This is a genomic window from Rhizobium nepotum 39/7 (assembly GCF_000949865.1).
GTDB classification, from domain to species: Bacteria; Pseudomonadota; Alphaproteobacteria; order Rhizobiales; family Rhizobiaceae; genus Agrobacterium; species Agrobacterium nepotum.
Map to the genome: position 1 here is coordinate 114,024 of NZ_JWJH01000007.1, position 115,343 is coordinate 229,366.

General features: G+C 59.3%; 93 protein-coding genes and 2 riboswitches (2 of these 95 cut by a window edge). Of the genes, 49 read left to right on the forward strand and 44 right to left on the reverse strand.

Translation table 11 applies throughout. From position 1 onward, the window contains the following. From RS75_RS08835 to RS75_RS08870, 8 genes are all read left to right on the forward strand, one after another. Positions 1 to 824, forward strand: partial view of a glutamate-5-semialdehyde dehydrogenase gene (locus RS75_RS08835; RefSeq protein ID WP_045019375.1) — the 3' portion only. The gene continues 463 nt to the left of window position 1, outside the view; the window shows 824 of its 1,287 coding nt (coding positions 464–1,287); its start codon lies beyond the left edge, outside the window; the stop codon is at positions 822 to 824. A 2-nt stretch (positions 825 to 826) separates the two neighbouring features. Beyond that, a complete protein-coding gene (locus RS75_RS08840; RefSeq protein ID WP_045019377.1) occupies positions 827 to 1,450 on the forward strand; it encodes a nicotinate-nucleotide adenylyltransferase in 624 nt (207 codons plus the stop codon). Between the two features lie 123 nt (positions 1,451 to 1,573). Then, positions 1,574 to 2,008 (forward strand): ribosome silencing factor, encoded by a 435-nt coding sequence (gene rsfS, locus RS75_RS08845; protein WP_045019842.1) that lies wholly within the window; start codon positions 1,574 to 1,576, stop codon positions 2,006 to 2,008. A gap of 158 nt (positions 2,009 to 2,166) precedes the next feature. Further along, positions 2,167 to 2,649, forward strand: a complete 483-nt coding sequence (gene rlmH, locus RS75_RS08850; protein WP_045019378.1) for a 23S rRNA (pseudouridine(1915)-N(3))-methyltransferase RlmH — start codon at positions 2,167 to 2,169, stop codon at positions 2,647 to 2,649. Positions 2,650 to 2,809: 160 nt separating this feature from the next. Next, entirely contained in the window at positions 2,810 to 4,216 is a 1,407-nt protein-coding gene (locus RS75_RS08855) for a murein hydrolase activator EnvC family protein (protein WP_045019379.1), read from the forward strand. After that, the gene (locus RS75_RS08860; RefSeq protein WP_045019380.1) at positions 4,206 to 5,531 is read left to right on the forward strand and encodes a S41 family peptidase; all 1,326 of its coding nucleotides are present in this window, start codon (positions 4,206 to 4,208) and stop codon (positions 5,529 to 5,531) included. The genes RS75_RS08855 and RS75_RS08860 overlap by 11 nt, the downstream gene beginning before the upstream one ends. A gap of 63 nt (positions 5,532 to 5,594) precedes the next feature. Then, positions 5,595 to 6,794: a divergent polysaccharide deacetylase family protein gene (locus RS75_RS08865; RefSeq protein WP_045019381.1), complete on the forward strand. Its 1,200-nt coding sequence runs from the start codon at positions 5,595 to 5,597 to the stop codon at positions 6,792 to 6,794. 58 nt (positions 6,795 to 6,852) lie between these two features. Next, on the forward strand, positions 6,853 to 7,365 hold the full coding sequence (locus tag RS75_RS08870; protein WP_084686646.1) for an RNA pyrophosphohydrolase: 513 nt from the start codon (positions 6,853 to 6,855) through the stop codon (positions 7,363 to 7,365). A gap of 44 nt (positions 7,366 to 7,409) precedes the next feature. Here RS75_RS08870 and bfr read toward each other — a convergent pair whose 3' ends face one another. The 4 genes from bfr to RS75_RS08890 form a co-directional block, all read right to left on the reverse strand. Continuing rightward, positions 7,410 to 7,895, reverse strand: coding sequence for a bacterioferritin (bfr, locus tag RS75_RS08875; RefSeq protein ID WP_045019385.1), 486 nt, complete (start codon positions 7,893 to 7,895; stop codon positions 7,410 to 7,412). Next, positions 7,861 to 8,172: a (2Fe-2S)-binding protein gene (locus RS75_RS08880; protein WP_045019387.1), complete on the reverse strand. Its 312-nt coding sequence runs from the start codon at positions 8,170 to 8,172 to the stop codon at positions 7,861 to 7,863. The genes bfr and RS75_RS08880 overlap by 35 nt, the downstream gene beginning before the upstream one ends. A 256-nt stretch (positions 8,173 to 8,428) precedes the next feature. Further along, entirely contained in the window at positions 8,429 to 9,154 is a 726-nt protein-coding gene (gene phbB, locus RS75_RS08885; protein WP_045019844.1) for an acetoacetyl-CoA reductase, read from the reverse strand. 127 nt (positions 9,155 to 9,281) lie between these two features. Continuing rightward, complete coding sequence (locus RS75_RS08890) at positions 9,282 to 10,460, reverse strand: acetyl-CoA C-acetyltransferase (RefSeq protein ID WP_045019389.1); 1,179 nt, start codon at positions 10,458 to 10,460, stop codon at positions 9,282 to 9,284. Positions 10,461 to 10,703: 243 nt separating this feature from the next. Here RS75_RS08890 and phaR point away from each other — a divergent pair, with 243 nt between their 5' ends. Continuing rightward, positions 10,704 to 11,279 (forward strand): polyhydroxyalkanoate synthesis repressor PhaR, encoded by a 576-nt coding sequence (phaR, locus tag RS75_RS08895; protein ID WP_045019398.1) that lies wholly within the window; start codon positions 10,704 to 10,706, stop codon positions 11,277 to 11,279. A gap of 49 nt (positions 11,280 to 11,328) precedes the next feature. Here the strand turns inward: phaR and RS75_RS08900 are convergent, their stop codons facing one another. Together RS75_RS08900 and RS75_RS08905 are read right to left on the reverse strand one after the other, a co-directional pair. Continuing rightward, the gene (locus RS75_RS08900; protein WP_045019399.1) at positions 11,329 to 12,705 is read right to left on the reverse strand and encodes an MFS transporter; all 1,377 of its coding nucleotides are present in this window, start codon (positions 12,703 to 12,705) and stop codon (positions 11,329 to 11,331) included. Between the two features lie 108 nt (positions 12,706 to 12,813). After that, positions 12,814 to 17,574, reverse strand: coding sequence for an NAD-glutamate dehydrogenase (locus RS75_RS08905; protein WP_045019401.1), 4,761 nt, complete (start codon positions 17,572 to 17,574; stop codon positions 12,814 to 12,816). Positions 17,575 to 18,116: 542 nt separating this feature from the next. On the opposite strand from RS75_RS08905, the gene RS75_RS08910 reads away from it, so the two are divergent. Then, a complete protein-coding gene (locus tag RS75_RS08910) occupies positions 18,117 to 18,686 on the forward strand; it encodes a CarD family transcriptional regulator (protein WP_003492641.1) in 570 nt (189 codons plus the stop codon). A 76-nt stretch (positions 18,687 to 18,762) separates the two neighbouring features. Here RS75_RS08910 and RS75_RS08915 read toward each other — a convergent pair whose 3' ends face one another. Beyond that, complete coding sequence (locus RS75_RS08915; RefSeq protein ID WP_152643118.1) at positions 18,763 to 19,269, reverse strand: L,D-transpeptidase family protein; 507 nt, start codon at positions 19,267 to 19,269, stop codon at positions 18,763 to 18,765. A gap of 182 nt (positions 19,270 to 19,451) precedes the next feature. Between RS75_RS08915 and RS75_RS08920 the strand changes: the two genes are divergently transcribed. Next, positions 19,452 to 20,135, forward strand: coding sequence for a response regulator transcription factor (locus RS75_RS08920; protein WP_003492637.1), 684 nt, complete (start codon positions 19,452 to 19,454; stop codon positions 20,133 to 20,135). A 163-nt stretch (positions 20,136 to 20,298) separates the two neighbouring features. Further along, positions 20,299 to 20,754, forward strand: coding sequence for a cyclic nucleotide-binding domain-containing protein (locus tag RS75_RS08925; protein WP_045019405.1), 456 nt, complete (start codon positions 20,299 to 20,301; stop codon positions 20,752 to 20,754). Between the two features lie 18 nt (positions 20,755 to 20,772). Here the strand turns inward: RS75_RS08925 and RS75_RS08930 are convergent, their stop codons facing one another. The 6 genes from RS75_RS08930 to tesB all read right to left on the reverse strand — a co-directional run bounded on the left by RS75_RS08930 (position 20,773) and on the right by tesB (position 28,256). After that, complete coding sequence (locus tag RS75_RS08930) at positions 20,773 to 21,576, reverse strand: exodeoxyribonuclease III (RefSeq protein ID WP_045019407.1); 804 nt, start codon at positions 21,574 to 21,576, stop codon at positions 20,773 to 20,775. 162 nt (positions 21,577 to 21,738) lie between these two features. Then, the gene (locus RS75_RS08935) at positions 21,739 to 22,464 is read right to left on the reverse strand and encodes an outer membrane lipoprotein carrier protein LolA (RefSeq protein ID WP_045019410.1); all 726 of its coding nucleotides are present in this window, start codon (positions 22,462 to 22,464) and stop codon (positions 21,739 to 21,741) included. Between the two features lie 72 nt (positions 22,465 to 22,536). Further along, positions 22,537 to 25,215 (reverse strand): DNA translocase FtsK, encoded by a 2,679-nt coding sequence (locus RS75_RS08940; RefSeq protein WP_045019413.1) that lies wholly within the window; start codon positions 25,213 to 25,215, stop codon positions 22,537 to 22,539. 216 nt (positions 25,216 to 25,431) lie between these two features. Beyond that, positions 25,432 to 26,781 carry an ammonium transporter gene (locus tag RS75_RS08945; protein ID WP_045019415.1) on the reverse strand — a complete coding sequence of 450 codons (1,350 nt, stop codon included), beginning with the start codon at positions 26,779 to 26,781 and terminating at the stop codon, positions 25,432 to 25,434. A gap of 28 nt (positions 26,782 to 26,809) precedes the next feature. Then, positions 26,810 to 27,160 (reverse strand): P-II family nitrogen regulator, encoded by a 351-nt coding sequence (locus tag RS75_RS08950; protein WP_019565993.1) that lies wholly within the window; start codon positions 27,158 to 27,160, stop codon positions 26,810 to 26,812. Between the two features lie 211 nt (positions 27,161 to 27,371). Next, positions 27,372 to 28,256, reverse strand: coding sequence for an acyl-CoA thioesterase II (tesB, locus tag RS75_RS08955; protein WP_045019418.1), 885 nt, complete (start codon positions 28,254 to 28,256; stop codon positions 27,372 to 27,374). 86 nt (positions 28,257 to 28,342) lie between these two features. Here tesB and RS75_RS08960 point away from each other — a divergent pair, with 86 nt between their 5' ends. The 4 genes from RS75_RS08960 to fdxA all read left to right on the forward strand — a co-directional run bounded on the left by RS75_RS08960 (position 28,343) and on the right by fdxA (position 34,023). Further along, positions 28,343 to 29,557 carry a ubiquinone biosynthesis hydroxylase gene (locus RS75_RS08960; RefSeq protein WP_045019420.1) on the forward strand — a complete coding sequence of 405 codons (1,215 nt, stop codon included), beginning with the start codon at positions 28,343 to 28,345 and terminating at the stop codon, positions 29,555 to 29,557. A 453-nt stretch (positions 29,558 to 30,010) separates the two neighbouring features. Next, positions 30,011 to 33,106 carry a helicase-related protein gene (locus RS75_RS08965; RefSeq protein ID WP_045019423.1) on the forward strand — a complete coding sequence of 1,032 codons (3,096 nt, stop codon included), beginning with the start codon at positions 30,011 to 30,013 and terminating at the stop codon, positions 33,104 to 33,106. A gap of 3 nt (positions 33,107 to 33,109) precedes the next feature. Further along, entirely contained in the window at positions 33,110 to 33,526 is a 417-nt protein-coding gene (locus tag RS75_RS08970) for an RNA-binding S4 domain-containing protein (RefSeq protein WP_045019425.1), read from the forward strand. A 158-nt stretch (positions 33,527 to 33,684) separates the two neighbouring features. After that, positions 33,685 to 34,023 (forward strand): ferredoxin FdxA, encoded by a 339-nt coding sequence (gene fdxA / locus RS75_RS08975; protein WP_045019846.1) that lies wholly within the window; start codon positions 33,685 to 33,687, stop codon positions 34,021 to 34,023. 82 nt (positions 34,024 to 34,105) lie between these two features. On the opposite strand, the gene holA is transcribed toward fdxA, so the two are convergent. The 3 genes from holA to leuS are packed head-to-tail and all read right to left on the reverse strand — an operon-like array spanning position 34,106 to position 38,323. Continuing rightward, the gene (holA, locus tag RS75_RS08980) at positions 34,106 to 35,143 is read right to left on the reverse strand and encodes a DNA polymerase III subunit delta (protein WP_045019427.1); all 1,038 of its coding nucleotides are present in this window, start codon (positions 35,141 to 35,143) and stop codon (positions 34,106 to 34,108) included. A gap of 11 nt (positions 35,144 to 35,154) precedes the next feature. Next, positions 35,155 to 35,700: an LPS assembly lipoprotein LptE gene (lptE, locus tag RS75_RS08985; RefSeq protein ID WP_052679668.1), complete on the reverse strand. Its 546-nt coding sequence runs from the start codon at positions 35,698 to 35,700 to the stop codon at positions 35,155 to 35,157. Beyond that, positions 35,693 to 38,323, reverse strand: coding sequence for a leucine--tRNA ligase (leuS, locus tag RS75_RS08990; RefSeq protein WP_045019431.1), 2,631 nt, complete (start codon positions 38,321 to 38,323; stop codon positions 35,693 to 35,695). Before leuS ends, lptE begins: the two co-directional genes overlap by 8 nt. Positions 38,324 to 38,516: 193 nt before the next feature. Between leuS and RS75_RS08995 the strand changes: the two genes are divergently transcribed. Beyond that, the gene (locus RS75_RS08995) at positions 38,517 to 39,176 is read left to right on the forward strand and encodes a YggS family pyridoxal phosphate-dependent enzyme (protein ID WP_045019433.1); all 660 of its coding nucleotides are present in this window, start codon (positions 38,517 to 38,519) and stop codon (positions 39,174 to 39,176) included. A gap of 62 nt (positions 39,177 to 39,238) precedes the next feature. On the opposite strand, the gene RS75_RS09000 is transcribed toward RS75_RS08995, so the two are convergent. Beyond that, positions 39,239 to 39,940 carry a DUF1013 domain-containing protein gene (locus RS75_RS09000; RefSeq protein WP_045019435.1) on the reverse strand — a complete coding sequence of 234 codons (702 nt, stop codon included), beginning with the start codon at positions 39,938 to 39,940 and terminating at the stop codon, positions 39,239 to 39,241. A 232-nt stretch (positions 39,941 to 40,172) separates the two neighbouring features. Here RS75_RS09000 and acs point away from each other — a divergent pair, with 232 nt between their 5' ends. Then, positions 40,173 to 42,131 carry an acetate--CoA ligase gene (gene acs, locus RS75_RS09005; protein WP_045019437.1) on the forward strand — a complete coding sequence of 653 codons (1,959 nt, stop codon included), beginning with the start codon at positions 40,173 to 40,175 and terminating at the stop codon, positions 42,129 to 42,131. A gap of 117 nt (positions 42,132 to 42,248) precedes the next feature. Here the strand turns inward: acs and RS75_RS09010 are convergent, their stop codons facing one another. The 6 genes from RS75_RS09010 to RS75_RS09035 form a co-directional block, all read right to left on the reverse strand. Further along, complete coding sequence (locus tag RS75_RS09010) at positions 42,249 to 43,256, reverse strand: TRAP transporter substrate-binding protein (protein ID WP_045019439.1); 1,008 nt, start codon at positions 43,254 to 43,256, stop codon at positions 42,249 to 42,251. A gap of 36 nt (positions 43,257 to 43,292) precedes the next feature. Continuing rightward, positions 43,293 to 44,570, reverse strand: a complete 1,278-nt coding sequence (locus RS75_RS09015; protein ID WP_045019441.1) for a TRAP transporter large permease — start codon at positions 44,568 to 44,570, stop codon at positions 43,293 to 43,295. Between the two features lie 4 nt (positions 44,571 to 44,574). Next, entirely contained in the window at positions 44,575 to 45,105 is a 531-nt protein-coding gene (locus RS75_RS09020; protein WP_045019443.1) for a TRAP transporter small permease, read from the reverse strand. A 117-nt stretch (positions 45,106 to 45,222) separates the two neighbouring features. Further along, a complete protein-coding gene (locus RS75_RS09025) occupies positions 45,223 to 46,383 on the reverse strand; it encodes a fumarylacetoacetate hydrolase family protein (RefSeq protein ID WP_045019445.1) in 1,161 nt (386 codons plus the stop codon). A 206-nt stretch (positions 46,384 to 46,589) separates the two neighbouring features. After that, positions 46,590 to 47,306 (reverse strand): FadR/GntR family transcriptional regulator, encoded by a 717-nt coding sequence (locus tag RS75_RS09030; protein WP_045019448.1) that lies wholly within the window; start codon positions 47,304 to 47,306, stop codon positions 46,590 to 46,592. Positions 47,307 to 47,424: 118 nt separating this feature from the next. After that, positions 47,425 to 48,870 (reverse strand): FAD-binding oxidoreductase, encoded by a 1,446-nt coding sequence (locus RS75_RS09035; RefSeq protein ID WP_045019450.1) that lies wholly within the window; start codon positions 48,868 to 48,870, stop codon positions 47,425 to 47,427. A gap of 198 nt (positions 48,871 to 49,068) precedes the next feature. Here RS75_RS09035 and denD point away from each other — a divergent pair, with 198 nt between their 5' ends. The 4 genes from denD to RS75_RS09055 all read left to right on the forward strand — a co-directional run bounded on the left by denD (position 49,069) and on the right by RS75_RS09055 (position 53,848). After that, complete coding sequence (denD, locus tag RS75_RS09040; protein WP_045019452.1) at positions 49,069 to 50,055, forward strand: D-erythronate dehydrogenase; 987 nt, start codon at positions 49,069 to 49,071, stop codon at positions 50,053 to 50,055. Continuing rightward, entirely contained in the window at positions 50,052 to 50,954 is a 903-nt protein-coding gene (locus RS75_RS09045; protein WP_045019454.1) for an NAD(P)-dependent oxidoreductase, read from the forward strand. The genes denD and RS75_RS09045 overlap by 4 nt, the downstream gene beginning before the upstream one ends. 9 nt (positions 50,955 to 50,963) lie before the next feature. Further along, positions 50,964 to 52,748, forward strand: a complete 1,785-nt coding sequence (locus RS75_RS09050) for an IlvD/Edd family dehydratase (RefSeq protein WP_045019456.1) — start codon at positions 50,964 to 50,966, stop codon at positions 52,746 to 52,748. A gap of 125 nt (positions 52,749 to 52,873) precedes the next feature. Then, complete coding sequence (locus tag RS75_RS09055) at positions 52,874 to 53,848, forward strand: threonine ammonia-lyase (protein WP_045019458.1); 975 nt, start codon at positions 52,874 to 52,876, stop codon at positions 53,846 to 53,848. Positions 53,849 to 53,850: 2 nt separating this feature from the next. On the opposite strand, the gene RS75_RS09060 is transcribed toward RS75_RS09055, so the two are convergent. Next, positions 53,851 to 54,954, reverse strand: a complete 1,104-nt coding sequence (locus RS75_RS09060) for an NAD(P)/FAD-dependent oxidoreductase (protein WP_045019460.1) — start codon at positions 54,952 to 54,954, stop codon at positions 53,851 to 53,853. 231 nt (positions 54,955 to 55,185) lie between these two features. On the opposite strand from RS75_RS09060, the gene RS75_RS26870 reads away from it, so the two are divergent. Then, the gene (locus RS75_RS26870; protein ID WP_084686663.1) at positions 55,186 to 55,329 is read left to right on the forward strand and encodes a hypothetical protein; all 144 of its coding nucleotides are present in this window, start codon (positions 55,186 to 55,188) and stop codon (positions 55,327 to 55,329) included. Between the two features lie 71 nt (positions 55,330 to 55,400). Here RS75_RS26870 and RS75_RS09065 read toward each other — a convergent pair whose 3' ends face one another. After that, positions 55,401 to 56,582 carry a M20 aminoacylase family protein gene (locus tag RS75_RS09065; RefSeq protein ID WP_045019462.1) on the reverse strand — a complete coding sequence of 394 codons (1,182 nt, stop codon included), beginning with the start codon at positions 56,580 to 56,582 and terminating at the stop codon, positions 55,401 to 55,403. Between the two features lie 571 nt (positions 56,583 to 57,153). Here RS75_RS09065 and RS75_RS09070 point away from each other — a divergent pair. Beyond that, entirely contained in the window at positions 57,154 to 65,649 is an 8,496-nt protein-coding gene (locus RS75_RS09070) for a GH36-type glycosyl hydrolase domain-containing protein (RefSeq protein ID WP_045019463.1), read from the forward strand. A gap of 401 nt (positions 65,650 to 66,050) precedes the next feature. On the opposite strand, the gene RS75_RS09075 is transcribed toward RS75_RS09070, so the two are convergent. Beyond that, complete coding sequence (locus RS75_RS09075; protein ID WP_084686734.1) at positions 66,051 to 67,814, reverse strand: glucan ABC transporter ATP-binding protein/ permease; 1,764 nt, start codon at positions 67,812 to 67,814, stop codon at positions 66,051 to 66,053. A 337-nt stretch (positions 67,815 to 68,151) separates the two neighbouring features. Between RS75_RS09075 and RS75_RS09080 the strand changes: the two genes are divergently transcribed. The 7 genes from RS75_RS09080 to RS75_RS09105 all read left to right on the forward strand — a co-directional run bounded on the left by RS75_RS09080 (position 68,152) and on the right by RS75_RS09105 (position 76,981). Next, a complete protein-coding gene (locus RS75_RS09080) occupies positions 68,152 to 68,889 on the forward strand; it encodes a LuxR family transcriptional regulator (RefSeq protein ID WP_045019465.1) in 738 nt (245 codons plus the stop codon). A 62-nt stretch (positions 68,890 to 68,951) separates the two neighbouring features. Continuing rightward, on the forward strand, positions 68,952 to 69,125 hold the full coding sequence (locus RS75_RS25550) for a response regulator transcription factor (RefSeq protein WP_084686666.1): 174 nt from the start codon (positions 68,952 to 68,954) through the stop codon (positions 69,123 to 69,125). Between the two features lie 105 nt (positions 69,126 to 69,230). Then, complete coding sequence (pyc, locus tag RS75_RS09085) at positions 69,231 to 72,692, forward strand: pyruvate carboxylase (RefSeq protein WP_045019467.1); 3,462 nt, start codon at positions 69,231 to 69,233, stop codon at positions 72,690 to 72,692. Positions 72,693 to 72,877: 185 nt separating this feature from the next. Beyond that, positions 72,878 to 73,678, forward strand: coding sequence for a DeoR/GlpR family DNA-binding transcription regulator (locus RS75_RS09090; RefSeq protein WP_045019469.1), 801 nt, complete (start codon positions 72,878 to 72,880; stop codon positions 73,676 to 73,678). 12 nt (positions 73,679 to 73,690) lie between these two features. Continuing rightward, complete coding sequence (locus RS75_RS09095) at positions 73,691 to 74,881, forward strand: MFS transporter (protein ID WP_045019471.1); 1,191 nt, start codon at positions 73,691 to 73,693, stop codon at positions 74,879 to 74,881. Between the two features lie 120 nt (positions 74,882 to 75,001). Beyond that, positions 75,002 to 76,252: a flavodoxin-dependent (E)-4-hydroxy-3-methylbut-2-enyl-diphosphate synthase gene (ispG, locus tag RS75_RS09100; protein ID WP_045019473.1), complete on the forward strand. Its 1,251-nt coding sequence runs from the start codon at positions 75,002 to 75,004 to the stop codon at positions 76,250 to 76,252. A gap of 66 nt (positions 76,253 to 76,318) precedes the next feature. Next, positions 76,319 to 76,981 (forward strand): OmpA family protein, encoded by a 663-nt coding sequence (locus RS75_RS09105; RefSeq protein WP_045019475.1) that lies wholly within the window; start codon positions 76,319 to 76,321, stop codon positions 76,979 to 76,981. A 33-nt stretch (positions 76,982 to 77,014) separates the two neighbouring features. On the opposite strand, the gene RS75_RS09110 is transcribed toward RS75_RS09105, so the two are convergent. After that, positions 77,015 to 77,929 (reverse strand): polyprenyl synthetase family protein, encoded by a 915-nt coding sequence (locus tag RS75_RS09110; RefSeq protein ID WP_045019850.1) that lies wholly within the window; start codon positions 77,927 to 77,929, stop codon positions 77,015 to 77,017. A 235-nt stretch (positions 77,930 to 78,164) separates the two neighbouring features. Between RS75_RS09110 and mtgA the strand changes: the two genes are divergently transcribed. After that, positions 78,165 to 78,812, forward strand: coding sequence for a monofunctional biosynthetic peptidoglycan transglycosylase (gene mtgA / locus RS75_RS09115; RefSeq protein ID WP_234704239.1), 648 nt, complete (start codon positions 78,165 to 78,167; stop codon positions 78,810 to 78,812). Positions 78,813 to 78,827: 15 nt separating this feature from the next. Here the strand turns inward: mtgA and RS75_RS09120 are convergent, their stop codons facing one another. Both RS75_RS09120 and metA read right to left on the reverse strand, forming a co-directional pair. Next, entirely contained in the window at positions 78,828 to 79,847 is a 1,020-nt protein-coding gene (locus RS75_RS09120) for an aldose epimerase family protein (RefSeq protein ID WP_045019477.1), read from the reverse strand. Positions 79,848 to 79,922: 75 nt separating this feature from the next. Then, positions 79,923 to 80,849, reverse strand: a complete 927-nt coding sequence (gene metA, locus RS75_RS09125) for a homoserine O-acetyltransferase MetA (protein ID WP_045019479.1) — start codon at positions 80,847 to 80,849, stop codon at positions 79,923 to 79,925. 82 nt (positions 80,850 to 80,931) lie between these two features. Further along, positions 80,932 to 81,008: riboswitch (SAM riboswitch) on the reverse strand. Positions 81,009 to 81,098: 90 nt separating this feature from the next. On the opposite strand from metA, the gene RS75_RS09130 reads away from it, so the two are divergent. The 7 genes from RS75_RS09130 to RS75_RS09160 all read left to right on the forward strand — a co-directional run bounded on the left by RS75_RS09130 (position 81,099) and on the right by RS75_RS09160 (position 89,417). Further along, a complete protein-coding gene (locus RS75_RS09130; RefSeq protein WP_045019481.1) occupies positions 81,099 to 81,752 on the forward strand; it encodes a thiamine diphosphokinase in 654 nt (217 codons plus the stop codon). A gap of 4 nt (positions 81,753 to 81,756) precedes the next feature. After that, the gene (locus tag RS75_RS09135) at positions 81,757 to 83,583 is read left to right on the forward strand and encodes an ABC-F family ATP-binding cassette domain-containing protein (protein WP_045019484.1); all 1,827 of its coding nucleotides are present in this window, start codon (positions 81,757 to 81,759) and stop codon (positions 83,581 to 83,583) included. A 92-nt stretch (positions 83,584 to 83,675) separates the two neighbouring features. Continuing rightward, complete coding sequence (locus tag RS75_RS09140) at positions 83,676 to 84,068, forward strand: VOC family protein (protein ID WP_045019485.1); 393 nt, start codon at positions 83,676 to 83,678, stop codon at positions 84,066 to 84,068. A gap of 44 nt (positions 84,069 to 84,112) precedes the next feature. Then, a riboswitch (TPP riboswitch) is annotated at positions 84,113 to 84,223 on the forward strand. A 39-nt stretch (positions 84,224 to 84,262) separates the two neighbouring features. Further along, complete coding sequence (thiB, locus tag RS75_RS09145; RefSeq protein WP_045019488.1) at positions 84,263 to 85,276, forward strand: thiamine ABC transporter substrate binding subunit; 1,014 nt, start codon at positions 84,263 to 84,265, stop codon at positions 85,274 to 85,276. 19 nt (positions 85,277 to 85,295) lie between these two features. Beyond that, on the forward strand, positions 85,296 to 86,936 hold the full coding sequence (gene thiP / locus RS75_RS09150; protein WP_045019491.1) for a thiamine/thiamine pyrophosphate ABC transporter permease ThiP: 1,641 nt from the start codon (positions 85,296 to 85,298) through the stop codon (positions 86,934 to 86,936). Further along, a complete protein-coding gene (locus tag RS75_RS09155) occupies positions 86,933 to 87,649 on the forward strand; it encodes a thiamine ABC transporter ATP-binding protein (protein ID WP_045019493.1) in 717 nt (238 codons plus the stop codon). Before thiP ends, RS75_RS09155 begins: the two co-directional genes overlap by 4 nt. A gap of 253 nt (positions 87,650 to 87,902) precedes the next feature. Beyond that, on the forward strand, positions 87,903 to 89,417 hold the full coding sequence (locus RS75_RS09160) for a M48 family metalloprotease (RefSeq protein ID WP_045019495.1): 1,515 nt from the start codon (positions 87,903 to 87,905) through the stop codon (positions 89,415 to 89,417). 58 nt (positions 89,418 to 89,475) lie between these two features. Here RS75_RS09160 and leuC read toward each other — a convergent pair whose 3' ends face one another. Beyond that, positions 89,476 to 90,885, reverse strand: coding sequence for a 3-isopropylmalate dehydratase large subunit (gene leuC, locus RS75_RS09165; RefSeq protein ID WP_045019497.1), 1,410 nt, complete (start codon positions 90,883 to 90,885; stop codon positions 89,476 to 89,478). Between the two features lie 415 nt (positions 90,886 to 91,300). On the opposite strand from leuC, the gene RS75_RS09170 reads away from it, so the two are divergent. Beyond that, entirely contained in the window at positions 91,301 to 92,578 is a 1,278-nt protein-coding gene (locus RS75_RS09170) for an MFS transporter (RefSeq protein WP_045019499.1), read from the forward strand. Between the two features lie 188 nt (positions 92,579 to 92,766). Here RS75_RS09170 and RS75_RS09175 read toward each other — a convergent pair whose 3' ends face one another. The 4 genes from RS75_RS09175 to rplS all read right to left on the reverse strand — a co-directional run bounded on the left by RS75_RS09175 (position 92,767) and on the right by rplS (position 97,711). After that, positions 92,767 to 93,672 carry a calcium-binding protein gene (locus RS75_RS09175; protein WP_045019501.1) on the reverse strand — a complete coding sequence of 302 codons (906 nt, stop codon included), beginning with the start codon at positions 93,670 to 93,672 and terminating at the stop codon, positions 92,767 to 92,769. 181 nt (positions 93,673 to 93,853) lie between these two features. Then, positions 93,854 to 95,167 carry an HlyD family type I secretion periplasmic adaptor subunit gene (locus RS75_RS09180; protein WP_045019503.1) on the reverse strand — a complete coding sequence of 438 codons (1,314 nt, stop codon included), beginning with the start codon at positions 95,165 to 95,167 and terminating at the stop codon, positions 93,854 to 93,856. Then, entirely contained in the window at positions 95,160 to 96,896 is a 1,737-nt protein-coding gene (locus tag RS75_RS09185) for a type I secretion system permease/ATPase (RefSeq protein WP_045019504.1), read from the reverse strand. Before RS75_RS09185 ends, RS75_RS09180 begins: the two co-directional genes overlap by 8 nt. A gap of 275 nt (positions 96,897 to 97,171) precedes the next feature. Next, positions 97,172 to 97,711 (reverse strand): 50S ribosomal protein L19, encoded by a 540-nt coding sequence (gene rplS / locus RS75_RS09190; protein WP_045019506.1) that lies wholly within the window; start codon positions 97,709 to 97,711, stop codon positions 97,172 to 97,174. Between the two features lie 266 nt (positions 97,712 to 97,977). Between rplS and RS75_RS09195 the strand changes: the two genes are divergently transcribed. Further along, on the forward strand, positions 97,978 to 98,724 hold the full coding sequence (locus RS75_RS09195; protein WP_045019508.1) for a sulfite exporter TauE/SafE family protein: 747 nt from the start codon (positions 97,978 to 97,980) through the stop codon (positions 98,722 to 98,724). On the opposite strand, the gene trmD is transcribed toward RS75_RS09195, so the two are convergent. The 5 genes from trmD to ffh form a co-directional block, all read right to left on the reverse strand. Continuing rightward, entirely contained in the window at positions 98,706 to 99,410 is a 705-nt protein-coding gene (trmD, locus tag RS75_RS09200; RefSeq protein WP_045019510.1) for a tRNA (guanosine(37)-N1)-methyltransferase TrmD, read from the reverse strand. The two genes, RS75_RS09195 and trmD, sit on opposite strands and share 19 nt — an antisense overlap. Before the next feature lie 5 nt (positions 99,411 to 99,415). Beyond that, on the reverse strand, positions 99,416 to 99,982 hold the full coding sequence (gene rimM / locus RS75_RS09205; protein WP_045019512.1) for a ribosome maturation factor RimM: 567 nt from the start codon (positions 99,980 to 99,982) through the stop codon (positions 99,416 to 99,418). Positions 99,983 to 100,185: 203 nt separating this feature from the next. Further along, positions 100,186 to 100,563, reverse strand: coding sequence for a 30S ribosomal protein S16 (gene rpsP / locus RS75_RS09210; protein ID WP_045019514.1), 378 nt, complete (start codon positions 100,561 to 100,563; stop codon positions 100,186 to 100,188). A gap of 33 nt (positions 100,564 to 100,596) precedes the next feature. Then, positions 100,597 to 100,914 carry a chorismate mutase gene (locus RS75_RS09215; protein WP_045019516.1) on the reverse strand — a complete coding sequence of 106 codons (318 nt, stop codon included), beginning with the start codon at positions 100,912 to 100,914 and terminating at the stop codon, positions 100,597 to 100,599. An 11-nt stretch (positions 100,915 to 100,925) separates the two neighbouring features. After that, the gene (ffh, locus tag RS75_RS09220; protein WP_045019518.1) at positions 100,926 to 102,497 is read right to left on the reverse strand and encodes a signal recognition particle protein; all 1,572 of its coding nucleotides are present in this window, start codon (positions 102,495 to 102,497) and stop codon (positions 100,926 to 100,928) included. A gap of 288 nt (positions 102,498 to 102,785) precedes the next feature. On the opposite strand from ffh, the gene RS75_RS09225 reads away from it, so the two are divergent. The 6 genes from RS75_RS09225 (at position 102,786) to RS75_RS09250 (ending at position 108,904) form a co-directional block, all read left to right on the forward strand. Further along, positions 102,786 to 103,895, forward strand: coding sequence for an MBL fold metallo-hydrolase (locus tag RS75_RS09225; RefSeq protein ID WP_162484799.1), 1,110 nt, complete (start codon positions 102,786 to 102,788; stop codon positions 103,893 to 103,895). A gap of 121 nt (positions 103,896 to 104,016) precedes the next feature. Beyond that, positions 104,017 to 104,919: a diaminopimelate epimerase gene (gene dapF / locus RS75_RS09230; protein WP_045019520.1), complete on the forward strand. Its 903-nt coding sequence runs from the start codon at positions 104,017 to 104,019 to the stop codon at positions 104,917 to 104,919. Next, complete coding sequence (gene mtaB, locus RS75_RS09235) at positions 104,916 to 106,190, forward strand: tRNA (N(6)-L-threonylcarbamoyladenosine(37)-C(2))-methylthiotransferase MtaB (protein ID WP_045019522.1); 1,275 nt, start codon at positions 104,916 to 104,918, stop codon at positions 106,188 to 106,190. Before dapF ends, mtaB begins: the two co-directional genes overlap by 4 nt. Before the next feature lie 31 nt (positions 106,191 to 106,221). Beyond that, positions 106,222 to 107,658, forward strand: a complete 1,437-nt coding sequence (ftsY, locus tag RS75_RS09240) for a signal recognition particle-docking protein FtsY (RefSeq protein WP_045019524.1) — start codon at positions 106,222 to 106,224, stop codon at positions 107,656 to 107,658. 2 nt (positions 107,659 to 107,660) lie between these two features. Beyond that, entirely contained in the window at positions 107,661 to 108,311 is a 651-nt protein-coding gene (locus tag RS75_RS09245; protein ID WP_045019527.1) for a septation protein A, read from the forward strand. Next, positions 108,308 to 108,904: a DUF2585 domain-containing protein gene (locus RS75_RS09250; protein WP_045019529.1), complete on the forward strand. Its 597-nt coding sequence runs from the start codon at positions 108,308 to 108,310 to the stop codon at positions 108,902 to 108,904. The genes RS75_RS09245 and RS75_RS09250 overlap by 4 nt, the downstream gene beginning before the upstream one ends. Positions 108,905 to 108,979: 75 nt before the next feature. Here RS75_RS09250 and RS75_RS09255 read toward each other — a convergent pair whose 3' ends face one another. The 5 genes from RS75_RS09255 to ccmA form a co-directional block, all read right to left on the reverse strand. Further along, entirely contained in the window at positions 108,980 to 109,585 is a 606-nt protein-coding gene (locus tag RS75_RS09255) for a DsbE family thiol:disulfide interchange protein (protein WP_045019531.1), read from the reverse strand. Continuing rightward, positions 109,582 to 109,755 carry a heme exporter protein CcmD gene (gene ccmD / locus RS75_RS09260; RefSeq protein WP_045019533.1) on the reverse strand — a complete coding sequence of 58 codons (174 nt, stop codon included), beginning with the start codon at positions 109,753 to 109,755 and terminating at the stop codon, positions 109,582 to 109,584. Before ccmD ends, RS75_RS09255 begins: the two co-directional genes overlap by 4 nt. A 4-nt stretch (positions 109,756 to 109,759) precedes the next feature. Next, positions 109,760 to 110,521, reverse strand: coding sequence for a heme ABC transporter permease (locus RS75_RS09265; RefSeq protein WP_045019535.1), 762 nt, complete (start codon positions 110,519 to 110,521; stop codon positions 109,760 to 109,762). 74 nt (positions 110,522 to 110,595) lie between these two features. Next, positions 110,596 to 111,255 (reverse strand): heme exporter protein CcmB, encoded by a 660-nt coding sequence (gene ccmB / locus RS75_RS09270; RefSeq protein ID WP_045019538.1) that lies wholly within the window; start codon positions 111,253 to 111,255, stop codon positions 110,596 to 110,598. Positions 111,256 to 111,460: 205 nt separating this feature from the next. Beyond that, complete coding sequence (gene ccmA, locus RS75_RS09275; RefSeq protein ID WP_045019540.1) at positions 111,461 to 112,102, reverse strand: heme ABC exporter ATP-binding protein CcmA; 642 nt, start codon at positions 112,100 to 112,102, stop codon at positions 111,461 to 111,463. Positions 112,103 to 112,374: 272 nt separating this feature from the next. Between ccmA and acnA the strand changes: the two genes are divergently transcribed. Together acnA and RS75_RS09285 are read left to right on the forward strand one after the other, a co-directional pair. Then, positions 112,375 to 115,068, forward strand: coding sequence for an aconitate hydratase AcnA (acnA, locus tag RS75_RS09280; protein WP_045019543.1), 2,694 nt, complete (start codon positions 112,375 to 112,377; stop codon positions 115,066 to 115,068). A gap of 196 nt (positions 115,069 to 115,264) precedes the next feature. Further along, positions 115,265 to 115,343, forward strand: partial view of a DUF1223 domain-containing protein gene (locus RS75_RS09285; protein WP_045019545.1) — the beginning only. Its footprint extends 662 nt past the window's final position; the window shows 79 of its 741 coding nt (coding positions 1–79); the start codon lies at positions 115,265 to 115,267; its stop codon lies beyond the right edge, outside the window.

Sequence of the window (115,343 nt, forward strand, 5' to 3'; positions counted from 1 at the left end):
TCCTGCGCGGCGGGTCGGATTCGCAACATTCATCGCGTGCTATCCATGCCTGCCTCGTGGAGGGGCTGAAGATCGCAGGTCTTCCCGAACATGCCATTCAGCTGGTGCCGGTAGCCGACCGCGCCGCCGTGGGCGCTCTTCTGGGCGGATTGAACGGTACGGTCGACGTGATTGTGCCGCGTGGCGGCAAAAGCCTCGTCGCGCGGGTGCAGTCGGAAGCACGGGTTCCGGTCTTTGCGCATCTGGAAGGCATCTGCCATATCTATGTCGACAGATCGGCTGATCTCGACATGGCGAAACGCATCGTCGTCAACGCCAAGATGCGCCGCACCGGCATTTGCGGGGCGGCCGAAACCCTGCTGGTGGATGCCACCGTGGTTTCCACACACCTCACGCCGATCGTCAGGGCCCTGATCGAGGCCGGCTGCGAAGTGCGCGGCTCGCAGGTCGTTCGCGATGTGGTTGAGGGTGTAAAGGTTGCAACGGAAGAGGACTGGCGCACTGAATATCTCGATGCGATCATTTCGGTCACCGTGGTCGACGGTATTTCCGGTGCGATCGATCACATCGGCACCTATTCGTCCAATCATACCGAGGCGGTGATTGCCGAGGATCCTGCCGTGGTCGAACGTTTCTTCAACGAACTCGATTCGGCTATCCTGCTGCATAATGCCTCCACGCAATTTGCCGATGGCGGCGAATTCGGCATGGGTGCGGAAATCGGCATCGCCACGGGTAAAATGCATGCGCGCGGTCCCGTTGGTGTCGAGCAGCTCACCTCGTTCAAATACCGTGTGCATGGCACCGGCCAGACGCGGACCTGATTTTGTCGGCCGAAGCACGACTCGACAGGCGTTATCTTACCATGCCGCATACGGAGCGCGGCATGGTCGTCGGGCTGTTTGGCGGCTCTTTCAATCCACCGCATGCCGGCCATGCCCTTGTCGCCGAAATCGCGCTGCGCCGGCTGGGTCTCGACCAGCTCTGGTGGATGGTGACACCCGGCAATCCGCTGAAAAGCCGCTCGGAACTGGCGTCTCTGGAAGACCGCATCGCCGCCTGTGAGGGGCTTGTCAGTGATCCACGCATCAAGGTGACGGCTTTCGAAAAGTCGCTGGGGATCAGCTATACGGCGAATACGCTGGCCAGGGTGAAAGCGAAAAATCCACATGTCCGCTTCATTTGGGTCATGGGAGCAGATAACCTGAAAAGCTTCCATCGCTGGCAGAAATGGCGAGAGATCGCCGAGACTTTTCCGATTGCGGTGATCGACAGGCCGGGCTCCACCCTCTCCTATCTCTCCTCCACCATGGCGCAGGCGTTCAGCCAGGCGCGGATCGATGAAGATGATGCGGGTGTTTTGTGGAAAAAACAGGCCCCGGCCTGGGTTTTCATCCATGGCCCGCGTTCGACGCTCAGCTCCACGGCGCTGCGTAATGGTCACAAATGACACGTGCGATCACAAATGATGTATGTGCCGACCGTTAAAGCGTCCATATCTTGAAAAGTTCATGCTTTGGTGCCACCTTTATCAAGCGACGCAGAGAATCGCGTCGCCAGTACCTGTTTTGTCATTCTTGGAAAGGGAAAACCGCTGACAACAGTACACAGCAAGGGAAAAGCTTTTGTTGCTATCCCGAAGGGCCAGGACAGTGGCGACGATGCCGCCGATCATGCCCTCGAAACCGTTCTCGCGAGCCTCGAGGACTCCAAGGCTGAAGATATCGTATCTCTCGACATTGCCGGAAAATCGGCGCTTGCAGACTACATGGTGGTGGTCTCCGGGCGATCGAGCAGGCATGTCTCGGCGATCTGCGAACATCTTCTCAAGGATATGAAGGATGAAGGGTTTGGAAGCGCCCGCGTCGAAGGTCTCGAGACCGGAGATTGGGTGCTGATCGACGCCGGCGATATCATCGTTCATGTGTTCCGTCCGGAAATCCGTGTCTTCTACAACATTGAAAAAATGTGGGCGACGCCGGAAATGCCGGAAGACACGCTGCATTGATGCGGTGAGCCTTTGCCGTTGCACGTCGGGCCTCCCGAATATCCTGTTTGATTTCGGGTCGATGTGTCTGGTCGGAAAGCGAGCCGGCCGCATAGGAATCCGCAGGCTATGCTGTTAAGAGCGTGACCCTGTTGGGTCACGACGAGTGCAGGTTTGCGATGCGGATTTCGATTTTTGCGGTGGGACGGCTGAAATTCGGCCCGGAAAAGGATCTTGCGACCCGTTATATCGAGCGTCTTGCCAAGACCGGCCCGGCGATCGGGCTGGAGTTTTCGCGGGTGATCGAGGTCGCGGAAAGCCGGGCGTCGAATGCGGAGACACGCAAGCGCGAAGAAGCCGCCATGCTGGAGAAGCATCTGGCGGATGGGGCGGTGCTCGTCTTGCTGGACGAGCGCGGCAAGGCGCTGGACAGCCCGGCCTTTGCCAATTTTTTTGGCGATCTGCGCGATAGCGGCAAACGCGACCTCATTATTGCGATCGGCGGTGCTGATGGCCTTGATCCTGCTCTCTACGACAGGGCGGCTGCTATCCTCAATCTCGGCAAGCTCACATGGCCGCATCAGATCGTTCGTATTCTGATTGCCGAACAACTCTACCGCGCCGTCACCATCCTCTCCGGCCATCCCTACCATCGCGTTTGAGCCGGGTTGGCATGTGGATAATCGTCTCAATTTCAACATGAAGCTCCGCGACACGGCCATGTGCGGACGGCTTTGCCGATGGGTTCTTTAAGGCCTCTTGGAAGATCGCTGCAAAATCCCTAATATCGGTGATCCTGCTTCGGCATCAAAGAAAGCTCATATGGACAAGAGGTCTCAACGAAAACGCCACGCTGCCCTTGCGGGCGCGGTTTTCGCTGTCCTCGTCACGGGGATTCTCCCCACTGACAGCGCCTTTTCGCGCGACGACGCGGGAGCGGCGCCAGTCGCCGACGACGGCTCCTCTCCGGAAGCGCTTCAGACGCTCGAAAAGCGCCGCGACCTGAACCGGCAGGATCTGGAAGAGCTGGTCGACAGCATCGGGCTTTCGGAAGACAAGACCCGCAATCTCGAGGAAAGCATTGCGTCCCTTAAACAGGACAGTGCCCGTATCCGGGAAGAACTGATCGCATCGGCCGCACGCCGCAAGGCGCTGGAAACCAAGATCAGCGACGGAGAAGACCGTCTGGCCAAGCTTTCGGTTCGCGAGGACGGTGTCAAGGCATCCTTGCGCGAGAGGCGCGGCGTCCTGGCGGAGGTTCTGGCCGCGCTGCAGCGTATGGGAAGAAACCCGCCGCCTGCCCTTCTCGTCTCGCCGGAGGATGCGCTCGCTTCGGTGCGCAGCGCCATTCTGCTCGGTGCCGTGGTTCCCGGCATTCGTGGCGAAACCGACAAACTGGTCGCCGCTCTCAAAGAATTGACTGATATCAGACAGGCAAGCGCTCGCGAAAAGGACGATCTTACGGGTATGATGACGGCAAGTCTGGAAGAGGAAAAACGCCTCGACCTGCTGCTTGCCGAAAACGACCGCAGAAATTCCCAGACTGCGACGGCTTTGGAGGCGGAACGCAAGCGATCCGAAGAGCTTGCGAGCAAGGCAACCAGTCTCGAGGGTCTGGTCGGTTCGCTCGAAGGCGAGATTACCTCGGTGCGGGAAGCGATGGAAAAGGCGCGCGCGGAAGAACAGCGTGTGGCCCGCCTTTCCGAAGCGGAACGTGAAAAGGAGCGCGCCGCGGCCGAGGCGGGAATGCCCGATAAAAACCGCATTGCGCCCGCATATCCCTTCGCGAGTTTGAAGGCAAAGCTGGACATGCCGGTGGCTGGAGATGTGTTGCGCCGTTTCGGCGATGCGGATGGTACGGGCCACTTTTCCAAGGGAATTGTCGTCGCGACCGGACCTGAAGCCATCGTGACGGCGCCAGCAGACGGCTTTGTTGTGTTTGCCGGAGATTTTCGCAGTTATGGCCGGATGATCATCCTCAATACGGGTGATGGATATCACGTGGTGATGACGGGCATGGACAATGTGAGGACGCGGCAGGGAATGTTTGTGTTCTCCGGAGAGCCTATCGCCTCCATGGGTGCAAAAAGAGTAGCGAGTGCAGCAGCATTGGCGCTGGAAACCGACAGGCCAACGCTCTACATTGAGTTCAGGAAAGATGGTGTGCCGGTTGATTCCCAACCTTGGTGGACCGCAAAAAATACCGGAAGGGCGCACAATGATTCGTAAGGTTTCGCTTCTCCTTATCGGTGGGCTTATGGGCGCCACGGCGATGAGTGTGATTTATTCGGCGAGCATGCCGGCACAGGCGGCCGGGCCTTCGACCTATAAGGAACTATCGATCTTTGGCGACGTGTTTGAGCGTGTGCGTGCGCAATATGTGACGCCGCCGGATGACGAGAAGCTGGTTGAAAATGCCATCAACGGCATGCTTAGCTCGCTCGATCCGCATTCGAGCTTCATGAATGCCAAAGACGCCAACGACATGCGTACCCAGACCAAGGGTGAGTTCGGCGGTCTCGGCATCGAAGTGACCATGGAGAACGAGCTGGTCAAGGTCATCTCGCCGATGGACGATACGCCGGCTTCGCGTGCGGGCATTCTCTCCGGTGACTTCATTTCGGCAATCGACGGTACGCCGGTTCGCGGTCTGAAACTGGAGCAGGCGGTCGAAAAGATGCGCGGCGCCGTCAAGACGCCGATCAAGCTGACGATCATCCGCCAGGGCGCCGACAAGCCGCTTGAATTCACCGTCATGCGCGATGTCATCGCCGTGCGCGCGGTCAAGTCCCGCGTCGAGGGCGATGTCGGTTATTTGCGTGTCATCTCCTTTACCGAGAAGACCTACGACGATCTCGAAAAAGCGATCAAGAAGATCAAGACGGATGTGCCGGCCGACAAGCTGAAGGGCTACGTGCTCGACCTGCGCCTCAACCCGGGCGGTCTGCTCGATCAGGCGATCAATGTCTCCGACGCCTTCCTTGAGCGTGGTGAAGTCGTCTCGACCCGTGGCCGCAACCCGGACGAGACCCGACGCTTCAACGCGACGGCAGGTGATCTGACCGATGGCAAGCCGGTGATCGTGCTCGTCAACGGCGGCTCGGCTTCGGCGTCTGAAATCGTCGCCGGTGCGTTGCAGGATCTGCGTCGCGCGACTGTTGTCGGCACGCGCTCCTTCGGCAAGGGCTCGGTCCAGACGATCATTCCGCTCGGCGAGGCCGGTGCGCTGCGTCTGACCACGGCGCTGTATTACACGCCGTCGGGCAAATCGATCCAGGGCACGGGCATTACGCCTGACATCAAGGTGGAACAGCCGTTGCCGCCGGAATTGCAGGGCCGCGTCACGGCCGAGGGCGAATCCAGCCTGACCGGCCATATCAAGGGTCAGAGCGAAACGGACGAAGGGTCGGGTTCCTCCGCCTATGTTCCGCCGGAAGCCAAGGACGATATCCAGCTCAATTATGCGCTGGACCTGTTGCGCGGCGCCAAGACCGATCCGTCGTTCCCGCCGAACGCGGACAAGGCTGTGGTCAACAAGCAGTAAGATAGATGCGCCGGTCAGCCGGCGCATTTTCTCGATTGCCTAACCGTTTGGACGGATCGTTCATTGCCTTCTGACCTGCGAAAACCGCTTCTGGGTCGTCAGAAAAAAAGCGCCGGTATCAACCGGCGCTTTTCCGTCATTATGGCTGTGTCCGTGCTTGCCGTTCTCGCGATCGGCGGGCTTTCGGTCTACACGGCCTTGTCGCCGGGCAATCTGCAAAAGACGGCGACCGGGCCGGACATCCAGCCTCAGCTTCCCGAAAACATGCCGAAAACGGCGGCGGCCGATGTGGAGGGGCCCGGCGAAGCGTCTGGCCTGAAGCCGGAAAGCGGTCGCTCCGGCGCCAATATCAATCGGGCGACGATGCCGGACGGCAATGTCGTGTCGGTCTATTCTCCCCGCCCCCGGGACAGCGATGGACCGGCGCTGATGAGCGGCCAGACCTATGGTCAGGATCCGCGTATGGCAACGCGGCCCAATGATGCATTGCTGGAAGAGACCGCATTCGGCAGGCTGCCAGTGGTTGGTGCCGATGGTTTGCGGCCGATGGAGCAATATGCCCGGCCATGGTCCGGCGCACGCGGCACCCGCGTGGCGATCGTGGTCGGTGGTCTCGGCCTCAGCCAAACAGGTTCGCAAAAGGCGATCCGGGAACTGCCGCCGGAGGTGACGCTTGGTTTTGCCGCAAGCGGCAACAGCCTGCAGCGCTGGATGCAGGAAGCGCGCCGCGAGGGGCATGAAATCCTTCTCCAAGTACCGCTGGAGCCTTTCGGTTATCCCGGCACCAATCCCGGCCCGGACACGCTGCTGGCGGGTGACCCGGCGAAGGTCAACATCGACCGGCTGCATCGCTCCATGGCGAAAATCACCAATTATACGGGCATCATGAATTATCTCGGCGGACGTTTTCTTGCCGAACAGGCGGCACTGGAGCCGGTGATGCGCGATATCGGCAAGCGCGGGCTGCTTTTTCTGGATGATGCCTCTTCGGCGCAGTCGCTGAGCGGCGGGATTGCAAAAGCCATCTCCGCACCGCAGGGCTTTGCGGATGTTCTGCTCGACGGGGAGGTGACCGAAGCCGCCGTTCTGCGCAAGCTGGACGAATTGGAGCGGATTGCGCGCCGCAACGGCCAGGCGATCGGCGTGGCCTCGGCTTTTGACGAAAGCATTGCTGCAATCTCGAAGTGGTCGCGGGAAGCCGGTGGCCGCGGCATCGAGATCGTCGGCGTTTCCGCGCTTGTTTCGCAGCAGGCGGGGCAGTAAACCTTCTGCGTGGCCATTTCCTTAGCGCCTTTTCGGCGCCCAGACATGCGGGTTTCCAATGACAATCAAAGCAGAAGATTTGCCCTACCGTCCCTGTGCGGGGATTATGGTTCTGAACGCCGAAGGCCTTGTCTGGGCCGGCCGGCGCATCAGGGAAGGCAATTCGGAGTATGAGGGCTCACCGCAACTGTGGCAGATGCCACAGGGCGGCATCGACGACGGCGAGCGGCCTTTGACGGCTGCCATTCGCGAATTATACGAAGAAACGGGGATGAAAACTGTGACGTTGCTGGCGGAAGCGAGTGACTGGATTCATTATGATCTTCCACCCGAACTGATCGGCATCGGCCTGAAGGGCAAATATCGCGGGCAGGCGCAACGCTGGTTTGCGTTCCGTTTCGATGGCGACGAGAGCGAGATCCAGATCGATCCTCCGCCGACGGGGCATACGGCTGAATTCGATGCCTGGGGCTGGAAGCCGATGGAAAGCCTTCCGGAACTGATCGTTCCCTTCAAGCGCGCGGTTTACGAGAAGGTCGTTGCGGAATTCCGCCACCTCTCGGGGAAATAAAAAGGCGGCCACTGGCCGCCTTTTCCTTGACCGATTGCGAAAGCTTATTCCGCTTCGTTGGCGGAATCAGCGTTGAGCTGACCGTATTTTTCTGCGCCGATCTTGCCAAGCAGATCGAGCTGGGTTTCGAGGAAGTCGATATGGCCTTCCTCATCGATCAGCAGGGCTTCGAACAGCTTCATGGAGACGTAGTCTCCGGCTTCGGAACAGATGTCGCGCGATTTCTTGTAGGACGTCCGTGCGTCGTATTCGCCAGCCAGGTCGGCTTCAAGCACTTCCTTGACGTTCTGGCCGATGCGCAGCGGAGCCAGGGTCTGGAGGTTGGGATGACCTTCCAGGAAAATAATACGATCGATGATCTTGTCGGCGTGCTGCATCTCTTCGATGGATTCCGCACGCTCCTTCTTTGCGAGCTTGGTGTAGCCCCAATCGTTCAGAAGACGGTAGTGAAGCCAATACTGGTTTACCGCACCGAGTTCTAGAAATAGGGCTTCGTTAAGCCGCTCGATGACTTTTTTGTCGCCTTTCAATGTCCGCTCTCCTGTTTTCTTCATGGAATCGTTTCAAGCGGGACATAAAATCAAAAACATCGGCTTCCGTCGAGTGGCGACGGGCGTGATATTCTTCCGTGGTCTTGATGATCAGGTCGACGACGGTCGGGAAACAGCCGCAGCAACGGCCGCGTTTCTCCATGGCGTGATACACTTTTGCGGGAACGATAAGCTGCCAACAGTCCTCGTCCAGGAACTCGTTAATGACGTCCCGGATATCGTGGTCGGTGATGTAATTGCAGCTGCAAACCAGCATGATGGACTGCCTATATGACACAACACATTGTTTTCATTCTTAAACCAAAACAGGACACCCACTGTCAAGAAAAACATCCCACCAGGGATACGCAAGTATTTTAGATCAATTCTAAACTATACAAAAACTATCGTATTTTCATTGGTTTAGCAATCGCTACTTAGATGTATTTGACGTTCAAGTTTTTGTGCGCGGCGCATATTGAGCGGGCTGCGATCACGGAAAGTTTACTGAGTTTCGCCCTCAGACTGGAACCTCAGGCGAAATACTGCCCGCCATTGGCGGTCATCGTCGAGCCGGTGATGAAGCCGGCCTCGTCGGACACGAGAAACAGGACGCAGCGCGCTATTTCTTCCGGTTCGCCCAGCCGCCCGACGGGAATTTGCGGCACGATCCGTTCGGCCAGTACTTTTTCGGGGATCGCTCTCACCATCTCAGTGCCGATATAACCTGGGCAGATGGCGTTGACGGTGATGTTGCGGCTGGCGCCTTCCTGGGCGAGCGCCTTGGTGAAGCCGATATCGCCAGCCTTCGAGGCGGAATAGTTGACCTGGCCCGCCTGGCCCTTCTGGCCGTTGATGGAGGAAATATTGACGATACGGCCGAAGCCGCGGTCACGCATGCCCGGCCAGACGGGGTGCGTCATGTTGAAGACGCCCGTAAGATTGGTGTCTATGACCTCGCGCCATTGCTGCGGCGTCATCTTGTGAAACATCGCATCGCGGGTGATGCCGGCATTGTTGACGAGGACCTCGACCGGTCCGATGGTTTCTTCCACTTTCGCGATGCCTTTTACGCAGGCATCATAGTCGCGAACGTCCCATTGAAACGCCGGGATACCGGTTTCCTTCTGGAAGGCCTCTGCCCTGTCCGTCGTAAAGGCGTAGTTGACGGCCACCCGGTAGCCGGCAACCTGCAAGGCGCGGGCGATTGCGGCGCCTATGCCGCTCGTCCCGCCGGAAATCAACGCAACCCGGCTCATATCGGCCTCCATGTCCTGAACTGCTTTAGCGGTGCTCAACGGCCACAGAAATGCGGCCAATGGGAGGCCGCTTCTACCCTATTGCCTGCTGAGCCGGAACTGCTTTTTGGAAAGCCACGCAGCGATCTCAGAGCGCCTCGATGCACATGGCGACACCCATGCCGCCGCCGATACAGAGTGTTGCAAGACCTTTCGAGACGTTGCGGCGGCGCATCTCGAAAATCAGCGTATTCAGCACGCGCGCTCCGGAAGCGCCGATCGGATGGCCGATGGCGATCGCGCCGCCATTGACATTGACGATACCAGGATCAAGGCCAAGCTCGCGTACCACCGCGCAGGACTGGGCGGCAAAGGCTTCATTGGCCTCGACAAGGCCGATATCGCCGATCGACCAGCCTGCTTTGGCCAGCGCCTTGCGTGAGGCGGGGATGGGGCCGGTTCCCATGATCTGCGGATCGACGCCCGCTGTCGCCCAGGAAGCGATGCGCGCCAGCGGCCTGATACCGCGCTTTGTGGCCTCCTGCTCCGACATCAAAAGCGTGGCTGCCGCACCGTCATTGAGGCCGGAGGCGTTGCCTGCCGTTACAGTACCATCCTTGTCGAAGGCGGGGCGCAGCTTTGCCATGGTTTCCAGCGAGACGCCGGCGCGGATGTGCTCGTCCGCATCGATGACGATGTCGGCCTTGCGGCCCTTCACCGTGAAAGGCACGATCTCGTCTACAAAACGGCCGGCGCTTTGCGCGGCTTCGGCCTTGTTTTGCGATGTGACGGCGAACTCGTCCTGTTCGTCACGGGAAAGCTGCCATTGGCGGGCGATATTTTCAGCGGTTATCCCCATGTGGTAGCCGTAGAAGGCGTCAGTCAGGCCGTCCTTCAGCATGGTGTCGATCATCTTGAAATCGCCCATTTTCACGCCGCCGCGCAAATGGGCGCAATGGGGCGCCATGGACATGGATTCCTGTCCACCGGCAATGACGATGGCCGCGTCACCCGTCACGATCTGCTGCATGCCGAGTGCTACGGCGCGCAGACCAGAACCGCACAGCTGATTGATGCCGAAGGCCGTTGCCTCCTGCGGAATACCGGCTTTCATCGCCGCCTGCCGCGCCGGGTTCTGTCCTTCGCCTGCCGTCAGCACCTGACCGAGAATGACTTCATCGATTTCATGAGCAGCGATACCGGTGCGCTCCAGCACGGCATTGATGACGGTTGCCCCAAGCTCGTGGGCGGGCGTATTGGCAAAGCCACCATTGAAGGAACCGACGGCTGTGCGCGCAGCGCTGGCAATCACGATTGAAGGCGTCATCTGTTTTCTCCTCACATGCGGGCGGAGACTGGCAAAGCTTTCAGTACAAGTCAAATCCCGAAAGTTGCTTTAAAAGATGTTGCTAAATCATGCCGGAATCTTGCAAAAAATTGCTGCGCAAAAAACAAACTGTTGCGATGCACAAAACATTTGTCAGAGGGCTCGTTTTGCGCATACACTTTGCGGCGGGAAGAGCAATAACACCAAAAAACAAGAAAATACCATCATCGCGAGGAGGCGGGCATGGCAAAACACGACGGCGAAACAATCATTAAAAAATATGCCAATCGGCGGCTCTATAATACCGGTACAAGCACCTATGTGACGCTGGACGATCTGGCGCAGATGGTTAAACGCGGTGAGGACTTCAAGGTTCAGGACGCCAAGTCATCCGAAGACATCACCCACGCTGTCCTGACGCAGATCATCGTCGAACAGGAAGCCAAAACCGGCAATACACTCCTGCCAACGGCGTTTCTGCGGCAATTGATCTCCTATTACGGCGATCAGATGCAGATGGTCGTGCCGACATTTCTCGAACATTCGATGAAAACCTTCTCCGATCAGCAAAGCCAGATGCAGGAGCATATGGCCAAGGCCTTCGGCGACGGCTCGCTTGCCCGCAATTTTCAGGCGCCGTTGCAGATGATGGAGGAGCAGATCCGCCGCAACACCGAGCTTTTCCGGCAGGCGATGCAGGGTTTCACGCCTTTCGCAATGCCGCAGGCGCCCAAGGAAAACCGCAAGCCGAATGCATCCGAAATCGATGAGCTGAAGGCGCAGCTGCGCGCATTGCAGCAAAAACTCGACCAGCTCTGACGGAGGCTGGAGCATCTCGGGTGGGACCCTCGATGCTCTCTCCGGTTCTTCAGTTTGCCGCTCGTTCCGGAACGCGCAGCAACAGCAGAAACCCCAACCCCAGAAACACGATGAGAGTGGCCATGCCGATATGGGCGGAGCCACTTATATAGGTTGCTATTGAAAACGACAGCGTCGCCATAAAGCTGGTGGCGCGTCCGGAGAGCGCATAAATACCGAAATAGCGCCCCGCTTCGGCGACAGTGATGTTGCGCGCCAGATAGGAGCGGGACGAGGCCTGAACGGGACCGAAGGCGAGGCCGATCAATATGCCATAAAGCAGGTAGGCTCTTTCCGCGCCGGTCGCAAAGATGCCGCCGCCATCCGCCGTCGACAATTGTATCCAGCCGAACAGGGTGGAGCCCTTTTCCGTGGAGACGATGCCGAGTGTGGCCAGCAGCAGAAGCACCAGACTTATGAGGATGGTGATGCGCGAACCGAGTTTCTGGTCAACGCGTCCGGCTGCAAAGCAACCGACAATGGCGACGACATTGAGGAGGATGCCGAAAAGGCCGATTTCCATCGTCGCCCAGCCGAACATCCCGGCTGCAAATACGCCGCCCAGAATGAGCACACCGTTGACGCCGTCCTGATAGAGCATCCGTGCGATCAGGAACCGCAGCAGGACGGGTCGGCCGCGGAGCTCGCGCAGGGTTGTTCCAAGCTCGGCAAGTCCCGAGCGGATTGCTGCTCCGAAGGGCAGGCCCTTGTCGGCATCCGGCGTCAAAAGAAACATTGGCAAAATGAAGAGCAGATACCAGAGTGCGGCTATCGGGCCGGTTATCCTGGCGTCCTCGCCGGTTGCCGGATCGAGACCGAAAAGCGGTTTGATGCCGGCGATGGTCAGCCCTGTCTGCGGGTTCGCGGCCAGAAGCGTCACCACGGCGATCAGCACCACCATGCCGCCGAGATAACCCAGGCCCCAGGCGAGATTGGAAATCCGCCCGACATTTTGCGGATTGGTCAGCCGCGGCATCATGGAATCGTTGAAGACGATCGAAAATTCCGCTGCGATGGAGGCGAGGATCATGCAGACGATCGGCAGGATGATCGGAGACCCCGGTGCCGCAAACCAGAGGAAGAAGAGGCTGACGATCTTGATGGCGGCAAAAAAGGCGATACACGGTTTGCGCGCGCCGGACTGGTCGGCGATGGAGCCGAGGATGGGCGAGAACAGCGCGATGATGATCGATGAGACCGTCGCCATGTTGCTCCACGTCGCCTGCGCCGAAATCGGATCATCGGTGAGGCGGGCGACAAAATAAGGGCCGAAAACAAAGGTCGTAACGACCGTGAAGAAGGGCTGCGCTGCCCAATCGAACATGACCCAGCCCCAGACGCCGCGTTTGGCAACCACCGTTTCCGCGTTTGGGGAGGGGACAGTCATTCATCGTCCTATCGAAAAATGGGATGGGATTAATACGTGATGCCGGCGCAAGCGTTTTGTCTGCCGCCATCCGGTCGAGTAACCCGGATGGCGTTTTCAGTTGGTCGTTCAGCGTGCCTGAACGATATCGCCAAGCAACCCCGCCGCCACGGTGAGGCGGGCAAGGTTGGTGTCGCCGCTTTCGCTGAGCGCACCCAGTTCGGAGACGATGCGATTGACGCGCACGCGGTCGGCCGCATACCAGGCCTGAACCGGGTCCTTCTCCTTGGCATGTTCCGTAAGAGCCGAGATGACGATCCGGCGTCTCGATGAGGCGATCTGGTCCTGGCTGCGCAGCAGGGCAAGGCTCTCGTAGTGATCGGCCGGTGCGATGCGCTGGCTGGCGTCCAGCAGACGCGCGACGCGGAAGGTCGAGGAGACGGTGGCGTAGCTTTCGGCGGCGCGGGCAAGCGTGGTGCCCGCACTTTCGGCGATACGCATGATTTCCGGCACGTAGACCAGCAGGGAAAGCGTATCCAGTTCCTCCAGAAGACCGGCAGGAACACCGGCGATTTCCGTGACGCCAAGTTCGCGGCGATATTTCGCTGCCGCAGGCGACAGCGTCTTGATGGCGGTTTTCAAGCATTCGATCTCGGTCGCCATATCGCTTGCTCCTGCGCCCGCGCTGCGGGTTTGCAGGTAAAGCCTGCTCGCATCGGAGAAGATGCGGGCAATCGTGGCATAAAGCCCGTTCTGGACCTCGCCTGCGATTTTCCCGTCAAGCGCGTCGATCTCGCTCCACAGGCGTTTGAGGCCGAAACCATCCTCGACGATAACCGCCGCCTTGACGACATCCGCCGCGAGAAGGCCGCTCGCATCCGCGAGCTTCTGCACGAAGCCCGGACCGCCACGGTTCACCACGGCGTTGGCAAGTGCGGTTGCGACGATTTCACGATGCAGGCGATGCGCCTTGATGTCGTCCGCATAGTTCTTCTGCATCTTGGCCGGGAAATAGTCGGCCAGCAGATGCTGGAGATAGGGTTCGTCGGGCAGGGTGCTTGCCACCAATGCGTCGAACAGCGTCAGCTTGGCATAGGACAGAAGCACGCCGATTTCCGGCCGGGTCAACGGTTTGCCGGCGGCGTACCGTTCGCTCAGCTCGGCATTGTTCGGCAAGGTTTCGACCTTGCGGTTCAGCTGCCCGGTTGCCTCCAATGCACCCATCAGACGGCCAAGTTCTTCGCGGTTTGCGAGCCCAAGCCGTTCCGTCAGCGAGATCGCCAGCGATTGCAGGTAGTTGTTGCGCAGCACCAGCTGCGCCACTTCCGGTGTCATGGAGGCGAGAAGCTGGTTGCGCTTCGGCATCGTCAGACGGCCGCTATTGACGGCGGAGGCGAGCGCGATCTTGATGTTGACCTCGACGTCTGAGGAGTTCACGCCGGCCGAGTTGTCGATGGCGTCGGAATTGCAACGTCCGCCCGCCAGCGCATAGGCGATGCGGCCCTTCTGGGTGATGCCGAGATTGGCGCCTTCGCCGATAACCTTGGCGCGCAGCTCCGTTGCGTTGACGCGGATGGGGTCATTCGCCCTGTCACCCACCTCGGCATTGGTTTCCACCGCCGCCTTGATGTAGGTGCCGATGCCGCCGAACCACAGAAGATCGGTCGGCGCCTTCAGGATGGCCGTCATGATCTCGAAGGGCGTGGCGACGGATTTGTCGAGGCCGATGGCGGCCACGGCTTCCGGCGTCAGCGTCACCGATTTTTCGGAACGCGAGATGATCATCGCGCCGCCGGAGAGCGTCGAACGGTCGTAATCCTGCCAGCTGGAACGCGGCAATTCGAAAAGCCGTTTGCGCTCAGTGAAGGATCTTTCGGTATCGGGGTCCGGGTCGATGAAGATGTCGCGGTGATCGAAGGCTGCGATAAGTCTGATCTTTTCCGACAGCAACATGCCGTTGCCGAAAACGTCGCCGGACATGTCGCCCACACCCGACACCGTGAAGGGGGTCGTCTGGATGTCGATATCCATTTCACGGAAATGGCGTTTTACCGTTTCCCATGCACCGCGCGCGGTGATGCCCATCTTCTTGTGATCGTAACCGGCCGATCCACCCGATGCGAAGGCATCGTCCAGCCAGAAGCCGGCTTCGCGGGCAAGACCGTTCGCCGTATCGGAGAATGTCGCCGTTCCCTTGTCGGCGGCGACCACGAAATAGGGGTCGTCGCCATCCAGCCGCAATGTATCTGCGGGCGGGATGATTGCATCGTCGACGATGTTGTCGGTAATGGACAGCAGGGTGCGGATATAGGTCTTGTAAGCCTCGCGGCCGGCGTTGAAGACTTCGTCACGGGAGCCGCCGGCAGGCAGGTTCTTCGGGAAAAAGCCGCCTTTGGCGCCGACCGGAACGATCACGGCGTTCTTGACCTGCTGCGCCTTGACGAGACCGAGCACTTCGGTGCGGTAATCCTGACCACGATCCGACCAGCGCAGACCGCCGCGTGCAACCTTGCCGAAGCGCAGATGCACGCCTTCGACCTCGGTTCCGTATACGAAGATTTCGCGGAAGGGACGCGGATCGGGCAGACCATCAAGATGTTTCGGATCGAACTTGAACGCCAACAGGTCACGCGGCGTGCCGTCGGCGTTTTTCTGGAAGTAGTTAGTGCGAAGCGTGGCGTCGATTGCGTTGACGTAACGCCGCAAGGTGCGGTCTTCATCGAGATTAGGGACGCCGCTCAATGCCGCTTCGATCGTCTTGTGAATATCGCCAAGCTTTTTCAGTCGCTTCTTTTCGTCGATAGACGGATCGAACCCGGCCTTGAACAGGGCAAAAATGCTGCGGGAAATGGCCGGATATTTGAAGAGCGTTTCGGAAATATGCTCCTGCGAATAAACGATGCCGGTCTGGCGCAGATAGCGGGCATAGGCGCGCAGGACGGATACTTCGCGGACGGTGAGGCCGCAGGCGAGGATCAGCCGGTTGAAATTGTCGTTGTCGACCTTGCCAGAGAAGGCGGCGAGAAACGCCTCTTCGAGCTTCGGTCCGTAATGCGGTAGATCGAGCTCTGCACCGTCGGCAACGGCGAGTTCCATATCATGCAGCACGATGTCGCGCTTTTCGCCATCCGAGATGACGCCGATGTCGAAGGTGCGTTCGCTGATGACGTTGAAACCAAGATTTTCGAGCAGCGGCACGCGCCGCGAAAGCGGCAGATGTCCGTCGCGATGGAAGATCTTCAGCGAAAGCGTATCGGCCGACTGGCCTTCCTGCTGGTAAAATTCTATGCGGACCGGCTCGCCTTTCGCAGCGGCCAGAATATCCGCCATATCGCCGATCGCCTCTTCCGGCGTGAATGCTTCCTGATAGGCCTGATCCACCTCCAGCACCGGCGCACCCGGTTCGGAAAGCGCAACGAAGTGGTCTATCCAGCGTGCTGCGATATCGCTGACGGCATCCTCCAACTTGTCCTGGGCGATGCGCGGTGTCTTGCCTTCCGTGCGGCCGACAATGAAGTGGACGCGGGCAACGGCGCCTTCGGGGAAGGCGGGATAATAGGCGGAAATATGCCCGTCATAGACTTTGCTCAGATAGTCGCCGATCTTTTCGCGCACATAGGAATTATATTCCTCGCGCGGCACGAAAATGATGGCCGAGACGAAACGGTCGAAACGGTCGATACGTGCAAGGACGCGCACGCGGGGACGGTCGCTCAGTTCCATGATCTGCTCGATGAAGCGGATCAGAAGATCCGTCTCGATCTGGAAGAGATCGTCGCGGGGATAGGCTTCCAGCGTGTTCTGCAGGATGCGGCCGGAGTGGCTGTTCGGATCAAAACCGAAATGCCGCTCGACATCCGCAATCTTGGCACGCAGCAGCGGGATGTGCTTTACCGAACGCGTATAGGCGGTGGCGGTGAAAAGGCCGACGATGCGCAATTCGCCTATGACATTGCCGTCCTCGTCGAAACGCTTGATGCCGATATAATCCATATAGGCGCGGCGGTGCACGATGGATTTCACATTCGCCTTGGTGACGATGAGGAAATCCGGGCCGTCGAGGAAGGCAAGGATTTCAGGCGTTGTCGTCACGGCGTCCTTGCCGAGGCGCAGCACGCGCACATCCGGATCGCTCAAGCTGCCAAGGCCGACGCCGTCACCACGTTCGATCTTCGCGTTCTTTCCCGTTCCGGAATAGGTGTAATCACGCATGCCGAGGAAGGTGAAATTGTCGTTGCGAAGCCAGTTGAGAAACTCCACGGCTTCCGTACGTTCGGCCTTGCGCCGCGACGAACCGCGCTTCGACAATTCGTCGAGCGCCTCGTCGAGTTTCGTCAGCATCGGCCGCCAGTCACTGTAAGCGGACTGGACCTGCGCCAGGACGAAACGCAGCCTTTCCTCCAGCGCTGTTGCGGCTGGCTGCGTCAATGGCGCGATATGCAGCTGGATGAGGCTGATATTCTCAGCGGGATCGTCATCGGGTTCCGCAAGGCGGTAACCCGCCTGCGCCGTTGCGTCGGGCACCAGAATGGGGTGGACCGCCAGATAAAGGCCGCGATAGCTGCTGGTAACCTCGCCCATGACGGAATCGTAGAGGAAGGGCATGTTGCGGCCGATAATGGTGAGGACCGTTACAGGAATATCCCGGGGGGCGACGCCCTCCACCTGGGCAATGCTGATATGCGGCGCATCGCCAGTCCAGCGCGAAAGCGCCTCGAAACTGTGCGCCGCGCTTGCGGCCAGCATTTCGGCGGAATAATATTCTATGTCGTCGGCGCTTGCTCTTCCATAGAGAATACCCGGATCAAGAAATGGCGCATTTTCGGCAATTGCCTGCTGGCGTGCTTTTTCGATCTGTTTTTCGCGTTTTGGATTGTTTCTGTAGCCCATTTGACGTGGATTCCTCCAAAAATCACACTTTAAGTATAAAAAAGCGCCGTCAATTTACGGATTTTGCCTTTTCATTCGAATCGGATATTGGCGTGTAATTACGAAGAGTTTAAGAGGCTTTCGTGTTTCTTCAGTCGGGATATGAAATTTTTTTGCTGTTTTTGCCATGAGGGCCTGTCACGAAGCATTTGACAGTATTTCGGTAGCCAATTTATAGACGGTTCTTTGACCGCCATGTGATGTTGCGGCCACGGTCGAAGCAAATTATTGATTTGCGCCAATTTTTGTGGTACACCAACGACACTGATCCACAGCGTGGCATTTGTGTGCCCAAAAACACCACGAAAGCAACACCTCTTTTGCACGCGGTTTCCGTGAAATATCGAGCGTTTATGTTATCGAACCCCGCAATGCGGGAAGGTGTGTTTTTGCGTGCACGGCTGGACCAGTGCGGAGTCACCTGACGGTTCCCCCGTCTCATCAGGGCCTGACCGACCCAACCCCGGTGTCGCCGGGTATGTAACAGGGAGTTTTTAGAACGAATGACGACCCAGCAGAAGAAATCTCCAGCACATCACGGTTTCAAGACCGGTGAAGCGATTGTGTATCCCGCTCATGGTGTCGGTACCATTTCTGCCATCGAGGAACAAGAAGTCGCCGGCATGAAGCTTGAGCTTTTTGTCATCGATTTCGAAAAAGACAAGATGCGTCTTAAGGTTCCCGTCGCTAAAGCCGTCAGTATTGGCATGCGCAAGCTTTCCGAAGGCGATTTTGTCGAGCGTGCACTGAAGGTAGTGCAGGGCAAGGCACGTGTGAAGCGTACCATGTGGTCGCGTCGCGCCCAGGAATATGATGCGAAAATCAATTCCGGCGATCTTATCGCGATTGCGGAAGTCGTGCGCGATCTTTACCGCGCGGAAAACCAGCCGGAGCAGTCCTATTCCGAGCGTCAGCTTTACGAAGCTGCTCTCGATCGCATGGCGCGCGAAATTGCCGCTGTCAACAAGATGTCCGAAACCGAGGCTGTTCGCCTGGTGGAGGTCAACCTTGCCAAGGGTCCGAAGCGCGGCAAGGCCGTCGAAGAGGACGATTCTCAGGAAGAAGCCGCGTAATCACCGGCCTTTTCCTTTTTTAAAAAAACCCGCCAAGAATGGCGGGTTTTTTTGTTGGGCGATTGGGGAACGCCCGTCAGAGGATGCGAATTTTCGTGCCCTTGTGCATATGGGGCAGGATGCGCCTGATGTCGCGGGGATGGAGAGCGACGCAGCCGGCGGTCGGCTCATATCCCGGGCGGATCATGTGCATGAAGATTGCCGAGCCGCGGTTGCGGCTGCGCGAAGTGATGTTCCAGTCAAGCACCAGGCAGATGTCGTAGAGGCCATCCTTTCGCATCATCTCCTCATGGCTAGGCGCAAAAGGCGCCTTGACCAGCCTGTTATAATTGGCATTGCGGGGTTCGTCGCACCACAGCATCGATTGCCGCGTCCGCTGCATCGGCAGTGCCGTGGCAATGCCGGCGACAAGACGGTCACCGCGATAAAATCCGTGCAGCAGGCGGGTGACGGAAATGGGTGATTTTCCGTCTCCTTCGCGTTTCAGTGCGGTGCGGCCGTTGCGACCGATAGCGGCGGGAAAGGTGAGATGCCCGAGCTGCACGATGGCTCGGCTCATTTTCGAAGGGGTCGGCCGAACCATGAGCGTCGATGCGCGTTTACGTTGTCTAGCAGACTGTTTGCTCATGTTTTTCACGAGATTTTGCTTTGCAGGTTATCTAACGTGAAGTCATAGCACTTCGTAATATCATGGCAATGGGTTGACCTTTTATCGGCAAACCGCTGAATTGGCTGACGATTGAATAAGAAAGGCTGAGAATCCGAATGACGGCTCGCACTATCCTTCTCGTGGACGACGACGACGATCTTCGGGAGACGCTGACCGAGCAACTGTCTCCTTATGAGGAATTCTCGCTGCTTAGCGGTGCAAACGCCGCACAGGCGATGCAGACTGCCAAAACCGCCCAGGTGGATCTTCTCATCATGGATGTGGGGCTTCCGGACATGGATGGCCGCGAAGCGGTGAAGCTGTTGCGCAAGGGCGGCTTCAAGGCGCCGATCATCATGCTGACGGGACACGACACCGATTCCGATACGATCCTCGGACTGGAAGCCGGCGCCAATGATTATGTGACGAAGCCTTTCCGTTTTGCCGTGCTTCTGGCGCGCATCCGGGCACAGCTGCGCCAATACGAACAGAGTGAAGATGCGGTTTTCACCGTCGGGCCCTATCAGTTCAAACCCAGCCAGAAGCTGCTGACGACCGAAGACGGAAAAAAAATTCGGCTGACGGAGAAAGAAGCGGCGATCATTCGTTATCTCTACCGCGCGGGAAGCGCTGTCGTTACCCGCGACGTCTTGCTGGAAGAGGTCTGGGGTTACAATTCCGGGGTAACGACACACACGCTCGAAACGCATGTCTATCGTCTGCGCCAGAAAATTGAGCGCGACCCCTCCAATGCCGAAATTCTGGTGACCGAGAACGGCGGCTACAAGATCGTTCCTTGAGCCGACGCCGTTTTTGCAAATTGCATTTTGCGGATTGAATAGCCGTTTGAGCGTCCTTTCTGCGTCTGGAAGGACGCAAGGCGCTCTGGCATCTTGTATTTTGAAGACCGATATCCGAAAACCGCTATAGTGGTGCAGGCGGTTTTCTGGAGTAGCAATCAACATGGCCTTGACGGACGACATCATGCTTCTGGGGCAAGTGCCGTTGTTTGCTGGCTTCAGCGACGATCAGCTGCGGCTGATCGCCTTCGGTGCGGAACGCCGGCGCATCTCGGCGGGCCAGACATTGTTCCGGGAACATTCGCCGGCCGAATGCGCCTTTGCGGTGACATCAGGCCATTTCGAGCTTTTCACGGCGGGGCGGGATGGTAAGCCCGTGTTGCAGGCGACGCCCGGCAAGGGGGCGCTGCTTTCCGAGCTGGCGCTTTTCACACTCTGCGAACGGAAATTCACCGCTGTCGCCGCCGAGGATTCGGAGGTCATCCGGATAACGCGCATCCTCTTTCACCGGCTGGTGGAGGAATTTCCGGACGTTGCCGATATCGTGTCGGCACGCATTCGCGACAATATCGCTGCACTGGCAGCGGGAGCGGCCCGTTTGCAGAACCGCTTTGCCTGATTTCGACGGGCCAGCGGTTCAGAAGCGGAAATGAGCCGTGACCGGAACATGGTCCGATGGCCGATTCCAGCCTCGCGCTTCGCGCAATATGTCGATTTTTTCAAGCGAGGGTCCGAGATCCTGAGACGACCAGATATGGTCGAGGCGGCGGCCCCGATTGGCCGCTTCCCAATCCTTGGCGCGGTAGCTCCACCAGGTATAAATCTTCTCGCTATCCGGCACGTTCAGCCGCATCAGATCGAGCCAGTTGCCCTTCTTGATGATATCAAGCATTCCGTCGGTTTCCACCGGCGTATGGCTGACGATCTTCAACAGTTGCTTGTGCGACCAGACGTCATTTTCAAACGGCGCGATGTTAAGGTCGCCGACGAGAATGGATGAGGTGCCGGGCACGCCATCGGCACGAAGCGCCTTCATTTCCTCGATGAAATCGAGCTTGTGGCCGAATTTCGGGTTTATTGTCCGGTCGGGTTCGTCGCCGCCAGCCGGTACATAAAAATTGTGCACCCGCACGCGGCGCGATCCAACCTCAAAAATCGCCGAAATATGCCGGGCATCGCCGATACCGCAATAGTCCTGCCGGTGATCTTCGGTCAGCGGAATTTTCGAGGCGATCGCCACACCATGATAGCCCTTCTGGCCATGGATGATGACGTGTTCGTAACCGAGCGCCTTCAGCGGCTTCATCGGAAACTCGCCATTCGGACATTTCGTTTCCTGCAGGCAGAGAATGTCGGGTTTGTAACGCACCAGAAACTGCTCAACGATCGGCATTCTGAGCCTGACTGAGTTGATGTTCCAGGTGGTTATCGAAAACGACATGCACTTGCTCCGCTTCTATCGCCCCGAACCGCTTTGTTTCGAGACATGTTTCCGGGGCGAAGGCTTATAACATCGCAATGAAAACGGGAATGTATTTTAGCGGCAAAATAAAAAGGCGACCGTAAGGCCGCCTTTCGAATGGTGTCCACGGGCGAGAGAGCCTCAGCCGCGTTTGCGGACTTCCTCGTAATTGATGTTGAAGACGCGTTCGTCGAGGTTCACGCCCGTCTGGACGTTGAAGATCATGACTGTCGTGTCCTTGTTCTGGGCGTCGGTCGTCGTCCATTGCCTGAGATCGAAGGTTTTCGGGTCGAACATCAGGGTGATGGTCGAATCGCCGAAGATGCTCTTGTCACCCAGGACGATGGTGGTGAGATCCGACTCTTCCTTCACGTTCCGGACCTTCTGGTTGCTCAGATCGATCTTGTCGGACAAAAGCAGGCTGAGCGGGGTCTTCGACAGCGGATACAAATCCCATGTCTTCAGCTTCGTATTGCCGATGACGACATTCTTGCCGTCGGAGATGACCCGCATCGGCGAGGGGTCCTCATAATTGAAGCGAAGCTTGCCAGGCCGCTCGATATAAAATTTGCCGCCGGTCTGTTCACCGCGTGGGCCGAACTGGACGAATTCCCCCATCATGGTTTTGACCGACGAGAAGTGGTTGGCGATTTTCTGCGCGGTCGCGCTGTTGCCGGCGGCCTGGGCAAATGCGTTGAGCGGCGACAGGCCGGCCATGGCTGCGGCCATGGAAAATGCCGTCAGCACGCCACGACGCGTCACGCCATTGCATGGTGCGGTTGCGGTGGCAGTCTCGCCGGTGGTGAGGTCGTTCATTCTATTCTCCTTCATCGCAGCGATTGTCCGCATAAAAGGCGGCGGCTTCATGACGTTGAAAGCGTGTATTAACGCTTCTCAGCCCCTCTTGGTTGCCGATGCGCGGGGTCTTTGCTTTATGCATTATCGCTCGATGATGTCTGCTTCCGTCGGCACGAGTATTTCGCGTTTTCCGGCATGGTTGGCGGGGCCGATGATGCCCTCCTGCTCCATGCGCTCGATCAGCGAGGCGGCGCGGTTATAGCCGATGCCGAGGCGGCGCTGGACGTAAGAGGTGGAGGCCTTGCCGTCCCGAAGCACGACAGCCACGGCCTGATCGTAGGGGTCCTCGGAATCGGAGAAATTGCCGGCGCCGGCCGGGCCGCCGCCATTGCCGTCCTCGTCGTCTTCCTCGGTGATCGCTTCCAGATATTCCGGCGTGCCCTGCGTCTTCAGATAAGCGACGATCTCTTCCACCTCATTGTCGGATACGAAGGGGCCATGCACACGCTGGATGCGGCCGCCGCCTGCCATATAGAGCATGTCGCCCATGCCGAGCAGCTGCTCGGCGCCCTGTTCTCCAAGGATGGTGCGGCTGTCGATCTTCGACGTTACCTGGAAGGAGATACGGGTCGGGAAGTTAGCCTTGATGGTGCCGGTGATGACATCGACGGATGGACGCTGGGTGGCCATGATGACGTGGATGCCGGCGGCACGCGCCATCTGCGCCAGACGCTGAACCGCGCCTTCGATATCCTTGCCGGCGACCATCATCAGATCGGCCATTTCATCGATGATGACGACGATATAGGGCAGGGGCTTCAGGTCGAATTCTTCCGTCTCGTACATCGCCTCGCCGGTCTGGCGGTCGAAGCCGGTCTGCACCGTACGGGTGAGGATTTCGCCCTTGTCGAGGGCCTGCTGCACACGGCTGTTGAAGCCGTCAATATTGCGCACGCCGATCTTTGACATCTTCTTGTAGCGCTCCTCCATCTCGCGCACGGTCCATTTCAGAGCCACGACGGCCTTTTTCGGATCGGTGACAACCGGGGAGAGCAGATGCGGAATGCCGTCATAGACTGACAGTTCGAGCATTTTCGGGTCAATCATGATCAGGCGGCACTGTTCCGGCGACATGCGGTAAAGCAGCGACAGGATCATGGTGTTGATGGCGACGGACTTGCCCGAACCCGTGGTGCCGGCAACGAGAAGATGCGGCATCTTGGCGAGATCGGCGATGACGGGTTCGCCGCCGATGGTCTTGCCGAGCGCCATGGCGAGCTTGGCCTTGCTGTTTTCAAAATCGCGGCTGCCGACCAGTTCACGCAGGAACACGGTTTCTCGGGTCTGGTTCGGAAGCTCGATGCCGATGGCGTTGCGGCCGGGAACGACGGCGACGCGCGCTGCGATCGCACTCATGGAGCGGGCGATGTCATCCGCAAGGCCGATGACGCGCGAGGATTTGATGCCGGGGGCCGGTTCGAGTTCATAGAGCGTGACGACGGGGCCGGGGCGGACATGGATGATTTCGCCCTTGACGCCGAAATCCTCGAGAACCCCTTCCAGAAGGCGGGCATTCTGCTCCAGCACTTCCTCGTTCAGCGTATGGTCGCGCACGATGTTCTTGGGTTCCGCCAGAAGATGCACCGTGGGGAGCTGGAAACCGTCCGCGGCGATGAAGGAAGCCTGCGCCTCCCTCGCCACGCGCTCGCTCGGCTTCGGGCGTGCGGAAGGGGCGGTGATCCTCGGTTGTCCGCGTCCTGGCGCCTGTCTTGCCGTGAATGTCGGGTCGGCCTGGTCGAGACTGTCGTCGTCCGAAAGAATGCCACTGGGCAAACGCTGACCGTCGGCGTCATAAGGCGGCTCGTCGTCCCCGTCCGCGCCATGATCAAGCGCGATGGACGGAGGCGACATCTGCCGGCGAGCCGACGCGGCGCGTTCCTCGAAGGAGGGTTCCGCACGCTGGTCGAGGCGGTTTATCGCCGTCTTGAGGCGGGAGGGTTCGTTCAATGTGCCGAATTCATATTCGTTGAAATCGTAGGGGTGTTCGAACTCGTCGTGCAGGGATTTCGACTTCAGGCCGAACAGGCGGCGAAGGCGGGCCTGGGAGATGTACCAGTAATGTGCGATCGCGCCGAAGGCGAGGATATTGGCGAAGAAACCCTCGCCGTCGTCATCGTCTTCTTCCTCGGCCTCACGTGCGGCACGAGCCTTGGCTGCGACCGGCGCGCGTTCTTCCTGCTCCAGTGCATCATCCGGGCTTCCCACGAGGCCGGCGGCAAACAGCATCATCCAGGCGGCGGGAGCGGCGAATATCGTGCCCAGCACCGTTGCAATCGTCCCGGTGGGGTAAGCGCCGATGAAAAGGGCGGGAAAACGCAGGATCATATCCCCGATGACGCCGCCAATGCCGTTTGGCAGCGGCCATGTCACGGGTGCGGGAAAACAGCCGAGTGAGGCGGCGCAGACGATCGCGCCGGCGACCCAGGCGACGAGGCGGGCGGGTATTCGGTTGAATTTGCGTCCGGCGATCAGGGCGATCGCCCAGGCGATCATCGGCAAAAGCGAGATGATTGCGGAAAGTCCGAGAAACTGCATCACGATGTCGGCGAAGATTGCGCCGCCGTAACCCAGAAGATTGGTAGGCTGGTTGCCCGTGGCATAAGAAAGGCTCGGGTCCGCTACGTTCCAGGTGGCGAGAGCCGCAACCCCCAGCGCAATCGTGGCAAGCAACGCGAAACCGGCTAGAGCCATGACCTGCCGCACGAAAAACGCCGTCAGCACGAAACGCGTGTGACGGCCGTCGAATGTCGGAGAATTCATTCTGCCCATGTCCCTGAACCCGTAGTTTCTTTGGTTTCGGCAAGATACGGCAGGCTACCGAATCCCGGATTGACAGGGAAAACTAACTGCTTGCCGGTTAATGTCGCGTTAACCATGCGTTTTTTTGACGCCGCTTCCGGATTTGCGGCAAAGAAAAGGCCCGCCGAAGCGGGCCTTCTTTTGGGAGAGGGGATGGAGAACCCCTTTTCCCGTGTCTTAGGAGTGGTATGCGGCTTCGCCGTGGGTCGCAAGGTCGAGACCTTCGCGCTCCGCTTCGACCGGAACCCGGAGACCAACGATCACGTCGACGATCTTATAGAGGATTGCCGAGACGACTGCGCACCATACGATGGTGATGGCGACGGCGACGAACTGCGTCCAGAGCTGCGAAGAGATGGAGAAGTCTGCCTTGCCCGTGCCGCCAAGCAGCGGGGAGGTGAAGATGCCGGTGCCGAGGGCGCCGATGATGCCGCCGATGCCGTGGACACCGAAGACGTCAGCCGTGTCGTCGTAACCGAACTTGTTCTTCACCACGGAGACGAAGAAGTAGCAGATCGGCGAGACGATGAGGCCGAGAACGATCGCGCCCATGGGTCCGACAGAACCGGCCGCAGGTGTTACGGCAACGAGGCCGGCGATCATGCCCGAAGCGGCGCCCAGCATGGAAGCCTTGCCGCGGGTGAAGCTTTCAACCAGCGACCAGGAAACGATGGCTGCTGCGGTGGCGAGGAAGGTGTTCATGGTTGCGAGAACCGCACCGCCGGATGCTTCGAGGTTGGAGCCGGCGTTGAAGCCGAACCAGCCGAACCACAGCATGGCTGCGCCAACCAGCGTCAGCGTCATCGAGTGAGGTGCCATCATGTCCTTGCCGAAGCCGGTACGCTTGCCGACCATGATCGCGCCAATCAAGCCTGCGACGCCGGCATTGATGTGAACGACCGTGCCGCCGGCGAAGTCGAGTGCGCCCATGCCGAAGATCAGGCCGTTTGCATCCCAGACCATGTGAGCGATCGGGAAATAAACGAAAGTGGCCCACAGGATGGTGAACAGGATGACGGCCGAGAACTTCACGCGTTCCGCAAATGCACCGATGATCAGCGCCGGTGTGATGGCCGCGAAGGTCATCTGGAAGGCGATGAAGGTGTATTCGTAGATCACGACGCCCTGGGAGAAGGTTGCCGAGGTGCTGTCAAGCGAAACACCGGACAGGAACAGCTTGCCGAAGCCGCCGAAATAGGGGCCGGTGCCGCCACCAAAGGCGAAGGAGTAACCGTAGATCACCCAGACGAGCATCATGACTGCGCCGATGACCGTGCACTGCATGAGAACGGAGAGCATGTTCTTGGTACGGACGAGGCCGCCGTAAAACAGGGCCAGACCCGGAATGATCATGAAAAGCACGAGGATCGTCGCGACATACATGAATGCGGTGTCGGCTTTTTCCGGAACGGGGGCGGCGGCAGCTACTGCCGGCGCGGCATCCTGCGCGAAGGCGATTGCCGGGGCCATCAGAGCCGCAGCAGCGGCGCCCAGTTTGCCGAGCGTTGAAAACTTGTTGAGTTGCATAGCTAGAAAACTCCCTGTCAGCCGTGCTTCAAAGCGCTTCTGTGTTGGTTTCGCCGGTACGGATGCGCACGGCCTGTTCGATAGAGTAGACGAAGATCTTTCCGTCACCGATCTGCCCGGTCTTTGCCGCAGACGCGATCGCCTCGACAGCCTTGTCGACGACGTCGGACGCAACTGCGATCTCGATCTTCAGTTTGGGAAGAAAGCTCACCGCATATTCCGTGCCGCGATAAATCTCGGTATGTCCCTTCTGGCGTCCGTAACCCTTTACCTCGGTCACGGTCAGGCCTTGGATGCCGACGCCGGTGAGCGCTTCGCGCACTTCATCCAGCTTGAACGGCTTGATAATGGCCATCACAATTTTCATCTGGTTTCCCATCCTTTGTTTGTCCTCGGCACGGAGCCGACTCTCCTCGCGCTGGCAGATCAGTAACAGCGACTGCGGACATACATTCAAAGGGCGTGCCAGTTTTGATGTGGCTTCTAAGTTATTGAAATATAAAAATTATATGACAGGCGTCTGAAAAAGGGGCATCGGGCGGCGCAATTTTCGTCTATTAAATATGCGATTTTTGAAAAAAGCGCATTATTTAATCATTTGCCCTTTTGCGGATCAAACCTTCCTGCGCGACAGAGGCGACCAGTTCACCCTGTCTGGTGAAAATATTGCCACGGGTCAGACCGCGTGCTCCCGAGGCGCTGGGGCTGTCTTGGCTGTAGAGCAGCCAGTCGTCCAGTCGGCAGGGGCGGTGGAACCACATGGCGTGATCAAGGCTCGCTACCTGAATGGACGGATCGAAGATCGTCGTTCCGTGGGCGTAGAGCGAGGTGTCGAGCAAAGTCATGTCCGAGAGATAGGCGAGAATGGCCGACTGGAAATGTGGATCGTCCGGCACATCGCCAACGGCGCGAACCCAGATATCCTGTTGCGGGTCCAGCTTTTCTTTCGAAATATAATGGGTCAGCGAAACCGGCCTTATCTCGATCGGGCGCTTGTTGCTCCAGTATTTGCGGATCGAAGCCGGTGCTTTGGCAAGGAATGCCGCCTGCATCTGCTCTTCGCTCATCAGTTTTTCGGGCGGCGTCACATCCGGTATTCTAATCTGATGGTCGAAGCCGTCCTCGGCGATCTGGAACGATGCCGACATGGAAAAAATCGCCTTGCCATGCTGCACGGCCACCACGCGCCGGGTGCAGAAGCTGGCGCCGTCACGAATACGCTCCACCTGGTAGAGAATGGGTACCAGCGGATCGCCAGGGCGCATGAAATAGGAGTGCAATGAATGCACGAATCGGTCGTCATCCACGGTTCTTTGCGCCGCGATCAGCGCCTGCGCGATGACCTGGCCGCCGAAAACGCGTTGCCAGCCGATTTGCGGGCTTTCGCCCCGGAACAGGTTCTCCTCCAGCTTCTCGAGATCGAGCGTGGAGATCAGATTGGCCATGGGATCTGACGTTTGCGAGGGATGCGACATTTTTTCGGCCTGCTCCGGCTGTAGGAAGACGTCACATGGTCTATAGTGCGCCAATGATGCGTGCACAAGATTTGAGGAGAAGCGCGATGCTGGACGTGGTGGTGGCAGGCGGCGGATATGTCGGTCTTTCCGTTGCTGTCGCAATTAAGCAGGCAGCCGGACATCTGAATGTGCAGGTGATCGAGGCCGCTCCCGAGGATGTCTGGAGGAAGGACGTCCGCGCTTCAGCCATTATCGCGGCGGCCACGCGCATGCTCGAGGTCTTCGGAATATGGAACGAGATCGAGCCGGAGGCCCAGCCGATCAACAGGATGGTCGTTACCGATTCGAAGACTGCCGATCCGGTTCGGCCCGTGTTTCTGACGTTCGATGGCGCGGTGGAAGAGGGCAGACCCTTCGCTCACATGGTTCCGAATGTCGCCATGGTGGGCGCCTTACGGGGCCTCTGCGAGCGTCTCGGTGTCGAAATCCGCCACGGTCTCAGTGTTTCCGGCTTTACCGCAGGGCCGCAATCGACCGCTATTAGCCTTTCTGACGGCTCGTCGCTCGAAGCGCGACTGCTCATCGCATGCGACGGGGTTCGCTCGGCGCTCAGGGATATGGCGGGCATAAAGACCGTGCGTTGGGACTACGATCAATCCGGTATCGTCACCACCGTCGAACATGAGCGGCCGCATGAGGGCTGCGCGGAGGAACATTTCCTGCCGTCGGGGCCTTTCGCCGTTCTGCCTCTGAAGGGAAAGCGGTCCTCGCTCGTCTGGACCGAGCGCACGGCCGATGCCGACAGGCTGGTTGCCGCCGACGATCTGGTGTTCGAGGAGGAGCTTGAACGCAGGTTTGGCCACAAGCTCGGCCCTGTCCGTCCTGTTGGCCCCCGCCGCGCCTTTCCGCTGGGATTGACGTTGGCGCGTTCCTTCGTCGCGCCGCGTTTTGCGCTTGCCGGCGATGCCGCGCATGGAATTCACCCGATCTCCGGGCAGGGCCTTAATCTCGGCTTCAAGGACGTTGCGGCTCTGGCTGAAACCGTGGTCGAGGCCGACCGCCTCGGCCTCGATATCGGCTCCCTCAACGTTCTGGAGCGTTACCAGTCCTGGCGGCGTTTCGACACGTTGCGGATGGGCGTGACGACTGACGTGCTGAACCGGCTTTTCTCCAACGATGTGGGTCCCATTCGCATCATGCGGGATTTCGGTCTGGGTGTGGTCGATCGTTTGCCGGCGCTGAAATCCTATTTCATCGGTCAGGCTGCCGGTACGACAGACGCGGGCGCGCCGCGCTTGCTTGCCGGCGAGGCGCTCTGATCCCGCCATTCATGCGCCGGCCCGGCTTTTCCGCGATTGCCGCTTGACAGCCGATTCCGGCATTTTTGCCGGAAGGCGGTGCCGCAGGGATGAATCCGGCCAAGGACTTACCCGGATTCACAATCTGGTATGGGGCGTGTATTCGCCAACCAGATGTTGCGGAGAACAAAAGCTGAATCCCTCGGAGTCAGCGATTCGTATTCGATTCGTTCGCAGACTGTTCCGCAACCGAATCGATTTTAGGTTTCGCCGGATTCTTTTTATTTTATCAACCAGCTGAATCTTAAGGGAAAATTTGCCCAGGGAGACGCCCTGCACCAGTTTGCCGGCGTGGCCTATTGCCTTTGTTGGCGGGCATTGCCATGTGTGGTGCGTGCGGCCCTATCAGCAATGGTGGGCGGCACGGCAAGCAGATGAAGTCGATTCGCGGATAGTACGTTGAATTCTCGCCCCATGATCCTGAGCGGCCGCGGTGTTACGGCCGTTCTCGGCCCCACCAATACCGGCAAGACCCATTACGCGATCGAGCGGATGGTGGCGCATGGCAACGGTGTCATCGGCCTTCCATTGCGTCTTCTGGCGCGGGAGGTCTATACCCGTCTCGTCGAAAAGGTGGGTGCGCCGAATGTGGCACTGATTACCGGCGAAGAAAAAATCTCACCTCCCAAAGCCAAATATTCCGTCTGCACGGTGGAGGCCATGCCGCGCGAGACGACGGCCGCATTCGTCGCGATCGATGAGGTGCAGCTGGCTGGCGATCTGGAGCGCGGACATATCTTCACCGACCGCGTGCTGCACCTGCGCGGGCGGGAGGAAACGCTGCTTCTGGGCGCCGGTACGATGCGCCCGATCCTCGAAAAGCTGCTGCCGGGAATTACCGTGGTCGAGCGGCCACGTCTGTCGCAGCTTTTTTACGCTGGCCAGAAAAAGATAACCCGCCTGCCGCAACGCACGGCAATCGTCGCCTTTTCGGCGGAAGAGGTCTATGCCATTGCCGAGCTGGTGCGTCGCCAGCGCGGCGGTGCGGCCGTTGTGATGGGCGCGCTTTCGCCGCGCACGCGCAATGCCCAGGTCGAGCTCTATCAATCGGGCGACGTCGAGTATCTCGTAGCGACGGATGCCATTGGTATGGGCCTGAACCTCGATGTCGATCATGTCGCCTTTGCGCAGGACCGAAAGTTCGACGGTTATCAGTTCCGCAATCTCAATCCGGGTGAGATCGGCCAGATCGCCGGCCGCGCCGGTCGCCATCTTCGCGACGGCACCTTTGGTGTGACGGGGCGCGTCGATCCATTCGATGATGAAATGGTGGAGCGCGTCGAAACCCATCAGTTCGATTCGGTGAAGGTGCTGCAATGGCGGACGAAAAATTTCGATTTTTCCTCCATCGCCAATCTGCGCCTGAGCCTCGATGCCGCCCCGGCGATCCAGGGACTTTCACGGGCCCTGCCGGCGATCGACCAGCAGGCGCTCGAATATCTGTCGCGTTACCCTGAGATCATCGACGTGACGACGACGGATGCGCGGGTGGAAAAACTCTGGGAGGCGTGCGCGCTTCCGGATTATCGGCGCATTGCGCCCGCTCAACATGCGGACCTGATCTCAACGCTCTATTTCGATCTGGTAAAACGTGGCACTGTGAACGAAGATTTCATGGGCGAGCAGGTGCGCCGCGCCGATCGTACCGATGGAGAGATCGATACCTTGTCTGCAAGGATTGCGCAGATCAGAACATGGACTTATGTATCGAACCGCCCAGGATGGCTTGCCGATCCGACACACTGGCAAGAAAAGACGCGGGAAATCGAAGATCGATTGTCCGATGCTCTACATGAAAGGTTGACGAAACGCTTTGTTGATCGCAGGACATCTGTGCTCATGAGGCGCCTGAGAGAGAATGCGATGCTTGAAGCTGAAATCAGTGTAAATGGTGATGTCTTTGTAGAAGGACATCACGTCGGCCAGTTGGCCGGGTTCCGGTTCACACCGGTGCCGGGAATGGAAGGGCCGGATCAGAAGGCCGTGCAGGCTGCGGCGCAAAAGGCGCTCGCGCTCGAATACGAGGCGCGTGCCGCGCGTCTGCACGCCAGTGGAAACGGCGATCTCGCTTTGAGCTCCGATGGTCTGGTTCGCTGGTTGGGCGAGCCGGTGGCCCGCCTTTCGGCAGGCGATAACATCATGAAGCCGCGCGTGATCCTCGTCGCCGACGAGCAGTTGAGCGGCAATGCCCGTGATCACGCGCTGGCGCGCGTCGAACGTTTCGTCAATCATCAGATTGCGACCGTGCTGAAGCCGCTGGACGATATTTCGCGCGCCGAAGACCTTCAGGGTCTGGCGAAGGGACTGGCGTTCCAGCTGGTCGAAAATCTTGGCGTTCTGTTCCGCCGCGATGTCACCGAAGACGTGAAGTCGCTGGATCAGGATGCGCGTGCCTCCATGCGCCGCTACGGCGTGCGCTTCGGCGCCTATCACGTCTTCCTGCCCGCGCTTCTCAAGCCCGCTCCGGCGGAGCTTGTCACGCTGCTCTGGGCGTTGAAGAACGACGGTCTCGGCAAGCCGGGTTACGGCGATCTCATTCCGGTGCTGGCCGCAGGGCGCACCTCCGTGGTCACGGACCCGACCTTCGAGCGCATGTTCTACAAGCTCGCCGGTTTCCGTTTCCTCGGAAAGCGCGCCGTGCGTATCGACATTCTCGAGCGTCTGGCCGATCTCATCCGTCCGCTGCTGCAGTGGAAGCCCGGCCAGCAGCCACGTCCGGAAGGTGCCTATGACGGTCGCCGCTTCACGACGACGACTGCGATGCTTTCCATTCTCGGTGCAACGCTCGACGACATGGAAGAAATCCTCAAGGGCCTCGGTTACCGCGCCGATCAGGTGACGGCGGAAGAGGCTCAGGCCTTCCTCGCCAGCCAGGCCGGCGCTGCGGCTCCGGCCACCACGGAAGCGGTGACGGAAGACGAGAGCGCCGAGACCGAGCAGGATGAACCGGCTTCGGAAGAGCAGGCGTCCGAGACGGCGGCTGTTGAGGAAAGCGAAACTGCTGCTGAGGAGGCTCCGGTTGCGGAAGCCGAAGCCGTCAGCGAAGAGGCTGTTGCAAGCGAGGCCGTGTCCGTAGAGAGCACTGAGGCTACCGAGCCGAAGCCTGTTCTTTTGTGGCGTCCGGGTGGTCGCAACGAAAACCAGCGTGGCGAAAACCGTCGTCCCGGCAATCGCGGTCAAGGCCGTGGTGAGGGTCGCGATCAGGCGCCGCGCGAGCAGGGTGAACGTCGCGGTGAAGGCCGACGCGATAATCGTGACGGAGCAAATCGCGAAGCTGCCAATCGTGGCGGTGAAGGTGAGCGCAAGCGTGATGGCGGACGTCCCGACCGCGGCAACAACCGTAACAATGATCGTCAGGATCGCAAGGACAGGCCGGATCGCAATGACCGCGGCGGAAAACCGCAGGGTCAGCAGCGTTTCGAAGCCAAGCCGCCCCGCAAGGAAAAGCCAATCGATCCGGATTCGCCCTTCGCCAAGCTCGCTGCTCTCAAGGAGCAGCTGAAGAAGTAAGCTATGGGGAGCAACGAACAGCCACTCGAAAGTACGCGTCAGCGACTGGACAAGTGGCTGTTCTTTGCCCGCATGGCCAAATCCCGTTCGCTTGCCCAGAGCTACATTCAGTCGGGTAAGGTCAAGATCAACGGCGCCCCCATCCGCCAGCCCAGCCATATGGTGAAGGTCGGTGACAGGCTCGATATCGGTTTTGAGCGCATGGACAAGGTGCTCGTCGTCAAATCCGGGGGCGAGCGGCGCGGACCCTACGAAGAAGCCAGACTTCTCTATGATGATCTGACGCCGCCGCGCGAGCCTTCCGACAGGTTAAGTCCGCTTGAACAGGCTATGCGCCAGCCTGGCAGCGGTCGCCCGACCAAAAAGGAGCGCAGGGCGCTCGACAAGTTTCTGTCGGACAGCGACGGAAATACAGATTAGAATAAACCTCCAAGTCATGCCGGTTTTTCAGAATTGTTTATCCTTGCTATCTGAAGGCAAAGGCATTACCTCACATGCAAAATTGCCCTGTCTGAATTCCGGGCGACGGCTTGTGTTCCGAAGCCCACAGACCCGGCCTGCATATTCTGGAGTTCATCATGACATATGTCGTGACCGACAATTGCATCCGCTGCAAATATACCGATTGCGTTGAAGTTTGCCCCGTCGACTGCTTTTATGAGGGTGAGAATTTTCTCGCCATCAATCCTGACGAATGCATCGATTGCGGTGTGTGCGAGCCGGAATGTCCAGCCGAAGCGATCAAGCCCGATACGGAGCCGGGTCTCGACAAGTGGCTGAAGCTCAATACGGAATATGCGGCGATCTGGCCGAACATCACGATCAAGCGCGACCCCATGCCGGAAGCCAAGGAAATGGACGGTGTTTCAGGCAAGCTGGAGCTTTATTTCTCTGCTGAGCCCGGTCAGGGCGACTGAGTTTTCAACGACTGTCATGTGTCATGATTTTAAAAGCCCTCGCAGCGCAAGCGCGAGGGCTTTTTGCTGACCTTCAACCGGGTCATCCGCCTCGACCGGATTGCAAGGTGGTCGACAGTAACGTCAAAAGCGCCACGCTTTCCTCCAGACTTTGCCGTTGACGGCTTTGCAATATAGCGGCTTGCAGGCGGTTCATCTCGCGGGCGATCGCCGCCGGCTGCCAGGTTCGCAGCGCTCTTTCGATGATCGGTTTTCTGCGGAAATGGATATGGCGTCCGAGCGTTTGCATGACCTGACCGGCCTGCTGCTTTTTCTCGTCCATTTCGGCCCGCATCTGGTCGAGCAGCTGGAATTGCTTGAGGCATCCCTGAAGCACAAGGAAAATCGGCGTTTTTGACGAGACGATCTTCTGGGTCGCGTGGAAAAAGGCGTTTCTGTCACCTTTGAGGATGGCGTCGACGGCATCGTCCGCAGAAACCGTGCTGGCATCGCCGATGATCGCCAGTACATCGTCTTCCTCGATTACCTCCGCGCCACGGCAATAGAGCGCCAGCTTGCGGATTTCGTTGCGCGAGGCAATGCGATCGCCGCCCAGCTGGTCGATCAGTCTCTGCCGTGCGGCCGGCGCAATGCGCAGATTGTCGGCGGACAGTTCCTGATCGATCAGTGCATTCAAGGAGCGGGCGTCGTCCGCATAGCAAGGGATTGCAGCAATCGAGCGCGCGGGTTCTGCGATCTTGCGCAGCCCGGTGCCTTTTTTAATATCGCCCGCCTCGATGATCAGGAAGCTCGCTTCCGGCGGCGTTTCCGCCAGAATCTGAAGTGCATCCACCAGCGCCTTTTCGGCCGAAGCGCTTTTGACCCAGACGAGTTTTTCACCGCCAAAAAGGCCGATGGCGTTGACTTCATCGAGAAGGCGGCCTGGATCGCCCTGCAGGTCGGATGCGTTCAGTTTCAGCGATGCGAAGGCGTCATCGGGGTCGATGCCGGTCTTTTTGGCGATGAGGTTGGCTCGCTCCGATACAAGGCCTCGATCCGGCCCGTAGAGCACGAAAACGCGAAAACGCTCCGCCGGATTTTCGGCGAAGCGCTCGAACTCATGCGATTTTATCTCCGCCACGGCCGCCGCTCTCAGCGGCCGAGAGTGGCGGCGATATCAGTACGGATGATTTCAGCCAGTTCACGCGCCGCCCGGTTTTCAGCATCGCGGGTCGCCCTGATCTTGGCGAATTCCTGCTGCGGCAAATCCACCTGTGCCGTTACGCTGCGGCGTGCCGAGCGCAGGATCTGGCCGTCGGAGATGCGTGTCAGAACGTAATTGCCATTCATCACCACGCGGCCGGGATAAGGGCCGTCATAGTTGTTGTTGGTGCGGGTCGTCAGGTCGTAATTCTCAACTTCCGTGGAAGTGGCGCTCGATCCAACCGAAATCTTGACGTTGTATTGAGCCGTAGCCGGCTCACCGGCACCGCCGGACATCAAGAAAATCAGCTGGTTGCGCACTTCCTGTGTTACGCGGTCGCCGGCATTGGAAACGCTGACAGCCGCCAGCCTTTCCTTGGTTCCTGAAGCCTCGCCATAAAGCGGGCGCACCTGGCAGCCCGCCAGAAGACCAGCCATCATCACGACGGAAATTGCTGCCGCGACGCGGCTCCATCTCGAAAAAACGTCAGACAACAATGTTCACAATCCTCTGCGGAACCACGATGACTTTCTTGGGCTCGCCACCGGCAAGAATGGATTTGACGGCATCCAGCGCAAGGGCGGCCGTGCGGACCGCATCTTGATCCGCATCGCGCGCGATTGTCAATTCACCGCGCTTCTTGCCGTTGACCTGTACCGGCATGACGACGTCGTTTTCGTCGACAAGCGAGGCCACGAAGGTTGGCCACGGCGTCTGGGCAACAAGACCCTCATTACCCAGCGCCGACCAGCATTCTTCAGCCAGATGCGGCGTCATCGGGGCAATGATGCGGATGAGGATTTCAACGGCATCGCGGGCGGCCGCCTTCACGTCCTCCGGTTTGCCGCCAGCCGCGACATCGGCGAGCGGCCCCGCCAGCGCGTTCACCAGTTCATAGGCACGGGCGATCGCCTTGTTGAAGGCGAGCTTGTCCAGATCGTCCTGAACGGCCTTCAGCGTCTTGTGGGCCGCCTTGGAGACCGCCAGTCCTTCGCCCTCGCTCGCAGGCTTCGGCGTGACACTCTTCAGCTCATTCGCGACTTCGCCGATGATGCGCCAGACGCGCTGGACGAAACGGTTTGCGCCCTCAACACCGGCTTCGGACCAGATGACGTCACGATCAGGCGGGGAGTCCGACAGGACGAAGAAGCGTGCGGTATCCGCCCCGTAAGATGCGATGATGTCATCCGGGTCGACCACGTTCTTTTTCGACTTCGACATCTTCTCGATCGAGCCGATCTTCACTTCCGCGCCGGAGGACAGCAGGAATGCGCGGCGGGCACCGTCCGTCTCTTCGATCCGGAGGTCGGCGGGCGCTACCCATTCGCGGCCGGTGCCTTCACCATGGCTGTAGGTCTCGTGCACCACCATGCCCTGCGTGAACAGGCCCTTGAAGGGTTCCTTGACGCCGACATGGCCGGTCTCGCGCATGGCGCGGGTGAAGAAGCGCGAATAGAGCAGGTGAAGGATCGCATGCTCTATGCCGCCGATATACTGATCCACCGGCAGCCAGTGATTGGCGACCTTCGGATCCGTCGGCTCATCTTCCCAGGGCGCGGTGAAGCGGGCGTAATACCAGCTGGAATCGACGAAGGTATCCATCGTGTCGGTTTCGCGACGCGCGTCATGGCCGCATTGCGGGCAGGCGACATGACGCCATGTGGGGTGCCGATCCAGCGGGTTTCCGGGCACATCGAACGTCACATCGTCGGGCAGCTTGACCGGCAGGTCCTTCTTCGGAACCGGGACCACGCCGCAGACTTCGCAATGGATGACGGGGATGGGGCAACCCCAGTAGCGCTGACGGGAAATGCCCCAGTCGCGCAGGCGGAAATTGACCTTGCGCTCGGCCTGCGGCGCATTGCCCAGCGTCTGTTCGGAAAGTTTCTGCACGACTGCCTCAAAGGCGTCAGTCGTATTCAAGCCGTTCAGGAAGCCGGAGTTGATCATCACGCCGTCATCGGTGAAGGCGGTGTCGCCAATGGTGAAGTCGGCAGCGTCGGGACCTTCAGGGGCCACGACCGCCACCACTGGCAGATCGTATTTGCGGGCGAAATCCAGATCGCGCTGGTCGCCCGAGGGGCAGCCGAAAATCGCGCCCGTGCCATAGTCCATCAGCACGAAGTTGGCGATGTAGACCGGCAGTTCCCATGTGGGGTCCAGCGGATGCACGACCTTCACGCCGGTAGCCACGCCCTTTTTCTCAGCCGTTTCCAGAGCGGCGAGCGAGGTGCCGTGCCGGCGGCATTCGTCACAGAATTCGGCAATCGCAGGATTGTGCTCAGACAGCTCTCTCGCCAACGGGTGGTCGGCGGCAATCGCCAGGAAGGATGCGCCGAACAGGGTGTCGGGACGCGTCGTATAGACGGTGATGTCGGAAAAACCTTCCGGCACTGTGCCGGCAACGGTCTGCCAGCGCAGCGACAGGCCTTCGGAGCGGCCAATCCAGTTCTTCTGCATCAGGCGGACTTTTTCCGGCCACTGGTCCAGCGTGTCCAGCTCGTCCAGCAGATCCTGGCTGAAATCGGTGATGCGGAAGAACCATTGCGTCAAGTCACGCTGCTCGACCAGCGCGCCAGAGCGCCAGCCACGGCCGTCAATCACCTGCTCGTTGGCCAGAACCGTATGGTCGACCGGATCCCAGTTGACCTTGGACTGCTTGCGGTAGACCAGACCCTTTTCCATGAAATCAACGAACAGGGCCTGCTGGCGATGGTAATATTCCACATCGCAGGTCGCGAATTCGCGGGTCCAGTCCAGCGACAGGCCCATGGATTTCAGCTGGCCGCGCATGGTGGCGATATTCTGGTAGGTCCAGTCCTTCGGGTGGACCTTGTTCTGCATCGCCGCGTTTTCCGCGGGCATGCCGAAGGCGTCCCAGCCCATCGGGTGCAGAACGTTGAAGCCGCGCGCGCGCTTGTAGCGGGCGACGACATCGCCCATGGCGTAGTTGCGGACGTGGCCCATGTGAATGCGTCCCGACGGATAGGGAAACATCTCTAGAACGTAATACTTCTCGCGCGGATCGCTGTTGTCGGTCACGAAAACCTTGTCTTCGTTCCATTTCTGCTGCCAGCGCGGCTCGGCGTCGCGAGGATTGTAACGTTCGATGGCCATTGTTCTGAATTCCGGGTATCGAGGGGAAAAATTTGCGCTGACCTTCACCATGAAACGACCGGGGCGTCAAGTTTGGCGGGGCATCCGGGCGTTCAATCTTGGCCAGCGTCCCTCAAATGGTGCTAAACCCGCTTGGCATCAAGGCAATCGGCGTCTAGTTAACGTTGCGAATGGTTCAAATAAAGGTCCTGTGATGGAAATCGAAGCACGTCTTGAGGATGTCAGGCTACGCATAGCGGACGCCGCAGAAAAGTCCGGTCGCAAGGCAACGGATGTTGCTCTCGTCGCCGTCTCGAAGACATTCGATGCGGACGAGATCCAGCCGGTCATCGACAGCGGCCAGCGTGTGTTCGGCGAGAACCGCGTGCAGGAAGCGCAGGGCAAGTGGCCGGTGCTGAAAGAGAAGACACCAGACATCGAGCTGCATCTGATCGGCCCGCTGCAATCCAACAAGGCGGCGGATGCCGTTGCCCTGTTCGACGTCGTTCAGAGCGTCGACCGCGAGAAGATTGCCCGTGTGCTTTCCGAGGAATGCGGCAAGCAGGGTCGCAGCCTTCGCTTTTATGTGCAGGTCAATACCGGGCTGGAGCCGCAGAAGGCCGGCATCGATCCGCGCGAGACGGTCGCCTTCGTCGCATTTTGCCGGAACGAGCTGAAACTGTCGGTCGAGGGGCTGATGTGCATTCCGCCGGCGGAGGAAAATCCCGGCCCGCATTTTGCGCTTCTGGCGAAGCTTGCAAAACAATGTGGCCTTGAGAAGCTTTCCATGGGCATGTCCGGCGATTTCGAAACCGCCGTGGAGTTCGGCGCTACCAGCGTGCGTGTCGGCTCGGCGATCTTCGGCGCCCGGTAAACTTCTCAAAAACAAAAAACCCGGCGCTGCGGCCGGGTTTTCATAAACTGAAAGACTTTCGATCAGTACTGATCGTCCTCGTCTTCATCCTTCGGTGCGGATTTCAGCGACGAGAGCTTCTTGAAGACGGCGTCGGCGTCGATCTGCGGTTCTTCCTCGCGCTGGTAGTTGTAATCCAGACCTTCCGTCGCCGTTGCCGGCTGCAGCGTGTTGCCGAGCTCTTCGGCGGTCGGCAGTGGGCGGCCGCGCGAGGCGCGTTCGACTTCGAGATCGAGATCGATCTGGCTGCAGAGACCAAGCGTTACCGGATCCATCGGTGTCAGGTTGGCCGAGTTCCAGTGGGTGCGGTCGCGAATCTGCTCGATGGTGGATTTGGTGGTGCCGACGAGGCGCGAAATCTGCGCATCCTTCAGTTCCGGATGGTTGCGCACCAGCCAGAGAATGGCGTTCGGACGATCCTGACGCTTGGAAACCGGCGTATAGCGCGGGCCACGACGCTTGGATTCCGGCACGCGAACCTTCGGCTCGGAAAGCTTGAGCTTGTGGTTGGGATTGCCTTCGGCACGGGCGATCTCGTCGCGGGAAAGCTGTCCGGTCGCAATCGGGTCGAGGCCTTTGATACCCTGCGCGGCTTCACCGTCGGCAATCGCCTTGACTTCGAGCGGATGCAGTTTGCAGAACGTAGCGATCTGATCGAACGACAGCGCGGTGTTGTCAACGAGCCATACAGCCGTAGCTTTTGGCATGAGCAATTGTTGAGCCATAGATACAGTCCTTCTGTCCGTCCGCGCCGTGTCGCGGGCGTGGTATCAACCACTGATTTCCGGGATATTGGCGCTCTATAACCGGATTGCATCATAATTGCAATTCTTTGCGAAACAAATGCCTTTGTCTAATTGCCGTCAGTCATTGACCTGCTATGAATTCACCACATGTCTGAGGATGGGAGTCTCTCGGCGCGCTAAAACAAGACATACTTGGTTTCAGGAGGAGTTCATGTCTGCCAAAATCTATCCGGTGCTCAAATCGGCGAAGGCCCGGACACTCATCGATAACGAGCGTTACCAGAAATGGTATCAGGAGAGCGTCGAGGATCCCGAAAAGTTCTGGGACAAGCACGGCCGGCGGATCGACTGGTTCAAGCCCTATACCAAGGTCAAGAACACGTCCTTCAAGGGACGAGTGCCGATCAAGTGGTTCGAGGACGGCCTGACCAACGTCTCCTATAACTGTATCGACCGGCATCTGAAGACGCATGGCGAGCGCACGGCGATCATCTGGGAAGGCGATAATCCCTATATCGACAAGAAGATCACCTACAATCAGCTCTACGATTATGTCTGCCGCCTGGCGAACGTGCTGAAGAAGCACGGTGTGAAGAAGGGTGACCGCGTCACCATCTATATGCCGATGATACCGGAGGCGGCTTATGCCATGCTGGCCTGCGCCCGTATCGGGGCCATCCATTCCGTCGTGTTCGGAGGCTTCTCGCCGGAGGCGCTGGCGGGCCGCATCGTCGATTGCCAGTCCACCTTCGTCATCACCTGCGACGAAGGCGTGCGCGGCGGCAAGCCGATCCCGCTCAAGGAAAACACCGACAAGGCGATCGATATCGCCGCCAAGCAATATGTCATCGTCAACAAGGTTCTGGTCGTGCGCCGCACCGGCGGCAAGACCAGCTGGGCGCCGGGCCGCGATATCTGGTACCACCAGGAAATCGCCACGGTAAAACCGGATTGCCCACCGGTGAAGATGAAGGCGGAAGATCCGCTGTTCATCCTTTACACATCGGGTTCCACCGGCAAGCCCAAGGGCGTGCTGCACACGACGGGCGGCTATCTCGTCTATACGTCGATGACCCATGAATATGTCTTCGACTACAAGGACGGGGAAGTATTCTGGTGTACCGCCGATGTCGGCTGGGTTACCGGCCATTCCTACATCGTATACGGACCGCTGGCGAATTGCGCGACGACGCTGATGTTCGAAGGGGTTCCCAATTTTCCGGATCAGGGCCGGTTCTGGGAGGTCATCGACAAGCACAAGGTCAATATCTTCTACACTGCGCCGACGGCGCTCAGATCGCTGATGGGGGCCGGCGACCAGTTCGTCACACGCTCTTCGCGCGAAAGCCTCCGCCTTCTCGGCACGGTGGGTGAGCCGATCAATCCGGAAGCATGGGAGTGGTATTACCATGTGGTCGGCGAGGACAAGAGCCCTATCGTCGATACATGGTGGCAGACGGAAACCGGCGGCATTCTCATCTCGCCGCTGCCGGGAGCGACCGATCTGAAACCCGGTTCGGCGACGCGGCCGTTCTTCGGCGTGCAGCCGCAATTGGTCGATGCCGAAGGCAATGTGCTGGAGGGCCCGGCCGACGGCAATCTCTGCATCATTGACAGCTGGCCGGGCCAGTCCCGATCCGTCTACGGCGATCACCAGCGCTTCATCGATACCTATTTCTCGACCTACAAGGGCAAGTACTTCACCGGTGACGGCTGCCGACGCGACGAGGACGGTTATTACTGGATCACCGGCCGTGTCGATGACGTCCTCAACGTTTCCGGCCACCGTCTCGGCACGGCCGAGGTGGAATCGGCCCTGGTGTCGCATCACCTTGTTTCGGAAGCGGCCGTGGTCGGTTATCCGCATCCCATCAAGGGGCAGGGCATCTATTGTTATGTCACGTTGATGGCGGGCCAGAGCGGCGATTATGCGCTGCGCGAAGAGCTGGTAAAGCACGTCCGCAACGAGATCGGGCCGGTTGCGACGCCCGACAAGATCCAGTTCGCGCCGGGACTGCCCAAGACCCGCTCCGGCAAGATCATGCGGCGTATCCTGCGGAAAATCGCGGAGGACGATTTCGGCGCGTTGGGGGATACATCGACGCTTGCCGATCCCGCAGTGGTGGAAGATCTCATCGCCAACCGGCAGAACAGGCTGGCCGCATCCTGACGGACGATAATAGTGAGAAAGGCTGCTTCGGCAGCCTTTTTTCTGATCTGTAATTTCTGCAAACAAAAACACCCGGAGGCGGAACCTCCGGGTGTTTTCAATTGTATGCAGTCAGGATTACTGGCCGCGGATCTTCTTCAGGTCCGCCAGAACGGCGTCGACGACGTCAGCACCGATTTCAGCCTTGTGCTTTTCGTAGACGATCATCGACTTCTCGCGGATACGGGCCTGCTCGTCGGCAGACAGCGTATTCACTTCGAGACCGGCCGCCTTGATCTTTTCCAGCGACTTCTGGTTCAGTTCGCGGATGACCTTACGCTCCTCGTCGCGACCGACGACTGCGCATTCACGCAGGGCCGTCTGCTCTTCAGGCGTGTAGCTGTCGAAGATCGGCTTGGAGAAGAGGAAGAGGAACGGCGTGTAGGCGTGGTTCGTCTCGGTGATGTACTTCTGCACCTCGTAGAACTTCGAGGTGTCGATCGTCACATAGGGGTTTTCCTGGGCGTCGATCGCATTGGTTTCCAGCGCCGAGAAGACTTCGCCGAAAGCCATCGGCGTCGCATTGGCGCCGAGGTTCTGGAAGGTGTCGAGGAAGATGTTGTTCTGCATCACGCGAACCTTGAGGCCGGAGAAGTCTTCCCACTTGTTCACGGCGCGCTTGGAGTTCGACAGGTTGCGGAAGCCGTTTTCCCAGTAGGCCAGGTTTACGAGGCCCTGTTCTTCCAGCTTCTTGTTCATCATGTCGCCGAAGGCGCCGTCCATGACGGCATCGGCTTCCTTGGCGTTGGAAAACAGGAACGGCAGGTCGAATACGCCGAGCGACGGGATGAGACCGACGAGCGGCGACGAGGACGTCACGACCGCTTCCTGAACGCCGGAGCGCAGGGCCTGCGTTGCCTGGAGGTCACCGCCGAGCGCGCCGCCCCAGAATGCCGTCAGCTTCAGCTTGCCGCCCGACTTTTCGTCGAGGCAGGCCTGCATGGCCTTGATGCCGTTGCCGACCGGGTGGTCCTGATTGATGCCGTTCGAGACGCGGATGTTGCGGCTGTTGAATTCGGCCATTGCCGGTGCTGCTGCGCCGACGGCGAAAGCGATGGCTGTGGTGGTCAGAAGAAGCTTTCTCATAATATCCTCCCTTGGATTGTTTGCGAGAAGTGGCGATTAACGAAGATACTGCAACGGAACCATGACGATGTCCGGGAAAATTACCAGCAGCGCCAGAACGATGGTTTCCGCGACGAGGAACGGCCAGACGCCGATCGTGACCTTGCCGAGCGGGATACGCCCGACACCGCTGACGACGTTGAGCACGACGCCGACCGGAGGCGTGATCAGACCGATGGCGTTGTTGATGATGAACAATACGCCGAAATAGACCGGATCAATACCCGCCTGCTTGACGATGGGCATCAGAACGGGCGTCAGGATGAGGATGGTCGGCGTCAGGTCGAGTGCGGTTCCAACGATGAAGACCAGCACCATCATCGCAACCATCAGAAGCATCGGACGATCGATCAGCGGCTCGATGTAGCCCGCGACCTCGTTTGGAATGTTCGCTGCCGTGATGAGCCAGGCGGAGACGAGTGCTGCGCAGACGAGGAACATGATGATCGATGTGCTCTTGGCCGCGCGCAGAAGCACGTGGAACAGATCCGCAGGCTTCAACTCGCGATAGATCACCATGCCGACGAAGAGAGCGTAGACGGCAGCGACGACCGCGGCTTCCGTCGGGGTCATGATGCCCGCCTTGATGCCGCCGAGAATGATGACGGGCATGCCAAGCGCCCAGCCGGCGCGGACCGTGGCAACCAGACGTTCCTTGGCGGAGGTTTTGGGCAGGGGCTTGATGTTATCTTTGCGGACCACGATCAGCCACGCGATGATCAGCGAAATGCCCATCATAATACCGGGAACGATACCTGCAAGGAAGAGCTGGGTGATCGAGACATTGGCGGCGACGCCGAAGACGATGAAGGCCATGGAAGGCGGAATAACCGGAGCGATGATGCCGCCCGCAGCGATGAGGCCGCCGGAGCGCGGAATATCGTAACCGGCCTTCGCCATCATCGGGATGAGGATTGCGGCAAGGGCTGCGGTATCGGCTGCCGCCGAACCGGAGATGCTGGCCATGATGATGGCAGCTACGATCGCCACGATGCCGAGGCCGCCCCTGATATGGCCAACAAGCGCAATCGCAAAGTCGATGATGCGGCGGGAAAGACCGCCGGAATTCATCAACTCGCCGGCCAGGATGAAGAAGGGGATGGCGAGCAGCGTAAAGGTGTCGGCGCCCGAGATCATGTTCTGGGCAATGATCGCGGTGTTGAACATGCCCATGTACCACATGAGCACGACGCCGCAGAACATCAGCGAGAAAGCGACGGGAACGCCAATCGCCATGGCTCCGAGAAGAGAGCCGACAAAAACGAAAAGTGTCATGGTATCAGCGCTCCGAAAGCTGTTCGATCGTGAGGTTCTCGCCGGCGAACTGGGCGATTTCGTCCTCTGTCACGCGGCCCGTCACATAACGGTAAAGGCGCTCCAGAGCGATGATGAACATCAGGCCGCCGGTGAACATGCCGATGCCATAGACCCAGATCATCGACAGCTTGGTGACAGGCGCATGCATGCTGGCATTGATGGCGGACTGCTTCCACGTTCCCCAGAAGAAGATGGCGGAACAGCCCAGAATGATGATGTTCGATGCGATCATGCAGACGACGCGGGCGCGGCGCGACAGGAACATCACGAGAGTTTCGATGCCCATGTGGCTGTTTTCACGGAAGGTCAGCACGGCACCGATGAAGGTCAACCAGACGAAGAAGTAGCGCGACAGTTCTTCCGAGATGTTGATGCCGGAATTCATCGAATAACGCATGACAACGTTGACGAAGACCATGATCGACATGCCAGCGAGCAGCACGACGAGAATGATTTCGAGAATCCGGTAAAAGAGATTGATGGTCTTTTGCATTTTCCCCTCCCGAAGAAATATCCGGAACATTTCCGGCGAAGGATCACCTTCAATGCCCCATTTATTGGTTTTTCACAATTCCGGACGCAAAACCGCGATGCACTTTTGCCGGATTGCTCAGAGCAGCCCCCGTTTCGCCAGATTGCGCATCAGGGCCGTGGTGCCGAACGTCCATTCCGGGCATTCGTCTGTTGTCGTGACCCAGTTGATCAGCTTGCCGAGCTTGGGCGTGGAGATTTCGACACGGTCGCCCTTGGAGTGAGTGAAACCGAGACCCGGGCCATGGCGATCCTTCACCGGCGCGAACATCGTGCCAAGGAAAAAGACGGCGCCGTCAGGATATTGATGGTTGCGGTTCAAGAGCTGGGACGCAAGGTTTTCCGGCGTGCGGCTGATCGCCTGCATCGCGCTGGCACCCGTCATGGTGAAACCGTCTTCACCTTCGACCAGCAGCGATATCTGCGCCTTCTTCACGTCTTCGATGGTGAAGTTTCCATCAAACAGGCGGATGAAAGGACCGATCGCGCAGGAGGCGTTATTGTCTTTCGCCTTGCTGAGCAGCAGGGCGGAGCGGCCTTCGAAATCGCGCAGGTTGACATCGTTGCCGAGCGTCGCGCCGACGATGCGTCCATCGGAGGCGATGGCGAGCACCACTTCCGGCTCCGGGTTATTCCATTGCGATTTAGGGTGAACGCCGATCAGCGCGCCGCAGCCGACCGAGGCCATGGCCTGCGCCTTGGAGAATATCTCCGCATCCGGGCCAATACCCACTTCCAGATATTGCGACCAGAGGCCCATTTCCTGAAGCAGTTTCTTCACTTCGGCCGCTTTTTCGGAACCGGCCTCAAGTCCCTTGAGACTGTCGCCCAGAACCGGCGCCAGCCGTCCGCGGATTTCCTGCGCGCGCAGCGGGTCGCCCTTGGCCTGCTCCTCGATCACGCGTTCCAGCATGCTGTCGGCAAAGGTGACGCCCGCAGCCTTAACGGCCTGAATGTCGTTGGGGGCGAGAAGTTCGCCGGCGGAGCCATCCAGAAAGGCCTCAAGCGCGCCAAGCGCTACGAATGTGCCGGTCTCTGCAAGCCGCTCCACGAGATCGGTCTTTTCCAGAAGTTCGGACATGGTCGGGGAGACAGAGGTCAGGTCGTAGAGCACGCCGCCTTTAAGGAGGACGGGGCAGGGGCCGCCTTCGCTTTTCGACCAGACGCGGCCAACGAGCAGGGCGTTTTCAAAATCTTCAGGCAAAATTGCGGTAACGTCGATGGACCTTGAGCCGGTCATGTATATCCTCCCCTTCAGGTCTCCGACAGCCGCCTCCTGCGGTCTTATTGTCTGGATGTCTGACAACCTAATCTCATTCTTCTTAGTATGACTTTTGCGACGAGTCTAGCGGTCTCGCGGACAAAATTATCGTCTTCTGTGACTGGATCGCCGGAAAGCTTTGAAACCTGTCTTATAGCTTTGCCGTTCGTACCTCTGTTCGCTGCTCAGAAGATATCCAGTTCCAGATTTACCCGGCTTGCGGCACCCAGCAGATGCCTGCGCATGGCATCCTTGGCCGCAGTTGCATCGGCGTTCTCGACAGCGTCGTAGATCGCCACATGTTCGGCGATAGTCACCTTGAGAATCTCGCCGAAAACAGCACGGGAGAAGGCGATGTTGATGGCTGAACTGATGCGTTCCGCAATGAAACCGAGGAACATCAGGAAATATTCGTTCTGCGTCGCTTCCGCCAGAATGCGGTGGAAGTCGAGATCGGCCGCAACGCCCTCCGTCGACCAGTCGTCAGCGGTTTTCATCTTTTCCAGCGCCGCCGCCAGACGCGCCAATTGCTGGGGACTGCGGTGAAGTGCTGCGAGACCTGCGGCCTCGATTTCCATCGGCATGCGAAGCTGGAAGAGATCGCGGAAATTTTCCGGATCGTTCAGGCGGGACCGCTCGATGCGGATGGACAGTCTCTGCCGGGGATCGGTTACGAATGCACCCACGCCTTGGCGCGTTTCGACAAAACCCTCATTGCGTAATTGCGCGATTGCCTCGCGAATGACCGAGCGGCTGACACCGAAGGTTTTCGCCAAGACATGTTCTGTCGGCAGCCTGTCGCCCGGCCCGAGTTTCGAATCATTGATCTCGCGGGCGATCTCCGCAGCGATCCGGCCGGGCAGATGGTCGTTGCGATGTATCTGATTGAACTCCAGCGTCATGATTGCTCCCGTTCCACAGAAACGATTGGTTCGTTTTTCCCGCGGCAGGCGACTTCCTCCTTCGCCGCCAGCGGGGTTTTCAAAGGCGGCGCGTTCGTCCGCCTTTGCTATTTTTCGATTAGCTATCCGGTTGCAAGCTTATCTGGCAACCGGGATTCATCCGCAAATCCGGGTCGAAGGCGTTTTTCAAACCCGTGATCATCCGGCGCTGCACATCAGATAGCCGGCTTTCGAAATCGGAACGCTTCAGGCGGCCGATGCCATGCTCGGCGCTGATGCTTCCGACATAACGGTCGAGGACGTCGTTGACGAGCGTTTTAGACTTGTAGATGAACGTCTCGCGCTCTTCCGGCGTCGCACCGTTTGGCGGCAGCACGTTGAGGTGGACGTTGCCGTCTCCGACATGGCCATAGGAAACCGCGAGGCATTCCGGCAGCTTTTCCGCCAGTTCTGCTTCCGCTTCCGCCACGAAAGCCGCGAGTTTCGACAGCGGCACCGAAATATCGGTGCGCATATGGCTGCCGCGCAGCGCCTGGCCTTCATTCATGCCCTCACGGAACAGCCAAAGCGATTGCGCCTGTGCCCGCGAGGAGGCGATGACGCCATCCAGCACCAGACCGTCTTCCATGACGCCCTCGAGGAAGCGTCCCATCAGATCGGCGGTATCCACCAGCCCGGAGCCGGAAATTTCCATCAGCACATAGGCCGGATAATCGCCGGCGATCGGCATTTTGAGGTCGGGTATGGCTTCGATCGCAAGCGTGAAGGCGACGGGCGGCATGAATTCGAAGGCGGACATCAGGTCGCAGCATTCGCGGCGGGCGCGGCGGTAAAGCTTGATGGCGTCATCCAGCGAATTGAGGCCGAGCAGCGCCGTCTCGACATGTTCGGGATTGGGATAAAGCTTGACGGCCACCGCCGTGATGATGCCGAGCGTTCCTTCAGCGCCGATGAAAAGCTGCTTCAGGTCAATGCCGCGATTGTCCTTGCGCAGCGTCGACAGCCCGTTCCAGATGGTGCCATCAGGCAATACCACTTCAAGGCCCAGCACCAGTTCGCGGGTCATGCCGTAGCGCAGGACGTTGATGCCGCCGGCATTGGTGGAGACGTTGCCGCCGATGCGGCAGCTGCCCTGTGCGCCAAGGGACAGCGGGAAGAACATTCCCTTGTCCTGAACCGCATCCTTGAATTCCGAGAGAATGCAGCCGGCTTCGACGACAGCCGAAAAATCGTCGCTGTCTACGGTGCGGATGGCGTTCATGCGTTCCAGGCTCAGCACGACCTGACGCTTTGGCGCATCGGGAATGCCGCCAAGCACCAGTCCGGTATTGCCGCCCTGGGGGATGATGGAGAGGCCGAGTTCTGCACAGGCGTGAACCGTGTCGGAGACTTCCTTGGTCGAACGGGGACGAATGACGGCCACGGCCGAACTTGTGACGTCGCCGTGCCAATCGCGGCAATAGCGCAGCATGTCTTCCTGCGACGTCAGCAGCAAAGCTTCGCCCAGCCTGTTTTTCAGCGAGAACCGCAATTCCTCGATATCGTGTTCGCTCACGATCGTCATTCCACCCTCTCCGTCCAATCCGCCCTAGATACCCGGACAAGGGTCTTTCGCCTTGCTTTTACCGGTTTGTGAAAAAATACTATTTTCAATCAAATCATATAAGGTTATCAGACAACCTTACAAGCTAATTTATCGGCCCATAAGCCGATGGTGTTTTTTCGGTCTCGGGAGAATGACCGGGCCAAAGAGGAGGAAGACATGCATATCGCAATCATCGGCGCCGCCGGCATGGTTGGCCGCAAGCTGACGCAGCGTCTGGTCAAGGACGGATCGCTTGGCGGCAAGCCGATCGACAGGTTCACGCTTATCGACGTGTTCCAGCCTGAGGCGCCCGCCGGGTTTTCCGGTGCGGTCGATGCGCGCGCGGCCGATCTGTCTGCGCCCGGCGAAGCCGAAAAGCTGGTCGAAGCCCGCCCAGATGTCATCTTTCACCTCGCCGCCATCGTGTCCGGTGAAGCCGAACTCGATTTCGACAAGGGTTACCGCATCAATCTCGACGGCACGCGTTATCTCTTCGACGCGATCCGCATTGCCAACGGCAAGGACGGTTACAAACCGCGCGTTGTCTTCACTTCGTCGATCGCCGTGTTCGGTGCGCCGCTTCCCTATCCGATCCCGGATGAGTTCCACTCCACGCCGCTGACCAGCTACGGAACGCAAAAGGCGATCTGCGAGCTGCTGCTCTCCGACTACAGCCGTCGCGGTTTCTTCGATGGTATCGGCATTCGCCTGCCGACCATCTGCATTCGTCCCGGCAAGCCCAATGCGGCTGCCTCCGGTTTCTTCTCCAATATCCTGCGCGAGCCGCTGGTCGGCCAGGAAGCGGTTCTGCCGGTACCGGAAAGCATTCGCCACTGGCACGCCTCGCCGCGCTCCGCCGTCGGTTTCCTTCTCCACGGCGCGACGATCGATGTGGAAAAGGTCGGCCCGCGCCGCAACCTGTCGATGCCGGGTCTCAGCGCCACCGTTGGCGAACAGATCGAAGCGCTGCGCAAGGTTGCTGGTGAAAAGGCCGTTGCCCTCATTCGCCGCGAACCGAACGAGATGATCATGCGCATGTGCGAAGGCTGGGCGCCCGGTTTCGAAGCGAAGCGCGCCCGCGAACTGGGCTTTACGGCTGAAAGCTCCTTCGAAGAGATCATTCAGGTTCATATCGAGGACGAACTGGGAGGTTCACTGAAATGAGCGTCAACCGGGAGGAGGAGAAGCGGTCCGTTGCCTTTATCGGCACGGGCCTGATGGGCGGGCCGATGGCCCGGCGTCTGCTGGGCGCGGGCTTTTCGGTCTCGGTCTGGAACCGCAGCGTCGAAAAGGCTGAGGCGCTGGTTGCCGATGGCGCGGTTCTGGCGGCATCGCCGGCAGAAGCTGCCAGGGGCGCCGATATCGTCATCACCATGCTGAGCGACGGCAAGGCCGTTGGCGAAGTGCTGTTCGAGGCGGGTGTAGCCGAAGCGCTGGAAAAAGGCGCTGTTGTGATCGACAGCAGCTCGATTGCGCCGCCGGTTGCGCGCGAACACTCTTCCCGACTGGAGGCATTGGGCATTCATCACGTCGATGCGCCGGTCTCCGGCGGCGTGCCGGGCGCAACTGCGGGCACGCTCGCCATCATGGCCGGTGGGGACGAGGCGCTGGTGTCCGGTCTCTCGGATGTCTTCGCGCCGATGGGCAGACTTACCTATGTTGGCCCCTCGGGTGCTGGCCAGCTCTGCAAGCTCGCCAACCAGCAGATCGTCGCCATCACCATCGGCGCGGTTGCCGAGGCGATGATGCTGGTGGAAGCGGGCGGTGCATCCCGCGAGGGGTTCCGCAATGCCATACGCGGCGGTTTTGCTGAAAGCCGGATCCTGGAACTGCATGGCGAACGCATGGTGAAGCGCAATTTCGTGCCGGGCGGCCCTTCCAAGTTCCAGCTCAAGGATCTGAACGGCGTGTTGGCGACGGCGAAGGATCTGTCTTTGACATTGCCGCTGACCCAGCAGGTGACGCGCGAATTCGATGACTTCGTTGGGGACGGCGGAGCCGATATCGACCATAGCGGCATTCTGCTTTACCTCGAAAAACTCAACAACCGGGAACAGGGCTGAGGCGGTCTCATGAGCGACGACAAGACATTGGCAAGACGCCTGCGATCGCAGGACTGGTTCGACAACCCTGACCATCTCGACATGACGGCGCTCTATCTGGAGCGCTTCATGAATTACGGCGTGACACCGGAAGAGTTGCGGTCCGGCAAGCCGGTGATCGGCATCGCCCAGAGCGGCAGCGACCTGACGCCCTGCAACCGGGTTCATGTGGAGCTGGTCAAGCGGGTGCGCGACGGTATCCGCGATGCGGGCGGTATCCCGATCGAGTTTCCGACCCATCCGATGTTCGAAAACTGCAAACGCCCAACGGCGGCGCTTGACCGTAATCTTGCCTATCTCAGCCTTGTCGAAGTGCTTTACGGGTATCCGCTCGACGGCGTCGTTCTGACCACCGGCTGCGACAAGACCACGCCTTCGGCGCTGATGGCGGCAAGCACGGTCGATATCCCGGCCATCGTTTTGTCCGGCGGGCCGATGCTCGACGGATACCACGACGGCGATCTGGTCGGTTCCGGCACTGTCATCTGGCGCATGCGCCGTAAATATGGCGCCGGCGAAATCACCCGCGAGGAGTTTTTGCAGGCGGCGCTCGAATCCGCTCCGTCGGTCGGTCATTGCAACACCATGGGCACGGCCTCGACCATGAACGCCATTGCCGAAGCGCTCGGCATGTCGCTGACCGGTTGCGGCGCTATCCCCGCCGCTTACCGTGAACGGGGCCAGATGGCCTATCGCACCGGCCGCCGCGCCGTCGAGCTGGTCGTCGAGAACATCAAGCCCTCCGATATTTTGACGCGCGAGGCATTTTTGAACGCGATCCGCGTCAATTCGGCGATTGGCGGCTCCACCAATGCCCAGCCGCATCTGGCGGCCATGGCGAAACATGCGGGCGTGGAGCTTCGCGAAGAGGACTGGCAGGTTCACGGTTACGACATTCCGCTGCTCGCCAACGTTCAGCCCGCCGGCAAATGGCTGGGCGAGAAATATCACCGTGCCGGCGGCACACCGGCCATCATGTGGGAGCTTCTGCAAGCGGGCAAGCTCGATGGAAGCTGTCCGACCGTGACCGGCAAAACCGTGGCGGAAAATCTTGATGGCCGGGAATCGACCGACCGCGACGTGATCCTGCCCTACGACAAGCCGCTGAAGGAACGGGCCGGTTTCCTCGTTCTCAAGGGCAATCTGTTCGATTTCGCCATCATGAAAACGAGCGTGATCTCGGCGGAATTCCGGAAGCGTTATCTGAGCGAGCCGGGTCGCGAGGGAGTTTTCGAGGGCAAATGTGTGGTGTTCGATGGTTCGGAAGACTATCACGCCCGCATCAACGATCCATCCCTCGATATCGACGAGCGCACCATTCTCGTCATTCGCGGTGCGGGGCCGCTTGGCTGGCCAGGCTCGGCGGAAGTCGTCAACATGCAGCCGCCGGACGCGCTGTTGAAAAAAGGCATTACCAGCCTGCCGACAATCGGCGACGGCCGGCAATCTGGAACGGCGGATAGTCCGTCGATCCTCAATGCCTCGCCGGAAAGTGCTGCTGGTGGCGGTCTCGCATGGCTTCGCACGGGCGATGTGATCCGCATCGATTTCAATCAGGGCCAGTGCAATGTGCTGGTGCCGGATGCGGAAATAGAGATCCGTAAAGCTGACGGCATTCCCGCCGTGCCTGCGGATGCCACACCATGGCAGCGCATCTACCGTCAATCGGTGACCCAGCTTTCGGACGGGGCGGTTCTGGAAGGGGCAGCCGATTTCCGCCGGATTGCCGAGAAGATGCCACGGCACAATCACTGACAAGGCACTGACTGACCACGATGAAAAATCCCCGGCCAGGACCGGGGATTTTTCTTGTCCGGATGGTTTCGCAATTGATTGCGACCTCCTAATGTACCCGCGAATTCGCATCACAGGGGCAGGGCATGACAGATATTTCGATGATCGAGGCGGCGCGCATGCGTATCGGCAAACATGCGGTGCGGACACCGCTTCTATCGTCGCATTTTCTGGACGAGATTGCCGGGCGAAAGCTTTTCGTGAAGGCCGAGTGCCTGCAAAGGACGGGTTCCTTCAAGTTTCGCGGCGGCTGGTCGGCGGTATCAGGCCTGCCGGACGACGTGCGTGCCAAGGGCGTGATCGCCTTTTCCTCCGGCAACCATGCGCAGGGCGTGGCGCTTGCCGCCCGGATGCATGGAGTGCCTGCCGTCATCATCATGCCGTCGGATGCGCCGAAGATCAAAATCGACAATACCCGCGCCTATGGTGCGGAAGTGGTTCTCTATGACCGCGAGAACGAAGATCGCGACGCCATCGGAGATCGCATTTCTCGCGAACGTGGGCTGACGCTGATCAGGCCCTATGACGAACCGCTGGTCATTGCCGGGCAGGGGACGGTGGGGTTGGAGATTGCCGAACAGGGCGCGGAGCTAGGTGTTGATGAGGCCGAGGTTCTGGTGCCCTGCGGTGGCGGTGGCCTCACCTCCGGCATCTCGCTTGCGCTTGCCGCGAAAGCTCCGGATCACAGGGTCAGGACCGCAGAGCCAGAACATTTCGACGACGTCGCGCGCTCGCTTGCGGCGGGCAGGATAGAGCGCAATGCGACGACCTCCGGTTCGCTCTGCGATGCAATCGTTACACCGCAGCCCGGTAACATCACCTTCCCGATCATGTCGCAGCTTTGTGGAAAAGGCATTGCAGTCACCGAGGAAGAGGCGCTGCGGGCGATGGTTCTCGCCTTTAACCGGCTGAAGATCGTCGTCGAACCGGGTGGTGCCGTGGCTCTGGCGGCGGCCCTGTTTCACGGCGACGAGCTAGAGAGCGAAACGGTGATTGCAGTCGCCTCCGGCGGCAATGTCGATCCGGGGATCATGGCGAGCGCGCTTTCCCGCTTCGGCTGAGATCAGGCCTCCAGCCGCGCCGCGACCTCATTGGCGATCGCGAGCGATGCGGTCAGGCCGGGGCTTTCTATGCCGAAAAGATTGACGAGGCCAGCAAGGCCGTGTTTTTCCGGCCCATCGATGCGGAAGTCCATGGCCGGTTCGTCGGGTCCTGAAATCTTCGGGCGGATGCCGGAATAGGCCGGGATAAGTGCGTGTTCGGGCAGGCCTGGCCAATAGCGTCGAATCGCGTCGCCGAAACCTTCCATGCGTCGGGGATCGACAGCGTAATCCATGGTGTCCACCCACTCCACGTCAGGTCCGAAACGGGCCTGACCGGCAAGATCGAGCGTCAGGTGCACACCAAGGCCGTGGGTATGCGGCGCGGGGTAGATGAGCCGTGAAAAAGGCGACTTGCCGGTGAGCGAGAAATAGCTGCCCTTGGCGAAACGCGCCTCCGGTATCGCATGTTTCGGCAATCCTTCGATCTTTGTTGCCGCTATCGGCGCCAGAAGGCCGGCAGAATTGATGAGCAACCGGCACGTCAGGCTGAGAGGCTCTTTCCCACCCACATGAACCCTGAAACCCTCGCGGGTCGCTTCCGCCGTTTCGAAGGGTGCGTTGAGGGCAAGGGCTGCGCCGTGATCTTCCGCGTCGCCGAGCAGTGCCAGCATGTAGCCGTGGCTGTCGATGATGCCGGTCGAGGGCGAGAGCAGGGCCGCCACGCAGGTGAGCGCAGGTTCGAGCAAGAGCGCCTGCCGCCTGTCGATCAGCTCAAGGTCGTCGCAGCCATTGGCATGACCCTTGTCCTTAAATGCGGCCAGCAGAGCCGTTTCAGCTTCATCTGCCGCCACGATGAGTTTGCCGCAGCGGCGGTGCGCAACGCCGTGGCTTTGGCAGAAGGCATAGAGCTGCTTTTTGCCCTCGACGCAAAGGCGGGCCTTGAGGCTTCCGGAAGGATAATAAAGTCCGGCATGAATGACCTCGCTGTTGCGGGAGGAGGTCGCGGAGCCGAATTCCCTTTCGCCTTCGAGGATGATGACGGAGAGGCCATGCATCGCCAGCTCGCGGGCCGTCGCCAGTCCGATCACCCCGGCTCCGATGATGATGGCGTCGATATCCGTCATTGTCCCTATCCAAGCCCGCCGATGGTTTTGAACGGAAATGCCGTCCGCCGCGTTGATCCTGCGCAATGGGTAGATTGATGCTTTCCATGGGGCAAGTCGCGATCCGTATTTTTCCCGATGCGACGATCTTATGGAATTTTATCTCTACTGAAACAGTGGGGAATAAAGCTATTCTCTAGGGGAAATGAGCAATGCCCGCTTTGACGGGCCGAGCAGGAAGGGAGTTGTACAATGTCTTATTCCAAGGCAGGAAAAGTAAAAGACTTTGTCGCGCAGCCCCAGTCACCGCGCAACTGGAGAGATTCGGTTCATGCGGCTCTTGTCGGCGTGTGCGTGGCTTTTGTCGCCGCCGTCATACTCGGTCTCGTTCCCTGATCCTCCCAGTTTTTCCTCAGGTAACTTGAGAATAAAAGGCCGGTCGCTCCTCCGACCGGCCTTTTTTACGTTTATCGCGCCTTGAGATAGTCCTCTGCCAGATCGACCCAGAAAGCGGTTCCAATTGGCAGGATATCGTCGTTGAAGTCGAATTTCGGATGATGCAGCGGCGGGTCGTTGTCGGTGCGCGCTGTGCCCAGGAAGAAATAGCAACCGGGTCGTTTCTCCAGCATATAGGCGAAGTCTTCCGCGCCCATCGATGGGCGTTGCATTTCGGCTACCTTTTCAGGCCCGGCAAAACGGCGGGCGAGATCGGTGACATAGTCCGTTTCCGCCCTGTGGTTGACGGTTGCATTGTAGCCGCGCTCGTATTCGAGCGTGACGCTCATGCCGTAGCTGGCTGCCTGGCCTTCGGCTATCGCCCGGATGCGTTTTTCCAACTCGTCGCGCACGCCCGCATCGAAAGAGCGGATGGTGAGCAGCATTTCCGCCGTTTCGGGAATGACATTGCTGGCCACACCGGCATGAAATGCGCCCACGGTGACGACGGCCGACAGTTGCGGATGGATATTGCGGGACACCACCGTCTGCAAGGCCATGATGATGCTCGCGCCGGCAACGATGGGGTCGGCGGCATCCTGCGGTTCGGCGCCATGGCCGCCATATCCGTTGACGGTGATCTTGCATTCGTCGACAGCGGCAAGGATCGGCCCGTCGCGCAGGACGAATTGTCCGAAGGGCAAGCCGGGATCGTTATGGAGGGCAAAAACCGCATCGCAGGGGAAGCGCTCGAACAGTCCATCCTCGATCATGATGCGGGCGCCGCCGAAATTCTCCTCCGCCGGCTGGAAGATCAGATGCAGGGTTCCATCGAAATTCCTGCGTTCGGCGATAATCTTTGCCGCTCCCAGGAGCATGGCCGTGTGTCCGTCATGGCCGCAGGCATGCATCACGCCCTGGTTGGCGCTGGCATAGTCCGCCCCGGTTTCCTCATGGATCGGCAGGGCATCGATGTCGGCGCGAATGCCGAGCGTGCGTGTGCTGTCGCCATTGCGCAGGGTCGCGACGATGCCGGTTCCGGCAAGCCCGCGCGTCACTTCGTAGCCCATTTCCACCAGCTGTCCGGCAATGAAATCGGACGTCTGGAACTCGGAAAGGCCAATCTCGGGATGGCGGTGCAGATGGCGGCGGATCGCCACCACATCCGGCATATGATTGGCAAAGGATGCGATGTTCGCGGTCTGTATGGTCATTTTCGAAGTCCCTGGTTACGCCGCTTTTTTCCGGCGCCTTTTGCAAAGGGCATAGCAGCATATGCGGATGCATGTAAGGGTGTTCCCGGGGCCGGAAGGCCCTGAAATTCAGCGCTTGCATCGTATCGCGACAGGTGGCATGGAACTATTGACGTCCTGGGGCATTAGCTTTTTTCGGATGTGGCGCAGGCCTTCTCGGTCTCGCGTTGCCTTCAGGTGTCAAAGGGGGACTATCGGACGTTGCGCGAACAATTTTCGCCGTGGGGGAAGGTGCGAAATCCGGTTGGAACGGCTTTGCCGGGCCATAGGCTGCAATTTTCCTGTCGTCGAAAACCCCTTGTTTGCACCGATCCCCGACTTTGCAAGGATATCGGGCGGATTGCGCAACAAAATGCCGTGCTTGCGGATATTCATCGTTTGACGATCCGCTTTGCTAGGCGTCCTGTCCGGTTCACCCAAGGTTCAGGATAAGTCGTAAATATAGCGTGGCCTGATTTCGTGCGTGTTCCCGCCACGGACGAGATGCCGGTCAAGTCGAACAAGTTTCCCTAAAGTTCAGAATACGAGCCCGATGTCATTTCATATCACCCCGACCGCCGCCGCCCGTGATTCCGAGACGAAGCAGATCGATCACAACGATTCGATCCGCGCGTCCTATATGACGGTCGAGGAACTGCATGATGCCGGCGCCGCGCTTTCCCGCGACGGTGCCGACAATCTTCCCGGCTTCATGGAGTTCGATTTCTTCGAGCGCCATCGCGAGAACGAGAAGGAAATCCTGCGGGTCTACCGCACGACGGCCGTCGACGCGGAAAATGGCGCGACGATAACGCCGGCTGCGGAATGGCTGCTCGACAACCACTACGTCATCGAAGAGGCGATCCAGGAAGTCCGCCGCGATTTTCCGCGCAAGTTCTATCGCCAGCTTCCGACGATGACGGTGGGCGGCGTGACGATCCCGCGGGTGATGGCGCTTGGCTGGCTTTATGTCGCACACACGCACAGCACGGTTTCGCGCGAGAACATGACGGCGCTGGTGGATGGCTACCAGACCTCGAAGACGCTGCAGATCGGCGAATTGTGGGCGTTGCCCTCCATCATCCGTTTCGTCCTCATTGAAAATCTTCGCCGCATTTCCATTCGTGTGGAGCGCTCGCGCCGCATGCGCCAGAAGGCGAACGAAGTCGTCGACGAGATCATCCGGCTCAACGATGCGGAAGCCTCGGCAGCGCTTCTCAAGCAGGTTGATACGCTGGTCGACGATCCGACTTTCGCGACGCAGTTCCTCTATCGCCTGAGAAACGGCTCCCAGACATCGGGTTTTGCGGTAGCCTGGCTCGAAGAGCGCCTGCATGCTGCGGGAACCGACGCCGAAAACGTCATGATGTCGGAACATAATCGCCTGGCATCCGGCAATGTGACGATGGGCAACATCGTCAAGAGCCTGCGGGAGATCGACGATACCGAATGGTCGGTCTGGTTCGAAGAAGTCAGCCATATCGACAAGGTCCTGCGCGCTGAAACCGACTACGAGATCCTTGATTTCGGTTCCCGCAACACCTACCGCAACACGATCGAGCTTCTGGCGCGCCGTTCTCCCAAGACCGAGGTAGAGGTCGCGCGTGCCGCCGTTGAAATGGCGCGCTCTGTCGAGCCCGTCGAGGCGGTTGAAAACCACCGGGTCAATGTCGGCTCCGTGCTCGTCGGTCAGCGCCGGTTCGAGCTTGAAAAGGCGCTCGGTTATCGGCCGCTTGCATCGCAACATATCGTTCGGTCGATGCGCAAGTTCAACTGGCTCGCAATTGCCGCGCCGGTGTTTCTCATCACTGCGCTCGTCATGCTTGCGGTCGGCTGGTTCCTGGCGGAAGCGGGCATGCCCTGGTACGTGGTGGCCGCATTCCTGCTGATGTTCGCATTGCCCGCCTCGGAAGGCGCAACGGGCCTCTTCAACACGCTCGTCACCTTCTTTGTGAAGCCGTTCCGGCTGGTCGGGTACGAGTTCAAGAACGGCATTCCGCAGGATGCCCGCACGCTGGTCGCCGTGCCGTGCATGCTGACGAGCCGCGACAGCGTCGACGAGATGATGCGCAATATCGAGGTGCATTATCTCGCCAATCCGCATGGCGAGATTTACTTTGCGCTGGTCAGCGACTGGCGCGATGCGCAGCATGAGCAGTCCGGCGACGACCTGGAGATTCTCGAATACGCAAAGCGTGAGCTTGCGGCACTGAACAGCCGTTATGCCTTTGACGGCAAGACGCGTTTTTACCTGCTGCATCGCCGCCGCATATATAATTCCGCCGAAACCTGCTGGATGGGCTGGGAGCGCAAGCGCGGCAAGCTGCATGAACTGAACATGCTGCTGCGCGGCGACAAGGACACGACATTCCTCGGCGGCGCAAACATCGTGCCGGCTGATGTTAAATACGTCATGACGCTGGATGCCGATACGCGCCTGATGCGCGATGCGGTGACCAAGCTCGTCGGCAAGATGCATCACCCGATCAACCGTCCGGTAATCGATCCGCAATCCGGCCGGGTCGTGGAAGGCTACGGGCTGCTGCAGCCGCGTGTGACGCCGTCGCTCACGACAGGCAAGGACGCATCCGTCTTCCAGCGTGTCTTCTCGATCAATCGCGGTATCGATCCTTACGTCTTCACGGTTTCCGACGTTTATCAGGACCTGACGTCCGAAGGCACATTCACCGGCAAGGGCCTTTATGACGTGGATGCCTTCGAGGCGGCTCTAAAGGGCCGGATCGAGGAGAATTCCGTTCTTAGCCACGACCTTCTCGAAGGTTCCTTCGCGCGCTGCGCGCTGGTGACCGACGTGGAGTTGGTGGAGGATTTTCCGACCCGTTACGAGGTGGAAGTCTCGCGCCAGCATCGCTGGGCGCGTGGCGACTGGCAGCTGCTGCCCTATATTCTCGATCGTGTCCGGGGCGTTACCGCCATCGGCCGCTGGAAGATGGTCGACAATCTGCGCCGTTCGCTGACGCCGATCGCCTGGTTCTTCGCCTCGATCCTCGGCTGGTATTTCATGGATCCGCTCGGCGCGCTGATCTGGCAGATCCTGCTGATCTTCTCGCTGTTCGTCGCGCCCACGCTTTCCCTGCTCTCCGGCCTCGTGCCGCGCTCCACCGACATCGTGCCGCAGGCGCATTTCCATACCATCTGGTCGGAAATCCGCGCCACCAATGCGCAGGTGGCGCTGCGCATCGTCTTCATTGCCGATGCCGCCTGCATGATGACGGATGCGATTGTCCGTTCGCTTTACCGTCTGCTCGTCAGCCGCAAGCTGATGCTGGAATGGCGCACCGCCGCCAGCATCCAGTCGAGCGCGCAGGGCAGCATCATCGACTATTACCGTCAGATGTGGCATGCGCCCGTCGTGGCGATGCTCGGCCTTCTGTTTGCGGCGTTGCCCGGCGACAATGCCTTCCTGATCGGCATTCCCTTCACACTGCTCTGGGTCCTGTCTCCTGCCGTCGCCTGGTATGTCAGCCAGTCTGCGGAAACCGAAGACCGCTTGTTCGTTTCGGAACACGTCTCCTTCGAGCTTCGCAAGATCGCGCGCCGCACATGGCGTTATTACGAAGCCTTCGTGACGCCGCAGGAAAACCACCTGCCGCCGGACAACTTCCAGGAAACGCCGGAGCCGATCGTCGCCTCGCGCACGTCGCCGACCAATATCGGCGTCTACCTGCTCTCCGTCATTTCGGCGCGCCAGTTCGGCTGGATCAGCTTTGCCGATACGCTGGAGCGGATCGAAAACACGATCGAGACCGTCGAGAAGATGGAGAAGCATCGCGGCCATCTCTACAACTGGTATCATACCGACACCTTGCAGACGCTCGGTCCCCGCTACGTTTCGGCGGTGGACAGCGGCAATCTCGCCGGTCATCTGATTGCGGTCTCGTCTGCCTGCCGCCAGTGGGCGGAGGCGCCGTCGGCGCATCTTCAGGGCAATCTGGACGGTATCGGCGATCTCGCCGGCATTTTGCAGGAAACGCTGAAAGAATTGCCCGACGACCGCAAGAACCTGCGGCCGCTGCATCGCCGGCTCGAAGAGCGTATCATCGGTTTTTCGAATGCCCTGGCGTCCGTCAAGCGCGAGCATGAATTCGCATCGATCCGCGTCATCAATCTCGCAGTGCTTGCCCGCGACATCCAGAAACTCGCCACCAACGTCGATCACGAGGTGCAGTCCGAGCAGAGCGCGGAAGTGACCCGCTGGGCGCAATTGCTGGTGGAATGCTGCGAGGCGCATATTTCCGACAGCGCCATCGACCTCACCAACATGGAGCCGCTGCGCCAGCGTCTGGCGTCGCTACGCGACCGCAGCCGCAACCTTGCCTTCTCGATGGACTTCACGTTCCTTTACCGCAAGGACCGCCGTCTTCTGTCGATCGGTTACCGTGTTGAAAGCAAGGAGCTGGACGAGGCCTGCTACGACCTTCTGGCTTCCGAATGCCGTCTGACCAGTCTGTTCGCCATCGCCAAGGGCGATCTGCCGACCGAGCACTGGTACCGTCTCGGCCGTCAGGTCGTGCCGATCGGCGCACAGGGCGCGCTGGTCTCCTGGTCGGGTTCGATGTTCGAATATCTGATGCCGCCGCTTGTCATGCAGGAGCGTCAGGGCGGCATTCTCAACCAGACCAACAATCTGATCGTCAAGGAACAGATGAACCACGGCCGCCGTCTCGGCACGCCATGGGGCATTTCCGAAGCTGCGTTCAACGCCCGCGATCACAACATGAACTATCAGTACACCAACTTCGGCGTGCCGACGCTCGGTCTCAAGCGCGGCCTTGGCCAGAATGCGGTAATCGCGCCCTATGCGTCGATCCTCGCCAGCCAGTACGATCCGGATGGCGCGCTGGAGAACCTCGACAAGCTGCGCAAGCTTGGCGCGCTCGGTCAGTACGGTTTCCACGATGCGGTGGATTTCACGCCGACGCGTGTGCCTGACGGCAAGGTCTGTGCGGTGGTCTACAATTATTATGCCCACCACCACGGCATGTCGATTGCGGCCGTCGCCAACGTCGCCTTCGACGGCGTGCTGCGCGAACTTTTCCATTCCGATCCCGTGATCGAGGCTGCCGAGTTGCTGCTTCAGGAAAAGGCGCCGCGCGAAGTGCCTGTCATGAGCGCCAAATACGAGCCGGAAACTCCCGGCAAGGAACAGGCCGACCTGTTACGTGCGGAAGTGCGCTCCATCGCCGACCCGGCCGCGCGCGACCGCGAAGTGGTGTTCCTCTCGAACGGCCATTATTCGACGATGCTGACCTCAACGGGTGCAGGTTATTCGAAGTGGAACGGCCAGGCGATTTCCCGCTGGAAGGCGGATCCGACCGAGGATCGCTGGGGAACCTTCATCTTCCTGCGCGACACCACCAATGGACAATGGTGGAGCGCCACGGCCGAGCCACGTGTCATCGAAGGCGAAAAGACCAAGACGATCTTCACTGACGACAAGGCCGAATTCCACAAAACGACCGGCGATCTGCAGAGCGTGGTCGAATGCATCGTCGCCACCGAGCACGATGCCGAAGGCCGTCGCGTCACGCTGCTCAATGTCGGTTCCGAGGATCGCTACATCGAAGTGACCTCCTATATGGAGCCGGTCATTGCGTCGGAAGACGACGACAACGCCCATCCGCTGTTCTCGCGCATGTTCGTGCAGACGGAGATCGGCCGCCGCGGTGATGTCATCCGCGCCTGGCGCAATCGCCGCAGCCCGAACGAACCCGGCACCATCATCGCGCATCTTGCCGCCGATAATGCCGGCCCGTCGCGTCCGACGGAATTCGAGACCGATCGCGCCAAGTTTATCGGTCGCGGCCGGTCGATCGGTGAAGCGGCGGCATTCGATGCCGGTGCTACGCTTTCGAGCACCGACGGCTTCACGCTTGATCCGATCCTGTCTTTGCGCCGCACCGTGCGCGTGCCGGCGGGCAAGAAGGTGAGCGTGATCTTCTGGACGATTGCCGCGCCGAGCCGCGAAGAGGTCGACAAGGCGATCGATCGTTATCGCCATCCGGATGCATTCGCCCATGAACTCGTGCATGCCTGGACGCGCACGCAGGTGCAGATGCGCCATGTCGGCGTCACGTCGCAACAGGCTGCGGCCTTCCAGCATCTCGGCCGTTATCTGACCTATCCGGACATGCATCTGCGTGCGGATTCGGAAACCCTGAAAACAGGTCTCGCTTCGCAGCGGGCGCTGTGGCCGCTTGCCATTTCGGGCGATTTCCCGATCTTCAGCCTGCGCATCAACGACGATATGGATATGGATATCGCCCGCGAAGCGCTCAGCGCGCATGAATATCTGCGCTCGCGCGGGGTCATATTCGATCTTGTCATCGTCAACGAACGGGCAGCATCCTACGCGCAGGACATGCAGCATGCGCTGGATCACATTTCGGAGGCGCAGCGCCGCATCAATCCAGCCGATGGCGGCCGGCCACATGTGTTCTCGGTGCGCCGTGACCTGATGGATGAAGAGACCTGGAGCGCGCTTCTGGCGGCGTCCCGCGTCGTGCTGCACGTGCGCAACGGCAAGATCGTCGACCAGATCAACCGCGCAGTATCGCTTTTTGCGGCGCATCGCGGTCCCGACGGTACGGTCGAGGCTGCGCTGGCCCGTCTGCCTGTGCCGGCCTTCCCTGTCGCGGAGCCTGTCGAGGATGCGGGCGATCTCGATTTCTGGAACGGTTTTGGCGGTTTCGCCAAAAGCGGACAGGAATATGTCGTGCGCCTGCATGGCGGGCAATCCACGCCACATCCGTGGATCAACGTCATCTCGAACGAGAGTTTCGGTTTCCATGTGTCGGCAGAAGGTGCGGGTTTCTCCTGGAGTCGCAATTCGCGCGATTATCAGCTGACACCCTGGAGCAACGATCCGGTCATCAACCGGCCGGGCGAGGCTTTCTACGTCGCTGACGTGGAAACAGGAAAGCTCTATACGCCACTCGCCGCATTGTCGCGCGATCCGGAAGCCCTCTTCGAAGCCCGTCATGGTCTCGGTTACTCCGTTCTGACCGGGGTGGCGGACACGCTGGAAATCGAGGTGACGCAGACGGTCGATCGTGAAAAGCCGGTGAAGTTCTCGCAGCTCATCGTCCGCAACAAGGGTTCGAAAAGTCGCCGCCTGAAGGTCTATGCCTATGTTGAATGGGTGCTTGGCAATAACGGCCAGAAATCCGCACCGTTCATTCTGAGCAGGCACTATGCCGACAGCAATGCGATTTTCGCTTCGAACCCCTATAGCATCGACTATAGCCCCCGCACCGCCTTCCTGACGCTCGACAGCGAGGTAAGCGGCTTCACGACCAGCCGGCGGGAATTCATCGGCCGCTTCGGCTCGGCGCAGGCCCCGCAGGGCATTGTGTCCGGCGCCGCGCTCAGCGGCAGTACCGAGGTCGACGGCGATCCCTGTGCTGCGCTGATGCAGGAAATCCATCTGAAGCCCGGCGAAGAGCGGCATATGACCTTCATTCTCGGCGATGCCGACAATGCGGAGGCGGCGGCCACGCTGGTTGGGGAGGTCCGCAAGACGGATTTCCAGTCGGTGCTGGAGGGCAGCAAGGCATTCTGGACCGGCTTTACCGGCCAGTTGCAGGTTTCCACGCCCGATGCCGGCTTCAACCACATGGTCAATAACTGGCTGCCCTATCAGGCGCTGGCGTGCCGCATCCTGGCCCGCACGGCCTTTTATCAGTCGAGTGGCGCCTTCGGCTTCCGCGACCAGCTTCAGGATACGCTGGCCTTCCTGCTCTACCAGCCGGATCTCGCCCGCAGCCAGATCCTGCGTGCGGCAGGCCGCCAGTTTGCGGAAGGCGACGTGCAACACTGGTGGCTGCCGTTGACAGGTGCTGGCGTCCGCACGACGATCTCGGACGACGTGGTCTGGCTCGCCTATGCGATCAACCAATATGTCTCGGCCACGGGCGATACCGCCGTCCTCGATGAAAGCATCCCCTTCATAAAGGGTCCGGCTTTGATGCCGGGACAACACGATGCCTTCTTCCAGCCGGAGACAAGCGAGAGGTCCGCAAGTCTTTACGAACATGCGGCGCTGGCGCTCGATCTCGCCATCCATCGCACCGGCGAAAACGGTCTGCCGCTGATCCTTGGCGGTGACTGGAACGACGGCATGAACCGCGTCGGCGTCGGCGGCAAGGGCACCAGCGTCTGGCTCGGCTGGTTCCTGGCCGGAGCCTTGCGTGATTTCGTCGAGATCGCCGAGAAGCGTGGCGATACCGACCGTGTCGGCAAATGGGCGGCGCATCGGGAAAAGCTGCGTAATGCTCTCGAAACGGCGGGTTGGGACGGCAGTTACTACCGTCGTGGTTACTTCGATGACGGCACGCCGCTTGGTTCTGCCACCAGCGAGGAATGCCGGATCGATTCACTTGGCCAGAGCTGGAGCGTACTTTCCGGCGAAGGCGAAGAAGGCCGGTCACGGCAGGCGATGGACGCCGTGATGGAGCATCTGGTCGACGAAAAGACCGGCATCATCCGTCTGTTCACTCCACCCTTCTCGAGCGCTCCGCACGATCCGGGCTATATCAAGGGATATCCGCCGGGTGTGCGCGAAAACGGTGGACAATATACCCATGCGGCGACCTGGGTGGTTCTTGCCCTTGCACGGCAGGGCCGCGCCCAAGAGGCCTGGAACTGCTTCAAGCTGCTCAACCCGGTCAATCATGCGCTTGATGCGTCATCGTCCGAAACCTATAGGGTCGAACCCTATGTGGTGACTGCGGATGTTTACGGTGAGGGCGCCTATGCGGGCCGTGGCGGCTGGAGCTGGTATACGGGTTCCGCCGGTTGGCTCTATCGCGCCGCGATCGAGGGCATTCTCGGTATCACCCGAACCGACGGCAAGCTTCATATTGCGCCTTCGCTGCCGGAGGACTGGAGCGGTTTCTCGGTCAAGATCACGCTCGACGGAAAAGCAAAGGACATCGTCGTCAGCCGCAAGGCCGGCACGGCGGAGGTCTCCGTGTCCGTCGACGGCAAGCCCCTGTCGCCCAAAAATCGGGTGATCCCTTTCGACTGAGTGGGCAAGCTTCTACTTGATTCGTATCAGGCCTCCGCGGTGACGCAGGGGCCTGATTTTTTTATGGGGTGTGTTTATGTACGGCGCTGTTTTGGCGTGGGTACTTTTGGCCTCTGTTGTCTCCGCTGGCCTTTAGTCCCCAAGCAAGGATCTCGCACTAGGTGCGGCCTCTATGACGACAAGCAGGCTTCTTTCGAAGCGATGTTTTGGCAGAGGGATTTCACAGGGCGATATTCGGTCGCTGGATGGCCGAATATCGTGGGCCAGCACGGAGTTACAGGCGATGCCTGCTCTATTGACGTGACCTGTGCATGGCGCGTCGTAAAATCTCAGGAAGCGGACAAAGAAAAAGGGCGAACAGCATGCTGTTCGCCCCTTTCGCATTCCGAAAGATAAGAGCCTCAGGAGGCAATGGCCTTTGGCCGGGGCTGGCCTTCATCATCCGTCAGCAGACCGCTGGTGCGCAGCAGCGAGGTGAAGCGTCCGCCACGCTGGCTAAGCTCATCGAACGTCCCCTTTTCGATGATACGGCCCTGATCGAGGAACAGCACGAGATCGGCGTCGCGAACCGTGGAAAGACGGTGGGCGATGATGAAGGTGGTGCGGTTCATTCTGAGCGCATCCACGGCGGCCTTCACGCGTGCTTCCGTTTCCACGTCCAGCGCGCTGGTTGCCTCGTCGAGGACCAGAATGGGGGCGTTCTTCAGGATAGCGCGCGCAATGGCGATGCGCTGGCGTTCGCCGCCGGAGAGGCGATTGCCGCGTTCGCCCACCTGTGTCAGGTAGCCGGTGATACGGCTGTCGATGAAATCCGTTGCCGCCGCCGCTGCCGCTGCCTCCACCACTTCCGCATCCGTGGCCGATTCACGGCCGAGGCGGATGTTTTCGCGGATGGAGCGGTTCAGCAGGCCGGCATCCTGGAACACCGTGGCGATGGAGTTGCGGAGCGAGTTCTTCGTCACGGTCGAAATATCGGTGCCGTCTATCAGAATCTGGCCGGAATCCGGGTCGTAGACGCGTTGCAGGAGGTTGATGAGCGTGGTCTTGCCCGCACCCGTCGGCCCGACGATCGCAATGGTCTCGCCGGCTTTGGCCGTGAACGAGACGTCGTGAACGCCCTGCTTGGTATTGGCGAAACCGAAATTGATGTTGCGGAACTCCACGGTGCCGGAAACATTGGACAATTCGCGGGCGTCGCCGGGTTCTTCCCGTTCCTTGACGGAATCCTCCAGCACGAAGAAGTCTTCGAGCTTGGCGCGGGCTTCGAAAATCTGGGTCACGAACTGACGCATCTGGTCGAGCCTGCCGATGAGAAGATTGGCGAAACCGATGAAGGCGATGACGTCGCCGACGCGCAATTGGCCGCTCTTCACCAGCACGGTGCCGATGACAAGGATGATCATCATCGAAACGGTGGAGGCCGTGCGGTTCAAGGCGCTCGCGAAAGCCCACCAGTCGAGCACCGGGTATTGGGCGCTCAGCAGCTTTTCGGTGAAGGATTTCAACGCTTTCGTTTCAGCTTCGATGCGGTTGTAGCTGTGCAGGACCGATACGTTGCTGATGGAATCGCTGACATGCGCAAAAACGCTGTGATAGTGCTCCTCGACAGAGGCCTGGCCGTCCTTGGTGCGGCTCATGACCCACTTGCCGATAAACCAGTAGATGATGCCGAGGCCGATCAGAACGAAGCTGAGGCGCAGGTCCATGGACATCGCCGTCGGGACAAGCAGCGTGAGCGCCACGAAGGTGGCCAGATGGGTGCGCATGAATTCCAGCCACAGGCCGAACAACGTCTCGCTGGCGCGCAGCAGCGTGTGCAGCGCGTTCGAGGTGCCGCGCAGATGGTGCCAGGACAGCGGCATCGAGATGATCCGCCCGAAGGCTTCCGTCAACAGCGAAGCGCGGCGGCCATGCGCCAGCCGGTCAGCCTCGCGGGCGACCGCGACATAAGCCACGGTGTTGAAGACGCCGAAACCCGCCCACAGGATGAGGATGGAGGTGACATCGGAGCCGGAAGAGATGGCGTCGATGATCCGTCCGAACAGCACGGGTTCGGCAATGGTGATCGCCGCAAGAATGACGTTGGCGATGACAACGACCACCACCCGCCACTTATGTACGGTCAGATAGCGCAGAGCGCGTGTGTAAACCTGAAACAAGGTCAAATTTTCAATCCAGTCCAGCGTCTTTTCGAACGGTTGATTGTTCGGTCTCAATGCAATGGTTTTTTAGCAAGGTTGCATGAGACGGCGAAATTTGTGTAATTATCGCTCTTTCTGTCTGAATGGCGGCTTAACAAATCGAGCGCGCGTGCGAACCGAGAAAAAACCGAACCCGATGTTTTCCGGGCCTGCCGTCACAAGATTTTGCATGTTCGTTTCAGGGATTGCTAACGACGATATGTTCAGTCTGAACCGACCGGCGCCCGGGTAACATGACGTCCTCGCGGGACCACGTCCTTCATGTCATCCCTTTCAAGCCAAGCTCCGGGCATATGTCTTTATGCATGATATTCTTCACTTCATCTCTGCGTGCTACCAGGCGGGAAATGCCGACCGTGTTCGCTCCGAATTTGCAGCGCTCATTCGCGAATACGGTTTTGAATATTTCCTCGTCAGCCGGCGGATGACCGGGGAGCTTGCCTCCACCGGCCAGATTCTCGCACAACATCTCCCGGAAGGCTGGATCGAGGTCTACAGGGCCAAAAAATACAATCTCGTCGATCCCGTCCGCAAGGTGATCGGCATGGTGCACAAGCCGTTTCGGTGGAAAGAGGCGCTCGAGGGTCTGCCTCGCGCGATGCACCGGAAAAGGGCGAACGTCTTTTTTCACGATGCCGGCCGTTACGGTCTTCAGGGCGGTTATGCCTTTCCCGTGCATGGACGTGCGGGATTTATCGGCGCGGTTTTCATCGGCGGTCAGGATCGGCAATTGCCCTCGTTGCAGGTCGAGCTGCTCGATGCAGCGACGCGCGCGGTGTTCTGGCGCCTGCTCGATCTCTCGGGTCAAACCCATAATCTCAGCAATGTGCCGAATGTTTCCGCCCTGGAGCTTACAAGGCGGGAGATGGAGGTTCTGACGTTGATGGCTGATGGCATGACCTCGACGGAAATTGGACGCCAGCTATCGATCTCCAACCACACGGTCGATTGGTACATCAATGGAATCCAGCGGCGGTTCAGCGCCAAGAACCGCCAGCATACCGTTGCGCTCGCCTTTCGCAATGGCTTGCTGAGCTAGCGCAAACAGGACAGTTCCCGCCGGAATTGCCCTTCCCAAGGCCGGGTTTNACAAGGCGGGAGATGGAGGTTCTGACGTTGATGGCTGATGGCATGACCTCGACGGAAATTGGACGCCAGCTATCGATCCCCACCCACACGGTCGATTGGTACATCAATGGAATCCAGCGGCGGTTCAGCGCCAAGAACCGCCAGCATACCGTTGCGCTCGCCTTTCGCAATGGCTTGCTGAGCTAGCGCAAACAGGACAGTTCCCGCCGGAATTGCCCTTCCCAAGGCCGGGTTTTACTGCTTAATTCCGCAGTGCAGCAGAAATTGTGTTTGGCGTGTGGGGAGACCGTCTTGAAAATATCGAAAATACTTGTTGCCAACCGCTCCGAAATAGCGATCCGAGTGTTCCGGGCAGCCAATGAGCTGGGAATAAAAACCGTCGCGATTTGGGCGGAAGAGGACAAGCTGTCTTTGCACCGCTTCAAGGCGGACGAAAGTTATCAGGTCGGCAGGGGTCCGCATCTCGCCAAGGATATGGGACCGATCGAGAGTTATCTTTCGATCGAGGAGGTTATCCGGGTGGCCAGGCTTTCGGGAGCAGACGCGATCCATCCCGGCTATGGCCTCTTGTCCGAGAGCCCTGAATTCGTAGAGGCCTGCAACAAGGCGGGCATCACTTTCATCGGACCGACGGCCGATACGATGCGCCAGCTCGGCAACAAGGTCGCCGCCCGCAATCTGGCGATCTCGGTCAATGTTCCGGTGGTGCCGGCGACCGATCCGCTGCCGGACGATATGGCGCAGGTCGAGCGCATGGCGGAAGAGATCGGTTATCCGGTGATGCTGAAGGCCTCCTGGGGCGGCGGCGGTCGCGGCATGCGCGCCATCCGCAAAAAGGAGGATCTGGCGCGTGAGGTGACAGAGGCCAAGCGCGAGGCGAAGGCCGCTTTCGGCAAGGACGAGGTCTATCTCGAAAAGCTGCTCGAGCGCGCCCGCCACGTCGAGAGCCAGGTTCTTGGTGATACACACGGCAATGTCGTGCATCTGTTCGAGCGCGATTGTTCGATCCAGCGCCGCAATCAAAAGGTAGTCGAGCGCGCGCCGGCACCCTATCTGAGTGAAGCGCAGCGTCAGGAGCTGGCAGCCTATTCCCTGAAGATCGCAGCTGCGACCAATTACATCGGTGCCGGCACGGTCGAATATCTGATGGATGTCGATACCGGCAAATTCTACTTCATCGAGGTCAATCCACGCATTCAGGTGGAGCATACCGTCACCGAGGTCGTGACCGGCATCGATATCGTCAAGGCGCAAATCCATATTCTGGAAGGGGCTGCCATCGGCACGGCGGAATCCGGTGTGCCGCGCCAAGAGGATATCCGCCTCAACGGCCATGCGCTGCAGTGCCGCATCACCACGGAAGACCCGGAACACAACTTCATTCCCGACTACGGCCGGATAACGGCTTACCGCTCGGCTTCCGGTTTCGGTATTCGTCTCGATGGCGGCACGTCCTATTCGGGAGCGATCATCACCCGGTATTACGATCCGCTGCTCGTCAAGGTGACCGCTTGGGCGCCGCAGCCGGACGAGGCGATTGCCCGCATGGACCGTGCGCTACGCGAGTTCCGTATCCGCGGCGTTGCGACCAACCTGACCTTCCTCGAAGCCATCATCGGGCATTCGAGTTTCCGCAACAACACCTACACGACCCGCTTCATCGATTCGACGCCGGAATTGTTCGCGCAGGTCAAACGGCAGGACCGGGCCACAAAGCTGCTCACCTATCTCGCCGATGTGACGGTGAACGGCCACCCGGAGACCAAAGGCCGCGTGAAGCCGCCGGCAAATGCCGCAAAGCCGGTGGTTCCTTATATCGACGCGCCGACGCCTGATGGTACCAAGCAATTGCTCGACAGGCTGGGGCCGAAGGGCTTTTCCGACTGGATGCGCAACGAAAAGCGGGTGCTGGTGACTGATACGACGATGCGCGACGGCCATCAGTCGCTGCTGGCCACGCGCATGCGCACCCACGACATTGCCGGGGTGGCGAGCGTTTACGCCAAGGCATTGCCGCAGCTTCTTTCGTTGGAATGCTGGGGTGGCGCTACCTTCGACGTGTCCATGCGCTTCCTGACGGAAGACCCGTGGGAGCGCTTAGCGCAGATCCGTGAAGGCGCGCCGAACCTGCTTCTGCAAATGCTGCTGCGTGGTGCAAACGGTGTCGGCTACAAGAACTATCCCGACAATGTCGTGAAATATTTCGTCCGTCAGGCCGCAAGGGGCGGCATCGACCTGTTCCGTGTGTTCGACTGCCTCAACTGGGTGGAGAATATGCGGGTCTCGATGGATGCGATCGCGGAGGAGAACAAGCTCTGCGAAGCGGCCATCTGCTACACGGGCGATATCCTCAATTCGGCCCGTCCAAAATACGATCTGAAATATTACACCAACCTCGCCGCCGAGCTGGAACGTGCAGGCGCCAATATCATCGCCGTCAAGGACATGGCGGGGCTTTTGAAGCCTGCCGCCGCCAAGGTGCTGTTCAAGGCGCTGCGGGAGGCGACCAGCCTGCCGATCCATTTCCACAACCATGACACATCCGGCATCGCGGCTGCGACCGTGCTTGCCGCCGTCGATGCGGGCGTGGATGCCGTGGATGCTGCGATGGACGCGCTTTCGGGCAACACGTCCCAGCCGTGCCTCGGCTCCATCGTCGAGGCGCTGGCCGGATCGGAACGCGATACCGGTCTCAATACCGAATGGATCCGTCGCATCTCCTTCTACTGGGAGGCGGCGCGCAATCAGTATGCGGCCTTCGAAAGCGATCTCAAGGGACCGGCTTCGGAAGTCTATCTGCATGAAATGCCCGGCGGTCAGTTCACCAACCTCAAGGAACAGGCCCGCTCGCTCGGTCTAGAGAGCCGCTGGCACGAGGTGGCGCAGGCCTATGCCGATGCCAACCGGATGTTCGGCGATATCGTCAAGGTTACGCCGTCCTCCAAGGTCGTCGGCGACATGGCGCTGATGATGGTCAGCCAGGATCTGACCGTTGCCGATGTCGAAAACCCTGATCGTGAAGTGTCTTTCCCGGACTCGGTGGTTTCGATGTTGAAGGGCGATCTTGGACAGTCGCCCGGCGGCTGGCCCGAAGCCCTGCAGAAAAAAGCGCTGAAGGGCGAAGCGCCCTACACCGTGCGTCCCGGCTCGTTGCTGCCGGATGCCGATCTCGGTGCGGAAAGAAAGGCGATCGAAACCAAGCTCGAGCGCTCCGTGAACGACTTCGAATTCGCGTCCTATCTGATGTATCCGAAGGTGTTCACCGATTTCGCGCTCACCGCCGAGACCTATGGTCCGGTCTCAGTCCTGCCCACCCATGCCTATTTCTACGGCATGGAGGATGGCGAGGAGCTGTTTGCCGATATCGAACGCGGCAAGACGCTGGTCATCGTCAATCAGGCCTCATCCGGCACTGACGATAAGGGCATGGTGACGGTGTTTTTCGAGATCAACGGTCAGCCGCGCCGCATCAAGGTGCCGGATCGCGCCCATGGCGCCTCCGGTTCCGCCGTGCGTCGCAAGGCGGAACTTGGCAACGGTACGCACATCGGCGCGCCGATGCCGGGCGTCATCTCCCGCGTCTTCATCAATCAGGGCCAGGAGGTCAAGGCCGGTGACGTGCTCTTGTCCATCGAGGCCATGAAGATGGAAACCGCGCTTCATGCGGAGCGCGATGGCAAGGTTTCCGAAGTGCTGGTCAAACCCGGTGACCAGATCGACGCGAAGGACCTGCTGATCGCCTACGCCGAATAAAAAGGCGTACTGGATCTTCGGATACGAGTTCAGACGCCCGCCTTTTTGGCGGGCGTTGCCATTGATGACGACCGTCTATCACCCTCGACAATGCCCGCCCTTGGCGGGCTTTTTTTGTTGTGCCTTTCCTAAAACTCACGTATGCATGTTCGTGCACGTTTATTCATGTTTATGCATGGACCACGATGAACGACCATTTTGTCAGCGAGCGGCAAGCGCTCATCCTTGCGCAATTGCGGCAGAGCGGCCGGGTACTCGCGCAGGATCTCGCGCAGAACTTCGGAGTTTCTGAAGACACTGTCCGCCGGGATCTGCGGGAAATGGCGGCGCGTGGGGAATGCCTGCGGGTTTATGGCGGGGCGTTGCTTTCCGGCAGCAAAACGGTGCCACTGAAGACGCGGATTACCGAGGATGCCGACCGCAAGGCCTCCCTGGCGCGCGCGGCCGTTCCGCTGCTGGAGCCGGGCATGGTCGTCTTCATCGATGCCGGCTCCACCAATCTTGCCATTGCAAGGGCGATCCCTGTCGGTCTCAGATTGACTGTGGTGACGAATACGCCTGCCATCGCCGCAGAACTGACGGGGCGGGCCGATATCGATCTGGTGCTGATCGGCGGCAAGGTCGATCCGGCTGTCGGCGCGGCAATCGACGCCATGGCGTTACGGCAACTCGAATTGATGCGGCCTGATCTCTGTATTCTCGGTGTTTGCGGCGTCGCCGCCGATACTGGCCTGTCGGCGGATGTTTTCGAGGATGCGGTGTTCAAGCGGCTTGCATGCAGCGCCAGCCAGCGGATCGTTGCCGCCATTACCACGGAAAAGCTGGGCCATAAGGCGGCCTTTCACGTGCATGATTTTTCGCCGCCCCTTTTCCTGGTGCTGGAACAGGATGCCGACCGTGCATTGGTCGAAGCGCTGTCGGCAAAAGGCGTGCATGTTCAGTGCGGCGAAGATGACGCTGCTCAATTTTCCCACGGTCAAGTCTGAAGGATATTACCGATGAACGGCCCCACGACATTTTCGCCGACAGGCACGCGCTCGTCCTATCTGACGCGGCACAGGCTTGGCGTGTCCCTGCTGTTTTTGATGAACGGTTTCATGATGGGATCGTGGGCTCCCAAGATCCCGGAATTTGCGGCGCGCTTATCCCTCAGTGAAAGTGCGCTCGGCCTGATCATTCTGGTTTTCGGCATCGGTTCGCTGGTTTTCATGCCCATCGCCGGCTCCCAGATCGCCCGGTTCGGCTCGCGCACGGTTAGCCTCGTGACGGCGGCGATCTTTTTGCCGACACTGCTTTTCATCTCCTGGGCCGGCACGATCTGGGCGGGAGTGATCGCAGTTTTCCTGTTCGGCGGACTGACGGGGGCGATGGATGTTGCCATGAACGCCAATGCGGTGGCGGTAGAGCGTGACATGCGCCGCGCCATAATGTCGTCGTGCCATGCCTTCTGGAGCCTCGGCGGCCTGATCGGCGCCGGTCTCGGCGGTTATCTCATCACGGCGATCGGCGTGCAGGGGCATGCGATCGCGCTGACGGTCATCGCGCTGGTATTGCTGGTTATTGCGTGGCCGCGCGTTCTTGCGGATCGCCCGCATGCCGAGGAGGAGCGCCCGAAAGGCGGCCTGCCGCTGACGCCCCTGCCGTGGATTATCGGCCTGATGGCTCTGTTTTCTATGATTCCGGAAGGTGCGATCCTCGATTGGGGTGCTCTTTATCTGCGCAACGAACTCGGCGCTTCCGTCTCGCAGTCCGGTTTCGCCTTCGCTGCCTTTTCCATGACCATGGCGGCCATGCGTTTTGCCGGCGATCTGGTGCGCGACCGGTTCGGCGCGGTCAATACGCTGCGATTCTGCTCCGTCATGTCGATTGCGGGTCTTCTGATTTCCGGTCTTGCGGGAAATTCTACCGTCGTGATTATCGGTTTCGCCATTGCCGGCATCGGTATTTCCAACATGGTGCCGATCGCCTTTTCGGCGGCAGGCAATATGCCCGGACTGGCGCCCGGCATCGGCCTGTCGGTCGTCACTACCATGGGCTATTCCGGCATTTTGGTGGCGCCCTCGGCCATCGGCTTCATTGCCGAACATACCGGCCTTGCCAGCGTCTTTGTCGCTTTGCCGTTGCTGCATGTGGTGGTTTTGCTGCTTTCGCGGCTCGCCCGGCATGCGGATGGTGCGGGCAAGGAATAGGCGTCTCGAATTTTGCCATGATTGCGGTAAAGTAGAAGCTCTTATGCGTTGGGTGTTGACAAGCAGGCCCCCTTGTTTCACCTCAATTACCAGACCTTGCCGCAAGCTCCAGAGACCGCCATGACGTCACACGCCGATTACGATCCAAAGCCCCGCCGCGCATCCGTCGCCGTCGACGTGGGCGGCGTCATAGTGGGCGGCGGCGCGCCTGTCGTCGTGCAATCGATGACGAATACCGACACGGCCGATATCGATGCCACCGTGCAGCAGGTGGCGGCACTCTTCCAGGCCGGTTCGGAAATGGTGCGCATCACCGTCGACCGCGACGAGAGCGCTGCCGCCGTGCCGAAAATCCGCGAGCGACTGCTGCGTCTTGGCATGGACGTGCCGCTGATCGGCGATTTCCATTATATCGGCCACAAGCTTCTGGCCGATCATCCGGCCTGTGCCGAGGCGCTGGCGAAATACCGCATCAATCCCGGCAATGTCGGCTTCAAGGACAAGAAGGACAAGCAGTTCGGCGAGATCGTCGAAATGGCGATCCGTTATGACAAGCCGGTTCGCATCGGCGTCAACTGGGGGTCGCTCGATCAGGAACTGCTGACGACGCTGATGGACAAGAACAAGGAGGAGGGGTTCCCGCTCTCCGCCCGTCAGGTCACCCGCGAAGCCATCGTCCAGTCGGCGCTGATTTCCGCCGAGCTTGCCGAAGAAATCGGCCTGCCACGCAACCGCATCATTCTTTCGGCGAAAGTCAGCCAAGTGCAGGACCTGATTGCGGTTTATTCGATGCTGTCGGAACGGTCCGACCACGCTTTGCATCTTGGTCTTACCGAGGCCGGCATGGGTTCCAAGGGCATCGTCGCATCGTCTGCCGCCATGGGTTACGTGCTGCAGCACGGCATCGGCGACACGATCCGTGTGTCGCTGACACCGGAGCCGAACGGAGACCGCACCCGTGAGGTGCAGGTGGCGCAGGAATTGCTGCAGGTCATGGGTTTTCGCCAGTTCATTCCGGTCGTTGCGGCATGTCCTGGCTGTGGGCGCACCACGTCCACCGTCTTCCAGGAACTTGCGCAGAACATCCAGAACGACATTCGCAAGAACATGCCGCTCTGGCGGGAAAAATATCCCGGCGTCGAGGCGCTCAATGTCGCCGTCATGGGCTGCATCGTTAATGGCCCCGGCGAAAGCAAACATGCCGATATCGGCATTTCGCTGCCCGGTACCGGCGAAAGCCCAGCCGCACCGATCTTCATCGATGGAGAGAAGGCGCTTACCCTGCGTGGTCCCAACATCGCCGCCGATTTTGAAGCGCTTGTGATCGATTACATCGAAAAGCGTTTTGGCCGGAAAGATGCGGCGGAGTAAAAACTACCGTGAAAATGCCGGAATTCCACTGTCATACCGCCTGAACCTTTCGGAGCACCAAAACACATGATCAAAAAAATCGCGATCGTTGCCCTTTGCGGGACCTATCTTTCCGCCTGCACCACGACCGATCCCTATACGGGTGAGCAGAAGATGTCGAACACGGCCGGCGGTGCTGGCATCGGCGCTGTCGTCGGCGCTCTCGGTGGTCTGGCTGTCGGCGGCTCGCCGGTCGGTCGCCGCAACGCCGCGCTCATCGGCGCCGGCGTTGGTGCGCTCGCCGGTGGCGCCATCGGCAACTATATGGATGGCCAGGAGTCCGAGCTTCGCGCCCAGCTTCAGGGAACCGGCGTTTCCGTCAGCCGCCGTGGCGACAGCATCGTTCTCAACATGCCGTCGAATATCACCTTCGCGACGGATCAGGATCAGGTTATTCCGCCGTTCTACCAGACGCTCGATTCCGTCGGCATCGTGCTGAACAAGTTCAACCGCACGCTGATCGACATCAACGGCCATACCGATTCCACCGGCAGCCAGCAGCACAATCAGGCGCTTTCGGAGCGTCGTGCGGCGTCTGTTGCAAACTATCTCGGCGCACGCGGCGTCGACCAGCGCCGTATCTCGACGCTCGGCTTCGGTGCCTCGCAGCCGATTGCCTCGAATGCCTCATCTGATGGCCGCGCACAGAACCGTCGTGTCGAAGTGTTGATTTCGCCGCTCAAGGGCTGATCAGGCTGAAAAACGATGAGCCGGGAAACCGGCTCAGCTTTTCCGTTCTGCGATAAATCTTGCGGCCGCGATGAGAATCGCGGCCTTTTCGCCATAGGGCTCCAGAAGTTCGCTGGCTTCGGTCACCTGTTCCTGAAGCTTGCCGCGCGCCCAGTCTTCACCGCGCAACGCGACCAGCGTTCCCTTGCCGCGTGCGGCATCCTTGCCGGTCGCCTTGCCCATGGTGGCGGCGTCTGCCGTCAGATCCAGAAGATCGTCGGCAAGCTGGAAGGCGAGGCCGATCTTTTCGCCGAAGAGACGCAATTTTTGCCGTTCGGAAACATCGCTGCCGGCGATGATCGCTCCCGCCTCGCAGGCGAAACGCAGCAGAGCGCCGGTTTTCATAGCCTGCAATGTAACAATGCCTGTCTCATCCGGCGTCTTCTTTTCCGCTGCAAGATCGAGCGCCTGCCCGCCTGCCATACCACCAATGCCCGCCGCACGGGCAAGCGCCAGCACGAGTGCTGCCTTGCGCTCGGCTTCGAGGGGATTTTCGTCCGAAGCGATAATATCGAAGGCCAGTGTCAGCAGGCTGTCGCCTGCAAGAATCGCGGTCGCCTCATCGAATTTGCGGTGCACTGTTGGTTGGCCACGGCGCAGATCGTCGTCGTCCATGGCCGGCAGATCGTCATGGACCAGAGAGTAACAATGCAGGCATTCCAGCGCGGCACCGACATAAAGAGCTGCTTCGGCGTCTCCGCCGGTGAGGGCCGTGCTTTCGATGACGAGGAAGGGCCGCAGGCGTTTGCCGCCGTTCAGCACACCATGGCGCATGGCGTCGAGCAGGTTTTGCGGACGCGTGATCTCGTCCACGCGTTCCTCTGCGGACAGCAGGCGGGCAAGCAGGGATTCGGTCTTTGCCGCGTTATCGCGCAGCCTCGTTTCGAAATTCGTCATCTGAGCGTCCATGCCGCGCTCTTTGGCATGCTGCACGAATGCAGGCAAACCTTTTCGTGATTCGCAGCTGCAACTGCTTGACCGGACTCGCCTTGAAGGCGGCAATGGAATATGAAAGGCTTCGATTGGTGCGGGGCTTTGACGAATATTGAGCAGTACGCCTGAAAGCGACGCAGATTACGCCGTGCTGGCGGAAGACCGGAGCAGTCCGAAGGTGGATTTTCGCACGTTGGCAAAGCGTATCGTCATGACCTTGCTGGCATTGCTGATCCTGCCTTATCTGTTGATCCCGGTTTATGCGCTGCCGTTCTTCCGGCCTGTCTCGACGCTGATGCTTGCCGATCTGGTGACCCTGCAGGGCTATGACCGCCGCTGGGTGCCGCTCGAGGATATTTCTCCGCGCCTTGTGCAATCCGTGATGATGTCCGAGGACGGGCAATTCTGTTTCCATGGCGGCGTCGACTGGAACCAGATGCAATCGGTCGTCAGCAATGCGCTGGAGGGGGCCTCCACCCGTGGCGCCAGCACCATTCCGATGCAGACGGCCAAGAACCTGTTTTTATGGAACGGCCGCTCGTTCTTACGCAAGGGGCTGGAGTTGCCGCTGGCGGTCGCGGCGGATTTCATCTGGTCCAAGAAGCGTATGATGGAAATTTATCTCAACGTTGCCGAATGGGGACCGGGCATTTACGGCATCGAGGCCGCCGCGCAGCACCATTTCAAGGTGCCGGCTGCAAAACTCAGTTCCCGTCAGGCGGCGCTGCTTGCCGTTTCCCTGCCCAATCCCATTGACCGTGTCGCCAGCAAGCCGGGGCGCGGTCTCCAACGTCTCGCTGGTCTTATCGAACGGCGTGCACGCGCCTCCGGCGGCTATGTCGGCTGCGTGCTTGACTGATATCTGCCTGCGGCTTCAGCCTTTTCTAAAAATGTAGTCGGTTTCCTGACGCAGGGTCTCGCCGGGACGCAGGATCGCGTATGGGAAATCGGGGTGATTGACGGCGTCCGGCCATATCTGCGTTTCCAGACAAAAACCGGCGAACGGGCCATAGTGGCGGCCATCGAGGCCGGGGACCGGAACGTCCAGCTTGAAGGCCGAGTAGAGCTGCACGCCGGGCTCGGTGGTATGAACCTCAAGGGCGATACCGGAGGCCGGCGAATAGGCGCGGGCGACCTTGCGTTTTGCCCGGCGCTCGGGCGAAAGGCAGAAATTATGGTCGTATAGAACCTGCTCGCCATCCTCTTCCCGCCGCATCGGCGTCGGCTGGCGCAAATCGAAGACGGTGCCTTCGACAGAACGAATTTCGCCTGTCGGTATCTGTCTGTCGTTGGTCGGCAGGTAAAAGTCAGCGGCGATGCTGATCTCATGTCCAAGGGCGGTATCTGCGCCGTCGAGATTGAAATAGGAGTGCTGGCAGACATTGGCGATGGTCGGTTTGTCGGTCACCGTTTCATAGACCACCGAAAGCACGCCGCCGTCGAGGATGGTATAGGTGGCGGTAACCGTGCAATTGCCGGGGTAACCGGCGCGGCCGTCGGGATCGATGATCTGCAGGACCGCATGGCTTTCGCCATGTTCCATCAGCATCCAGTTGCGTTTGCCCATGCCGTCGCTGCCGCCGTGTAGGTGGGTGACGCCTTTTTCGTTCAGTTCCAGCTGATATTCGTGTCCGTCGATCGAGAACCTGCCGTCACCGATGCGGTTGGCATTGCGGCCGGGCGTGGCGCCGAAATAGGAGGAGTATTTGTAGTCCTCGAATTTATCGAAGCCGAGAACGAGCGGCGACTGGTGGCCCTCAAGGCGCAGATCCTGAATGACCGCGCCCCAGGTGATGACTTTGGCCGTCAGCCCGCCTTTCGAGATGGTGACGCGCTCGACCTTTTCTCCGGTCGCCGTGAAACCGAAATTCTCCCGTGCCGCCGCATCGCTCATTCCATCATTCTCCCGATTTTCGTGAATTGCCGGGCGGACGTTGCGTCATTTTCCGGCAATTCGCAATCCCGCAATTTAAGCGGCCAGTTCACCGATGGCTTGAGGATCATAGGGTGTCGTCTGGTATATCTCGTTGATCCAGTTACCGAAAAACAAATGGGCATGGCTGCGCCAGCGGTTGAGTGGCGCCAGTTCCGGGTCATTATGTGGAAAATAATCATGCGGCAGCTTGATTGGAACACCGGCGTTCACGTCGCGGAAATATTCATCCGAAAGTGAGGTCGAATCATATTCGACATGGTTGAACATATAGAGCCGGTTGCCCTTTTTCTCATGCGCCAGACACACGCCCATTTCCTCGGATTCCATCAGGATTTCCAGCTCGGGGTGTTTTTCGATGTCGGCGCGGCGCACTTCCGTCCAGCGCGAGACAGGAACCTGAAAATCGTCCGAAAAACCGTTCAGGTAGATGGAAGAGGGGCAGAGATTACGGTGGCGATAGACCCCGAAAGCCTTTTCCTTCAACTCGTATTTCGGCACGCCATGAAAATGGTAGATGGCGGCCATCGCGCCCCAGCAGACGTTCAGCGTCGAATGGACGTTGGTCTGCGTCCAGTCGAAAATCTTTTGCATCTCCTCCCAGTAGGTGACGTCTTCATAGTCCAGCATCTCGATAGGCGCGCCGGTGATGATGAAGCCGTCGAACTTGCGGTGGCGCACTTCCTCCCAGGTCTCGTAGAAGGAGAGAAGGTGTTCTTCCGGCGTGTTCTTGGCACGATGTCCGCCGATGCGGATCAGCGAAAATTCCACCTGCAGCGGCGATGCACCGACGAGGCGCGCCATCTGTACTTCCGTCTTGATCTTGTTCGGCATGAGATTGAGAAGCCCGATCTGGAGCGGGCGGATATCCTGCCGGATGGCCGCCGTTTCGGTCATGACCCGCACGCCCTCATGAACGAGGGTTTCGTAAGCGGGAAGCGTATCGGGAATCTTGATCGGCATGTCGAACTCTCTTTTCGGATGACGTAAAGAACGTTGCGAAAACAAAAAAACCGGCAGCGAAATCGCAGCCGGTCCCAGGAAATTGCCTTTTTCCTCGACCCTTTAGCGACTTCTTTAAAGTGGCTGCAAGCCGGTCGGCAAATCACCACTGAGGCGTTTCATAATCCCGAAGCCGAGGAAAATCAATATCGGCTGATTTCATCGGGTTTCTGCCTTTCCATTTTTGGCTGAGGTGCGATAAGGCAGGGCATGAATACAGAACGCTTCACCATTCTGCTTGGCGGCGATGTCACCGTTACCGACCGCCTGAAAGCGGCGGTTGCGGGTAGCCGTGTGATCGCGGCCGATGGCGGCATGCGCCATGCCGCACCGCTTGGCCTTACGCCGGAGCTTTGGGTGGGAGATTTCGATTCCACCGGTAAAGACCTGCTGGATGCCTGGCCAGATGTGGTGCGGCAGCCTTACCCGGCCGCAAAGGCCGTGACGGATGGCGAGATCGCAGTGTCGGAGGCTGTTGCCCGCGGCGCGCGTTCTCTGGTGCTCGTCGGTGCGCTCGGTGGAGCGAGAAGCGACCATGCGCTTCAGCATCTTCTTTATGCGGTGACGCTTGCCGAACGCGGTCTGGAAGTTACGCTGACGTCAGGTGAAGAGGAGGCCCGTCCGCTGCTCGCCGGTTCGTTTGATCTCGATCTACCGCCCGCTTCGCTGTTTTCCGTTGCCGGGTTTACCGACCTTGCGGGGCTCGATATCGGCAATGTGCGCTATCCTCTCAGTGATTTCGCGCTTGCTTTCGGTTCGTCCCGCACTATTTCCAATGTCGCGAATGGCGGCCTTGTGCATTTTTCGCTGAAAAGCGGCAAAGCCATCGTGCTCGCCCGCCCTTATGATCTGACCGGAGCCTGACGCCTTGGCACCCCCAATTTTGAAACTCGACGACATCAAGCTGACTTTCGGCGTGACCCCGCTGCTCGACGGCGCCAATCTTCAGGTGGAACCGGGCGACCGTATCTGCCTCGTCGGGCGCAACGGCTCGGGCAAATCGACCCTGATGAAGATCGCGGCCGGTCTGGTCGAGGCGCAATCGGGTGAGGTTTTCCGTCACCCCTCTGCTACCATCCGTTATTTGGAACAGGCGCCGGATTTCGCCGATTACGACACGGTGCAGGCCTATGCAGAAGCGGGGCTCGGGCCTGGCGACGATGCCTATCGTGTTACCTATCTTCTCGAGCATCTCGGTTTGACGGGGCAGGAGCATCCGGACAGTCTTTCCGGCGGTGAAGCGCGGCGTGCGGCCCTTGCCCGCGTCATGGCGCCCGAACCCGATATTCTGATGCTGGACGAGCCGACCAACCATCTGGACCTGCCCACCATCGAATGGCTTGAAAGCGAGTTGCAGCAGACGCGCAGCGCGCTGGTGCTGATTTCGCATGACCGGCGTTTTCTGGAGAAGGTTTCGACCTCGACAGTATGGCTGGATCGCGGCCAGTCCCGCCGTCTCAACCGCGGTTTTGCGCATTTCGAGGAATGGCGCGACAAGGTGCTGGAAGAGGAAGAGCTGGAGCAGCATAAGCTCGGCAAGGCCATCGAGCGCGAAGAACACTGGATGCGTTACGGCGTGACCGCGAGACGCAAGCGCAACATGCGCCGCGTGGGCGAGCTTCAGGCGATGCGCGCGGATTATCGCGGCCACAAAGGACCGCAGGGCAGCGTGCAGGCGACGGCTGCGGAGGTGCGGGAATCCGGCAAGCTGGTCATCGAGGCAGACGCCATCACCAAGTCTTACGGCGAGCGTGTGATCATCGCGCCGTTTTCGCTGCGGGTGCATCGTGGCGATTGTATCGGCCTCGTCGGACCGAATGGTGCCGGAAAGACTACGCTTTTGAAGATGCTGACCGGCCAGCTTCAGCCCGATAGCGGCACGGTGAAGCTCGGCACCAATCTGGAGATCGCGACGCTCGACCAGAAGCGTGAGGATCTCAATCCAAACGATACGCTCGCCCATTATCTGACCGATGGGCGGGGCGACAATCTGCTGGTCAATGGCGAGCTGAAACATGTGACGGGTTACATGAAGGACTTCCTGTTCCAGCCGGAACAGGCCCGCACACCAATCCGCAACCTCTCCGGTGGGGAGCGTGCCCGTCTTATTCTGGCGCGTATTCTGGCAAGGCCGACCAACCTTTTGATCCTCGACGAGCCGACCAACGATCTCGATATCGAAACGCTCGATCTGTTGCAGGAAATCGTCGCGGGTTTTTCCGGCACGGTCATCCTCGTCAGCCACGACCGCGATTTTCTCGACCGTACCGTCACCTCCACCATCGCGCCTACCAATCCGGACCAACCAGACGGACGCTGGATCGAATATGCCGGCGGTTATTCGGATATGATGGCGCAGCGCAAGGGTGCTGCGGAAGAGAAACGCAAAGCCGAGAAGCAGGAAAAGGCAAAGGCCGCACCTTCGGCTTCCGCGTCGCAGGACCCTTCAAAGGCCAAGGGCAAGCTTTCCTTCAAGCAGAAATTCGCGCTCGAAAATCTTCCGAAGGAGATGGAAAAGACGCAAGGCGAGATCGCCAAGCGTGAGGAGCGCATGGCCGATCCCAATCTGTTCACCAGAGATCCGGCTACCTTCAACATGCTGGCGAAGGAAATGACGAAGCTGCGCGAAAAGCTCGAGACCATGGAAGAAGAATGGCTGGAGCTGGAGATGCTGCGCGAGGAAATTGAAGGCTGACGGCGGTTGCGATTTCTTGACTGGGGCCTCATCCGCCTTTGACAGGGAGATGGAATTGCCGTTTTCTGTGCCGGTTCGGAGGAGTTCAGAAAATGCGCATGATCTTCGTCAATCTGCCCGTCAAGAATATCGAGACATCCAGAAGCTTCTTCACGGCGCTCGGTTTCAGCTTCAATCCGGAATATTCGGATGATCGCACGCTCTGCATGATCGTCGAAGAGAACATCTTCGTGATGCTTCTTCAGGAAGAGCGTTTTCGCGATTTCATCAATGGTGATATCGCCGACGCGACGCGCAGCACCGAGGTTTTGACCTGTCTCACTGCGGCAAGCCGCGAGGAAATCGACCGGATGATCGAAACGGCGCTGGCCTCCGGTGGCAGCGGCTGGAAACCCGTTCAGGATCACGGCTTCATGTATGCCGGCAGTTTTCAGGATCCCGACGGTCACGTCTGGGAACTGGTGCATATGGCAGCGCTGGGCTGACGGCAGCCATCTTGCCAATCTGAAGCGGCGCGATTACATCTCGTTTTGATCTAACGGGGTGTCTTTCGTATGTTTATGCGAAAGGCTGAGAGGCTTGCCAACCCGAAGAACCTGATCCGGTTCATACCGGCGGAGGGATTAGACGGCTTCAAGGCAAGCGGCTATTTCCCTTTTCGTTTTTTGAGGAGATACCCGTGCGCCGTCGTCTTTTCCTGAATTCCCTTGTTGCCGCTTCGCTGTTTTTGCCCGGTCTTGCCGCTGCGCAGGACAGGCAAGAACTGACCGTCTACACCTATGAAAGCTTCGTTTCCGAATGGGGTCCGGGCCCCAAGGTGAAGGAGGCTTTCGAGAAGGTGTGCGATTGTACGGTCAACTTCGTTGGTGTGGCGGACGGTGTGGCGCTGCTCAACCGTCTGAAGCTTGAAGGGACGGGGTCCAAGGCGGATGTCGTGGTCGGTCTCGACACCAACCTTGTCGCGGAAGCAAAGCAGACCGGTCTTTTCGATATCAGCGGTATCGATGCATCGGCGGCCAAGGTGCCCGGCAATTATAAGGACGATGTTTTCGTACCCTATGATTACGGTCATTTCGCCGTCATCTATGATACGCAGACGGTGAAGAACCCGCCGACCAGCCTGAAGGACCTCGTGGAAGGCGACCCCTCGCAGAAAATCGCCATTCAGGACCCGCGCACTTCCACGCCGGGGCTTGGCCTGCTGCTGTGGGTGAAATCCGTTTACGGCGACAAGGCGCCGGAAGCCTGGGCGAAGCTCAGGAAGCGCATTCTCACCGTCACGCCGGGCTGGTCGGAATCCTACGGCCTCTTTACCAAGGGTGAGGTACCGATGGTGCTCTCCTACACCACGTCGCCGGCCTATCACATGGTCTCGGAAAAGACGGATCGTTATCAGGCTGCGGCTTTCTCTGAAGGACATTACATCCAGATCGAGGTGTCCGGCCTTCTCAAAAATGCACCGCATAAGGAGCTGGCGAAACAGTTTCTGGCCTTCACGCTGACATCAGGTTTTCAGGATGCCATTCCGGAAAACAACTGGATGATGCCGGTTGCGGCAACGTCGAAGCCCTTGCCGGAGGCGTTTTCCAAACTCGTCGTGCCGCAGAAGACCTTTCTGATGGACCCGGAGGAGGTGGCGATGAACCGCAAGGCATGGATCGATGAATGGCTTGCGGCCATGAGCATGAATTGAGGAAGAGGCACACCCGCGCATGATGCTGCGTCGCGATTACAGGTGGTCGATCATTGCTGGAACGGCGGCGTTTGCCGCCGTTTTCCTGTTCATGGCGCTCGCCGTCGCGGCCCTCCTGTCTTTCGATGCCGGTGCATCCACTGCTGGAATCATGGATGCCTATACGCTGCGCATCCTGCGCTTCACGCTTTATCAGACAACGCTCTCCACCGTTCTTTCCGTCGCTCTTGGCCTGCCGGTGGCGCTGGCGCTTTCCCGTCGACAGGATTTTCCGGGACGGATATGGATCATCAGGTTGATGGCGGTGCCGATGGGGCTGCCGGTCATCGTCGGCGCCTTCGGCATCATCGCCATCTGGGGCAGGCAGGGTGTTTTGAATACGGCCCTCGTTTCTGCCGGTGCAGATGAGCCTTTCAATATTTATGGCCTTTCCGGCATTCTCATCGCGCATGTGTTTTTCAATCTGCCGCTTGCGGTTCGGCTGATGCTGGCAGGGCTGGAGCGCATTCCGGGTGAATATTGGCGGATGGCGGCAAGTCTCGGCATGGGGCCGGTTTCGGTTTTCCGTTTCATCGAATGGCCGGCCGTCTCGCGGCTCGTTCCGGGCATTGCCGGGCTTGTCTTCATGCTGTGCGCCACCAGCTTCACACTCGTACTTCTGCTTGGCGGCGGTCCGGCGGCGACGACGCTGGAGGTGGCGATCTATCAGGCTTTGCGGTTCGATTTCGATCCGCAGCGGGCGATCGCGCTTTCTGTTTTGCAAATTGCCCTCACCGCAATCCTGCTCGGCCTTCTTGCCTTTTTGCCGTCGCCCGAAGCAGAAATCGCCACGCTTGGTCGTCCTCTTCGCCGTTTCGACGGCAAAGGCGTTGGTGCCCGTCTCTGGGATGGGACGGCAATCGTTCTGGCGGTTCTGCTGATTGGCCTGCCGCTTGTCGCCATAACCGTCTCGGGCTTGAGTGCCGATCTGCCGCGCCTTTTGTCCGCGCCGATCTTCTTGCGCGCAGCGGCCACCAGTCTTGCAATCGCCGCGCTCTCCGCAATCCTCGTCGTGCTCACTTGCATGGCCATCATCGCTGCGCGACAGGCCGTGGGCTCCAGACGGCACGCGGCTCAGCCCTTGCGCTTTCTGTCTGTCACACTCGGGGCGGGGTCGTCGCTCGTGCTGCTGGTGCCGCCCGTCGTGCTGGGAAGCGGGTGGTTCCTGTTGTTGCGGCCATTCGGTGATGTCAGTTTTTATGCCCCCGTCCTCGTGGCGCTGATCAACATGCTGATGGCGTTGCCGCTTGCGATGCGGGTGCTGGAACCGGCCTTCGCCAGCCACTTTTTGCGCACCGGCCGGCTATCCGCCAGTCTCGGGCTTCAGGGCTGGACGCGGCTGCGGTTTGCCGATCTGCCGGTTCTGCGGCGGCCTTTGCTCATGGCGTTTTCCTTCGCCATGGCGCTGTCGCTCGGTGACCTAGGGGCGGTTGCCCTGTTCGGATCGGAAAGTTTCGTCACCTTGCCATGGCTGGTTTATAGCAATATGGGCAGCTACCGCACCAATGATGCCGCCGGATACGCGTTCATCCTTGGCGTCGTCTGCCTGCTGCTCGCCGCAGGCGGTGTCTCACGGCAGTCGCAACCGGCAGGGGCGCAATCAGCAAGGGCGAGCATATGACAGGCGGCGATTTTGCAGTGGAGCTGGACAAGGTCAGGCTGAGGCTCGGAACGCAGGATTTCGATCTTGATTGTGCATTCCCGCAGGGCAAAATAACTGCCGTCGTCGGCGCATCCGGTTCGGGAAAATCGACGCTCCTCAATCTCATCGCGGGTTTCGAAATACCCGATTCCGGCCGCGTGCTGATCGGTGGGCAAGACATGAAGGCGCTCGACCCTTCCGAAAGACCGGTATCATCGATCTTTCAGGATAATAACCTTTTCGCCCATCTTGATATCTTTACCAATATCGCGCTTGGCGTCAGCGCCGGGTTGAAATTGCGGGCGGAAGACCGTCAAAGGATCGAGATGGCGCTAACACGCGTGGGTCTGTCGGGTTTCGATAAACGTTTGCCCGGCACGCTTTCCGGCGGGGAAAGACAAAGGGCGGCGCTGGCACGCGCGCTGGTCCGAAAAAAACCGGTCATGCTGCTTGATGAGCCTTTCGCCGCGCTCGATCCGGGGCTGCGGGCGGGCATGACGTCCCTGCTTCTCGACTTGCATGCCGAAACAAAAAACACGGTGGTTATTGTCACGCATCATCCCGACGACATAAGAAAGCTGGCGCAACGGGTGGTTTTTCTTGATCGCGGTCGGGTCGTCTACAGTGGCGCGACCGCAGATTTCTTCGCCACACAAAATGTGAAGGCGGTGGACAGTTTTCTGAACGGCTGATCGCCTTATTTTCGACGCGCGCCGCTGGCAATCGCTTTAGATGACTTCAATGGCGCTAATTTGCACTTGCTAGTTTCAAGTTGTTGCCCGAGAAAAGACGAGAATTATTGCGTTCTTCAGGAATATTCCGGACTTGATGGATCGTTTTTACCGTTTCGACATTCATGGCTCGTTGGGGCGAATCTGTTATTCTGGTCTGCAATTAACGGATGATCAGGAACGTTAGGGGCAGGCATACAGAATGAGAAATAGCATGACTGCACAGTGGAGGCTCTTCTCCCGTTCAGGTCTTCGCCGTTCGGGCAGGACGATTGCAGCCTGTTCCGTGCTGGCTGCATCCGCTGTGCTTCTGTCATCGTGCCAGTCTCTTTTCAGCCCTGCCTACCAATCCACGTTGCGCCCATCGGACAATCCACAGACCGTGGAAGAGGTGCAGAAGAACGATCCCCGTGCCCAGATGGGCGCGCGCGAGCACCCCCGCATCGTGGCGAGTTATGGCGGTGAATATCGGGACGCCAAAACGGAACGGCTTGTCGCCCGCATCGCCGGTGCGCTGACGGCCGTGTCGGAAAATCCGCAGCAATCCTATCGCATTACCATCCTGAACTCGCCGGCCATCAACGCCTTTGCGTTGCCGGGCGGCTATCTTTACGTAACGCGCGGGCTTCTTGCTCTCGCCAACGATGCCTCGGAAGTGGCCGCCGTGCTTTCGCATGAGATGGGCCATGTCACCGCGAACCACGGTATCGAGCGCCAGCGCCGGGAAGAGGCGGAGGTGATTGCAAGCCGCGTGGTCGCCGAGGTGCTGTCGAGCGATCTTGCCGGCAAGCAGGCGCTTGCGCGCGGCAAGCTGCGGCTTGCGGCCTTTTCGCGCCAGCAGGAATTGCAGGCGGACGTGATTGGTGTGCGCATGCTGGGTGAGGCCGGTTACGACCCCTTCGCATCCCCGCGTTTTCTGGATTCCATGGCGGCCTATGCGCGGTTTTCCTCGGCGGACCCTGAAAACGACCAGAGCCTCGACTTTCTTTCCAGCCACCCCAACACGCCGCAGCGCATCGAGCTTGCGCGCCGGCATGCCCGCGCCTTCGGCCAGGAGGGCCAAGTCGGGGATCGTGGCCGCGACTGGTTTCTGGATGGCATAGACGGTCTGCTTTACGGCGACAGCCCGCAGGAAGGTTATGTCCGGGGTCAGACGTTCCTGCACGGAACTCTCGGTATCCGCTTCGACGTGCCGGAAGGTTTCGTCATCGACAACAAGGTGGAGGCTGTTCTCGCGACGGGGCCGGGCGATGTGGCCATTCGTTTTGACGGCGTGGCCGATCCTAAACAGACCACTCTTGCCAACTACCTGACCAGCGGCTGGGTTGCGGGCTTGATGCCGGAAACCGTGAAGGAAATCCAGATCAACGGTCTGGAGGCCGCGACAGCCCGGGCGACGGCGGACAAATGGGATTTCGACGTGACCGTCATCCGTGTCGGGCAGCAGATATTCCGTTTCCTGACGGCGGTGCCGAAGGGCAACACGCAGCTCGATTCCATCGCCAATGTGCTGCGCACGAGTTTCCGCAAAATGACTCCGCCGGAGATTGCTTCTCTGAAACCGCTACGGGTGCGGGTGGTGACGGTGAAGCCCGGTGAAACGGTGGCGACGGTTGCCGCAAGGATGATGGGAACCGACCGCAAGCTCGACATGTTCCGCATGATGAATGCGATGAGCGCCACCGCGACACTTCAGCCCGGCCAGCGGGTGAAGATCATTTCGGAATGAGATCCCAACAAAAAACCCCGGATCGCTCCGGGGTTTTTGTTTCAGGCGCTATCGATAATTACCGCCACTCGCGAACATCAACGAAATGACCAGCGATCGCGGCTGCCGCCGCCATGGCGGGGGAGACGAGGTGGGTGCGGCTTTTGTAGCCCTGCCGGCCCTCGAAATTGCGGTTCGAGGTGGAGGCACAGCGTTCGCCGGGCTTCAGGCGGTCGTCATTCATGGCGAGACACATGGAGCATCCCGGTTCGCGCCATTCGAAACCGGCTTCGAGGAAAATCTTGTCCAGACCTTCCTTTTCCGCCTGTTCCTTCACGAGACCGGAGCCGGGCACGATCATGGCCGAGACGGTGGACGCAACCTTGCGGCCATCGACGATCTTCGCTGCGGCGCGAAGATCTTCGATGCGGCCGTTGGTGCAGGAGCCGATGAAGACGCGGTCGATAGCGATATCGGTGATGCGGGTGCCGGGTTTCAGGCCCATGTAGTCCAGCGCACGCCATTTGGAGGTACGCTTGTTCTCTTCCGCGATATCGTCAGGATTGGGGACGATGCCCTCAACGGAGGTCACGTCCTCGGGCGATGAGCCCCACGAGACGATCGGCGGCAGATTGGCTGCGTTCAGCACCACGACCTTGTCATAATGCGCACCTTCGTCGGATTTCAGCGTCTTCCAGTAGGCGATGGCCTCTTCCAGCGTCTCGCCCTTCGGCGCGCGCGGCTTGTCCTTGATGTAATCGAAAGTGGTTTCATCAGGTGCGATCAGACCGGCGCGGGCGCCGCCCTCGATGGTCATGTTGCAAACCGTCATACGGCCTTCCATGGAGAGCGAACGGATCGCCTCGCCTGCAAATTCGATCACATGGCCGGTGCCGCCCGCCGTACCGATCTCACCAATAATGGCGAGGATGATATCCTTGGCGGTGACGCCGTCCGGAACCCTGCCATCGACACGCACCAGCATGTTCTTGGCTTTCTTCTGGATCAGCGTCTGGGTCGCCAGCACGTGCTCCACTTCCGACGTGCCGATGCCGTGCGCGAGCGCGCCGAAAGCGCCGTGGGTGGAGGTGTGGCTGTCGCCGCAAACGATGGTCATGCCTGGCAGGGTGAAGCCCTGTTCGGGGCCGACGATATGGACGATGCCCTGGCGCTTGTCGCGCTCGGAATAATATTCGACACCGAAATCCCTGGCGTTTTGCGCAAGCGCTTCCACCTGAATACGGCTTTCCTCGTTCTTGATGCCTTCCAGCCGATCGGCGGTGGTGGGCACGTTATGATCGACCACGGCGAGTGTGCGGGTGGGCGAGTGCACCGGACGGCCAGCAATGCGCAGGCCTTCGAAGGCCTGCGGGCTCGTCACCTCGTGAACCAGGTGACGGTCGATATAGAGAAGACAGGTTCCGTCCGGGTCACGATTGACGACGTGGTCGTCCCAGATCTTGTCATACAGGGTGCGGGGTGCGCTCATGGCTCTGTGCCTTGTCATGGAAAAGGTAAAATCAGGGTTCAGCAGGCGGTGGACAGCGGGTGCTGTCAGGCGAGCCTAAGTCGGCTATTGAGCGCCCCGGAAATGCGCGCGAAAAATCGTGCCGGCAGACGCTTGTGGTCCTGCAGCACATAAACATTCTGCGCGAGACATCCGAATTTAGATCCCATGAGGGACTTCATAGCAGATTGCCGGTTTCGCGGCAATATGAATGCATGCCGTCGGTAACGTCGTGTTTATGTGCGTTGCAGCATCGTTTCTGATAGTAAAAGGCCGCCTATGCAGCTGTTCCGTCTTTGGTCATGACGCAATGCAACTTGCGTATTTTGCGGCGCACATATAGATGGGTCCCCTTATCATTTGCATTTCGACGAGCAATCGAAGGGAGGAAAAGCACATGGTATCGGAAAAATCCCTTATCTCGAAGATCACCTGGCGGCTGATGCCGTTTCTTGGCCTTCTCTATCTCATCGCCTATATCGACCGGCAGAATGTCAGCTTTGCCAAGCTGCAGATGGTCGATGCGCTCAGCCTCAGCGAATATGCCTATGGTCTTGGCGCGTCGCTGTTTTTCATCGGCTATTTCCTCTTTGAGGTTCCGAGCAACCTGTTCCTCAACCGTTTCGGCGCCAGCAAATGGTTCGCCCGCATTCTGGTCTCTTGGGGCGCCGTCACCATTGCGCTCGCCTATACGCAGAACGCCACCATGTTCTACATCCTGCGTTTCCTGCTCGGGCTTTGCGAGGCTGGTTTCTTCCCGGGCGTGCTGTTCCTGATGACGCTCTGGTTCCCGCGTGATTATCGTGGACGGATGATTGGCCTGTTCATGATCTTCAGCGCGCTTGCCAATGCAATCGGCGCACCGCTTGGCGGCATGCTGCTCGACCTTGATGGCCTGCTCGGATATGCCGGGTGGGAATGGGTGTTTCTGGCAACGGGTATTCCCGCTGTGATCGCCGGCATCGTCACTTTCTTTTATCTTGATGATACGCCGGAAAAGGCGAAGTTCCTGACGCAGGCTGAAAAGGACTGGCTGAAGAACCGGCTGGCCGAAGAAAACAAGGGCATGGAAGAGCACGCGGAGGACGGCTTCAAGGCGCTGATCAATCCGCGCGTGCTGTTCATGGCGCTGTGCTATGTCGGTTTTCCGCTGGCGGCCTATGGTCTCAGCTACTGGCTTCCGACGATCGTGAAGGGCTTCGGCGTTTCCAATACCGCCAATGGCTTCATCAACATCATCCCCTGGGTGATCGTGGCTGTTGCGCTGTTCGTTGTGCCCCTGGCGGCCGACAAGGCCAAAAACAAGACGCCCTATATCGTCGGTCCCGCCTTCATCGGTGCATTTTGCCTGCTGATGTCGGCGTTGCTCACCAATCCGGTCTTGCAGTTCGCCTTCCTCTGCATTGCCGCTGCGGGCATTTTTGCCGGCCAGCCGGTGTTCTGGAGCCTTCCCGGACGTTTCCTTAAGGGGGCCGGTGCTGCCGCCGGCATCGCCGCAATCAATTCCGTCGGCAATCTGGGTGGCTTCGTGGCGCAGAATGTGGTGCCGTGGATCAAGGACCAGACCGGCAGTACGATTGCGCCGATGTTCTTCCTTGCCTTCTGCCTTGCGCTTGCAGGTGTGCTCGTCATCATCGCGGCGCGTAAAATGGGCAATCAGACAGAAGCCGCCTGATTTTCGGAAAGACAGACAGCCGGGTCTGCCGGCTGTCGCGACATTTTGGTCTGATGCACTCCGCACGGCCGTCTTCGTGAACCGCAATTCCCTCGTAAAGCATTGCGCTAAAAAAACGTGGCCCGGACATATAATCCGGGCCACGACCATTCTACGGAGTGTCGCTAGTGCACTTCTCTATGAGAGAATTATGCGGTGAACCAATCGTTACCGGTGAGGTGAACACCCGAAAGGACAATTTTCTCACCCTTGTGCTCGCCAGTCACGTTGTAGCTCAGGACGGTATCGTCATCGAATGTCGAGACCGCCCATTGATCGACTGTCGTGCCGACCAGCTTCAGCTTGTCCATGGCGGCATTGAAGCCGGAGATGGTGTCTGTGGCAAGGCTCTTCGCCATGTCGCCCAGATTGAAGACGAATGTATCGGCTCCACCGCTTGCAATGATCCGATCGATGCCCGTGCCGCCGGTCACCAGCGACGAAGCGAGCTTTACGCCGCTCAGGTTGATTTCATCATTACCTGCGCCGGCGTCGATCTTGACGGACGTGTAGCTGCCATCGGTGACGCCTGCGATACCACTCACGGTGCCGGCCTTGACGGTGACCGTATCGTTGCCTGCGCCGGTATCGATCTTGAAAGCGTTTACCCAGCTCTTATCGTTCGAAACGACAGATAGGTTGACCGTGTCGTTGCCCGCGCCGGTCGCGATGTTACCACGCTTGGCATTGTGAACTTCAACGTTGGACGAACCTGTGCCGCCGAGGAGAACGTCCACCTGAACGAAATCCTTGAACGTGAGGTTTTCAGAGGTATCGGACTGGGCGAGAGCGTTCTTCACCGAATTCCACGACGAACTTACGTCGAATGTGAAACCGTTCGCGTCGGAGTCGTAACCGACATCGACCTTGCCGCCGGCGCCGCTGCCGGGAACCGATACGGCCCCGACGTTGACCACGCCTGATTCGAGCGAAGAGCCGTTTTTGACTTGTGCCGTCGATTCCGTGAGGAGCTTATAAGTTTCCTGATCGACCAGACTGGTGAGTGACGAAACCGAAGCAGCACCGCCATTACCGAAAGTTACTTTTAAAGCCATTTTACTCTCCTACAAATTTTTGAGATTCGATTAATCGAAATTAAATTTATAATAAATATTACGGGCAATATTTAGTACATCATAAACGACAAGACAATATGAGAAATTGTTTTTTTCCGATAAATTCTCGTTCTTGGTGTATTTCGAAATATTCTCTAAAAAAAACTGCAATAAAAGTCGTTTACTCCTGCAGGAACGTCTTTTTAAGCCTGTCCTGGAATGGTTTTACAAAATAGGAAAGAACACTTCTTTCGCTCGTCTGTATGAAGACTTCGGCCGGCATGCCCGGGTATAACCGCCTGCCAGGCAAATGATCCATGCCGGTTTTGCTCGGCTTGATGCGCAGCGCATAATATGACGCCCCGGTGCGGGAATCTGTCTGCAGGTCCGGTGCGACGACGGCGACTTCAGCGTTTACATCCGGTGTGGTGCTTTGGTTGAAAGCGGTGAACCGGATGGTCACCGGCTGCCCGACGTAAATCTGGTCGATGTCGCTCGGAAGGACATTGGCGTCGATCGCAAGGTCTTCCTTCGCCGGCACGACCAGCATAAGCACTTCACCCGGTTGAATGATGCCGTTTATATTGTGCACCGACAGCTGGTAGATGCGCCCCGCGATCGGCGAGCGAATATCGAGGCGATCCAGCTGGTCACGCGTTGCCGCAAGCCGTTCTTCGTATTCCGCGACAGTCGCTTCGATTGAGGTCAAATCTTTTGTGACTTCGGATTTGCGGTCCTCGTCGAGCTGAAGCAACTGCAAGTCCATTTCGCTCAGCTTACCCACCGTCTGTGCACGCGAGGCCATATATTGGCCCTGCTGACCTTCGAGATTGGAAAGCTGGCGCTTGAGAAGATTGAGGCGCTGAAGTGTTACGAGGCCCTTCGCGTAGAGTTCCCGTGTCTTGGAAACGTCTTCCCTTACGATACTCAGTTCATTGTTGGTCGCCTCGATCTGAACGTCCATACCGCGCGCCTCGTCCGCGAGCTGATCCTTGCGCGTGGCTAACTGTTTTTTCATGCCGATCAGCGCGCTGCGACGGCTGTTGAAAAGGTTCTGCTCACTGTCGCTGAAAGTTTTGGCAGCTTTGGAATTGGTCAAGACAGCCAGATCTTCGGGAGTAGTGAAAGAGGACGCATCGGAAATTTCGGCCCACAGACGCGCGCGGCGCGCATAGACTTGCGCAAGCGTATTTTCGACGATGGACAGGTTTGCCCGAACGATTGTGCCGCTCAGCCGCAGCAAGACCTGACCGGCCTCCACCGTGTCACCTTCGGCAACATTGATCTCGCTGACGATGCCACCGGAAAGATGCTGAATTTTCTTGGAGTTTCCCTCGACAACAACCCGGCCCGTGGCCACGACCGCACCAGAAAGTTTCGCCAGAGCCGCCCAGCCGCCCAAACCGAAAAGAAGGCCGACGGCAAGAATGGTCACGGCCGCCGAGTGTTTGATAATGGATGCATTCGTCATGCCGGTTTTCTCTGCCTCACCCATTTTCGCTCACCCTGTTTTCCAGCTTGCGTATGTCTTCCTCTGTTTCGGACACCTGGCGAATATTCTGCCGCAGGATTTGCGCAAGCACCTCTTCCTTGGTGCCAAAGCGAAGCATGCGGCCGTTGCTCATCACCATCACGAGATTGACGCTTTCTATGGCGCTGGGGCGATGGGCGATAACGACGACGATGCCGCCCCGGCTCCTTACGTCGCCAATGGCGTTACGCAAGGCTGCCTCGCCTTCGCTGTCCAGATTTGAGTTCGGCTCATCGAGAATGACGAAGAACGGTTCTCCGAAAAGCGCTCTCGCAAGGCCGATGCGCTGTTTTTGTCCGCCTGACAATGCCTCTCCACGGTCACCGATATAGGTGTCGTAACCGTTCGGCAGGTTCAGGATCATTTCATGGACCTGAGCGGCCTTGGCTGCGGTAATGATAGCTTTCGCCGTCGCATCCCGATCGAAACGCGCGATATTTTGCGCCACCGTGCCCGGCATCAGCTCCACCTGCTGGGGCATGTAACCGATGGACTTACCGAGAAGGTCGAAATCCCACTGGTTCAGCGCAGCCCCATCGAAGCGCACGGAACCGCGTTCATAGGGCCAGATACCGGTTATCAAACGCGCCAGCGTGGATTTACCGGATGCGCTGGGGCCAATGATGCCAAGACCATCGCCCGCGTTCAGCGTAAAGGAAATATCGGCCACGGTGTCGCGCGCGCCATTGGGCGGACCGCCGGTCACGCGATCAATAGCCACGGTATATTTCGGTGGCGGCAGGGAGAGCGGCTGTGAGGGTTCCGGCACGAGTTGGAGAAACTCGTTGATACGCTTCCAGCCCTGTCGCGCGGTCATGAAGCTGCGCCAGTTTGCAATCGCATGTTCGACGGGGCCTAGCGCCTTCGCCGAGAGGATGGATCCTGCGATAATGCTACCCGCTGAGGCATTTCCCTCGATAACCAGCCAGGCGCCGATTGCCATCACACCCGATTGTATCAACAGGCGGAATGTTCGGGAAATCGCGCTGAGCGTACCCGCCGTGTCCGATGTCGACAGAGTGACGGCGCGATATCTGGAGTGCAGATCGTCCCACATCGATGTCACTGCACTCATCATGCCCATGGTTTTGATGGATTCGATGTTGCGCTGACTGCTGCCGACGAGTGCATTTCGCTGCCCGCGCACGGCATAAGCCTGCTTGGTCGCCCTTTCGGTGAGCCAGTTGGTTATGAGCGTCAACACGACAAGGACGAGAGCACCGCCGAGTACGGCAAAACCGATCCACGGATGCAGGGCGAAACAGATCAGCAGATAGATGGGCAGCCAGGGAATATCAAAGAAAGCTGCCGGCCCGGGGCCGGACAGGAACTGGCGTATCTGATCGAGATCGCCGACGATCTGCAGTCCGTCGATCTTGCCATAAGCGGCGAGCGGCGCGCTGATCGATGCCCTGAAGAGCTTTTGATTGAGCGCATCGTCCATATTGTCCGAGATGCGCGCCAATATCCGGCCGCGCAAAATGTCGAACCCCACAAGAAAGGCATAGAGAATAATCAGCAGAACAACCAGGGCGATAAGCGAGGGAATACTCTTGCTGGGCAGAATGCGGTCATAAACCTCCAGCATGAAAAGGGAGCCTGAGAGGTTAAGAATATTCATGAGCGCGCTGGCAAGGCCGACAGCGAAGAAAGCACGCTTATTTTTTGTTAAAAAGGAATTAAAGAAAAACATATCAACACCTGAAACTGCGCGAAAATTGCACAATACGTAAAACTAGGCAATGTTATTCGAGAATGTTCTAAAGAAATTAAGCGAAAGAATAAGTAGCAATACGACTTTGATCTTGATCTGTCGACATGAAGGCATCTCGAAGATAGGCGAGAGGCAAAGGGGGCGCTGGTTTCTGCGAACCGTAAAGTTGTCGATCGAATTTTTGTCGTATGTCGGCGCAACAAAAAAGGCGGTCCGAAGACCGCCTTTCCAGTAGATCCATCGAAATGGAAATCTTATTCCGCTGTGGCTTCTGCAGCCTTTGCTGCTTCTTCCGCTGCCTTGGCTTCTGCGGCTTCGGCTGCTGCCTTTTCGGCGGCGAGAGCCTGTGCTGCTGCTACCTTTTCAGCTTCCAGGCGTGCCTTTTCTTCGACAATTGCCTGGCGCTCGGATTCGTTCAGCTTGCGCGCGCGTGTACCAGTGTTTTCAACGATACGGGCAGCCTTGCCGCGACGATCGCGCAGGTAATAGAGCTTCGCGCGACGAACCTTACCGCGGCGAACGATTTCAACGCCTTCGACCAGCGGGGAGTAGATCGGGAACACGCGCTCGACGCCTTCGCCGTAGGAAATCTTGCGAACGGTGAAGCTTTCGGAAAGGCCACCGCCGGAACGGGCGATGCAAACGCCTTCGTAGGCCTGAACGCGGGTACGGGTACCTTCGGTCACGCGAACGTTGACGCGCAGCGTGTCGCCCGGAGAAAACTCAGGCAGGGTGCGCTTTGCTTCGATCTTGGCGGCCTGTTCGGCTTCCAGCTGCTGGATGATATTGGTCATGTTAACCTCTGATTTCTTCTGAAACAGCCAGAGCGCTCAACGATTGTCTTTCGGTCAATGCCTTCAGACTATGCCTTGCGGCAGGAGCGAGTTCGCCATTCTTTGCTTGCGGTTAAAGGGGAAAACCCCAATTCCAAGCGCGCACATATACGAGACTGCGCCATTTGTCATCCCTTCATGACAATATTTTATCAATTCTGCGCAGCATGCAGGCAGTTGCGAAGGCGTGTTTTGCCAGCTATGGCATGGCAACCTTGGGAGGGGCCATGTCGATTTTCATTATTCTGATGCTTTTTGCGACCGGTTTTCTGTCGGGCGTCGTTAATGCGATTGCCGGCGGCGGCACCTTCCTGACCTTCGGGGCGATGACGCTTGCCGGTCTGCCGCCCATCGTCGCCAATGCCACGTCGGCGATCGTGCAGTTTCCGGGCTACATCACTTCCGTGATTGCCTATGGGTCGGAAATCCGCGCCCACTGGCGCGAGGCGATCCTGCTGTCGGTCGTTTCGATCGTCGGCGGGCTTGCGGGGGCGCTTCTGTTGCTGTCGCTCGACAACCCCTCTTTCCGCCAGCTTGTGCCATGGCTGCTTCTCGCCGCCACTGCCGTTTTCGCCGCCAGCCCGTGGCTGCGGCCGAAGGCCAGTGCGGAGCGTTCGCCCGGCAACTTCACGAGCCTTGTCTTTCAGGGACTTGCCTCCGTCTATGGCGGCTTTTTCGGGGCGGGCATGGGCATCATGATGCTGGCCATCCTCGGAATGACTTCGGGCGGCAGCTACCATCATCTGAATGCGCTGAAGAACCTGCTGTCGGTGGTGATCGCCGTCATCGCCATTACGATCTTCGTCAGCGGCGGCGTCGTTTCCTGGTGGGCAGCCCTCATCATGTTTCCGGCGGCGGCACTTGGCGGATATGTGGGCGTGCACACGGCAAGGCGAGTGCCGCAATGGATCATCCGCTGGCTGGTGATTGCGGTCGGACTGATATTGACGGCTTATTATTTCGTCTCGACCTGAGCCTTTGCCTTCTCCAGAAGGTCGGGCCGTCTTTCCTTCGTCAGCGCAAGCGCCTGTTCGTGCCGCCACTTGTCGATGACGGCGTGGTTGCCGGAGGTCAGAACGGCGGGGATGTCGCGGTCTTCCCAGAGTTGCGGACGGGTATAATGCGGATGCTCCAATAGCCCGCCCTCGAAGCTTTCATGCACGCCGGAAAGATCGTTGCCCATGACACCCGGCAGAATGCGCACGATGGCATCCAGAAGCGTCAGGGCCGCCGGCTCGCCGCCGGAGAGGATATAGTCACCGATCGATACTTCCTCCAGCCCACGCGCATCGATCACCCGCTGGTCGACGCCTTCGAAACGGCCGCACACGATGATCGCGCCATCGCCCGCCGCCAGTTCGCGCACGCGGTCCTGCGACAGCGGTTGGCCGCGCGGGCTCATCAGCAGGCGCGGTCGCGTGTCTCCGTCAGAAACATGGTCGATGGCAGCGGCCAGAATGTCAGGTTTCAGCACCATGCCGGCGCCACCGCCTGCCGGTGTGTCATCGACGCTTCTGTGCCGGTCGGTGGCAAATTCGCGGATCTGCACGGCCTCAAGCGACCATTGCTCACGCTCCAGCGCCTTGCCGGCCAGCGAATATCCTAGATGCCCCGGAAACATTTCCGGGTAGAGCGTCAGAACGGTTGCCTTGAAGGTCATTGGTTTTATTTCTTGCCGAAAGGCGATGCGCCGGTTTCGTCTTTGTCGTCGGGATTGTCGATCAGGCCGGCGGCCATTGGATCGATGAGAATGCGTCTCGCCTCCAGATCGATTTCAAGCACGGCCGCCTCCGAAAAGGGAATGAGGGCGGGGCGGCGGCCTGCGCCCTTCAGTTCCAGCAGGTCACCCGCGCCAAAATCGTAGACGGCGCTGACGGCGCCATAACTTTTGCCTTCGGCATCGACGGCTTCCAGCCCTTCGAGATCGGCATAATAAAATTCGTCGTCGTCCAGTTCGTCATCCGGCAGATTGTCGCGTTCGATGAACAGTTCCAGCCCGTTCAGGCTTTCCGCCGCGTTGCGGTCGTTGATGCCCCTGAAGCGGACGACGACGACATTCTTGCTCTCGCGAACCTCCAGAATTTCGAAGACGCGGCCATCGGCGCTGACCAGATTGCCATAGTCGCCGAGCGCCATCGGTTCGTCCGTATAGGTGCTGACACGGACTTCGCCGCGCAATCCCTGTGCGCCGCCGATCTTTGCCATGAGTATCGGGTTTTCCAGCTTTGCCATCGGGCCGTCCGTCTTCTGGTGTTGGTTGCGTCTGGTTTACAGCATCGGCGTGAAAATCGGAATCGATTTCACAGGGCACGATGCGCAGATTCAACACGTTAGAGCATAGTTCCTGAGGCTCTAAAGTTTATTGATGCCAAAATAAACAAAAAACGGGCGGCATGGAAAACCACGCCACCCGTTCTCTAAAATTCTAATGCAGATTATTCTGCAGCAGAGGCTTCTGCTGCGGCAGCAGCTGCATCTTCAGCCTTCTGCTTCTTTTCTGCAACGCGTTCCAAAGCGCGCTTGCCCGGCAGTGCCTTTTCCGGGTTGCTGCGAACGGCGCGCTCGGCAACGCCGGCCTCTGCGAGGAAGCGCAGAACGCGGTCGGTCGGCTGTGCGCCCTTGGCGATCCATTCCTTGATGAGGTCAGCCTTCAGCTCGATGCGCTGCGGGTTGTCCTTGGCAAGCATCGGGTTCCAGGAACCAACCTTCTCGAGGAAACGGCCGTCGCGGGGCGAACGGGCGTCAGCAACGACGATCTGGTAATACGGGCGCTTCTTGGAACCACCGCGTGCGAGACGAATTTTAAGTGCCATGTGATTTACTCCTTAAGATGGCTTGTCCGCCGGTCAGGCGGTCTTTTCATTACCGCCGTGTTCGGCGGCTATTGCTTCATGATGCCGGATGACTTCCGTGATGACGAAGTTTAAAAACTTCTCGGCGAAATCCGGATCCAGATTGGCATCCTTCGCCAGACGGCGAAGGCGTTCGATCTGGTATTCCTCGCGCGCCGGGTCCGCCGGCGGCAAATTGTATTTTGCCTTCAGTACGCCCACCGCCTTGGTGCAGCGGAAACGTTCGGCAAGAATGTGAACCAGTGCGGCATCGATATTGTCGATCGACTGGCGGTATTCGGAAAGCTGGGCTTTCACTTCTGTGTTGTTCACTGGCGTTGCCCTCACTTCTTTTTCGGGAAGCCCGGCAGGCCCGGCGTGCCGCCAAGACCCGGCAGCTTGGCCCCGCCGAGACCAGGCAAACCACCCGGAAGACCACCAAGACCGGGCATAGCGCCCGGCTTGCCGAGACCGGCGGCTTCAGCCTGCTTCTGGAGCGCTTCGAGCTGCTTCGGGTCGATGTTCGACAGATCAGGCATGCCGCCGCCCATCATGCCACCAAGCCCCATCTTGCCCGCAAGGCCGCCCATCATCTGCTTCATGATGCCGCCCTTGCCCTTGCCGCCCATGGCTTTCATCATGTCGGCCATGCCGCGATGCATCTTCAAGAGCTTGTTGATTTCAGCGGCGTCGGTGCCGGAACCGGCGGCAATGCGCTTCTTGCGGCTGTGTTTCAGAATATCGGGATTGGCGCGTTCCGCCCTGGTCATCGACGAGATGATGGCGATCTGGCGGTCGAACATCTTGTCGTTCATACCGGCCGAAGCCATCTTGTCCTTCATGCCGGCCATGCCGGGCATCAGCCCCATGATGCCGCCCATGCCACCCATCTTCTTCATCTGGGCAAGCTGGTCGGAGAGATCGTTGAGGTCGAACTTGCCCTTGGCCATCTTTTCGGCCATGGCGCGGGCTTTTTCCGCATCGATGTTTTCGGCGGCCTTCTCGACCAGCGAGACGATGTCGCCCATGCCGAGAATACGGTCGGCGATACGGCGCGGATGGAACTCATCGAGTTCGTTCATGCGCTCGCCGATACCGATCAGCTTGATCGGCTTGCCGGTGACGGCACGCATGGAGAGGGCAGCACCGCCGCGTCCGTCGCCGTCCATACGGGTCAGCACGAGGCCGGTAATGCCGACACGCTCATCGAAGTTGCGTGCGAGGTTGACGGCGTCCTGACCGGTCAGCGAATCCGCGACCAGCAGGATTTCATGCGGGTTGGACTTCTTCTTGATGTCGGCCATTTCCAGCATCAAGGGTTCGTCGATATGGGTGCGGCCAGCGGTGTCGAGAATGACGACGTCATGGCCGCCGAGCTTGGCTGCCTGCACGGCGCGCGCGGCGATATCGACCGGCGACTGGCCGGCGATGACCGGCAGCGTGTCGACGCCGGTCTGCACGCCCAGCTGGCGAAGCTGTTCCTGTGCTGCCGGACGGCGCGTGTCGAGAGATGCCATCAGCACCTTCTTCTTCTCGCGGTCGGTCAGGCGCTTGGCGATCTTGCCGGTGGTCGTGGTCTTGCCCGAACCCTGCAGACCCACCATCATGATGACGACGGGGGCGGCCGCATGCAGGTCGATCGAGACGCCTTCGGTGCCCAGCATCTCGACAAGTTCGTCATGCACGATCTTGACGACCATCTGGCCGGGCTTGATGGATTTCAGAACGGCTGCGCCGACAGCCTTTTCACGCACCTTGTCGGTGAAGGAGCGCACGACTTCCAGCGCAACGTCCGCTTCCAGAAGCGCACGGCGAACCTCGCGCAGGGCGGCAGCAACATCGGCTTCCGTCAGCGCGCCACGGCCGGTCAGTCCATTCAGAATGGAACCAAGGCGGTCCTGGAGGTTTTCAAACATCGTTTCTTCCTTCTTCGTTCCGGGGTCTCCGAAACGTCGGTGCTTTCGCTGCCAAAAACAAGACGCAAAGCCAAAAAGCACCCGAGGGCGCATCGCGCTGTCGGGTGTTGACCTCCGGGATCTCTTTATACCTTTGCGGGTCCCGGTCGGCGGCTTGGAGTCGTGAAACTGCCAGCTGATTGGCGGCGATAAACAGGAATGCGCGGGAAAAGTCAAGACCGTGCCGGTTTTCAAGTGGCGACGCATGCTTCTTCATCTTTGCGTGATCGGGCGCAAGCCGCGACGGCGATGCTTGAACGGCGTCGTTCCGCTCCCTATACCTTTTCCATGAAACGTCGAAACTTCTTTCGTTTTTCCGCACTTGGTCTGCTTGCTCTTGCGGGCGGCGGCCTGTTTGCGCGCCGTTCGAACGCCGGCGCCTATTACAGCGGTCCGGTCTCCGATCATTTCGACGGGACGCGTTTCTTCAATCCCGACGGTTTGCCGCCCGGCAATTTCATGGATCTCATGAAATGGCGATTTAATGGCGAGCGCACCAGGTGGCCGGAAAGCTATCCGAGCCCCTTTCCCTTCGCAAAACCCGAAAGCCGGGTCGATGGCAAGGACATCCGCGTCACCTTCGTCGGCCACGCCTCCTTTCTCATTCAGACAGCGGGGCTGAATATTCTCATCGATCCCGTATGGTCGGAGCGCACCAGCCCGTTCAGTTTCGCCGGTCCCAAACGCGTCAATCCGCCCGGTATCCGTTTTGAGGACTTGCCGCCCATCGATCTGGTGCTGGTGACGCATAATCACTACGACCATCTGGATATGGAGACGCTGAAGCGTCTGCATGTGGCGCATAAGCCGCTTTTCATCACGCCGATCGGCAATGACGCCATCATCCGCACCGGCGTCGAGGCGGCGCGTATCAAGGTGGGCGACTGGGGCGATGTCGTGGAGATGGGTCCTGTCAAAATTCATTTCGAACCCTGCCACCACTGGTCCGCGCGTGGCCTGAACGACCGGCGCATGGCGCTATGGGCCGCCTTCGTCATCGAAACGCCGGGTGGCAAGATCTACCACATCGGCGATACCGGCTTCCACGATGGCCTCAATTATCACGCCGCCCGTAAGAAACATGGTGATTTCCGCCTGGCCAACCTGCCCTTCGGTGCTTACGAGCCGCGCTGGTTCATGAAGGGCCAGCACCAGAACCCGGCGGAAGCCGTGGAAGGCATGAAGATTTGCGGTGCCGCGCATGTCTGCGGCCATCATTGGGGCACGGTGCAACTGACTGATGAGGCGGTGGATGCGCCGCTTGCGGCGCTCAAGGCGGCACTTGCCGGGCAGGGGGTAGACGAGAGCCGTTTCCGGCCCATGCGTCCGGGCGAGGTTTTCGACACGCCTTCCGTCTGAGTGCTGCCCGGCTTGCGCCGCAACAGTCTGGTAATTTGCCGTCCTTTCCGCCATATAGAGCGAAAGCGCGGGTAGAAGCCCGTTTTCAATCCGATTTCAGGTAGTTTTCAGGTTCAAGGCGATGGCGGACACGGTCGAATTTGCGAAGATGAACGGGCTTGGCAACAAGATCCTCGTTGTCGACATGCGCGGCCGCAAGGATATGGTGACGCCGGCGGCGGCAATCGCGCTCAACGCCGATCCCGCCACGCAGTTCGACCAGATCATGGCGATCCACGATCCGCGTGTCGGCGGCACCGACGCCTTTATCGATATTCTCAATTGCGACGGCACAAAGGCGCAGGCTTGCGGCAACGGCACGCGTTGCGTGGTGCAGGCGTTGTCGTCCGAAACGGGCAAGACCTCTTTCACTTTCCAGACGGTCGCGGGCATCCTCAATGCCGTAGAGCATGAAGATGGCATGATCTCCGTGGATATGGGCCTGCCGCGTTTCCGTTGGAGCGATATTCCGCTTTCGGAGGAGTTCCACGATACGAGCCGCATCGAATTGCAGATCGGGCCGATCGACGCGCCGATCCTGCACTCGCCCGCCGTCATGTCCATGGGCAACCCGCATGCGATTTTCTGGGTGGATCGCGACCCGATGGATTTCGATTTGGGACGCTTCGGACCGCTTCTCGAAAACCACCCGATGTTTCCGGAAAAGGCCAATATCACGCTGGCGCAGGTGATTTCCGACAGCGCGCTTCGCACCCGCACCTGGGAACGCGGCGCCGGGCTGACGCTCGCCTGCGGTTCCGCCGCCTGTGCCTCCGCCGTTTCTGCCGCGCGCACCGGCCGCACCGGCAGGAAGGTCACCATCGATGTTGCCTCCAGCCCCGTGCGCGTGCCGCTGACCATCGAATGGCGCGAAGACGATCACGTCGTCATGACCGGGCCGGCCGAATGGGAATGGTCCGGCATGGTCGATCCCGTCACCGGCGTCTGGTCGCGGGATGCCGTGGCCGAGCAGGGGGCCATATGAGCGGCGTCGAGGTCATAACCTTCGGTTGCCGTCTCAATACCTATGAATCGGAAGTGATGCGGGCGGAGGCCGAAAAGGCCGGGCTCAACAATGCCGTGCTGGTCAATACCTGCGCCGTGACGGGTGAGGCGGTGCGCCAGGCGCGCCAGGCTATTCGCCGCGCTCGACGCGACAATCCGCATGCCCGCATCATCGTCACCGGCTGCGCCGCGCAGACGGAAAAAGAGACCTTTGCCGAGATGCCCGAGGTGGATGCGGTGCTGGGCAATGAGGAAAAGCTGAAAAGCGCCTCCTATCGCGCTCTGCCGGATTTCGGCGTTTCGGCGGAAGAAAAGCTGCGCGTCAACGACATCATGAGTATCAAGGCGACCGCGCCGCAGATGGTCAAGCACATTGATGGGCACGTGCGCGCCTTCATTCAGGTGCAGAACGGCTGCGATCATCGTTGCACCTTTTGCATCATCCCCTATGGCCGTGGCAATTCCCGCTCCGTGCCGATGGGTGCTGTGGTGGAGCAGGCGCGCAAGCTGACGGAAAGCGGCTATTGCGAGATCGTGCTGACCGGGGTGGACGCTACCAGCTACGGCGCCGACCTGCCGGGCGAACCTTCGCTTGGGTATCTTGCCAAGACATTGCTGAAGCAGGTGCCGGAAATATCGAGGTTGCGGCTTTCCTCTATCGACAGCATCGAGGCCGACCATCATCTGATGGATCTGATTGGCGGCGAGCCGCGTTTCATGCCGCATCTGCACCTGTCGCTTCAGCACGGCGACGACATGATCCTGAAACGCATGAAGCGCCGTCATTCGCGCGCCGACGCCATTCGCTTCTGTCACGAGGTGCGGTCGCTCCGGCCGGATATCTCTTTCGGTGCGGATATGATCGCCGGTTTTCCGACCGAGACGGAAGAGATGTTCGAAAACGCTGCGACGCTGGCGGAAGAATGCGGCATTTCCAGCCTGCATGTATTTCCCTATAGCCCGCGTTCCGGCACACCCGCCGCGCGCATGCCGCAGCTCGACCGGGCGCTGGTGAAGGAGCGGGCGGCAAGGCTTCGCGGGCGCGGTGAGGCGCTCAGGCTCGCACATTTGCAAAACATGGTCGGTTCGGTGCAGACGATCCTGGTGGAAAACACCGGTTTTGCGCATACCGACAATTTCACGCTGGTGGCGACGCCGCATCTTCTCCCGCGCACTCTTGCGCAGGTTGCGATTACCGGCCACAACGGCAAACATCTGAACATGAAGCTTCTGGCGGCGGACGCGGCCTGAAGCGGCACGATATAAAGACACGGAAACGACCATGGCCCTCGGCTTCATCAAAAAAGTCTTTTCGTTCGGCAAGGACAAGACCGGGACGGGCGACCGGCCGCAAGAGGATTCCGCGCTTGAACGCGCCAAGGAAAACGCCTCTTTCGACGAGGCGCTGAGCGAAGCCGAAGCACATCCCCTTGTCGAGAAGGACCCGGTTTCCGAACTGGAGATCGAGACGGCCGGTGGGCCGGCTTCGGACGAGACGCCAAATGTGGTCGTTTCCGAAGACGAAGAGGAAGAGGACGCGCCGCTTCTGCCCGGTGTGGAGCTTGCCGGTGATATCGGTGTCGTGCCGTTGTCGCTGTTGCAGGCCGAAGCCGCCGCCGAAGAACAGGCAGAGGTTTTACCGCAAGCTGCCGATGCCGTGCTCGATGCGGATGCGATGGATGCGTTGCTCGATGAGGCGGAGTCTGCGCGTGCGGTCGAACCCCCTGCGGTTTCGTCCGCTTTGCCGAAGGGCTTTTCATCGGCGAGTGAGCGCGAAGAGCCTGAGGACGAAGCACCGCAGCCGAAGCTCAGCTGGTTTCAGCGTCTGCGGGCCGGGCTTGCGCGCACCTCATCGCAACTGACCACCCAGATTTCGGCGTTGTTCACCAAGCGCAAGCTGGACGAGGATACGCTCGACGAACTGGAAGATCTTCTCATCCAGTCGGATCTGGGTGTTGAGACAGCCATGCGCATTACCGGCGCCCTGTCTTCGGAACGTTATGGCAAGGATGTCAGCGGCGAGGATGTGGCGCGCATCATGGCGGGCGAGATCACCAAGGTCCTGAAACCCGTCGCAAAACCGCTGGAACTCGATCTTTCGCACAAGCCGCATGTCATTCTCGTCGTGGGTGTTAACGGCACCGGCAAGACGACGACCATCGGCAAACTCGCCGCCAAGCTGTCCGGTTCGGGTCTAAAGGTCATGCTGGCGGCTGGCGACACATTCCGTGCGGCGGCAATCGAGCAGCTCAAGATCTGGGCCGATCGCACTGGCTCGCAATTCATCGGCACCAAGCTTGGGGCGGATGCCTCGGGTCTGGCTTACGACGCCTATGAGCAGGCGCGGGCTGAAAAAAGCGACGTGCTCATCATCGATACCGCCGGTCGCTTGCAGAACAAGACGGAGCTGATGGCGGAACTGGAAAAGATTGTGCGGGTGCTTGGCAAGCTCGATCCGGATGCGCCGCACACCGTGCTTCAGACGCTGGATGCGACGACGGGGCAGAACGCCCTCAACCAGGTGGAAATATTCCGCAACGTCGCGGGCGTTTCGGGCCTGATTATGACAAAATTGGATGGCACGGCGCGGGGCGGTATCCTCGTTGCCATTGCTGCAAAACACAAGCTGCCGGTGTATTTCATCGGTGTGGGTGAAGGCGTGGACGATCTGGAGCCCTTCGAGGCGGAAGATTTCGCCAAGGCCATTGCGGGAGTTTGAGTATGGATATTGAAAGCAATTCCAAGGAAAGCGAAAAGATGGTGGCGGAAATCAGCCCGCTCCTGAAATTCGTGCTCGAGCTTGGTCCGCTCATGGTGTTCTTTTTCGCCAACTCCCGTGGCGAATGGCTGGCATCCACTTTTCCGGTGCTGACGGAGTTCGGCGGGCCGATCTTCATCGCCACTGGCCTGTTCATGATCGCAACTGCTGTCGCGCTTTCTGTTTCATGGATACTGACGCGAAAGCTGCCTATGATGCCGCTGATTTCGGGCATCGTGGTTTTGGTCTTCGGTGCACTGACACTTTGGTTGCAGAACGACACTTTCATCAAGATGAAGCCGACCATCGTCAACACTCTGTTCGGCGTCATCCTGCTCGGCGGCCTGTTCTTCGGCCAGTCGCTGCTCGGTTATGTCTTCAATTCGGCGTTCAAGCTGAACGATGAGGGCTGGCGCAAGCTGACTTTGCGCTGGGGCGTGTTTTTCCTCTTTCTCGCTGTCATGAACGAGGTGGTCTGGCGCATGTTTTCCACCGATGCATGGGTGGCCTTCAAGGTGTGGGGCACGATGCCGATCACCATCATCTTCACCATGGCGCAAATGCCGCTCGTCATGCGTCATTCGCTCGAACCGCTCAACAAGGACGAAAAATGACAGTTGCGGAGATGCCGGTTTCCCGTTCGCGGTCGCTCAAATGGTTCGGTGTGGCCGCCGGGCTGCTTCTCCTGCAGATCGTCATTCTTTATGTCATGGGCCGCATTCCCATTTGCGAATGCGGATATGTCAAGCTGTTCGAACCGGGTGTGAACACGCCGGGCAATTCTCAGCACCTGGCCGACTGGTACACGCCGTCGCACATTATCCACGGCTTCCTGTTTTACTGGTTCGCCTGGCTGCTGTTCCGCAAAAAGCCGCTTTCCATGCGGCTTTCCGTTGCGGTTCTGGTCGAGGCGGCTTGGGAAATTCTCGAAAACTCGCCCCTCATTATCGATCGTTACCGTACGGCGACCATGGCGCTGGGTTACGCCGGCGACAGCATATTGAACTCGGCGATGGATACGGTTTTCATGGTGCTCGGTTTTCTGTTCGCCGCGCGGGTGCCGGTGTGGCTGACGGTGGTGATCGCCATCTTCTTCGAACTTTTCACCGGCTGGCTAATCCGCGATAATCTGACGCTGAATGTCGTCATGCTGGTCTGGCCTGTCGAGGCGATCAAGGTATGGCAGAACGCCCTTCCGCAGATGTGAACGTGTCTGCCGGATTCGGACTTGGAAGGTGCATAGTGCCCGGGTTCAAAGGCGTGACGCCCTTAGGCAGGTGAGTTATTTTCCGGCCGCGGCCGTGATGGCTGGCAGCAAGTCCCGTTCGACGCTGTGGGCATCGAAAGGGCCGACCTTCTTGTAAAGGATCGTGCCGTCTGCGCCGACCAGATAACTTTCGGGAATGCCATAGACACCCCAGTCGATCGCGGCCTTGCCGTTGGGGTCGACACCTATCGCTGTAAAGGGATTGCCGAGTTCGCCGAGAAAGCGAAGCGCATTGTCCTGGCTGTCCTTGTAATTGATACCGACGACCGTGATGCGGCTGTCTTTCGACAGTTCCTGAAGGATGGGGTGCTCCTGACGGCAGGGAATGCACCAGGAGGCGAAGACATTCACCAGCGTCAACTTGCCTTTGATGGCGGCATCGGTCAGCGCCGGCAGGTTCGAGCCTTCCAGCGGCGGCAGCGACAAAGTCGGCGCTTTGGTGCCGATGAGCGCTGATGGAATGGCGCTGATATCCAGCCCGTTGACGTCCTGATCGTAGAGCATCTTGCCGGCGATGAAGGCAAAGCCGCCGAAAAGCAGAAGTGGCAGCAGCGCCAGCGCATAACGTGCGCGGCCCGTCGTTTTGGCCTTTGTGTTCTGTTCCTGGCCGGCCTGCGTCATCGGGCGTCACCCGCAGAAGCAGCTTTCGTCCTGCGGCGCACACCGGACGCCTCCAATTCCTTCAGTTCCCGTTTGCGCGCCTGACCGTCGACGACGACCCAGGCGATGAGACAGAGGACGACGAGGCCGGTCGCCGCATAGGACATGCCGATATAAAAGGCGTGCGTCATAATCTCATGCCTCCCGGTTCGCCATGCGGGCGGCGAGCCGCCGCTGGGCCGCGACACGCCTTCGCCAGATTTCGTTGCGCATGGCGGCGATGTGCAATGTGAAGAACAGCAGCGTGAAGCCGATCGCCATGGTGAGAAGCGGCCAGAGAAATTCCGCATCGATGGCTGAGCCGCCCATGCGGACGACGCTTGCCGGTTGATGCAGGGTGTTCCACCACTCGACCGAAAATTTGATGATGGGAATATTCACGAAACCCACGAGGATCAGCACGGCGCTGACCCGGGCGGCTCTGGAGGGGTCGTCCATGGCGCGGTTGAGCGCGATCAGCCCGAGATACATCAGAAAGAGGACGAAGACGGATGTCAGGCGTGCGTCCCAGACCCACCAGGTTCCCCACATGGGTTTACCCCAGAGCGAGCCGGTGACGAGGGCAATGAGCGTGAAGGCTGCGCCGATGGGGGCGGCGGCCTTGTGGCTGACATCCGCGACCGGATGACGCCACACGAGGGTGCCGATGGCCGAGACCGCCATGACCGTATAGCACATCATGGCAAGCCAGGCGGAGGGAACGTGCACATACATGATGCGCACGGTGTAACCCTGCTGGTAATCGCCCTCGCTCGTGAAGGACAGATAAAGACCGGCGGCCAGCACCAGCGCGGTCAAGGTTGCCAGCCAGGGCAGAATACGGGCCGCCAGCGCCAGAAACCGCGTGGGATTGGCGAGATCGCTGAATTTGGTGATGGTGAAGGTCTGCTCGTTCATGCCGTTTGTGTAACCCGAGAATGGCTGTCCCGCAATTGATCCCCGTCAATCGTAGATCGGCAGTCGCGGTTTCATCAATCCATAACATTACGCAACGCCAAAGCGGCGAAGAAAGGGCCGGTCACGGCTGAAAATAACGTGATCGCGCAGAGAATAAGGAATGGCGGCAGAAAGGGTGCCGGGCCCTGCACCGCCGCATAGGAGGCGCTGACGCCGAAGATCAGCACCGGAACGGCCAGCGGCAGGACGAGGATGGAGACCAGAAGACCGCCGCGCGGCAAGGCGACGGCGACGGCGGCACCCACCGCGCCGATGAAAGTGATGGCGGGCGAGCCGACCAGAAGCGTCAGCATCACGGCGCCGATCGCCACTTCATCCATGTTCATAAACAGGCCGAGCAATGGAGAAGCAAGCACCAGCGGCAGGCCGATCGCCACCCAATGCGCCAGGCATTTGACGAGCACGGTCAGGACCAGCGGGTTTTCCTGCATGAGAATAAGGTCGAGCGAGCCATCCTCACGCTCTGCCTGAAACAGCCGGTCGAGGCCGAGAAGGGCGGAAAGAAGCGCGCCGATCCACACGATAGCCGGGCCGATGCGTGCCAGCAGATTGAGATCGGGACCGACGCCGAAGGGGATGACGGCCACCACGGTCATGAAAAACAGCACGCCGATCAACGCGCCGCCGCCGGCACGGATGGAGAGCTTGATGTCGCGGAAGAAGAGGGCGGTCATTGGGGCGCCCTCGTTCCCGAGGCTGCGGCACCCCCCTCTGCCCTGCCGGGCATCTCCCCCTCAAGGGGGGAGATCGATCTGCGGCGAAGTCTCGCCCATCTCGACATTGGAGGCTTAAGCGGCGAAATTACCTCTTGCCGATCTCCCCCCTTGAGGGGGAGATGCCCGGCAGGGCAGAGGGGGGTATGTCCCGTGCCTACGCCCATCATGTCCAGGCCTCCACACCTAAAAACCCCGTCATCTGCAATTCGCGCGCATTCTCCAACCCCAAAGGCTGGTGGGTCGCGGCGATGACGATGCCGCCGCCGGACAGGTGGCTCTTGACGAGATCGGTAAACATGCGGTCCGCAGCTTTGTCGAGGGCGGCGGTTGGTTCGTCGAGAATCCACACAGGCCGCCATGCGATCAAAAGTTTCGCCATGGCAAAACGCCGTTGCTGGCCGGCGGACAGATAACCGAAGGGCAGATGGGTGATACCGGCAAGACCGACGATCTCCGCCGCCTCATCGATATCCACACTCGCGCCGCCGGAAAAATCGCCGAGGAAGTCTTTCCAGAACCGCAGGTTTTCCGAAACGGTCAGTTCCGTTTTCATCGCGTTGCGATGGCCGAGATAATGGCAGGCCTCCGACGGGCGCATGTCCGGTTCTATTCCTTTGCCGGCTATATTTATGCGTCCCTGTTCGGCGCGCAGCAGGCCGGCCACCGTGCGCAGGAGCGTCGATTTTCCCGAGCCGTTGCGGCCGGTCAGCACCAGCGCTTCGCCGTCGCTTAACTTGAAGGAAACATTCATGAATATGAAATCTTCGCCGCGACGAACGCCGAGATTTTCCGCCGTCAAATCCATGCCGGGGTTCCGTTTAAAATTTTCATCGTACCGATCGTAAAAAATATCGATTTGGGTCACCGAATGGTCTGGCACGTTTCGGAGAAATTATCTATATGGGTGTCAACCACGCCAGCGGCCGGCGTGAACATCATCTTGCGCCGGACCTGAATGTTGCGTGAGCAACTTTCACGTGCGGACAGCGGAAATGGTCGTACCCGCATCCTGATGTGCATGAGTGCATAGGTGTCCGCACGCGCGTGTTGGCTATCAGAGTAAGCGGGGTTTTATCCGTGGCCAAATCTCTCGACAGTTTTAATTGTCGTTCCGTTCTTACCGTTGACGGTAAGGATTACGTCTATTTCAGCCTTCCCAAGGCTGAAGCCAACGGTCTGAAGGGCGTTTCCAAGCTGCCCTATTCCATGAAGGTTCTTCTGGAAAACCTGCTTCGTTTTGAAGACGGTCAGTCCGTCACCAAGGAGCACATTCTGGCCGTTGCGGAATGGCTGGACAACAAGGGTCGGACCGAAAACGAAATCGCTTATCGTCCCGCCCGCGTTCTCATGCAGGACTTCACCGGCGTTCCCGCCGTGGTCGATCTTGCTGCGATGCGTGACGGCATCAAGGCTCTCGGCGGCGATCCGGAAAAGATCAATCCGCTCGTTCCCGTCGACCTCGTCATCGACCACTCGGTCATCGTCGACGAATTCGGCACTCCGAACGCGTTTGCCCGCAACGTCGAGCTTGAATACGAGCGCAATGGCGAGCGTTACCGCTTCCTGAAGTGGGGCCAGCAGGCGTTCAAGAACTTCCGCGTGGTTCCGCCCGGCACCGGCATCTGTCACCAGGTCAACCTCGAATATCTCGGCCAGACCGTCTGGACGAAGGAAGAGGATGGCGAGACGATCGCTTATCCGGATACCTGCGTCGGCACCGACAGCCACACCACCATGATCAACGGTCTTGGCGTTCTGGGCTGGGGCGTTGGCGGCATCGAAGCCGAAGCGGCCATGCTTGGCCAGCCGGTCTCCATGCTTCTGCCTGAGGTCATCGGCTTCAAGCTGACCGGCAAGGTCAAGGAAGGCGTGACCGCGACCGACCTCGTGCTCACCGTCGTACAGATGCTCCGCAAGAAGGGCGTGGTTTCCAAGTTCGTCGAATTCTTCGGCCCCGGCCTTGATTCGATGTCTCTTGCCGACCGTGCGACCATCGGCAACATGGGTCCGGAATATGGCGCAACCTGCGGCTTCTTCCCGGTTGATGGCGAAACCATCAACTACCTGACCATGTCCGGCCGCACCAAGGACCGTATCGCGCTCGTCGAGGCCTATTCCAAGGCGCAGGACATGTGGCGTACCGGTGATGGTTCCGACCTCGTCTTCACCGACACGCTGGAACTCGACCTCGGCGACGTCGTGCCGTCCATGGCCGGTCCGAAGCGTCCGGAAGGCCGCCTGCCGCTCGAAACCATTGCGCCGAATTTCGCAACGGCTCTCGAAAGCGACTACAAGAAGCCAGGTCAGCTCAACAGCCGCTATGCGGTCGAAGGCGCTGATTTCGATCTTGGCCATGGCGATGTGGCGATTGCCGCCATCACGTCGTGCACCAACACCTCCAACCCTTCGGTTCTCATCGCCGCCGGCCTTCTTGCCCGCAATGCGGTGGCCAAGGGCTTGAAGTCCAAGCCTTGGGTCAAGACCTCGCTGGCACCGGGATCGCAGGTCGTTGCCGAATATCTCGAGAAGGCCGGTCTGCAGAAGGATCTTGACGCGATCGGTTTCAATCTCGTCGGTTTCGGCTGCACGACCTGCATCGGCAACTCCGGCCCGCTGCCGGCGCCGATCTCCAAGACGATCAACGACAAGGGCCTGATCACGGCTGGCGTTCTTTCCGGCAACCGTAACTTCGAAGGCCGTATCTCGCCGGACGTTCAGGCGAACTATCTGGCCTCGCCGCCGCTCGTCGTGGCCTATGCCCTTGCCGGCACGGTCCAGAAAGACCTGACGAAGGAGCCGATCGGCGACGACCAGAACGGCAACCCGGTTTTCCTCAAGGATATCTGGCCGACTTCGCAGGAAATCCAGGAATTCATCCTGAAATACGTCACCCGCGAACTTTACGAATCGAAGTATGCGGACGTGTTCAAGGGCGACGAGAACTGGCAGGCCGTTCAGGTTCCTCCGGGCCAGACCTATGCCTGGGACGACAAGTCGACCTATGTTCAGAACCCGCCTTACTTCGTGGGCATGGGCAAGAGCGGCACGGGCCTCAAGAATATCAAGGGCGCTCGCGTTCTCGGTCTCTTCGGCGACAAGATCACGACCGACCATATTTCCCCGGCCGGTTCGATCAAGGCTGCCTCACCGGCAGGTGCCTATCTGACCGACAATGGCGTCGCCGTTGCCGACTTCAATCAGTATGGCACGCGTCGCGGCAACCATGAAGTGATGATGCGCGGCACTTTCGCCAACATCCGCATCCGCAACCACATGCTCGGCCCGAACGGCAAGGAAGGTGGCTACACCATCCACTATCCGTCCAAGGAAGAGATGTCGATCTACGACGCCGCCATGAAGTACAAGGCGGAAGGTGTTCCGCTCGTCATCTTCGCCGGTGTCGAATACGGTAACGGTTCTTCCCGCGACTGGGCGGCCAAGGGCACCAATCTGCTCGGCGTCAAGGCGGTTATCGCGCAGTCCTTCGAGCGTATCCACCGCTCCAACCTCGTTGGCATGGGCGTCGTTCCCTTCGTCTTCGAGGAAGGCACGACCTGGGCAAGCCTCGATCTCAAGGGTGACGAAACCGTCGAGATCGATGGTCTCGAAGGCGAGATCAAGCCGCGTGAAAAGAAGATCGCCAAGATCACCTACAGCGACGGTTCGGTAAAGGAAGTTCCGCTTCTGTGCCGCATCGATACGCTGGACGAAGTGATCTACATGAACAATGGCGGCATTCTGCAGACTGTTCTTCGCGATCTGGTCGCCTGAGAAAGTTTAGACCAATAAAAGACGCCGGGAGAAATCCCGGCGTCTTTCCTGTTTCATGGCCTCTTTTTTTGTGATTGCCGCTCACCCCTTCGTGACTTTCTATTGAAGTGGAATAGACGTTATTTTCCGGTTTGCATCCGGCAGGGTTGATCGCATCAATTCGTCTGGATATTTCGTCCGGACAAAGGTTTTTGTAATGCCGCTGAAATTCCCTCTGTCGATATGTGTTCTCGGCACGTTCCTCGTCACATCTGCGCATGCGCAGGAGGCTGTGA

Bases quoted from the DNA above. Each gene is read 5' to 3' on its own strand.
- rlmH (WP_045019378.1), top strand. From the start codon at position 2,167: ATGCGGATTTCGATTTTTGCGGTGGGACGGCTGAAATTCGGCCCGGAA.
- RS75_RS08855 (WP_045019379.1), top strand. From the start codon at position 2,810: ATGGACAAGAGGTCTCAACGAAAACGCCACGCTGCCCTTGCGGGCGCG.
- RS75_RS08860 (WP_045019380.1), top strand. From the start codon at position 4,206: ATGATTCGTAAGGTTTCGCTTCTCCTTATCGGTGGGCTTATGGGCGCC.
- RS75_RS08870 (WP_084686646.1), top strand. From the start codon at position 6,853: ATGACAATCAAAGCAGAAGATTTGCCCTACCGTCCCTGTGCGGGGATT.
- RS75_RS08880 (WP_045019387.1), bottom strand. From the start codon at position 8,172: ATGCTGGTTTGCAGCTGCAATTACATCACCGACCACGATATCCGGGAC.
- phbB (WP_045019844.1), bottom strand. From the start codon at position 9,154: ATGAGCCGGGTTGCGTTGATTTCCGGCGGGACGAGCGGCATAGGCGCC.
- RS75_RS08890 (WP_045019389.1), bottom strand. From the start codon at position 10,460: ATGACGCCTTCAATCGTGATTGCCAGCGCTGCGCGCACAGCCGTCGGT.
- phaR (WP_045019398.1), top strand. From the start codon at position 10,704: ATGGCAAAACACGACGGCGAAACAATCATTAAAAAATATGCCAATCGG.
- RS75_RS08900 (WP_045019399.1), bottom strand. From the start codon at position 12,705: ATGACTGTCCCCTCCCCAAACGCGGAAACGGTGGTTGCCAAACGCGGC.
- RS75_RS08905 (WP_045019401.1), bottom strand. From the start codon at position 17,574: ATGGGCTACAGAAACAATCCAAAACGCGAAAAACAGATCGAAAAAGCA.
- RS75_RS08910 (WP_003492641.1), top strand. From the start codon at position 18,117: ATGACGACCCAGCAGAAGAAATCTCCAGCACATCACGGTTTCAAGACC.
- RS75_RS08915 (WP_152643118.1), bottom strand. From the start codon at position 19,269: ATGGTTCGGCCGACCCCTTCGAAAATGAGCCGAGCCATCGTGCAGCTC.
- RS75_RS08920 (WP_003492637.1), top strand. From the start codon at position 19,452: ATGACGGCTCGCACTATCCTTCTCGTGGACGACGACGACGATCTTCGG.
- RS75_RS08925 (WP_045019405.1), top strand. From the start codon at position 20,299: ATGGCCTTGACGGACGACATCATGCTTCTGGGGCAAGTGCCGTTGTTT.
- RS75_RS08930 (WP_045019407.1), bottom strand. From the start codon at position 21,576: ATGTCGTTTTCGATAACCACCTGGAACATCAACTCAGTCAGGCTCAGA.
- RS75_RS08935 (WP_045019410.1), bottom strand. From the start codon at position 22,464: ATGAAGCCGCCGCCTTTTATGCGGACAATCGCTGCGATGAAGGAGAAT.
- RS75_RS08940 (WP_045019413.1), bottom strand. From the start codon at position 25,215: ATGAATTCTCCGACATTCGACGGCCGTCACACGCGTTTCGTGCTGACG.
- RS75_RS08945 (WP_045019415.1), bottom strand. From the start codon at position 26,781: ATGCAACTCAACAAGTTTTCAACGCTCGGCAAACTGGGCGCCGCTGCT.
- RS75_RS08950 (WP_019565993.1), bottom strand. From the start codon at position 27,160: ATGGGAAACCAGATGAAAATTGTGATGGCCATTATCAAGCCGTTCAAG.
- tesB (WP_045019418.1), bottom strand. From the start codon at position 28,256: ATGTCGCATCCCTCGCAAACGTCAGATCCCATGGCCAATCTGATCTCC.
- RS75_RS08960 (WP_045019420.1), top strand. From the start codon at position 28,343: ATGCTGGACGTGGTGGTGGCAGGCGGCGGATATGTCGGTCTTTCCGTT.
- RS75_RS08965 (WP_045019423.1), top strand. From the start codon at position 30,011: ATGATCCTGAGCGGCCGCGGTGTTACGGCCGTTCTCGGCCCCACCAAT.
- RS75_RS08970 (WP_045019425.1), top strand. From the start codon at position 33,110: ATGGGGAGCAACGAACAGCCACTCGAAAGTACGCGTCAGCGACTGGAC.
- fdxA (WP_045019846.1), top strand. From the start codon at position 33,685: ATGACATATGTCGTGACCGACAATTGCATCCGCTGCAAATATACCGAT.
- leuS (WP_045019431.1), bottom strand. From the start codon at position 38,323: ATGGCCATCGAACGTTACAATCCTCGCGACGCCGAGCCGCGCTGGCAG.
- RS75_RS08995 (WP_045019433.1), top strand. From the start codon at position 38,517: ATGGAAATCGAAGCACGTCTTGAGGATGTCAGGCTACGCATAGCGGAC.
- RS75_RS09000 (WP_045019435.1), bottom strand. From the start codon at position 39,940: ATGGCTCAACAATTGCTCATGCCAAAAGCTACGGCTGTATGGCTCGTT.
- acs (WP_045019437.1), top strand. From the start codon at position 40,173: ATGTCTGCCAAAATCTATCCGGTGCTCAAATCGGCGAAGGCCCGGACA.
- RS75_RS09010 (WP_045019439.1), bottom strand. From the start codon at position 43,256: ATGAGAAAGCTTCTTCTGACCACCACAGCCATCGCTTTCGCCGTCGGC.
- RS75_RS09015 (WP_045019441.1), bottom strand. From the start codon at position 44,570: ATGACACTTTTCGTTTTTGTCGGCTCTCTTCTCGGAGCCATGGCGATT.
- RS75_RS09020 (WP_045019443.1), bottom strand. From the start codon at position 45,105: ATGCAAAAGACCATCAATCTCTTTTACCGGATTCTCGAAATCATTCTC.
- RS75_RS09025 (WP_045019445.1), bottom strand. From the start codon at position 46,383: ATGACCGGCTCAAGGTCCATCGACGTTACCGCAATTTTGCCTGAAGAT.
- RS75_RS09030 (WP_045019448.1), bottom strand. From the start codon at position 47,306: ATGACGCTGGAGTTCAATCAGATACATCGCAACGACCATCTGCCCGGC.
- RS75_RS09035 (WP_045019450.1), bottom strand. From the start codon at position 48,870: ATGACGATCGTGAGCGAACACGATATCGAGGAATTGCGGTTCTCGCTG.
- denD (WP_045019452.1), top strand. From the start codon at position 49,069: ATGCATATCGCAATCATCGGCGCCGCCGGCATGGTTGGCCGCAAGCTG.
- RS75_RS09045 (WP_045019454.1), top strand. From the start codon at position 50,052: ATGAGCGTCAACCGGGAGGAGGAGAAGCGGTCCGTTGCCTTTATCGGC.
- RS75_RS09050 (WP_045019456.1), top strand. From the start codon at position 50,964: ATGAGCGACGACAAGACATTGGCAAGACGCCTGCGATCGCAGGACTGG.
- RS75_RS09055 (WP_045019458.1), top strand. From the start codon at position 52,874: ATGACAGATATTTCGATGATCGAGGCGGCGCGCATGCGTATCGGCAAA.
- RS75_RS09060 (WP_045019460.1), bottom strand. From the start codon at position 54,954: ATGACGGATATCGACGCCATCATCATCGGAGCCGGGGTGATCGGACTG.
- RS75_RS26870 (WP_084686663.1), top strand. From the start codon at position 55,186: ATGTCTTATTCCAAGGCAGGAAAAGTAAAAGACTTTGTCGCGCAGCCC.
- RS75_RS09065 (WP_045019462.1), bottom strand. From the start codon at position 56,582: ATGACCATACAGACCGCGAACATCGCATCCTTTGCCAATCATATGCCG.
- RS75_RS09070 (WP_045019463.1), top strand. From the start codon at position 57,154: ATGTCATTTCATATCACCCCGACCGCCGCCGCCCGTGATTCCGAGACG.
- RS75_RS09080 (WP_045019465.1), top strand. From the start codon at position 68,152: ATGCATGATATTCTTCACTTCATCTCTGCGTGCTACCAGGCGGGAAAT.
- RS75_RS25550 (WP_084686666.1), top strand. From the start codon at position 68,952: ATGGAGGTTCTGACGTTGATGGCTGATGGCATGACCTCGACGGAAATT.
- RS75_RS09090 (WP_045019469.1), top strand. From the start codon at position 72,878: ATGAACGACCATTTTGTCAGCGAGCGGCAAGCGCTCATCCTTGCGCAA.
- RS75_RS09095 (WP_045019471.1), top strand. From the start codon at position 73,691: ATGAACGGCCCCACGACATTTTCGCCGACAGGCACGCGCTCGTCCTAT.
- ispG (WP_045019473.1), top strand. From the start codon at position 75,002: ATGACGTCACACGCCGATTACGATCCAAAGCCCCGCCGCGCATCCGTC.
- RS75_RS09105 (WP_045019475.1), top strand. From the start codon at position 76,319: ATGATCAAAAAAATCGCGATCGTTGCCCTTTGCGGGACCTATCTTTCC.
- RS75_RS09110 (WP_045019850.1), bottom strand. From the start codon at position 77,929: ATGGACGCTCAGATGACGAATTTCGAAACGAGGCTGCGCGATAACGCG.
- mtgA (WP_234704239.1), top strand. From the start codon at position 78,165: ATGACCTTGCTGGCATTGCTGATCCTGCCTTATCTGTTGATCCCGGTT.
- RS75_RS09120 (WP_045019477.1), bottom strand. From the start codon at position 79,847: ATGAGCGATGCGGCGGCACGGGAGAATTTCGGTTTCACGGCGACCGGA.
- metA (WP_045019479.1), bottom strand. From the start codon at position 80,849: ATGCCGATCAAGATTCCCGATACGCTTCCCGCTTACGAAACCCTCGTT.
- RS75_RS09130 (WP_045019481.1), top strand. From the start codon at position 81,099: ATGAATACAGAACGCTTCACCATTCTGCTTGGCGGCGATGTCACCGTT.
- RS75_RS09140 (WP_045019485.1), top strand. From the start codon at position 83,676: ATGCGCATGATCTTCGTCAATCTGCCCGTCAAGAATATCGAGACATCC.
- thiP (WP_045019491.1), top strand. From the start codon at position 85,296: ATGATGCTGCGTCGCGATTACAGGTGGTCGATCATTGCTGGAACGGCG.
- RS75_RS09155 (WP_045019493.1), top strand. From the start codon at position 86,933: ATGACAGGCGGCGATTTTGCAGTGGAGCTGGACAAGGTCAGGCTGAGG.
- RS75_RS09160 (WP_045019495.1), top strand. From the start codon at position 87,903: ATGACTGCACAGTGGAGGCTCTTCTCCCGTTCAGGTCTTCGCCGTTCG.
- leuC (WP_045019497.1), bottom strand. From the start codon at position 90,885: ATGAGCGCACCCCGCACCCTGTATGACAAGATCTGGGACGACCACGTC.
- RS75_RS09170 (WP_045019499.1), top strand. From the start codon at position 91,301: ATGGTATCGGAAAAATCCCTTATCTCGAAGATCACCTGGCGGCTGATG.
- RS75_RS09175 (WP_045019501.1), bottom strand. From the start codon at position 93,672: ATGGCTTTAAAAGTAACTTTCGGTAATGGCGGTGCTGCTTCGGTTTCG.
- RS75_RS09180 (WP_045019503.1), bottom strand. From the start codon at position 95,167: ATGGGTGAGGCAGAGAAAACCGGCATGACGAATGCATCCATTATCAAA.
- RS75_RS09185 (WP_045019504.1), bottom strand. From the start codon at position 96,896: ATGTTTTTCTTTAATTCCTTTTTAACAAAAAATAAGCGTGCTTTCTTC.
- rplS (WP_045019506.1), bottom strand. From the start codon at position 97,711: ATGACCAATATCATCCAGCAGCTGGAAGCCGAACAGGCCGCCAAGATC.
- RS75_RS09195 (WP_045019508.1), top strand. From the start codon at position 97,978: ATGTCGATTTTCATTATTCTGATGCTTTTTGCGACCGGTTTTCTGTCG.
- trmD (WP_045019510.1), bottom strand. From the start codon at position 99,410: ATGACCTTCAAGGCAACCGTTCTGACGCTCTACCCGGAAATGTTTCCG.
- rimM (WP_045019512.1), bottom strand. From the start codon at position 99,982: ATGGCAAAGCTGGAAAACCCGATACTCATGGCAAAGATCGGCGGCGCA.
- rpsP (WP_045019514.1), bottom strand. From the start codon at position 100,563: ATGGCACTTAAAATTCGTCTCGCACGCGGTGGTTCCAAGAAGCGCCCG.
- ffh (WP_045019518.1), bottom strand. From the start codon at position 102,497: ATGTTTGAAAACCTCCAGGACCGCCTTGGTTCCATTCTGAATGGACTG.
- RS75_RS09225 (WP_162484799.1), top strand. From the start codon at position 102,786: ATGCTTGAACGGCGTCGTTCCGCTCCCTATACCTTTTCCATGAAACGT.
- dapF (WP_045019520.1), top strand. From the start codon at position 104,017: ATGGCGGACACGGTCGAATTTGCGAAGATGAACGGGCTTGGCAACAAG.
- mtaB (WP_045019522.1), top strand. From the start codon at position 104,916: ATGAGCGGCGTCGAGGTCATAACCTTCGGTTGCCGTCTCAATACCTAT.
- ftsY (WP_045019524.1), top strand. From the start codon at position 106,222: ATGGCCCTCGGCTTCATCAAAAAAGTCTTTTCGTTCGGCAAGGACAAG.
- RS75_RS09245 (WP_045019527.1), top strand. From the start codon at position 107,661: ATGGATATTGAAAGCAATTCCAAGGAAAGCGAAAAGATGGTGGCGGAA.
- RS75_RS09250 (WP_045019529.1), top strand. From the start codon at position 108,308: ATGACAGTTGCGGAGATGCCGGTTTCCCGTTCGCGGTCGCTCAAATGG.
- RS75_RS09255 (WP_045019531.1), bottom strand. From the start codon at position 109,585: ATGACGCAGGCCGGCCAGGAACAGAACACAAAGGCCAAAACGACGGGC.
- ccmD (WP_045019533.1), bottom strand. From the start codon at position 109,755: ATGACGCACGCCTTTTATATCGGCATGTCCTATGCGGCGACCGGCCTC.
- RS75_RS09265 (WP_045019535.1), bottom strand. From the start codon at position 110,521: ATGAACGAGCAGACCTTCACCATCACCAAATTCAGCGATCTCGCCAAT.
- ccmB (WP_045019538.1), bottom strand. From the start codon at position 111,255: ATGACCGCCCTCTTCTTCCGCGACATCAAGCTCTCCATCCGTGCCGGC.
- ccmA (WP_045019540.1), bottom strand. From the start codon at position 112,102: ATGGATTTGACGGCGGAAAATCTCGGCGTTCGTCGCGGCGAAGATTTC.